Annotated in this window: 104 protein-coding genes, 2 pseudogenes and 1 riboswitch (2 of these 107 cut by a window edge); of the genes and pseudogenes, 64 read left to right on the forward strand and 42 right to left on the reverse strand. The window is 70.1% G+C overall.

Translation table 11 applies throughout. The annotated features are described in order from the left end of the window. From JNUCC0626_RS04900 to JNUCC0626_RS04915, 4 genes are all read left to right on the forward strand, one after another. Nucleotides 1–628, forward strand: partial view of a hypothetical protein gene (locus tag JNUCC0626_RS04900; protein ID WP_394618443.1) — the 3' portion only. Its footprint begins 347 nt before the window's first position; 628 of the gene's 975 nt are visible here — the last part of the coding sequence; the start codon falls outside the window, past its left edge; it ends in the stop codon at nt 626–628. A gap of 85 nt (nt 629–713) precedes the next feature. After that, nucleotides 714–1,697, forward strand: a complete 984-nt coding sequence (locus tag JNUCC0626_RS04905; protein WP_394618444.1) for a hypothetical protein — start codon at nt 714–716, stop codon at nt 1,695–1,697. A gap of 20 nt (nt 1,698–1,717) precedes the next feature. Beyond that, the gene (locus tag JNUCC0626_RS04910; RefSeq protein ID WP_394618445.1) at nt 1,718–2,689 is read left to right on the forward strand and encodes a hypothetical protein; all 972 of its coding nucleotides are present in this window, start codon (nt 1,718–1,720) and stop codon (nt 2,687–2,689) included. Next, the gene (locus JNUCC0626_RS04915) at nt 2,689–3,684 is read left to right on the forward strand and encodes a hypothetical protein (protein WP_394618446.1); all 996 of its coding nucleotides are present in this window, start codon (nt 2,689–2,691) and stop codon (nt 3,682–3,684) included. Before JNUCC0626_RS04910 ends, JNUCC0626_RS04915 begins: the two co-directional genes overlap by 1 nt. Here the strand turns inward: JNUCC0626_RS04915 and JNUCC0626_RS04920 are convergent, their stop codons facing one another. Both JNUCC0626_RS04920 and JNUCC0626_RS04925 read right to left on the reverse strand, forming a co-directional pair. Continuing rightward, nucleotides 3,685–4,596, reverse strand: a complete 912-nt coding sequence (locus tag JNUCC0626_RS04920; RefSeq protein ID WP_394618447.1) for an acyl-CoA dehydrogenase family protein — start codon at nt 4,594–4,596, stop codon at nt 3,685–3,687. An 11-nt stretch (nt 4,597–4,607) separates the two neighbouring features. Beyond that, a complete protein-coding gene (locus tag JNUCC0626_RS04925) occupies nt 4,608–5,768 on the reverse strand; it encodes an acyl-CoA dehydrogenase family protein (protein ID WP_394618448.1) in 1,161 nt (386 codons plus the stop codon). 45 nt (nt 5,769–5,813) lie between these two features. Here JNUCC0626_RS04925 and JNUCC0626_RS04930 point away from each other — a divergent pair, with 45 nt between their 5' ends. From JNUCC0626_RS04930 to JNUCC0626_RS04985, 12 genes are all read left to right on the forward strand, one after another. Beyond that, nucleotides 5,814–6,005 (forward strand): ferredoxin, encoded by a 192-nt coding sequence (locus JNUCC0626_RS04930; protein ID WP_394618449.1) that lies wholly within the window; start codon nt 5,814–5,816, stop codon nt 6,003–6,005. Between the two features lie 79 nt (nt 6,006–6,084). Next, nucleotides 6,085–7,170 (forward strand): Zn-dependent alcohol dehydrogenase, encoded by a 1,086-nt coding sequence (locus tag JNUCC0626_RS04935; protein ID WP_394618450.1) that lies wholly within the window; start codon nt 6,085–6,087, stop codon nt 7,168–7,170. Between the two features lie 9 nt (nt 7,171–7,179). Next, on the forward strand, nt 7,180–8,028 hold the full coding sequence (locus tag JNUCC0626_RS04940) for an SDR family NAD(P)-dependent oxidoreductase (RefSeq protein ID WP_394618451.1): 849 nt from the start codon (nt 7,180–7,182) through the stop codon (nt 8,026–8,028). A gap of 8 nt (nt 8,029–8,036) precedes the next feature. Continuing rightward, nucleotides 8,037–9,542 carry an aldehyde dehydrogenase family protein gene (locus tag JNUCC0626_RS04945; protein WP_394618452.1) on the forward strand — a complete coding sequence of 502 codons (1,506 nt, stop codon included), beginning with the start codon at nt 8,037–8,039 and terminating at the stop codon, nt 9,540–9,542. Next, on the forward strand, nt 9,543–10,292 hold the full coding sequence (locus JNUCC0626_RS04950; RefSeq protein ID WP_394618453.1) for a glucose 1-dehydrogenase: 750 nt from the start codon (nt 9,543–9,545) through the stop codon (nt 10,290–10,292). It abuts the gene before it with no gap. A gap of 52 nt (nt 10,293–10,344) precedes the next feature. Next, nucleotides 10,345–11,922, forward strand: coding sequence for a pentapeptide repeat-containing protein (locus JNUCC0626_RS04955; protein ID WP_394618454.1), 1,578 nt, complete (start codon nt 10,345–10,347; stop codon nt 11,920–11,922). Nucleotides 11,923–11,997: 75 nt separating this feature from the next. Beyond that, complete coding sequence (locus tag JNUCC0626_RS04960) at nt 11,998–13,095, forward strand: acyl-CoA dehydrogenase family protein (RefSeq protein ID WP_394618455.1); 1,098 nt, start codon at nt 11,998–12,000, stop codon at nt 13,093–13,095. Continuing rightward, nucleotides 13,092–14,042, forward strand: a complete 951-nt coding sequence (locus JNUCC0626_RS04965) for an LLM class F420-dependent oxidoreductase (protein WP_394618456.1) — start codon at nt 13,092–13,094, stop codon at nt 14,040–14,042. Before JNUCC0626_RS04960 ends, JNUCC0626_RS04965 begins: the two co-directional genes overlap by 4 nt. Further along, nucleotides 14,039–14,482 (forward strand): winged helix-turn-helix transcriptional regulator, encoded by a 444-nt coding sequence (locus JNUCC0626_RS04970; RefSeq protein ID WP_394618457.1) that lies wholly within the window; start codon nt 14,039–14,041, stop codon nt 14,480–14,482. Before JNUCC0626_RS04965 ends, JNUCC0626_RS04970 begins: the two co-directional genes overlap by 4 nt. A 14-nt stretch (nt 14,483–14,496) precedes the next feature. Then, the gene (locus JNUCC0626_RS04975; protein ID WP_394618458.1) at nt 14,497–15,603 is read left to right on the forward strand and encodes a MalY/PatB family protein; all 1,107 of its coding nucleotides are present in this window, start codon (nt 14,497–14,499) and stop codon (nt 15,601–15,603) included. 68 nt (nt 15,604–15,671) lie between these two features. Then, nucleotides 15,672–16,622 carry an ATP-binding cassette domain-containing protein gene (locus JNUCC0626_RS04980; protein ID WP_394618459.1) on the forward strand — a complete coding sequence of 317 codons (951 nt, stop codon included), beginning with the start codon at nt 15,672–15,674 and terminating at the stop codon, nt 16,620–16,622. Then, on the forward strand, nt 16,619–17,392 hold the full coding sequence (locus tag JNUCC0626_RS04985) for an ABC transporter permease (RefSeq protein WP_394618460.1): 774 nt from the start codon (nt 16,619–16,621) through the stop codon (nt 17,390–17,392). The genes JNUCC0626_RS04980 and JNUCC0626_RS04985 overlap by 4 nt, the downstream gene beginning before the upstream one ends. Nucleotides 17,393–17,413: 21 nt before the next feature. On the opposite strand, the gene JNUCC0626_RS04990 is transcribed toward JNUCC0626_RS04985, so the two are convergent. Both JNUCC0626_RS04990 and JNUCC0626_RS04995 read right to left on the reverse strand, forming a co-directional pair. Further along, entirely contained in the window at nt 17,414–20,446 is a 3,033-nt protein-coding gene (locus JNUCC0626_RS04990; RefSeq protein WP_394618461.1) for a BTAD domain-containing putative transcriptional regulator, read from the reverse strand. Nucleotides 20,447–20,476: 30 nt separating this feature from the next. Next, on the reverse strand, nt 20,477–21,328 hold the full coding sequence (locus JNUCC0626_RS04995; RefSeq protein ID WP_394618462.1) for an aminoglycoside phosphotransferase family protein: 852 nt from the start codon (nt 21,326–21,328) through the stop codon (nt 20,477–20,479). 19 nt (nt 21,329–21,347) lie between these two features. Between JNUCC0626_RS04995 and JNUCC0626_RS05000 the strand changes: the two genes are divergently transcribed. Beyond that, the gene (locus tag JNUCC0626_RS05000) at nt 21,348–22,607 is read left to right on the forward strand and encodes a lanthionine synthetase LanC family protein (protein ID WP_394618463.1); all 1,260 of its coding nucleotides are present in this window, start codon (nt 21,348–21,350) and stop codon (nt 22,605–22,607) included. A 27-nt stretch (nt 22,608–22,634) separates the two neighbouring features. Here the strand turns inward: JNUCC0626_RS05000 and JNUCC0626_RS05005 are convergent, their stop codons facing one another. The 7 genes from JNUCC0626_RS05005 to JNUCC0626_RS05035 all read right to left on the reverse strand — a co-directional run bounded on the left by JNUCC0626_RS05005 (nt 22,635) and on the right by JNUCC0626_RS05035 (nt 31,393). Beyond that, the gene (locus tag JNUCC0626_RS05005; protein WP_394618464.1) at nt 22,635–23,639 is read right to left on the reverse strand and encodes an LLM class flavin-dependent oxidoreductase; all 1,005 of its coding nucleotides are present in this window, start codon (nt 23,637–23,639) and stop codon (nt 22,635–22,637) included. Nucleotides 23,640–23,681: 42 nt separating this feature from the next. Next, on the reverse strand, nt 23,682–26,432 hold the full coding sequence (locus JNUCC0626_RS05010; RefSeq protein WP_394618465.1) for a glycoside hydrolase family 2 TIM barrel-domain containing protein: 2,751 nt from the start codon (nt 26,430–26,432) through the stop codon (nt 23,682–23,684). A 5-nt stretch (nt 26,433–26,437) separates the two neighbouring features. Further along, a complete protein-coding gene (locus JNUCC0626_RS05015; RefSeq protein ID WP_394618466.1) occupies nt 26,438–27,268 on the reverse strand; it encodes a carbohydrate ABC transporter permease in 831 nt (276 codons plus the stop codon). Continuing rightward, on the reverse strand, nt 27,265–28,167 hold the full coding sequence (locus JNUCC0626_RS05020; RefSeq protein WP_394618467.1) for a carbohydrate ABC transporter permease: 903 nt from the start codon (nt 28,165–28,167) through the stop codon (nt 27,265–27,267). Before JNUCC0626_RS05020 ends, JNUCC0626_RS05015 begins: the two co-directional genes overlap by 4 nt. Next, a complete protein-coding gene (locus JNUCC0626_RS05025) occupies nt 28,164–29,447 on the reverse strand; it encodes an extracellular solute-binding protein (RefSeq protein ID WP_394618468.1) in 1,284 nt (427 codons plus the stop codon). The genes JNUCC0626_RS05020 and JNUCC0626_RS05025 overlap by 4 nt, the downstream gene beginning before the upstream one ends. Nucleotides 29,448–29,537: 90 nt before the next feature. Beyond that, a complete protein-coding gene (locus tag JNUCC0626_RS05030; protein ID WP_394618469.1) occupies nt 29,538–30,521 on the reverse strand; it encodes a LacI family DNA-binding transcriptional regulator in 984 nt (327 codons plus the stop codon). 2 nt (nt 30,522–30,523) lie between these two features. After that, entirely contained in the window at nt 30,524–31,393 is an 870-nt protein-coding gene (locus tag JNUCC0626_RS05035) for a LysR family transcriptional regulator (protein ID WP_394618470.1), read from the reverse strand. Nucleotides 31,394–31,471: 78 nt separating this feature from the next. Between JNUCC0626_RS05035 and JNUCC0626_RS05040 the strand changes: the two genes are divergently transcribed. From JNUCC0626_RS05040 to JNUCC0626_RS05055, 4 genes and pseudogenes are all read left to right on the forward strand, one after another. Beyond that, complete coding sequence (locus JNUCC0626_RS05040) at nt 31,472–32,698, forward strand: aspartate aminotransferase family protein (RefSeq protein WP_394618471.1); 1,227 nt, start codon at nt 31,472–31,474, stop codon at nt 32,696–32,698. Between the two features lie 82 nt (nt 32,699–32,780). After that, nucleotides 32,781–33,800, forward strand: a complete 1,020-nt coding sequence (locus tag JNUCC0626_RS05045) for a sensor histidine kinase (protein ID WP_394618472.1) — start codon at nt 32,781–32,783, stop codon at nt 33,798–33,800. Continuing rightward, on the forward strand, nt 33,797–34,423 hold the full coding sequence (locus tag JNUCC0626_RS05050) for a response regulator (protein ID WP_394618473.1): 627 nt from the start codon (nt 33,797–33,799) through the stop codon (nt 34,421–34,423). Before JNUCC0626_RS05045 ends, JNUCC0626_RS05050 begins: the two co-directional genes overlap by 4 nt. A 179-nt stretch (nt 34,424–34,602) precedes the next feature. Beyond that, a pseudogene (locus JNUCC0626_RS05055) lies at nt 34,603–35,316 on the forward strand (glycosyltransferase 87 family protein); the annotation flags it as partial. A 260-nt stretch (nt 35,317–35,576) separates the two neighbouring features. On the opposite strand, the gene JNUCC0626_RS05060 reads toward JNUCC0626_RS05055, so the two are convergent. The 4 genes and pseudogenes from JNUCC0626_RS05060 to JNUCC0626_RS05075 form a co-directional block, all read right to left on the reverse strand. Continuing rightward, nucleotides 35,577–36,089, reverse strand: coding sequence for an acyl-CoA thioesterase (locus tag JNUCC0626_RS05060; RefSeq protein ID WP_394618474.1), 513 nt, complete (start codon nt 36,087–36,089; stop codon nt 35,577–35,579). Nucleotides 36,090–36,110: 21 nt separating this feature from the next. Next, nucleotides 36,111–36,312: riboswitch (cobalamin riboswitch) on the reverse strand. A gap of 60 nt (nt 36,313–36,372) precedes the next feature. Further along, entirely contained in the window at nt 36,373–36,762 is a 390-nt protein-coding gene (locus JNUCC0626_RS05065) for a carbohydrate-binding protein (protein ID WP_394621972.1), read from the reverse strand. Between the two features lie 24 nt (nt 36,763–36,786). Then, nucleotides 36,787–38,595 (reverse strand): annotated as a pseudogene (locus JNUCC0626_RS05070) (glycoside hydrolase family 3 protein); the annotation flags it as partial. A gap of 133 nt (nt 38,596–38,728) precedes the next feature. After that, nucleotides 38,729–39,271 (reverse strand): SMI1/KNR4 family protein, encoded by a 543-nt coding sequence (locus JNUCC0626_RS05075; protein WP_394618475.1) that lies wholly within the window; start codon nt 39,269–39,271, stop codon nt 38,729–38,731. A gap of 63 nt (nt 39,272–39,334) precedes the next feature. Between JNUCC0626_RS05075 and JNUCC0626_RS05080 the strand changes: the two genes are divergently transcribed. After that, complete coding sequence (locus tag JNUCC0626_RS05080; RefSeq protein ID WP_394618476.1) at nt 39,335–39,712, forward strand: nitroreductase family deazaflavin-dependent oxidoreductase; 378 nt, start codon at nt 39,335–39,337, stop codon at nt 39,710–39,712. Here JNUCC0626_RS05080 and JNUCC0626_RS05085 read toward each other — a convergent pair. From JNUCC0626_RS05085 to JNUCC0626_RS05095, 3 genes are read right to left on the reverse strand one after another with little or no spacing between them, the layout of a single operon-like run. Further along, on the reverse strand, nt 39,709–42,576 hold the full coding sequence (locus JNUCC0626_RS05085; protein ID WP_394618477.1) for an ATP-binding protein: 2,868 nt from the start codon (nt 42,574–42,576) through the stop codon (nt 39,709–39,711). The genes JNUCC0626_RS05080 and JNUCC0626_RS05085 overlap by 4 nt on opposite strands. A 57-nt stretch (nt 42,577–42,633) precedes the next feature. Then, nucleotides 42,634–42,858: a hypothetical protein gene (locus tag JNUCC0626_RS05090; protein ID WP_285634219.1), complete on the reverse strand. Its 225-nt coding sequence runs from the start codon at nt 42,856–42,858 to the stop codon at nt 42,634–42,636. Nucleotides 42,859–42,914: 56 nt separating this feature from the next. Further along, a complete protein-coding gene (locus JNUCC0626_RS05095; RefSeq protein ID WP_394618478.1) occupies nt 42,915–45,317 on the reverse strand; it encodes a type 2 lanthipeptide synthetase LanM family protein in 2,403 nt (800 codons plus the stop codon). A 470-nt stretch (nt 45,318–45,787) separates the two neighbouring features. Between JNUCC0626_RS05095 and JNUCC0626_RS05100 the strand changes: the two genes are divergently transcribed. From JNUCC0626_RS05100 to JNUCC0626_RS05140, 9 genes are read left to right on the forward strand one after another with little or no spacing between them, the layout of a single operon-like run. Then, on the forward strand, nt 45,788–48,361 hold the full coding sequence (locus JNUCC0626_RS05100) for a lanthionine synthetase LanC family protein (protein WP_394618479.1): 2,574 nt from the start codon (nt 45,788–45,790) through the stop codon (nt 48,359–48,361). Then, on the forward strand, nt 48,358–49,086 hold the full coding sequence (locus JNUCC0626_RS05105) for a GNAT family N-acetyltransferase (protein ID WP_394618480.1): 729 nt from the start codon (nt 48,358–48,360) through the stop codon (nt 49,084–49,086). The genes JNUCC0626_RS05100 and JNUCC0626_RS05105 overlap by 4 nt, the downstream gene beginning before the upstream one ends. Next, complete coding sequence (locus JNUCC0626_RS05110; RefSeq protein WP_394618481.1) at nt 49,083–50,666, forward strand: hypothetical protein; 1,584 nt, start codon at nt 49,083–49,085, stop codon at nt 50,664–50,666. The genes JNUCC0626_RS05105 and JNUCC0626_RS05110 overlap by 4 nt, the downstream gene beginning before the upstream one ends. Beyond that, nucleotides 50,663–52,228: an alpha/beta hydrolase family protein gene (locus JNUCC0626_RS05115; protein ID WP_394618482.1), complete on the forward strand. Its 1,566-nt coding sequence runs from the start codon at nt 50,663–50,665 to the stop codon at nt 52,226–52,228. Before JNUCC0626_RS05110 ends, JNUCC0626_RS05115 begins: the two co-directional genes overlap by 4 nt. Next, nucleotides 52,225–53,889: an ATP-binding cassette domain-containing protein gene (locus tag JNUCC0626_RS05120; RefSeq protein WP_394618483.1), complete on the forward strand. Its 1,665-nt coding sequence runs from the start codon at nt 52,225–52,227 to the stop codon at nt 53,887–53,889. The genes JNUCC0626_RS05115 and JNUCC0626_RS05120 overlap by 4 nt, the downstream gene beginning before the upstream one ends. After that, nucleotides 53,882–55,615, forward strand: a complete 1,734-nt coding sequence (locus tag JNUCC0626_RS05125) for an ABC transporter ATP-binding protein (RefSeq protein ID WP_394618484.1) — start codon at nt 53,882–53,884, stop codon at nt 55,613–55,615. Before JNUCC0626_RS05120 ends, JNUCC0626_RS05125 begins: the two co-directional genes overlap by 8 nt. Nucleotides 55,616–55,625: 10 nt before the next feature. Next, a complete protein-coding gene (locus tag JNUCC0626_RS05130) occupies nt 55,626–56,504 on the forward strand; it encodes a LysR family transcriptional regulator (protein WP_394618485.1) in 879 nt (292 codons plus the stop codon). A gap of 57 nt (nt 56,505–56,561) precedes the next feature. Then, nucleotides 56,562–57,617, forward strand: a complete 1,056-nt coding sequence (locus JNUCC0626_RS05135; RefSeq protein WP_394618486.1) for a tartrate dehydrogenase — start codon at nt 56,562–56,564, stop codon at nt 57,615–57,617. Continuing rightward, entirely contained in the window at nt 57,614–58,477 is an 864-nt protein-coding gene (locus JNUCC0626_RS05140) for an alpha/beta fold hydrolase (RefSeq protein ID WP_394618487.1), read from the forward strand. The genes JNUCC0626_RS05135 and JNUCC0626_RS05140 overlap by 4 nt, the downstream gene beginning before the upstream one ends. Here the strand turns inward: JNUCC0626_RS05140 and JNUCC0626_RS05145 are convergent. Continuing rightward, nucleotides 58,470–59,957, reverse strand: coding sequence for a SulP family inorganic anion transporter (locus tag JNUCC0626_RS05145; protein WP_394618488.1), 1,488 nt, complete (start codon nt 59,955–59,957; stop codon nt 58,470–58,472). The genes JNUCC0626_RS05140 and JNUCC0626_RS05145 overlap by 8 nt on opposite strands. 89 nt (nt 59,958–60,046) lie before the next feature. After that, nucleotides 60,047–60,427 (reverse strand): MerR family transcriptional regulator, encoded by a 381-nt coding sequence (locus JNUCC0626_RS05150; RefSeq protein ID WP_394621973.1) that lies wholly within the window; start codon nt 60,425–60,427, stop codon nt 60,047–60,049. A gap of 89 nt (nt 60,428–60,516) precedes the next feature. Between JNUCC0626_RS05150 and JNUCC0626_RS05155 the strand changes: the two genes are divergently transcribed. From JNUCC0626_RS05155 to JNUCC0626_RS05165, 3 genes are all read left to right on the forward strand, one after another. Beyond that, nucleotides 60,517–60,822, forward strand: a complete 306-nt coding sequence (locus JNUCC0626_RS05155; protein ID WP_394618489.1) for a hypothetical protein — start codon at nt 60,517–60,519, stop codon at nt 60,820–60,822. After that, nucleotides 60,819–61,214, forward strand: a complete 396-nt coding sequence (locus tag JNUCC0626_RS05160) for a MerR family transcriptional regulator (RefSeq protein ID WP_394618490.1) — start codon at nt 60,819–60,821, stop codon at nt 61,212–61,214. Before JNUCC0626_RS05155 ends, JNUCC0626_RS05160 begins: the two co-directional genes overlap by 4 nt. Nucleotides 61,215–61,289: 75 nt before the next feature. Beyond that, on the forward strand, nt 61,290–62,195 hold the full coding sequence (locus JNUCC0626_RS05165) for an arsenic resistance protein (protein ID WP_394618491.1): 906 nt from the start codon (nt 61,290–61,292) through the stop codon (nt 62,193–62,195). On the opposite strand, the gene JNUCC0626_RS05170 is transcribed toward JNUCC0626_RS05165, so the two are convergent. Together JNUCC0626_RS05170 and JNUCC0626_RS05175 are read right to left on the reverse strand one after the other, a co-directional pair. Beyond that, on the reverse strand, nt 62,125–62,778 hold the full coding sequence (locus JNUCC0626_RS05170; protein WP_394618492.1) for a TetR/AcrR family transcriptional regulator: 654 nt from the start codon (nt 62,776–62,778) through the stop codon (nt 62,125–62,127). The genes JNUCC0626_RS05165 and JNUCC0626_RS05170 overlap by 71 nt on opposite strands. After that, entirely contained in the window at nt 62,778–63,359 is a 582-nt protein-coding gene (locus JNUCC0626_RS05175) for an NADPH-dependent FMN reductase (RefSeq protein WP_394618493.1), read from the reverse strand. The genes JNUCC0626_RS05170 and JNUCC0626_RS05175 overlap by 1 nt, the downstream gene beginning before the upstream one ends. Before the next feature lie 158 nt (nt 63,360–63,517). Between JNUCC0626_RS05175 and JNUCC0626_RS05180 the strand changes: the two genes are divergently transcribed. Beyond that, complete coding sequence (locus tag JNUCC0626_RS05180; RefSeq protein ID WP_394618494.1) at nt 63,518–64,144, forward strand: glyoxalase; 627 nt, start codon at nt 63,518–63,520, stop codon at nt 64,142–64,144. Here JNUCC0626_RS05180 and JNUCC0626_RS05185 read toward each other — a convergent pair. Next, nucleotides 64,112–66,754, reverse strand: a complete 2,643-nt coding sequence (locus tag JNUCC0626_RS05185; RefSeq protein ID WP_394618495.1) for a helix-turn-helix transcriptional regulator — start codon at nt 66,752–66,754, stop codon at nt 64,112–64,114. The genes JNUCC0626_RS05180 and JNUCC0626_RS05185 overlap by 33 nt on opposite strands. A 106-nt stretch (nt 66,755–66,860) precedes the next feature. Here JNUCC0626_RS05185 and JNUCC0626_RS05190 point away from each other — a divergent pair, with 106 nt between their 5' ends. Continuing rightward, a complete protein-coding gene (locus JNUCC0626_RS05190) occupies nt 66,861–67,934 on the forward strand; it encodes a class I SAM-dependent methyltransferase (RefSeq protein WP_394618496.1) in 1,074 nt (357 codons plus the stop codon). Next, on the forward strand, nt 67,931–70,003 hold the full coding sequence (locus tag JNUCC0626_RS05195) for an alpha/beta hydrolase (RefSeq protein ID WP_394618497.1): 2,073 nt from the start codon (nt 67,931–67,933) through the stop codon (nt 70,001–70,003). Before JNUCC0626_RS05190 ends, JNUCC0626_RS05195 begins: the two co-directional genes overlap by 4 nt. On the opposite strand, the gene JNUCC0626_RS05200 is transcribed toward JNUCC0626_RS05195, so the two are convergent. From JNUCC0626_RS05200 to JNUCC0626_RS05220, 5 genes are all read right to left on the reverse strand, one after another. After that, nucleotides 70,000–70,404 carry an SRPBCC family protein gene (locus JNUCC0626_RS05200; protein WP_394618498.1) on the reverse strand — a complete coding sequence of 135 codons (405 nt, stop codon included), beginning with the start codon at nt 70,402–70,404 and terminating at the stop codon, nt 70,000–70,002. The genes JNUCC0626_RS05195 and JNUCC0626_RS05200 overlap by 4 nt on opposite strands. After that, nucleotides 70,379–71,470: a VanZ family protein gene (locus tag JNUCC0626_RS05205; RefSeq protein WP_394618499.1), complete on the reverse strand. Its 1,092-nt coding sequence runs from the start codon at nt 71,468–71,470 to the stop codon at nt 70,379–70,381. The genes JNUCC0626_RS05200 and JNUCC0626_RS05205 overlap by 26 nt, the downstream gene beginning before the upstream one ends. 83 nt (nt 71,471–71,553) lie before the next feature. Next, nucleotides 71,554–72,048 carry a hypothetical protein gene (locus JNUCC0626_RS05210; protein WP_394618500.1) on the reverse strand — a complete coding sequence of 165 codons (495 nt, stop codon included), beginning with the start codon at nt 72,046–72,048 and terminating at the stop codon, nt 71,554–71,556. A gap of 189 nt (nt 72,049–72,237) precedes the next feature. Further along, nucleotides 72,238–73,458 (reverse strand): glycosyl hydrolase family 8, encoded by a 1,221-nt coding sequence (locus JNUCC0626_RS05215; RefSeq protein ID WP_394618501.1) that lies wholly within the window; start codon nt 73,456–73,458, stop codon nt 72,238–72,240. Nucleotides 73,459–73,614: 156 nt separating this feature from the next. Further along, entirely contained in the window at nt 73,615–73,983 is a 369-nt protein-coding gene (locus tag JNUCC0626_RS05220; protein WP_394618502.1) for a DoxX family protein, read from the reverse strand. A gap of 145 nt (nt 73,984–74,128) precedes the next feature. Between JNUCC0626_RS05220 and JNUCC0626_RS05225 the strand changes: the two genes are divergently transcribed. Both JNUCC0626_RS05225 and JNUCC0626_RS05230 read left to right on the forward strand, forming a co-directional pair. Beyond that, entirely contained in the window at nt 74,129–74,455 is a 327-nt protein-coding gene (locus JNUCC0626_RS05225; RefSeq protein ID WP_394618503.1) for a winged helix-turn-helix transcriptional regulator, read from the forward strand. Nucleotides 74,456–74,699: 244 nt separating this feature from the next. Continuing rightward, nucleotides 74,700–74,936: a pyridoxal-phosphate dependent enzyme gene (locus tag JNUCC0626_RS05230; RefSeq protein ID WP_394618504.1), complete on the forward strand. Its 237-nt coding sequence runs from the start codon at nt 74,700–74,702 to the stop codon at nt 74,934–74,936. A gap of 4 nt (nt 74,937–74,940) precedes the next feature. On the opposite strand, the gene JNUCC0626_RS05235 is transcribed toward JNUCC0626_RS05230, so the two are convergent. Both JNUCC0626_RS05235 and JNUCC0626_RS05240 read right to left on the reverse strand, forming a co-directional pair. Further along, complete coding sequence (locus JNUCC0626_RS05235; protein ID WP_394618505.1) at nt 74,941–75,375, reverse strand: cupin; 435 nt, start codon at nt 75,373–75,375, stop codon at nt 74,941–74,943. A 76-nt stretch (nt 75,376–75,451) separates the two neighbouring features. After that, nucleotides 75,452–76,909: an aldehyde dehydrogenase family protein gene (locus JNUCC0626_RS05240; RefSeq protein WP_394618506.1), complete on the reverse strand. Its 1,458-nt coding sequence runs from the start codon at nt 76,907–76,909 to the stop codon at nt 75,452–75,454. A gap of 100 nt (nt 76,910–77,009) precedes the next feature. Here JNUCC0626_RS05240 and JNUCC0626_RS05245 point away from each other — a divergent pair, with 100 nt between their 5' ends. Further along, a complete protein-coding gene (locus tag JNUCC0626_RS05245; RefSeq protein WP_394618507.1) occupies nt 77,010–77,669 on the forward strand; it encodes an alpha/beta fold hydrolase in 660 nt (219 codons plus the stop codon). On the opposite strand, the gene JNUCC0626_RS05250 is transcribed toward JNUCC0626_RS05245, so the two are convergent. Next, a complete protein-coding gene (locus tag JNUCC0626_RS05250; RefSeq protein ID WP_394618508.1) occupies nt 77,666–78,247 on the reverse strand; it encodes a CGNR zinc finger domain-containing protein in 582 nt (193 codons plus the stop codon). The genes JNUCC0626_RS05245 and JNUCC0626_RS05250 overlap by 4 nt on opposite strands. A gap of 139 nt (nt 78,248–78,386) precedes the next feature. Here JNUCC0626_RS05250 and JNUCC0626_RS05255 point away from each other — a divergent pair, with 139 nt between their 5' ends. The 7 genes from JNUCC0626_RS05255 to JNUCC0626_RS05285 all read left to right on the forward strand — a co-directional run bounded on the left by JNUCC0626_RS05255 (nt 78,387) and on the right by JNUCC0626_RS05285 (nt 83,532). Beyond that, nucleotides 78,387–79,238, forward strand: a complete 852-nt coding sequence (locus JNUCC0626_RS05255; RefSeq protein ID WP_394618509.1) for an alpha/beta fold hydrolase — start codon at nt 78,387–78,389, stop codon at nt 79,236–79,238. Between the two features lie 82 nt (nt 79,239–79,320). Beyond that, nucleotides 79,321–80,760 carry a 2-hydroxymuconic semialdehyde dehydrogenase gene (locus tag JNUCC0626_RS05260; RefSeq protein WP_394618510.1) on the forward strand — a complete coding sequence of 480 codons (1,440 nt, stop codon included), beginning with the start codon at nt 79,321–79,323 and terminating at the stop codon, nt 80,758–80,760. Then, complete coding sequence (locus JNUCC0626_RS05265) at nt 80,745–81,473, forward strand: 2-keto-4-pentenoate hydratase (protein WP_394618511.1); 729 nt, start codon at nt 80,745–80,747, stop codon at nt 81,471–81,473. The genes JNUCC0626_RS05260 and JNUCC0626_RS05265 overlap by 16 nt, the downstream gene beginning before the upstream one ends. Next, nucleotides 81,470–81,889 (forward strand): RidA family protein, encoded by a 420-nt coding sequence (locus JNUCC0626_RS05270; protein ID WP_394618512.1) that lies wholly within the window; start codon nt 81,470–81,472, stop codon nt 81,887–81,889. The genes JNUCC0626_RS05265 and JNUCC0626_RS05270 overlap by 4 nt, the downstream gene beginning before the upstream one ends. Further along, entirely contained in the window at nt 81,886–82,404 is a 519-nt protein-coding gene (locus JNUCC0626_RS05275) for a 3-hydroxyanthranilate 3,4-dioxygenase (protein ID WP_394618513.1), read from the forward strand. Before JNUCC0626_RS05270 ends, JNUCC0626_RS05275 begins: the two co-directional genes overlap by 4 nt. Before the next feature lie 2 nt (nt 82,405–82,406). Further along, nucleotides 82,407–83,384: an amidohydrolase family protein gene (locus tag JNUCC0626_RS05280; protein WP_394618514.1), complete on the forward strand. Its 978-nt coding sequence runs from the start codon at nt 82,407–82,409 to the stop codon at nt 83,382–83,384. 4 nt (nt 83,385–83,388) lie between these two features. Next, complete coding sequence (locus JNUCC0626_RS05285) at nt 83,389–83,532, forward strand: hypothetical protein (protein WP_394618515.1); 144 nt, start codon at nt 83,389–83,391, stop codon at nt 83,530–83,532. 9 nt (nt 83,533–83,541) lie between these two features. Here JNUCC0626_RS05285 and JNUCC0626_RS05290 read toward each other — a convergent pair whose 3' ends face one another. Then, a complete protein-coding gene (locus JNUCC0626_RS05290; RefSeq protein ID WP_394618516.1) occupies nt 83,542–84,462 on the reverse strand; it encodes a LysR substrate-binding domain-containing protein in 921 nt (306 codons plus the stop codon). Nucleotides 84,463–84,876: 414 nt separating this feature from the next. Here JNUCC0626_RS05290 and JNUCC0626_RS05295 point away from each other — a divergent pair, with 414 nt between their 5' ends. From JNUCC0626_RS05295 to JNUCC0626_RS05305, 3 genes are read left to right on the forward strand one after another with little or no spacing between them, the layout of a single operon-like run. Continuing rightward, nucleotides 84,877–86,082 (forward strand): hypothetical protein, encoded by a 1,206-nt coding sequence (locus JNUCC0626_RS05295; RefSeq protein ID WP_394618517.1) that lies wholly within the window; start codon nt 84,877–84,879, stop codon nt 86,080–86,082. 11 nt (nt 86,083–86,093) lie between these two features. Further along, entirely contained in the window at nt 86,094–88,178 is a 2,085-nt protein-coding gene (locus JNUCC0626_RS05300; protein WP_394618518.1) for a tetratricopeptide repeat protein, read from the forward strand. 10 nt (nt 88,179–88,188) lie between these two features. After that, entirely contained in the window at nt 88,189–88,692 is a 504-nt protein-coding gene (locus JNUCC0626_RS05305; protein WP_394618519.1) for a flavin reductase family protein, read from the forward strand. On the opposite strand, the gene JNUCC0626_RS05310 is transcribed toward JNUCC0626_RS05305, so the two are convergent. Next, nucleotides 88,689–89,534, reverse strand: a complete 846-nt coding sequence (locus JNUCC0626_RS05310) for an AfsR/SARP family transcriptional regulator (RefSeq protein ID WP_394618520.1) — start codon at nt 89,532–89,534, stop codon at nt 88,689–88,691. The genes JNUCC0626_RS05305 and JNUCC0626_RS05310 overlap by 4 nt on opposite strands. 93 nt (nt 89,535–89,627) lie before the next feature. Next, nucleotides 89,628–90,746 carry a carboxylesterase family protein gene (locus JNUCC0626_RS05315; RefSeq protein WP_394618521.1) on the reverse strand — a complete coding sequence of 373 codons (1,119 nt, stop codon included), beginning with the start codon at nt 90,744–90,746 and terminating at the stop codon, nt 89,628–89,630. A 164-nt stretch (nt 90,747–90,910) separates the two neighbouring features. Between JNUCC0626_RS05315 and JNUCC0626_RS05320 the strand changes: the two genes are divergently transcribed. After that, nucleotides 90,911–92,212 (forward strand): MFS transporter, encoded by a 1,302-nt coding sequence (locus tag JNUCC0626_RS05320; RefSeq protein WP_394618522.1) that lies wholly within the window; start codon nt 90,911–90,913, stop codon nt 92,210–92,212. Nucleotides 92,213–92,279: 67 nt separating this feature from the next. On the opposite strand, the gene JNUCC0626_RS05325 is transcribed toward JNUCC0626_RS05320, so the two are convergent. Next, complete coding sequence (locus JNUCC0626_RS05325; RefSeq protein WP_394618523.1) at nt 92,280–92,765, reverse strand: glutathione peroxidase; 486 nt, start codon at nt 92,763–92,765, stop codon at nt 92,280–92,282. Between the two features lie 101 nt (nt 92,766–92,866). Here JNUCC0626_RS05325 and JNUCC0626_RS05330 point away from each other — a divergent pair, with 101 nt between their 5' ends. Then, on the forward strand, nt 92,867–93,385 hold the full coding sequence (locus JNUCC0626_RS05330) for a M15 family metallopeptidase (RefSeq protein WP_394618524.1): 519 nt from the start codon (nt 92,867–92,869) through the stop codon (nt 93,383–93,385). Between the two features lie 4 nt (nt 93,386–93,389). Here JNUCC0626_RS05330 and JNUCC0626_RS05335 read toward each other — a convergent pair whose 3' ends face one another. The 3 genes from JNUCC0626_RS05335 to JNUCC0626_RS05345 are packed head-to-tail and all read right to left on the reverse strand — an operon-like array spanning nt 93,390 to nt 95,600. Beyond that, on the reverse strand, nt 93,390–94,217 hold the full coding sequence (locus JNUCC0626_RS05335; RefSeq protein WP_394618525.1) for a PaaX family transcriptional regulator: 828 nt from the start codon (nt 94,215–94,217) through the stop codon (nt 93,390–93,392). A gap of 43 nt (nt 94,218–94,260) precedes the next feature. Further along, on the reverse strand, nt 94,261–95,127 hold the full coding sequence (locus tag JNUCC0626_RS05340; RefSeq protein ID WP_394618526.1) for a fumarylacetoacetate hydrolase family protein: 867 nt from the start codon (nt 95,125–95,127) through the stop codon (nt 94,261–94,263). Nucleotides 95,128–95,183: 56 nt separating this feature from the next. Then, nucleotides 95,184–95,600 (reverse strand): RidA family protein, encoded by a 417-nt coding sequence (locus JNUCC0626_RS05345; RefSeq protein ID WP_394618527.1) that lies wholly within the window; start codon nt 95,598–95,600, stop codon nt 95,184–95,186. A gap of 40 nt (nt 95,601–95,640) precedes the next feature. Here JNUCC0626_RS05345 and JNUCC0626_RS05350 point away from each other — a divergent pair, with 40 nt between their 5' ends. The 5 genes from JNUCC0626_RS05350 (at nt 95,641) to JNUCC0626_RS05370 (ending at nt 103,496) form a co-directional block, all read left to right on the forward strand. Next, the gene (locus JNUCC0626_RS05350; RefSeq protein ID WP_394618528.1) at nt 95,641–96,123 is read left to right on the forward strand and encodes a cupin domain-containing protein; all 483 of its coding nucleotides are present in this window, start codon (nt 95,641–95,643) and stop codon (nt 96,121–96,123) included. Continuing rightward, nucleotides 96,120–97,010 (forward strand): acyl-CoA thioesterase, encoded by an 891-nt coding sequence (locus JNUCC0626_RS05355; RefSeq protein WP_394618529.1) that lies wholly within the window; start codon nt 96,120–96,122, stop codon nt 97,008–97,010. Before JNUCC0626_RS05350 ends, JNUCC0626_RS05355 begins: the two co-directional genes overlap by 4 nt. 28 nt (nt 97,011–97,038) lie before the next feature. Further along, nucleotides 97,039–98,625: an AMP-binding protein gene (locus JNUCC0626_RS05360; protein WP_394618530.1), complete on the forward strand. Its 1,587-nt coding sequence runs from the start codon at nt 97,039–97,041 to the stop codon at nt 98,623–98,625. Next, nucleotides 98,622–100,979, forward strand: a complete 2,358-nt coding sequence (locus JNUCC0626_RS05365) for a bifunctional salicylyl-CoA 5-hydroxylase/oxidoreductase (RefSeq protein ID WP_394618531.1) — start codon at nt 98,622–98,624, stop codon at nt 100,977–100,979. Before JNUCC0626_RS05360 ends, JNUCC0626_RS05365 begins: the two co-directional genes overlap by 4 nt. A gap of 195 nt (nt 100,980–101,174) precedes the next feature. After that, nucleotides 101,175–103,496 (forward strand): DUF7617 domain-containing protein, encoded by a 2,322-nt coding sequence (locus JNUCC0626_RS05370; protein WP_394618532.1) that lies wholly within the window; start codon nt 101,175–101,177, stop codon nt 103,494–103,496. 46 nt (nt 103,497–103,542) lie between these two features. On the opposite strand, the gene JNUCC0626_RS05375 is transcribed toward JNUCC0626_RS05370, so the two are convergent. Both JNUCC0626_RS05375 and JNUCC0626_RS05380 read right to left on the reverse strand, forming a co-directional pair. Then, nucleotides 103,543–104,463 carry an acetoacetate decarboxylase family protein gene (locus JNUCC0626_RS05375; RefSeq protein WP_394618533.1) on the reverse strand — a complete coding sequence of 307 codons (921 nt, stop codon included), beginning with the start codon at nt 104,461–104,463 and terminating at the stop codon, nt 103,543–103,545. An 84-nt stretch (nt 104,464–104,547) separates the two neighbouring features. Then, nucleotides 104,548–105,777, reverse strand: a complete 1,230-nt coding sequence (locus JNUCC0626_RS05380; RefSeq protein WP_394618534.1) for an APC family permease — start codon at nt 105,775–105,777, stop codon at nt 104,548–104,550. 112 nt (nt 105,778–105,889) lie between these two features. On the opposite strand from JNUCC0626_RS05380, the gene JNUCC0626_RS05385 reads away from it, so the two are divergent. Next, nucleotides 105,890–106,363, forward strand: coding sequence for an Lrp/AsnC family transcriptional regulator (locus tag JNUCC0626_RS05385; RefSeq protein ID WP_394618535.1), 474 nt, complete (start codon nt 105,890–105,892; stop codon nt 106,361–106,363). A gap of 3 nt (nt 106,364–106,366) precedes the next feature. Here JNUCC0626_RS05385 and JNUCC0626_RS05390 read toward each other — a convergent pair whose 3' ends face one another. Further along, a complete protein-coding gene (locus JNUCC0626_RS05390; RefSeq protein ID WP_394618536.1) occupies nt 106,367–107,392 on the reverse strand; it encodes an SDR family oxidoreductase in 1,026 nt (341 codons plus the stop codon). Nucleotides 107,393–107,494: 102 nt separating this feature from the next. Between JNUCC0626_RS05390 and JNUCC0626_RS05395 the strand changes: the two genes are divergently transcribed. Then, the gene (locus JNUCC0626_RS05395) at nt 107,495–108,079 is read left to right on the forward strand and encodes a TetR/AcrR family transcriptional regulator (protein WP_394618537.1); all 585 of its coding nucleotides are present in this window, start codon (nt 107,495–107,497) and stop codon (nt 108,077–108,079) included. On the opposite strand, the gene JNUCC0626_RS05400 is transcribed toward JNUCC0626_RS05395, so the two are convergent. Next, on the reverse strand, nt 108,076–108,906 hold the full coding sequence (locus JNUCC0626_RS05400) for an NAD-dependent epimerase/dehydratase family protein (RefSeq protein ID WP_394618538.1): 831 nt from the start codon (nt 108,904–108,906) through the stop codon (nt 108,076–108,078). The genes JNUCC0626_RS05395 and JNUCC0626_RS05400 overlap by 4 nt on opposite strands. A 140-nt stretch (nt 108,907–109,046) precedes the next feature. Between JNUCC0626_RS05400 and JNUCC0626_RS05405 the strand changes: the two genes are divergently transcribed. From JNUCC0626_RS05405 to JNUCC0626_RS05425, 5 genes are all read left to right on the forward strand, one after another. Beyond that, nucleotides 109,047–110,174: a sensor histidine kinase gene (locus JNUCC0626_RS05405; RefSeq protein WP_394618539.1), complete on the forward strand. Its 1,128-nt coding sequence runs from the start codon at nt 109,047–109,049 to the stop codon at nt 110,172–110,174. Beyond that, a complete protein-coding gene (locus tag JNUCC0626_RS05410; RefSeq protein WP_394618540.1) occupies nt 110,171–110,842 on the forward strand; it encodes a response regulator in 672 nt (223 codons plus the stop codon). The genes JNUCC0626_RS05405 and JNUCC0626_RS05410 overlap by 4 nt, the downstream gene beginning before the upstream one ends. Nucleotides 110,843–110,958: 116 nt before the next feature. Then, nucleotides 110,959–111,372, forward strand: a complete 414-nt coding sequence (locus JNUCC0626_RS05415; protein ID WP_394618541.1) for a hypothetical protein — start codon at nt 110,959–110,961, stop codon at nt 111,370–111,372. After that, the gene (locus JNUCC0626_RS05420; RefSeq protein ID WP_394618542.1) at nt 111,372–112,055 is read left to right on the forward strand and encodes an ABC transporter ATP-binding protein; all 684 of its coding nucleotides are present in this window, start codon (nt 111,372–111,374) and stop codon (nt 112,053–112,055) included. Before JNUCC0626_RS05415 ends, JNUCC0626_RS05420 begins: the two co-directional genes overlap by 1 nt. Next, a protein-coding gene (locus tag JNUCC0626_RS05425) for an ABC transporter permease (protein WP_394618543.1) crosses the window boundary here: on the forward strand, nt 112,052–113,504 show its 5' portion. Its footprint extends 932 nt past the window's final position; 1,453 of the gene's 2,385 nt are visible here — the first part of the coding sequence; its start codon is at nt 112,052–112,054; its stop codon lies beyond the right edge, outside the window. The genes JNUCC0626_RS05420 and JNUCC0626_RS05425 overlap by 4 nt, the downstream gene beginning before the upstream one ends.

Genomic DNA, 113,504 nt, shown 5'->3' on the forward strand with positions numbered 1-113,504 from the left:
CCGCTACGAGAACGGCGCGTACGAGCAGCTGTCGGTCGGCGAGGGCACGTACGGGATGGGGCAGGCGATCAACGACGCGGGTGACATCGCCGGAAAGGACGACGGTGGCGTGTACCTGTGGCCTCGCGGTGGTGCTCGGAAGCTGATCGCTGCCAACGGCGGTGACGTGATCGGCTTGACCAACGACGGCAAGATCGTGGTCAGGGCGTCGTCGTCGGTGAAGGTGTACGACGCCAACGGTGGCCCGACGGTGGACATCCCCGGCGGTGCCGCCGGCAGTGCGGTGATGGACAACGACAGGGTGTTCCTCCGCGAGCGGGACGCGTCCGGTGAGCTGGTGACCTCGGAGTACGACCTCACCGGAGCGAGGATCACCTCGCACCCCGTCCAGGGGAAGTTGTTCGGGCGCAACGGCAGCGGCACGGTCTGGGGCATGCACGTGCAGCCCGGCACCACCACCCAGAACCACGCGCTGTGGCGCAGCACCGGCCGGACCGACCTGGTCGCGGACCCGATGCCGTTGACCGTCGGCCACAACGACATCACCGACGCCGCGACGCTGATCGGCACCTACCGCTCGGGCGACGGCCTCGTCCGGCCGGCACGGTGGCTCTGGGTCTGCAGCTGACAGTCCTTCGCGGCGCGGACGCCTGCGGCCATCGTGCCGCAGGCGTCCGCCGGCACGGAGGTCCGAACTGAACTGGGGAGTTCGCATGAACCGTCGTTCCGTCACCGCCGGTCTGCTCGGGGCGCTCGCCCTGGCGTCGGCCGTCGTCCCGCCGCAGGCAGCGGCCGCCGCCTGCCAGTACGTCCGCCAGGACCTGCCGCTCCCGGCCGGTGTGACGACCGCCGTGACCAAGGGGAGCAGCACCAACAACAGTCGCATCGTGGGCGAGTACTGGCAGAACGCCGGCCGTGGCGCGATCTGGACGAACAGCGCGTTGAGAGTCATGGCGCCGCCGGCGTCGACCTTCGACAGCGTCCGGCCGAACTCGGTCAACAACACCGGTGTCGTCGGCGGCACGCAGGAGATCTTCCGCGGTGGCAAGTACACGCACCGGGCGTTCCGCTACGAGAACAGCGCCTACCAGCTGCTCGCGGTCGAGCCGGGCGAGCAGTCGGCGGGGTACGCGATCAACGACGGTGGTGACGTGCTCGGCATCGTGTGGCAGGAGGCGACGCCGGCCGACCGCACCGTGGTGATGTGGCCGCGCACCGGGCCGCGCAAGTCGTTCGGCCTCGGGGAAGCGGTCGGCATCGACGCCCAGCGGCGGATCCTGATGTCCGCGCCGAGCCCCGGCCAGGCGGGGTGGATCGTGGACGGCAACACCGGCCTGAAGACCACGCTGCCCGGCGCTCGCACGCCGATGGTGCTCGACAACGACCGGGTGCTGCACTTCGAGTTCGGCCCTGCCAACACCCGGATCGTCGAACTGAACCTCGCTGGTACGCGGCTCGCGACGTACGAGGGTGGCGTGAACCTGTTCGGCCGCAACAACAGCGGCACGGTCTTCGGCACGTACGGCATCCCGCAGCCGAGCCTGTGGCGCCCCAGCGGCCGGTCGGACGCGGTGCTGGACAAGACTTTCGACTCGCGCTACTACGCCGACGTCACCGACGCGGCGACCCTGATCGGCACCTACCGCGAGGCCGACGACACCACCCGTCCGGCCCGCTGGGTCTGGACCTGCAGCTGACCACCGGGAAGAGGACGAGGATGAAACTCAGAAGAGCTCTTGCCGGCATCGTCAGCCTGGTGGCCGTCGTGTCGGTCTTCGCCGCGCCACAGGCGTCGGCCGCCCAGTGCGCCTACCAGCGGGTGGACCTGCCCATGCCCGCCGGCTTCCCCAACGGTGTGATCAACGGCAGCAGCACCGACAACAGCAGGATCGTTGCCGCGTACCACAACGGGACCGCGATGCGCGGTCTGCTCTGGGTGAACAGCACTCTGCGCGTGCTGCCCCCTGGTGCGTCGCCGAGCCACGCCGTCGTTCCGAAGGCGGTGAACAACACCAGTGTCGTGGTCGGCGTGCAGGAGGCGAGCGGCTCATCGCAGGCGTTCCGCTACGAGAACAGCACCTACACGTTCCTCCAGACCACGCCGAACGAGAACTCCAGCGCGCTGTTCGTGAACGACGCGGGCGACGTCGTCGGCGAGGTGTGGGCGAAGCCGGACGACGGCAGGCGCACTGTGGTGCTGTGGCCGCGCAACGGTGCGCGCAAGTCGTTCGGTGAGGGCGAGGTGGACGGCTTCAACGCCCAGCGCAAGATCCTGGTGTTCGACCGCGGGCAGGAGCAGTCGCTGATCATCGACGGCGACACCGGTGCGAGGACCGCGATCGGCGGGCGTGAGCCGCAGGTCCTCGACAACGACCGCGTGCTGAACCACGACTACGTCGAGGGCACCGGGGAACAGATCTCCGAGTGGGGCCTCGACGGCGTCAAGGTGGGATCGCACCTCGGTGGGTTCTGGGCGCACGGCAGGAACAACAGCGGCACCGTGCTCGGTGATTCGACGGGGCAGGTCCCGTCCCTGTGGCGCCCGTCCGGTCGCACCGAGGTCGTGGCCGACAAGGTGCCCTCGATGTTCTACTACTCGGACGTCACCGATGCGGCGACGCTCATCGGCACCCACTACAGCGGGGACAACTCGTTGGTCCCGGCTCGGTGGTTGTGGGTGTGCAGCTGATGACCAGGGTGGCGACGACACCGCGACGAGTGCTGGCCGGGCTGGTCGGCGTGCTGACCGTCGTGTCGCTCGTGACGGCACCGCAGGCCTCGGCCGCCGCCTGCGCGTACCACCGCGTCGACCTGCCGCTGCCGGCAGGCACCACCAGCGCGTGGACGAAAGGCAGCAGTCCCAACAACAGCCGGATCGTCGCCGGCTACCTCTGGGACGGGCACCAGCCCAACGGTCTGCTCTGGATCAACGGCAGCCTGCGGATCATGCCCGAGGCCGTGCGGCCGTTGCGCGAGGTCTACCCGGAGGCGGTCAACAACTCCGGCGTCGTGGTCGGCCGCCAGGAGAACCGCTACCCGAACTGGGTGCAGACCCACGCGTTCCGGTACGAGGGCTTCGGCTACTCGTTCCTGTACACCACGCTGGACGAGAACTCCGACGGGCTGTTCGTGAACGAGGCCGGGGACGTCCTCGGCACCGTGTGGGACAGGGACAACCCCGGTGACACCACTGTCGTGCTGTGGCCGCGCGCCGGTGGGCGCCTGTCCTTCGGCCCCGGCCGGCCGCTCGGGCTGAGCGGCCGCAAGATCGTGAAGCGGGACGAGACCGGGAAGGTGCTGATCGTCGACGCCGACAACGGTGCCTCGGTCGAGGTGCCGGACGCGGCCGGCGACCTGGTCGTCGACAACGAGCGGTTGCTGGGCGTCGAGCGCGGAGGTCAGCTCACCGAATGGAACCTCAACGGTGTCAAGGTGAACGCCCATCCCGGTGGTGAAAAGGCGTTCGGCAGGAACAACAGCGGCACCGTGTTCGGCACCGTCGCGCCTCAATCCGGCGGGGGCCTTGCGCTGTGGCGTCCCTCCGGACGCACCTCGGTGGTCGCCGACGAGCTGCCGCATCCCCAGTACTACGGCGATGTCAGCGACGCCGCCACGCTCTTCAGCAGCTGGCAGGACGAGACCGGGAACCCGTACCCCGCCCGGTGGTTGTGGATCTGCGGCTGATCACAGCGCGGCGCTGAGTTTGAGGAGCTGGGCGGTCGCCCCGCCCAGCTCGAACTCGGTGCGCTTGGCCGCGGTGAAGTAGCGGTGGACGTCGTGGCTCATGTCGATGCCGGTGCCGCCGTGGACGTGCACGGTCGTGTGCGCCACGCGGTGCCCGGCGTCGGCGGCCCAGAACTTCGCCGTCGCCACCTCGGCGTCGGCGTCGAGCCCTTCCGACAGGCGCCAGGCGGCCTGCCAGAGCGTCAGCCGGATCGCCGCCACGTCGATGTAGGCGTCGGCGAGTCTTTGGGCCACGGCCTGGAAGCTGCCGATCGGGCGTTCGAACTGCACGCGCGTCCGGGCGTACTCCGCCGTCAGTTCCAAAGCGCGTTCGGTGATGCCGAGCTGGAACGCGCACAGTCCGAGCGTGTAGCGGGTGATCAGCCAGTCGGGGTGCAGGCCGGGCACGACCTCGCCGTCCGTGCACGCGAACGTGCCTGCCTGCGAGCCGTCGACCAACTCCTGGGACGTGATCTCCAGGTCTTCGGCGGCCACGAGGAGGACCTGATCTCCTCGTGCGACGAGGAAAGCCGCCGCCTCCGCGGCGAACGGGACGGTGGTCAGCACGCCCTCGGCTTCCTGCAACGCCACGGACAGCACGGTTCCGGGCGTGAGCCAGCGGTCGCGTTGCTCGGGAGTGCCGAACTCGGCGAGTGCGCCGGCCGCGACCATCGTGGGCAGGTAGGGCGCGGGGGAGACCGCGCGGCCCAGTTCGACCAGCACGGAGCACTGTTCCAGGACGCCGAACTCGTCGGGCTGCTCCGGCACGACCCCGGACTTGACCAGGTCGAGCCACGGCGTGTCGGACGAGTCGAGGATCTTGCGGGTCAGCGCGGCCAGTTCGCGCTGGGCCTCGGTCAGGGTGAAGTCCACGGAAGTCTCCTCTACCGGGGCACGGCGGGCAGCCCGAGGCCCGCCCGCGCGATGATGTCCCGCTGGATCTCGTTGGTGCCGCCGCCGAACGTGAGGATCAGCGCCGAGCGGTGCATGCGTTCGACCCGGCCGTGCAGCAACGCTCCCGGTGAGCCGGCGCGCACGATCCCGTTGGCGCCCAGCACCTCCATCAGCAGCCGGTAGCCCTCGGTCGCGAACTCGGTGCCGAACACCTTGGTCGCCGACGCCTCCGCCGGGGACGGCGCCTCGTCGGTGCCGGAGGCGATCCGCCAGTTGACGAGCTTGAGGAACTCGGTCTTGGCGTGCACGCGGGCGAGGTGCAGGCGCACCCACTCGTGTTGCGCGGCACCGGTTTCGTCCGCCCATTGACGAACTTCGCGCAGCGCGGTCTGCAACGGCGCGGCCGAGCACAGGGCGACGCGTTCGTGGTTGAGCTGGTTGGTGATGAGCTTCCAGCCCTTGTGCTCCTCGCCGATGAGGTTGCCGACCGGCACGCGCACGTTGTCGTAGAAGGTCGCGCTGGTGGTGGGCCCGGACATGGTGGGCACGGGCGTCCAGGAGAAGCCGGGGTCGGTGGTCGGCACCATGATGATGCTCAGACCGCGGTGCCGCTGGGACTCCTGGTCGGTGCGGCAGGCGAGCCACACGTAGTCGGCGTACTGGATGAGGCTGGTCCACATCTTCTGGCCGTTGATCACGTACTCGTCGCCCTCGCGGACGGCCCGCGTGCGCAGCGCGGCGAGGTCGGTGCCCGCCTCCGGTTCGGAGTAGCCGATCGCGAAGTGCAGCTCGCCGGACGCGATTCTCGGCAGGTAGAAGGCCTTCTGCTCGGGCGTGCCGTAGGTCATGATCGTCGGCCCGATGGAGTTGAGCGTCAGGAACGGCACGGGCGCGCCGGCGGCGGACGCCTCGTCCAGGAAGATCAGCTGCTCGATCATCGGGCGGTCGCGGCCGCCGTACTCCTCCGGCCAGCCGATCGTCAGCCACCCGTCCAGCCCCATCTGCCGGACGGTGTCCTTGTAGACCTCGGCGTCGCCGTAGTCGCTGCCTCCGGCGAGCCCGGCCTTGCGTTCGGGCGTCATGAGCGCGGCGAAGTACGCCCGCAACTCCTGGCGCAACTGCTCCTGTTCGGGCGTGAAACCGATGCGCATGCCCGCTACTCTAGAACAAGTTCTACTTGATGTCAGGAGGCCGCGATGAAGGTCGGCGTCGACCCCTCGCTGTGCGAGGCGCACGGGGAGTGCATGACCATCCTGCCCGAGGTGTTCGATCTCGATGACGACGAGGTTTTGCAGATCCGGGATGGTGAGCTGGAGTCGGGGGAGGAAGGTCCGGCCCAGCGGGCGGTCGCGTCGTGCCCCAAGGGCGCGCTGCACCTCTCACGCTGATGGGCCTTGTCAAGAACAGGAACAGATTCTAGTGTCCGACGGGTCACTGAGGCCGTGAGCTCAGCGAGGAGTGATACCGGTGAAGGCTGCCGTGCTCAACCAGGTAGGCGACGACAAGCTCGAGCTCCGCGACGACGTGACCACCACACCCGTGGGGCCGCAGGAGATCCGCATCAAGATCAAGGCGTGCGGTGTCTGCCACAGCGATCTGTCCGCAATGGACGGAACGCTGCCCGCGCTGGCGCCCGGCGTCGTCGGTCACGAGGGCGCCGGTGAGATCGCCGAGGTCGGGAGCGCCGTCACGTCGCTCGCGGTCGGCGACCACGTGGCGATCACGTTCGTGCCGCCGTGCGGGAAGTGCGCCCAATGCGTGACGGGACAGGCACATCTCTGCCTCGTGCACACCATCTCCGCGTTCACCTCGCCCCGGTTCGTCGTCGGGGGCAACCCGGCGTTCGGGTACGCGGGGCTCGGCGCGTTCGCCGAGGAGATGGTGGTGCCCGCCGACGCGGCCGTGAAGATCGACGACGACGTGCCGTGGGACGTCGCCGCCCTGCTGTCGTGCGGAATCCTGACCGGGGTCGGCGCGGTGCTCAACACCGCCAAGGTCGAGCCGGGCTCCAGCGTCGCGGTGATCGGCTGCGGTGGTGTCGGGGTCGCGGTGCTCCAGGGTGCGCGGCTCGCGGCGGCGGCCAAGATCGTCGCGGTGGATCCCGTGCTGGAGAAGCACGAGGTGGCGCAGAGGTTCGGCGCGACGCACGCCACGACGCCGGACGGCATCGCGGACCTGAACAACCAGCTGAACATGGGGATGGGCTTCGACTACGTGTTCGACGTCGTCGGTCTGCCCGCGACGATCCGGCAGGCGTGGGACCTGACCCGGCGCGGTGGCCACACGGTCGTCGTCGGCGCCGGTCGCGCGGACGCGATGGTGTCGTTCAGCGCCCAGGAGTTGTTCCTGCACGACAAGACGTTGCACGGCTCGTTCTACGGCACGGCGAACTTCCGCCGCGACATCCCGCGCATGATCGCGCTGTGGCGGCAGGGGCGGCTCGACCTCGAAGGCATGATCAGCAAGCGGATCAAGCTCGAGGACGTGAACGAGGGCCTGCAGGCGTTGCGAGGCGGAGGATCGTTGATCCGCCAGGTGATTCTCTTCGACTAGGAGTCTGCTGTGGACCTCGCGGGGAAGGTCGCCGTGGTCACCGGCGCCGGTGCCGGGCTCGGCCGGGCCGAAGCGCTGGAACTCGCGCGCGCCGGTGCGTCGATCGTGCTCAACGACCTGCCGGGAGCGGCCGACGCCGCCGCGGCCGAGATCGAGCAGCTGGGCGGCAAGTGCGTCGTGGTCGAGGGCGACGTGGGCGAGCGGGCGACCGCCGACGCCCTCGTCACCGCCGCCATGGAGCAGTTCGGCGGGTTGCACGTCGTGGTGAACAACGCCGGCGTGCTGCGCGACCGGATGCTGTTCAACATGACCGACGACGAGTGGGACCTGGTCGTGCGGGTCCACCTGCGCGGCCACTTCCTGTTGTCGCGCAACGCCGTCGCGCTCTGGAAGCAGCAGTCGAAGGCGGCCGGCGCACCCGTGCACGGGCGGATCGTGAACACCGCGTCGGAGGCGTTCCTGCTCGGGTCGGAAGGGCAGGCCAACTACGCGGCGGCCAAGGCGGGCATCGCCGCTCTCACGGTCGCGACCGCTCGCGGCACCAGCCGTTACGGCGTGCGCGCCAACGCGATCTGCCCGCGCGCCCGCACCCAGATGACAGCGCACGTGTTCGGCGACGCGCCTGAGGGCGACGACTCGCTGGACCCGTCGCACGTGGCCAAGTTCGTCGCGCACCTGGCCGGGCCGTCCGGCGAGAAGATCAACGGCCAGGTCTTCGTCGTCCACGGCGGCATGGTCGCGCTGATGGCACCCCCGACCGTCGAGAAGAAGTTCGACGCGTTGGGCGATCTCGACGGCTACTTCGCCGATCGCGATCCACAGAGGACGTTCGCTTGCACGGAAACGATGGCCCTGTAGGAGGAGCTGTGTCGCTCACCGTCCAACCGCACCGCGAGACCCTGGGCCTCAAGGACGGCCGGCTCCTCATCGGAGGCGAGTTCCGCGAGGCGGACGAGACCTGGACCCACCACCACCCCGCCACCGGCGAGGAGATCGGCAGCTTCGCCGTCGCCTCCGCGCAGGACGTGGACGCGGCGGTGCTGGCGGCCCGCAAGGCGTTCGACGAGGGCACCTGGCCGCGGTCGCGTGCCTCCGAGCGCATCAAGATCCTGCGCCGCTACGGCGACCTGCTGCGCGAGCACGCCGACGAGCTGCGCGGGTTGCAGGCGCTGGACAACGGCGTGCCGCTGTCGTTCGGGCAGATCTACGCCACCTCGGTCGGCATCGCGGCCGACATCTTCGACCACCACGCGGGCTGGATCGACAAGGTCGGCGGCCAGACCCTGCCGCCGTACCAGGGCGGCGACCACCTCGCGATGACGTTCCGCGAACCCGTCGGCGTCGTCGCGGCGATCCTGCCGTGGAACGCGCCTTTCGTGTTGTTCGCGCAGAAACTCGCGCCCGCGCTGGCCGCCGGCTGCACGGTCGTGGTGAAGCCGTCGGAGTACGCGTCGTTCTGCGTGATTCGCATGGTGGAGCTGCTGATCGAGGCCGGCCTGCCGGAAGGCGTCGTCAACCTGGTGACCGGCCCCGGTGCTCCGACCGGCGAAGCCCTGATCACCCACCCCGGCGTGGACAAGATCAGCTTCACCGGCAGCCGCGCCGTCGGGCGCCGGATCGTCGAGGCTTCCGCCGGGACGATGAAGCGGGTGTCGCTGGAACTGGGCGGGAAGTCGCCCGCCGTCGTGTTCGCGGACGCCCCGAACGTCGGCCTCGCCGCCATGACGTGCATGGGCATGGTCACGATGGGCCTGTCCGGCCAGGCGTGCGTCGCGCACACCCGCGCGTTGGTGCAGCGCGAAGTCCAGGACGAGTTCATCTCGATGGCCCAGATGCTCGCGGGCGCGGTGACGTTCGGCGACCCGTTCGATCCGTCCGTACTCGCCAGCCCGTTGATCAACTCCCGCCAGCTCGACCGCGTCCTCGGCTACATCGCCCAGGGCCAGGAGGCAGGTGCCCGCCTCGTCACGGGCGGAGCGCGTCTGGACGGCGACTACGCCTCGGGCAACTTCGTGGCGCCGACCATCTTCGCCGACGCCACCAACGACATGGCCATCGCCCGCGACGAGATCTTCGGCCCGGTGCTCACCGTCGTCCCGTTCGACACTGAAGAAGAAGCGATCCGCATCGCCAACGACACCGAGTACGGCCTGGGCGCGGGCGTCTACACCAACGACGTGCGCCGCGCGTTCCGCGTCTCGAAGTCGCTGCGGGTGGGCATGGTCGGCATCAACGGCTTCCAACTCGAGCCGCACATCCCGTTCGGAGGCTACAAGCAGTCGGGCCTCGGCCGCGAGGGCGGCCAGAGCGCCTACGAGGCCTACACCGAGCTGAAGACCGTGATGATGCCGCTGACCGACGAGATGATGTAGATGCGCCTGTCCGGAAAGGTCGCCCTGATCACCGGCGCCGCCCGTGGTCAGGGCGCGGCCGCGGCCCGCCGCTTCGTCGCCGAGGGCGCGTCGGTGATGATCACCGACGTGCTGGACGACCTGGGCAAGGAACTGGCTTCTTCGCTTGGCGCCGAGTACTGCCACCTCGACGTGTCGTCGGAGTCTTCTTGGGCTGAGGCGATGTCGTACGCCGAGTCGACGTTCGGTCCGGTGTCGGTGCTGGTCAACAACGCCGGCATCCTGCACTTCTCGGCGTTGGCCGACACCACGCTGGCCGACTACCAGCGGGTGATCGGCATCAACCAGGTCGGGACCTTCCTCGGCATGCGGTCCGTGGTGGAGTCGATGAAGTCGGCCGGTGGTGGGTCGATCGTGAACGTGTCGTCGGTCGAAGGGCTGGGCGGCATGCCTTATCTGACGGCGTACACGGCGTCCAAGTTCGCTATCCGCGGCATGACCAAGGTGGCCGCGATGGAGTTGGGGCAGTTCGGGATCCGGGTGAACTCCGTGCATCCCGGGGCGATCGACACTCCGATGGTGAGCGAGGCGTTGGGGCGGCCGATCGACGTGTCGCCGATCGGGAAGAAGCTGGCTTTGCGGCGGATCGGGCAGCCGGAGGACGTGGCCAACGTCGTGTTGTTCCTGGCCAGTGATGACAGTGCTTACTGCACCGGTGGGGAGTTCGTGGTGGATGGAGGGGCTACCGCGACGCACGCGCTGAACGGGTGATGTTGGAGCCGACTTCGGTCTTCGGGCTGGGGTCGGCGCGTAGAACTGTTCGGTGGCAGACGACCCGAGCAGACCCACCTTCACACCGACCTGGCCGCTGTGCGCGACGGACGGCTGTACGGGCAGGCGGATCGAGACGTTCTCTGCCTGCCTCGAACACCTCCGGAACAGCGAACTGGACATCTTCCTCGAGCGGATCGGCCGTGGCGGGGACTTGGACCTGCGCGGGACCGTCCTCGGTCCGAAGAACCTCGACCGGCTGTTGGCAGCGCTGAACAGCGGACGTGGCACCCGGTTCGGCAAGGCCGACTTCTCGTACTGCACTTTTCATCGGTACTGGGACAAAGCCGGGCAAGGCCCCCGAGTGGAGGGGGTGATCCCGTTCAACCGAGCCGTGTTCGACGGCGCCGCCAGGTTCGTGGCTGCAACGTTCGAGGGCGGCGTGACCTTCTGGGGCACGAGCTTCCTGTCCGGGACGTCTTTCGAAGGAGCGGTTTTCCGAGGCCGCACCAGTTTCTCCGGGGTGGAAGTCAGCGGTGACGCGCTGTTCTCCGGAGCCCGGTTCGAAGGAGAGACCGACTTCGGTCTGTCGAAGGTGGAGTCCGTACGCCTGGGAGCCGCCTTCTTCGCGAAGCGAGCCTACGTAGTTGTGAAGGGCGAGTCGGTCACGGCCGACGAGGCGCGGTTCGAGGGCGGCGTCGAGTTTTATGTCCACGACGCCAGCGTGCGTCTGGAGCGCACTTACTTCGGCGGGCCGTCCTCCGTCAACGGCGCAGAGTCGAAGGCAAGGGTGTTGTCGGTGCGGGGGACTGATCTGTCCGACCTGACGTTCGCAAATGTCGATCTGAGCCAGTGCCTGTTCGCGGGCGCGCACCAGGTGGACAAGGTGCGGCTCGAAGGCTGGACACCATTCGCAGAGCCACCGAATGGCTGGCGCATCGGCTGGGCCTGGCCACCGGTGTGGCGCTGGGGTCGCCGTCAGGTGCTGGCCGAGGAGTTTCCGTGGCGTGCCAGGCACACCAAGCGCGCGGGTTGGACATCCCCGACTCTCGCCATGGGATTGCAGAGGGACAACACGGGGGCGGAACGGCTCGCGGTGATGTACCGGTCGTTGCGGAAGGCCCTGGAAGACGGGAAGAACGAGGCCGGGGCCGGCGACTTCTACTACGGCGAGATGGAGGCGCGGCGGCATTCGCGCAGTACCAAGGGCGGTGAGCGTGCGGTGCTGTGGGCCTATTGGCTGCTGTCGGGGTACGGGCAACGCGCCAGCAGGGCGTTCGGGGCGTTGATCGTGCTGGTCGGGTTGCTCACGTTGTTGCTGACGTCGTACGGGTTGCCGGACGGGACGGCGTTGCAGCAGATGACCGGGACGATCCCGCCTGCTGTGGCGGGTGTGCCGCAGCAGGTCGTGCTGGAGGTGAAGCCGGGGCCGGTCTCGTTGCCTGCGGATCGGTGGACGGCGGACCGGGCGAGCAAAGCCGTGCGGATCGCCCTCGGATCAGTCGTGTTTCGCGAGGCCGACCAGCGGTTGACGCCTGCGGGGGTGTGGACGGTGATGGCCGGGCGGGCGTTCGGGCCGTTGTTGCTCGCGCTCGCGGTGCTGGCGATCAGGGCTCGGGTCAAGCGGTAGGTCCTTGCGCGTTTCGTCGCGGGCTGGCTACGGTAAGAAAACTGAACCGGTAAGAAAAGTGAACTGGGAGGCCCTGTGGCCGACGTCCGGACCCTCGCCGACCTGGCCCGTGAGGTCGCGCCCAAGACCGAGGCCGGGCGGGCGCTCGCGCCGGAACTCCTCGCAGCCATCAAGGAGTCCGGGCTGTTCAGAGCTGGTGTGCCGGCGGCGTTGGGTGGGGTGGAGTTGCCTCCCGCCGAGACGCTCGCCGCTGCTTTGGAGATCGCGCGCGGGGATGCGTCGGCGGGGTGGTGCGTGTCGATCGCGGCCACGTCCGGGCTGCTCGGGGCCTACCTGTCGGACGACGGTGGGTGGGAGGTCTTCGGGGATCCGCGGTCGGTCGCGGCCGGGGTGTGGGCGCCCAAGGGGCGGGGTGTTTCGGCCGATGGTGGGGTTGTGGTGTCGGGGCAGTGGTCGTTCTGCTCCGGGATCGGGCACGCCGACTGGTTGTTCGCGGGGTTCGTGCACGAGAAGGCGTTGAAGGTGGCGGCGCTGCCCAAGGCCGAGTTGGAGGTGCTCGACACCTGGCACACCACCGGGTTGCGGGGGACCGGGAGTCACGACTGCGTGGCGGGCGAGGTGTTCGTGCCCGAGCGGCGTGTTCTGTCCGTTTTGGACGGTCCGTTGGGTGGTGGTGCGCTGTACCGGTTCCCGGTGTTCGGGTTCTTCGCCTTGTCGGTTGCGGCAGCGGCGCTGGGCAACGGGTTCGGTGCGGTGGACGACTTCGTTGAGTTGGCCGGGCAGCGCAGTCCGCTCGGGTCCAGTCGCACGCTGGCTGAACGTGGGTCGACGCAGGCCGCGGTGGCGTCGGCTTCGGCGGCTTTGAAGGCCGCGCGGGCGTACTTCTTCGAGGCCATCGGGCAGGCGTGGGAGGAGGCGCAACGGGGTGAGGTGCCGGTCTCGTCGAAGGCTGAACTGAGGTTGGCGGCCACGCACGCGGCTCGGACGGCGCGTGTTGTCGTGTCGGAGTTGTACGACCTCGGTGGTGGCGGGACGATCTACGACGGGGCGGCGTTGCAGCGCAGGTTCCGGGACGCGCACACGGCTTCCGCGCACTTCCAGGTCAACGCGGCCTCGTTCGAACTGCCCGGCAAGGTGCTGCTGGGCGTACAGGCGCAGACGGAGCAGCTGTGAGTTCGGTGGGCGTGGTCACCCCGTTCTGGTTGGACCGGCCGCCGACCGAGGCACTCGACATCGCCGTGGCGGCCGACGACGCGGGCTTCGACACGTTGTGGATCGGCGAAATGGCCACCTTCGACGCCTTCGCCCTGGCCACGGCCGTCGGACTGCGGACCTCGCACATCTCGCTGAAGATCGGGCCGCTCGCGGTGGGGGTGCGCAGTCCGGTGGCGCTCGCGCTGGGACTGTCCACAGTGGTCGCCACCACCGGTCGGCGAGCCGCGCTGGCGCTCGGGGCGTCGAGTCCGCGAATCGTCACCGGGTGGCACGGCAGGGAGTGGGAACCCGTGCGGCGCATGAAGGAGACGGTGCGGGACACCCGTGCGCTGCTCGACGGCAGCCGCGTGGCGGGGTTCCGGCTCCAGCGACCGGTGCCGGGCACGCCGATCTCGGTGGCGGCGTTCGGACCCGCGATGACGAAGGTGGCGGCGGCAGTGAGCGACGAGGTGGTGCTCAACCTGGTCAGCGCCGACCACGTGGCGCAGGTCCGCGCCCGCCTCGCTGCCCTGCAAGGGGAAACGGGCCCACCACTTCCCTTGGCCGTCTGGATCCCGGCCGCCCTCGACCCCGGTCCCGACACCCTCCGCCAACTCCGCTCCCAACTCGCCGTCTACCTCGCTCCGCCCGGCTACGGCGAGATGTTCACCGCGCTGGGCCACGGCGACCTCGTCGACCAGGCCCGATCGGGCAAACCCCGCCCCGAACTCGCCGACGCCATCCCCCGAGAGCTGATGACCCAGGTGGGCGCGATCGGCTCGGCCCGGGAAATCGCCGAGCGCGTCGCCGAGTACCACGACAAAGGCGCGGACCACGTCGGACTGGTCCCGGCCACCGCCGAGGACCCGGCCGGGCGCAGACTGCTGACCACGCTCGCCCCACTGCTCGCGAAGGAACGCCGATGACCGACCCAGCCGGCCTGGACCGCAGGTTCCGAGGCGAGTCCGTCGGGCGTGCGCTCGACCTGGTGGGGGAGAAGTGGACGTTGCTGATCCTGCGCGAGGCCTTCTTCGGGGTGAAGCGGTACGGGCAGTTCGTGCGCAACCTCGGCATCCCGCGGCCCACGTTGTCGGCGCGGCTCAAGACGTTGGTCGAGGCCGGGCTGGTGCAGCGGGTGCCGTACACCGAGGACCGGGAGGAGTACCGGCTCACCCCGGCGGGGCTGGAGTTGTTCCCCGCCATCGTGATCCTCATGAAGTGGGGGGACGCGCACGTGCCCGATCCGGACGGGCCGCCGATCGTGCTGGAGCACAACCCGTGCGGCAAGACGGTCGACGCGTTCCTGGCCTGCCGGTGTTGTGGTGGAGAGATCACGGCGCACGACGTGACGGCGCGCGAGGGCTGACTTACGTTGGGGGCATGCTGAACCCGTTGAGCACGCCGACGCTGGAACGGTTGCGGCGCCGCACGAGCGTGAAGTGGCGCCGGTACCCCGAGGACGTCCTGCCGCTGTGGGTCGCGGAGATGGACGTCGACCCGGCCGAGCCGATCAAGGAAGCCCTCCGGCAGGCCCTGGACCTCGGTGACACCGGCTATCCGGCGGGCACCGAGTACCAGGAGGCGCTCGCGAGGTTCGCGAAGCAGCGCTGGGACTGGGACTTACCCGTGGACCGCACGGCGTTGGTGTCCGACGTGATGCTCGGCGTCGTCGAGTTGCTCAAGCTCGTGTCGGGACCCGGTGACCCGGTGATCGTCAGCCCGCCGGTCTACCCGCCGTTCTACCTGTTCACCAGGAGCCTCGGCCGGGCGGTGATCGAGGCGCCGCTGCGCGACCACCGCCTCGACCTCGACGCTCTCGAACGGACGTTCCGGCACGTCAAGGCCGATCAACCGGTCTACCTGCTGTGCAACCCGCAGAACCCGACGGGCACCGTCCACACCAGGGACGAACTGACGGAGTTGGCCCGGCTCGCGGAGCGGTACGGCGTCCGGGTCATCGCCGACGAGATCCACGCACCGCTCGCGCCCGGCTTCACGCCGTACCTGAGCGTCGACCCGAACGGCCTGGCGCTCATGTCCGCGTCGAAGGGCTGGAACCTCGCCGCCATGCGGTGCGCCGTCGCCATCGCCAACACCGACGAGCTCGAAAGCCTGCCGGAGGAGGTCAGCCACGGTCCCAGCCACTTCGGCACGATCGCGCACACGGCCGCCCTCGCCCACGGCGGCGAGTGGCTGGACGGACTTCTCGCCGGACTCGACGACAACCGGAAGCTCCTCAAGGCGTTGCTGGACGAGCACCTGCCCGAGATCGGCTACGAGCCGAGCGAGTCGACGTTCCTCGCCTGGCTCGACTGCCGTGCCATCAGCGACGATCCCGCCGCCTACTTCGTCGAGAACGCCAAGGTCGCGCTGATGTCGGGCACCGAGTTCGGCAGCGGCGGCGAGGGCCATGTGCGGTTCAACATCGGCACCTCGCCCGAGATCATCACCGAGGCCGTCCGCAGGATGGCCGCCGCCAGGCGCTGACAGTGGGCTGCCAGCGCCCTGCCAGCCGTGGGGCGCACAGTTCCTCCGAGGGACCACAGGGAGGAACGATGGCACTCGCGATCAGGGCTGAAGGCCTGGTCAAGCACTACGGGGAGACGAAGGCGCTGGACGGCGTCGACCTCGAGGTGCCGGAGGGGAAGGTCGTGGGCGTGCTCGGGCCGAACGGCGCGGGCAAGACCACGGCGGTGCGGGTGCTGGCGACGTTGCTGCGCCCGGACGCGGGGCACGCGACCGTGCACGGGCACGACGTCGTGAAGGACCCGCGGGCGGTCCGGTCGCTCATCGGGCTGACCGGGCAGTACGCGTCGGTGGACGAGGACCTGTCCGGCACGGAGAACCTCGTGCTGCTCGCCAGGCTGCTGGACCATTCGCGCGCGGGGGCGAGGGCGAAGGCCGCAGAGCTGTTGGAGCAGTTCGAACTCACCGATGCCGCGCACCGAGCCGCCAAGACGTACTCGGGCGGCATGCGCCGGAGGCTCGACCTCGCGGCCAGCCTCGTCGGCAACCCGTCCGTGCTGTACCTGGACGAGCCGACCACGGGACTGGACCCGCACGCGCGCAACGAGGTGTGGGCCGTGGTGCGCAAGCTCGTCGCCAACGGCGTGACGGTGCTGCTCACCACGCAGTACCTGGAGGAGGCCGACCAGCTCGCCGACTCGATCACCGTGTTCGACCACGGCCGCGTCGTGGCCGAGGGCAGGCCGGACGAGCTGAAGCGGCGCGTCGGCGGGCAGACGTTGCAGGTGCGGCCCACGTCGATGCGCGACCTCGACGCGGTCTACCGCATCCTCGGCGACCTCACCAACGTCACGCCGACGCGCGACGACGACACGGGACTGCTGACGGCGCCGGTGAACGACCCGGTGCTGCTGTCCACTTTGGTCAGGAAGCTCGACGAGGCCGGCATCACCGCGGACGAACTGGCGCTGCGGCTGCCCTCGCTCGACGAGGTCTTCCTGGCGCTCACCGGCAAGCAGAACGAGGGGAGCCTGGTATGAGCACCATCGCGTTGGATCGGGGGATGCGCCACGGCTTCTCGTTGGCCTGGCGGGGAATCCTCAAGATCCGCAAGAACCCGGAACAGCTGATGGACGTCACGCTGGCGCCGATCATCTTCCTGGTGATGTTCACGTACCTGTTCGGCGGCGCGCTCGCCGGCAACACGGACGCCTACCTCCAGATGCTCGTGCCGGGCATCATGGTGATGAACATCCTGCAGGCCAGCATGACCGCGGGCGTGCAGATGAACACGGACGTCTCGAAGGGCGTGTTCGACAGGTTCCGCTCGATGCCGATCGCGCGGTCGGCGCCGTTGGTCGGGGCGGTGCTCGCGGACATCGTGCGGTACGTCGTGTGCATCGTCGTGCTGCTGGTGGTCGCCACGATCATGGGCTTCCGGGTGCAGACGGGGCCCGCCGAACTGCTCATCGCCTCCGGGCTGACGATCGCGTTCGGACTGTGCTTCTGCTGGGCGTCTGTGTTCGTCGGCATGCTGCTCAAGACGCCGCAGGCCGTGCAGGGCCTGATGTTCGTGCTGATCATGCCGTTGACGTTCGGCAGCAACGTCTTCGTCTCCACCTCGACGATGCCGGGCTGGCTCAGCGCCTGGGCGGACGTCAGCCCGGTCAGCCTGCTGTCGGACGCGTTGCGCGGCCTGCTGAACGGCGGGGCGATCGCGGGGCCGCTCACCGGATCGCTGGTCTGGATGGTCGGTGTGGTCGCGGTGTTCTTCCCGCTCGCGATGTGGGCGTACCGCAAGCGCGTGTGACAGGACGACACGAGGCGGGTCTCAGCCGGTGCTGAGGCCCGCTTCGGCACGCACCTGGCGCATCGCCTCGGCCTTGCTGATCGTCAACGGCTCGGGCGTACCCAGTTCGGCGACCATCCGCCGGACGTCCGGGTCGCCCAGGTCGAGCCGGCCGCGGATCAGCTGGGCCAGGCCGAGCAACCGCACCGCCGCGTCCGTGCGGCCCTGCGCGAGTCGCACGCGGGCCAGGAGTTCGGTCACGCCCGAGAGATCCGGCATGTCCCCGCGGTCCGACGTCGTGCCGACCGCGATCATCGCGCACGCCAGCGCCTCGTCCGGGTTGCCCTCGGCGAGTGCGATCCGCGCGTCCAGGATCGCGGACCACTCCGTCACGAACGGCCCGAGGAACGCCGCGACCGAGGCCGCGTCCTTGAACCGCGTGCTGAGCAAGCGCGCTTCCTCGATGTGGCCCGACCGCAGCATGACCTCGGCCTTCGCGTAGCCGATCATCAGGTTCAGCTGGTCGTATCCGGCGTCGCGGACGAACTTCTCGGCCTGCTCGACCTCGCGCACCGCCGCCTCGGTGTCGCCGAGCCGGGCGTACTCGACCGCGAGCCGCCACCGTTGCTGCACGGCGTCCTCGACGGACCCCAGCTCCCGCGCGACCTCGAGTCCCTGCTGGTACAGGGCGATCGCGGCGAGGTTGTCGCCGGTGTGCGAGATGAACGCGGCCTTCATGCCGAGCGTCATCGCGGAACCCCACCGGTCGCCGACCGCCACGAACTGGTCGTACGCGCGGTCGCGGGCCTGTTCGGCCCCGGCCAGGTCGCCGTCCTCGCTGAGGATGAAGCTCATCGCCCAGTCCGCGCCCGCGCGGGCCCACGCGTCCTCGCTCGCCGCCGCGCGGTGCACCTCCCGGCGCGCGAGTTCCTTGTTCTGGCTCAGGAACGCGAGCATCGGCAGCGCGATCGCGAGGGACGGGTACTTCTGGGTGGCGCCGGTGTTCACGCAGTCCTCGATGACCTGCGAGGCCTCGATCGGCTCCGGCAGGCCCGGGATCGCGGTCATGATCAGCCGCATCGCCCGGAACGTCGCGACTACGTCCGGCGGCAGGTCGTCGGCCAGCGCGAGCACCTCGCCCACGGCCCGTTCCGACCGCTCGTTGTCGCCCTTGATGAGCCAGTACCAGAACACGCCGCCGAGGAGGTCGGCCGCGAGACCCGCCTCCCGGTCGTCGATCGCCCCGCGCAACGCGGCCACGACGTTGTCCTGCTCCGCCTGGTAGACCTTGATCGCCTCGATCTGCCGCGCGGTGCGGACGAACGGCTCCCAGCGCGCGGTCAGGTCCCGGTAGTAGCGCCGGAACCGGCCGACGAACTCCTGCTTCTCCCCGGACGCCGCGAGCTGCTCCGCCGCGTACACCCGGATCGTCTCCAGCATCCGGTACCGGGCCTCGCCGTCGAGTTCGACGACGTCCACGATGGACTTCTCGACCAGCGACGTCAGCACGTACAGGGCGTCCTCGCCGCAGACCGCCTCGATGGCCGCGAGGTCCGCGCCCGCCGGGAACACCGCGAGCCTGCGGGCGAGCACGAGTTCGTCCTCGGTGAGCAGGTCCCAGCTCCACTCGACGACCGCGCGTAACGTCCGCTGGCGCGGCAACGCGGTGCGGCTGCCCGAGGTGAGCAACCGGAACCGGTCGTCCAGGCGTTGCGTGATCTGCCGGATCGTCATGGACCGCAACCGCGCGGCCGCGAGCTCCAGCGCGAGCGGCATGCCGTCGAGCCTGCGGCACACCAGCTTCACGTCCTCCACAGTGGACTCGTCCAGCCGGAAGCCCGGTTTGACCGCGTTCGCCCGGTCCACGAACAGCCGCACCGCGCCGAAGTCCGCCACGTCCGCCTGGCCGTTCGGCACGGCCAGCGGCCCGATCGGGCACAGCGACTCGCCGTCGATCGCCAGCGGTTCGCGGCTGGTCGCGATGATCCTGAGGTTCGGCACCCGGCGCAGCAGCAGGGTCGTGAACTCCGCGGCCGCCGAGATCAGGTGCTCGCAGTTGTCCAGCACCAGCACCGACTCGCCCGCGCCGAGCACCTCGGCGATGCGGTCCATGCCCTCGTTGGGCCGTCGCATCGGGTCGCTGCTCGTCATGCGCAGCTCGAACGCCTTGAGCACCACGCCGGGCAGGTCCTCGGCGGCGTGGATGCCGGCGAGCGCCGCGAACCACACACGTCCCTTGCCGTGCAACGGATGCCGGGCCGCGACCTCGGTGGCGAGCCGCGTCTTGCCCGCGCCGCCGGGCCCGACCAGCGTCACCAGCCGCGCCTGCCCCAGCAGTCCGGTGATCTCCCGCAGTTCCTCGTCCCGTCCGACGAAACTGGTGAGCCGCACCGGAAGCCGGTCGACCACCGGCCGCGGCCCGAGTTCCCCGCGCAACGCCGCGAGGTGCACGTCCTGCAACTCCTGCGACGGATCGACACCCAGCTCGTCGGCGAGCCGCCCGCGCACCTCGGCGTAGACGTGCAGCGCGTCGGACTGCCTGCCCTGCGCGCACAACGCCCGCATCAGCAGGGCGGCCAGCCGTTCGCGCAGCGGGTGCTTCTCGTGCAACGCCGTCAGCGCCGCCACGTCCAGCTCGCCGCGATCCTCCTCGGCCGCCAGCCGTGCTTCTTCGAGCCGGGCGGCGACGGGCCCGGCGAACGGCGCCTCCCGCACGTCGGCGAGCGCCTCTCCCCGCCACAGAGCCAACGCCTCGTCGACCTGACCGGCGGCGCGCAGCCGGTCGAACCGGAACACGTCGACGTCCTCGGCGCTCACCCCCAGCCGGTAGCCGCCGGGTTCGAGCGCGACCGGGCAGACCTTGCGCAGCCGCGACACGAGCGACTGCAGGGCGTTCGCGCCGTCGGCGGGAGGCTGCTCGCCCCACAGGTCGTCGATCAGCGTCGTCGCCGGCACCGGACGGCCGGGGTCGAGCGCGAGCCGGGCCACGAGCATGCGGACGCGGGCGCCACCGATGTCGACCGGTGTGCCGTCCTCCGTCTCGACCGTCGTCGGGCCCAGCAATGCCACGCGCACGGTTCCAGCTTCCCAGATCACGTTCGGCGATCAGGCGAGAACACCCAGTGCGCGGGTGAGCGCGTCCGTGATCACCCGCTCGAACGCCTCGTCGGAGCTGCCGCGCGGGACCCGTTCGGTCAGCATGATCGAGTAGAGGTAGGCCTGGTAGGCGGCCAGCCGCACCCGCGCCGAGTCGGTGAACTCGAAGCCGTAGGCCGGCAGGAAGTCGGGGTCGTCCTCGATCGTGCCGAACAAGGCGAGCGACACGAACTCCGCGACCGGATCGCCCCAGAACGCCCGTTCACCGTCGACCAGTCCGGAAAGTCCGGTGTCGGCGAGGATGTTGCCGTCCCACAGGTCGAAGTGCACCAGCGCGGGCATGTCGACCTCGTCGAACGCCTTGGTGTGGCGGGTCAGGTCGGCGGTCGGCAGCCGCACGCCGAAGCGTTCGGCGTCGGCCAGCACCGCGCCGTACATGCCCAGGAACGCCTCGGTCCACGTGCCGTGCAGGCCGAGTTGCGGGTAGCCGAAGCCGGGACCGGTGATCTCGTGCATCGCCCGGACCGCGTCACCGAGCTGGCGGCGGATCAGCGGTCGGTCGACGTCCCGGCCGAACACCGGCTCGCCGGGCAGGAACGTGGCCAGCAGGTAGGTGGCGTCGTCGGTGTGGACGACCTCCGGGACGGGCGCGACCTTCGACGCGAGCCGGCAGAACGTCGCCTCGGTGCTGACCAGCCGCTGTTCGTAGGTGAGGCCCTGCTGGTGTTCGGGCGCGATCTTCAGCACGAACTCGCCTTCGGCCGCCGAGACCCGGTACACCGAGTTGTAGGTGCCCCCGCCCAACGGTGTCGTCGTCGCGGCGGAGAGCCCGGCGGAATCGAGGATGCGCGGCAAGGTCACCTCCGCCAATGTAGTGACCATGGGGACGTTCCGGGGGACCGCCGAACTCGCGTGGCGCTGGGTGCTGAACGAGATCCAGGAGGACGACGACGGGATCTGGATCCCCGAGCACCCCGGCGGGGATCTGCTGCCGCAGTGGCGGGCGGGCATGTACGCCGGGGTGGGCGGGCTCGCGCACGTGCTGGCGGAGATCCGGCTCGTCCGGGCGTGGACGGCGCAGGAAGAGGAGTTGGCTGAGGCGATCGCGGCTCGGGCGCGGTCGAACCGCTCCGGCGATCCCAGCTTCTTCAGCGGGCTGGTCAGCTCGATCAGCGTGCTCACCGCGCTGGACGCCGCCGGTGCCGACGCGGCCGTCGCGCGGTTGCTCGACCTGGCCACGCCGGACGGCTGGGCGAACGAGAGGTTCGGTCCGCCGAAGCACCACGAGGGTGCTCGCGTGCACGACCTCGGGGTGGGCACGGCCGGGGTGTTGCTGGGCGCGGTGTGGGCTCACCGGCACGGGGTGGCGGGGTCACGGGAACTCGCGGGACTCGCGGCCGACGTGCTGATGGCGGAACGGGAGGAGGTGCCGGGCGGGTTGAACTGGCGGATGGTGCCGGTCCGGTTCTGCCTGGAACAGCGGGAGTTCCCCGGCTTCTCGCACGGCCTGGCGGGCGTCGCGACGGCGCTCGCGCTGGCCGGGGCCGAGTTCGGGCGCGCTGATCTCGTCGCCGCCGCAGCCGCGGGCGCCGAGCACCTGGTGGCGTTGGGTGACAGCTCCGACGGCGGGTTCCGCGTGCCGGTGTGCTTTCCACGGCTGGAGGAGTTCGACGAGTTCTTCTACGGCTGGTGCCACGGGCCGACCGGGACCTCGTTGCTGTGGCCCGCTCTGCGGCACGCCGGAGTGTCCGAAGTGGCCGGTGTGGACGTGGGGGAGTGGCGTCGCCGGTGCCTGCACAGCGTCGTGGTGTCCGGCCTGCCCGAACGGAGGTACCCGGGGTTCTGGGACAACGACGGCCGGTGCTGCGGCACGGCGGGAGTGGGGGACGTGCTGCTCGATTCCGGTCAGCACACGGACTTCGCGTTGCGGCTGGCCGACGTCGTGGTGGACCACGCCGTGCGCGACGGAGCGGGCGTGTGCTGGCGGTTCCTGGAACACCGCAACGACGACCCGGTGCTGCCGCCCGGAATCGGCTGGATGCAGGGGGCGGCGGGGATCGCCGGGTTCCTGTTCCACGCCGACCGGGTGGCTGACGGTGATGCGCGGTCCGTGCCGCGCATCGACACCTGGTGGGCCTAGTGGTGTGGCTCGGAACGAGCCACACCACTAGCTGGGCTGCCAGCCGAGTTCCGGGCCGAGCTTCGTCGCGATGTCGGTGAGGATCTGCACGTAGTCCTCGTGCTCGAAGCTGAACGGCAGCGCGAACGCCACCTCGTCGACCTCCTGGAACGCGGCGTGCGCGTACAGCCGTTCGGCGATCTCCGCGGACGTGCCGACGATGTCGCCCTCGAACATGAAGTCGCGCGGTCCGAACGTCTTGCCGATCCGGTCACTGCGGGAGGCGACGTACGCCTCGTACTTCGCGCGCTGCTCGGGCGTGGCCGAGTCGGTCGGGATCACCACGAGCCCCTGGGAGACGCGGCCGCCGCCGTGCTCGCGGAACGTCTGGATGAGCGTGCGCTGGGTCTCGGCGAAGTCCAGCGACCCCTCGGACTGGATCACGTTGCTGGCCAGCAGGTTCAGCCCGTTCTCGCCGGCCCAGCGCGCCGACCGCAGGCTGCCGCCGCCGTACCAGATCCGGTCGCGCAGCCCGGCCGCATGCGGTTGCACGCGGTCCGACCACACCTCGATGCCCTCGACGCCGCTGAAGTCCGTGACCTTCTCGCCGCCGACGAAGTCCAGCAGCCGCTTCACCCGGTCGTAGCTGAAGTTCTCGACGTCGGCGGTCTCCGGGTACAGCACGTGCTTGACGTCGTCCCAGTGCATCGGCGGCCCGACGCTCACGCCGGGGTTGAGCCGCCCGCCGGACAGCACGTCGACCGTCGCGAGGTCCTCGGCGAGCCGCAGCGGGTTCTCCCAGCCGAGCGGGATGACCGCGGTGCCGAGCTGGATCCGGCTCGTTCGCTGGGACGCGGCCGCGAGCACCGCCACCGGCGACGAGATGCCGAACTGCAGGTGCCGGTGCCGCACCCACGCGCTGTCGAACCCGAGCTCCTCGCCGAGCACGATGACGTCGAGCGTGGACCGGTGACCAGCACCCGGATCCTGCTCGTCGAACAGCCCGATGGTGAGAAAACCGAGCTTTCGCAACGGCTCTGACTTCCGCGGCACGGAACCCTCCTTCAGCGTCTCCTCCCCAGCTTAGGTGACATCTCAACTAAGTCCGGATGCTGAGACGAAGGTGACCGCGAAGCTGCACTTCTGGGCGTGCAGCCGGTACTGGGGCAGCACGCCCGGTCCGCACGACGCCGTGCCCAGTCCGTGCTGCGCCAGGTCGAGGTTGAGGAACACCTGGTCGCGCGGCTTGAGCTCATCGATGTGTTTCGCCTGGTCGAGGTCCTCGCTGGTCCACCGGCGGGCGGTGAAGTCGAACGTCGGCTCGCCCTCGATCCGCAGCCCGCCGATCGTGAGCCAGCGGGCGTCGGCGCGGTTGCCGTTCTCCTGCGGGAACACGTACGGGGTCTGCAGGGCGTCCACGGTCGACGAGAACCGGCCGACGCGTGCGGCCTGTCGGCTGTCGGCGTACGCCTCGCCGGGTCCCTCGCCGAACCACTCGACGACGTCCGCGCTGGGCAGCGCCAGGCGCAGGCCGAGGCGGGGGAGCGGGCACGGCCACTCGCCGTCCGGGGTGACGTCGACCTGGAGCCGCAGCCGGTCGCCGGACGCGGTCCAGTGGTAGTCGGCGAGCAGGCCGAAACCCCAGGCCGGTGGGGCGACGCGGGTGCGGACGGTAAGGCCGGACTCGTGGGTGTCGACGTCGATCACGCGGTGCTGGAGGCGGTGCAGGCCCGCGTCGCGCCACGCCTTCTCGTCGGGCTGGTCGCCGCCGCGGTCGTTGTCGGTGGGGGCGCGCCAGAGGTCGAGGCGCGGGCCGTCCAGGGAGAGGTCGCCGAACCTGGTCAGGAGGCCGCTGACCTGGTCGAACTCGACCAGATCGGACAGGGCCGCCGAGCCGGCGAACGGGGTGGGCACGGCCTCGGAGATCGGGAGTTGGCCCCAGGCGACGACGTGCCCCGCCTCGGCCCACGAGGTGGACGTGGCCAGGGAAGCGCGGACGGTGAGCCACGCTTCGCCTGTGGTGGCGGGCAGGTCGGGAAGCGGGACGTCCTCGCTCCTGATCGCGCCGAGCGTGCCCGAGGCGACCTCGACGCCCTCTTCCTCCAGCACCCAGTCGAACCGCAGGTGCTCCAACCCCACGTGGTCGTAGAAGTTCTCGACCCGGATCCCGCTCTCACCGGCCGTGATCCGCACCGGCTCGAAGACCTTGGCGAACTCGACCAGCCCCGGCGACGGCGTCCGGTCCGGGAACACCAGACCGTCGATCACGAAGTTGCCGTCGTGCAACGGTTCCCCGAAGTCGCCGCCGTACGCGAAGTGCCCGTCCCGCTCGATCCCGTGGTCGATCCACTCCCAGATGAACCCGCCCTGCACCGTCGGGTACCGCTCGAACAGCTCGCGGTACTCCAGCATCCCGCCTGGACCGTTGCCCATGGCGTGCGCGAACTCGCACAGCACGAACGGCAACCCGTGGGCCCGCGTGCGGCCGATCTCGTCGACCTCGGCGTGGGAGGCGTACATGCGGCTGTAGACGTCGACGTACTCGCAGTCGTGGTCGCCCTCGTAGTGCACGGGGCGGGACGGGTCGCGGTCGCGGGTCCAGGCCGCCATCGCCGCGAGGTTCGCGCCGGTGTGGGACTCGTTGCCGAGCGACCACAACACGATCGACGGGTGGTTCTTGTCCCGTTCGACCGTCCGGCGCATCCGGTCCACATAGGACTCGGTCCACTGCGGGGAGTCGCTCGGGTTGCCGGACCAGCCGAGTTCGCCGAAGCCGTGCGTCTCCAGGTCGCATTCGTCGATCACCCACAGGCCGTACTCGTCGCACAACTCCAGGAAGTACGGATCTGGCGGGTAGTGGCTGGTGCGCACGGCGTTCACGTTGTGCCGCTTCATCAGCAGCACGTCCTGCAGCGCGGTCTCCCGCGGCACGGCGCGGCCGTGACGGGGGTGGTGCTCGTGCCGGTTCACGCCGCGGAACACGACACGAGCACCGTTCACCGTGAGCACGCCGTCGGTGATCGCGACCGTGCGGAAACCGATCCGCACCGGCACGCGTTCCACGTCGGTGTGCACGATGCCGTGGTAGAGCCGAGGGCGCTCGGCACTCCACGGTTCGACGGGCAGCGAAAACGACTGCCCTGGAAGCAGATCACGCACGTCGAGTTCGGGAACGGACAGCATCCCGCCCTCGACGGACAAGGTGCCGGAACCCGAGACGTGGTCGTAGGAGGCGTGGATCTCGTAGTCCGCGACGCCGCCGCGCGGGCGGGACAGCAGCGTCACCGAGCGGAAGATCCCGGACAGCCACCACATGTCCTGGTCTTCCAGGTAGCTGCCCGCCGACCACTGGTGCACGCGCACCACCAGCACGTTCCCCTTGGCGCGCAGCAGGTGTCCCACCTCGAACTCGGTGGGCAGCCTGCTGCCGCGCGTCACGCCCAGTTCGACGCCGTTGAGCCACAACAGTCCGCACGAGTCGACGCCGTCGAACCGCAGCACCGCCGGTTCGGAGGGCCAGCCTTCGGGCAGGTCGAACGTCAGCCGGTGGTCACCCGTCGGGTTTTCCGTTGGCACATATGGTGGATCGATGGGGAACGGGTAGCGCACGTTGGTGTACGCGGGCGACCCGTGCCCCTGCAACTGCCAGTGGCCGGGCACGGTGATCGTGTCCCAGCCGCTGTCGTCGAAGTCGTCGGCCTCGGCACCCAACGGCGCTTCAGCGTGCGGTGACAGCCGGAAGCGCCACTCCCCGTCCAGCGACAGCGAGGCCGCGTCGGAGGTGAAGAAGGAGCGCGGAGGCACCGAGCCGAAACCGGGACCCATGTCTTCGAGGTACGACAGCAAGTTGTTCAGCCCTTCACTGCGCCGGCGGCGATGTTGCGGATGAAGTGCCTGGCACCGAACAGGAACACGATCACCAGCGGCACGATCGCCACCAGCGTCCCGGCCATCACGACCGCGTAGTCCTGCAGGTACAGGCCGTTCAGTTGCGACAACGCCACCTGCAACGTCGTGTGGTTCGAGTCGATCAGGACGACCAGCGGCCACAGGTAGTCGTTCCACGCGTTGACGAACGTGAAGATCCCGAGGAACGCCAGCGCGGGCCGCAGCACCGGCAGCCCGACCGACAGGTAGGTGCGGAAGAAGCCCGCGCCGTCGACCCGCGCCGCCTCGAGGATCTCGTCGGAGATCGCGCTGCGGGCGTACTGCCGCATCCAGAAGATGCCGAACGCGTTGGCGGCGGCCGGGATGATCAGCGCGTTCAGGCTGCCGACCAGACCGAACTTCGCCATCAGGTCGAACTGCGGGATCGCCGCGAGCTGCGTCGGCACCACGAACGTCGCCAGCAGGATCGCGAACAGCACGTTGCTGCCCGGGAAGTCGTACTTGGCGAACGTGAAGGCCGCCAGCGAGTCGAAGAACAGCACGAGCAGCGTCGTCGCGATCGCCACCACGAGCGTGTTCAGCACCGACCCGAAGAAGTCGATCTTCGCGAACACCTCGCCGATGTTCTCGAACAGGTGCCCGCCGAACCAGAACGTCGGTGGCGACGAGTAGATGTCGGCGGTGGTGTTCGAGGCCATCACCGCGAGCTGGTAGTAGGGGAACAACGTGATCAGCGCGCCGACCACCATCGCGCCGTAGGTCAGGAGGGCGCCGGGTTTCGCGGTCCGGTTCACTTTTCGCCTCCACGGGCCGGGCGCTGCACGAGCCGCCAGTTGAGGATCGAGAACAGCACGACGACCACGAAGATGCCCCACGCGATCGCGGCGCCGTAGCCGAAGTCGTTGTCCGCGAACGCCGTGTTGTAGAAGTAGAGGACCATCGTCATGCCCGCGCCCTCGGGACCGCCGCGGTCGCCGAGCAGGATCTGCGACTCGGTGAAGATCTGGAGCCCGCCGATCGCCGACATCACCACGGAGAACAGCAACACCGGGCGCAGCAAGGGAAGCGTGACGCGGAAGAACGTCTGCACGGGCCCGGCGCCGTCGAGCTTCGCGGCCTCGTAGACGTCCTGCGGCAACGCCTGGAGCCCGGCCAGCAGGATGATCGCGTTGTAGCCGGTCCAGCGCCAGATGATCATCAACGAGATCGCGATCCGGATCGCCCACGGATCGGTCAGCCACTGCACCGGATCCACGCCGATCAGGCCCAGGAACCAGTTCAGCACCCCGAACTCGCTGGAGAAGAACGAGCCGAACACCAGCGACATCGCCACGATCGACGTGACGTTGGGCAGGAAGTACGCCACCCGCAGGAAACCCTTGTGGCGCACCGAGGAGTTGAGTCCCAGCGCCACCAGCATCGACAGCGCCAGCATCGGGATCGTCGACATCACCCAGATGATCAGGGTGTTGCCGATCGCGTCCCAGAACGCGGTGTCGGTGAGCAGGAACTTGAAGTTCTCCAGCCCGACGAACTTCATCTCGCTCACGCCGTTCCAGCGCTGCAACGACAACCACAGCGAGTACACGACGGGGTAGACGCCGAAGATCGCGAACAGCACGAAGAACGGCGCGATCGCGAGGTACTGCGGGAGGTACTTCCACCTCCGGTTCGCGCTGACGACGGCGGTCACGCGAGCACCCCCTGCCTGCGCAGCAGCCGTTCGACGGCGGTGCGCGCGTCCTCCCACGCCTGCTCCGGGTCCTTGCCCGCAGCCTCGACGTTGGTGAGCTCGTCGGTGTAGGTGTCGGAGATCGTGATGTCCCAGGGGGAGAAGTAGACCGGCTGGACCTTCTCCGCGATCGCGCCGAACACCTCGATCGAGGCCTGGCCGCCGAAGAACTCCTCGGGCGCCAGCACGGACGGGTCGGAGTAGACCGCCGGGCTGGACGGGAAGAGGCCCAGTTCGAGGTAGGCCGCGGCCTGGTTCTCCGGCGACATCAGCCACTTCACGATGTCGTAGGCGCCCTGCGGATCGGGGCAGTACTTGGTGATCGCGAGGAACGAACCGCCCTGGTTGCCGGCACCGCCGGGTGCCTGGCAGACGTGCCACTTGCCGGACGTGTCGGGCGCGGACTGCTTGAGGTTGCCGGTGATCCAGGAGGCGTTGACGAACGCGACCTCCTTGCCGTTCGTCCAGGCCGCGCGCCGGTCGACGCCCTCACCGGTCGCCGATCCGGCGTAGCCCGCGGTGAGGCCCATCTGGAACGCCTTGACCGCGCGGTCCCACGCCCGCCGCACCTGCGACTGGTCCTCCAGGTACCGGTTCTGCCGGTCCAGGTACTTCTGCTTCTCCTGCGCGAGCGAGTACGTGAACACCATCTTCGTGTCGGTGATCAGGTACCGGCCGGGGAGCTTGTCCTTGACCCGCAGGGCGAACTCGAAGTAGTCGTCCCAAGAGGACAGTGCGGCGGCGACCGCGTCCGGTTCGGTGGGCAGGCCCGCCTCGCCGAACAGGTCGTGCCGGTAGTAGAGCGCGGCCGGTCCGGTGTCGATGGGGAAGCCGAGCTGGAAGCCGTCCGGGCTGCGGCCCGCCTGCCACTTCCACGGCAGGTAGTTCGGCTCTTCCTGCTTCGCGCCGTACGCGTTGAGGTCGGCGAACCGGTCGGTGGCGGAGAAGTAGGTGGAGATGCCGTCGCCGAGCATGGTGATGTCCGGCAGGTAGGCCTCGCCGGACAGGGCGGCGAGCAGCCGCCGGTTCAGTTCGCCGCTCACCTTGTTCGGCGTGAGGTTCTGCGCGGGGAAGCGCTGCACGGCCTGGCCGAGCACCTTCTCCGAGACACCGTTCGTGGAGTACCAGAGCGTGATCTTGCCCGGGTTCGCGGTGGTCGGGCTGGTGCACGCGGTCGCGCCGAGTGCTGTCGCACCCAGTGCCGCCGCGCCGGTCAGAAACCTGCGTCGAGTCAACGTCATCGGGGACCCTCCGGAGAGCCCGTGAACGCTCCCGTGAACGTTCACGGATTGGCGCGAAGCATGAGCCGATCGAGTGAGCCTGTCAAGGGGTCAGGCGGACTCGCGCACTAAGAGAACGGCGCTGACCTGGAGTTCTTCTGTCGGCAACGGGGTGTCGCCCGCGACCAGGCGACCGGCCTGCTCGATCGCGAGGGTGCCGATCCGGCGGGTGTCGAGGGCGACGCTCGTGAGCGCCGGGTCGACGACCGTGCCGAGCTGCAGACCGTCGAACCCGATCACCGCGAGGTCCTTCGGGACGGCCTTGCCGAGCCTGCGTGCCGCCTTGAGCGCGCCCATCGCGATCACGTCGTTGTAGGTGAAGACGGCGGTGAGGTCGGAGTGCTCGGCCAGCAGTTGGTGCAACGCCTCGGCGCCGCCGTCGACCGACTGCACGGCGTTGCCGACGACCGGCGCGAGCAGGCCGTGCCTCGTCATGGCGGCCTCGAACCAGTCGCGGCGCAGGCTCGGGTCGGCCCGTCCGGCGTGGTCGAGCATGCCGATCCGGCGGTGCCCTCCGGCGACGAGGTGGTCTATGGCCGCGTGCACGCCCTGTTCGCCGTCGATGCGGATCGAGCTGAACCGCGGTTCGTGGTGGTCGCGGCCTATCAGCACGGCCGGCATGCCGCCGAGGTGTCTGTCTAGTTCGGACTCGTCGAGGCTGAAGTACCCGACCACGGCGTCCACCTGGGACGCGACGACCTCCAGCGTGCCGCGTTCCTCGGTGATGCTGTCGGCCGTGTCGTAGACGATCACGTGCCAGCCGTGCGCCCGCGCCGCCTCCAGCGCACCGGCCGCGACCTCGGTGAAGAACGGGTTGAGCAGGTCGGGGATGACCAGGCCGATGGTGGTGCTGTCCTGCCGCACCAGGCCGCGCGCGAACCGGCTCGGCCGGTAGCCGAGTTCCTTGGCCGCGTCGAGCACCCGTTGCTTGGTGCCGGCGTCGATCTCGCCCTTGTCGTTGAGCGCTCGCGACACCGTCTGCCGCGAGACCCCGGCGACCCGTGCGACGTCGTTGATCGTGACGCGCTTGCCCATGATCACCTCTCGTCCGACTGCGACCGAGTATGCAGGGCGTCGAGCACCGTGGTGATCGCGGCGCGCGAGTCGCGGCGGATGGCGGCGGTGATCCGGCGGGTCACCGGCAGCTCCTTCGTGACCACGTCGAACCGGCGGTCGACGGCCAGCGCGGGCAGCACCGCGACCGCCAGACCGGCCTCGACGTGCTTGAGCGTGAGCATGTAGTTGCTGAACCGGCCGGCCACTTTCGGCTCGAACCCCGCCTGGCGGCAGAGCCTCGTCGCCAGCTTCGCCATGTACGAGCCGGGGATGTCGAACGCCCACGGCTCGTCCTTGCACGCGGCGAGGTCGTTCTTGGGTTGTCCTGGGGGCGAGACAAGCACGATCGGGTCTTCGCCCAGTGGCACGACGTCGATGTCTTTCGGCACCGGCAACTCCACGAAGTCGGTGGTCGTGATGATCACGTCGACCTCGCCGGCCAGCAGCGCGGGCATGCTGGCGTGCGGTTCCAGCTCCAGGATCTCGACGTCGAGGTGCGGGTGGTCGAGTTGTCCCAGGGCCGGAACAACCAGCGTGTGGATCGAGCTCTGGAACGCGCCGAGCCGGATGAGGCCGGACGGCTCCTGGCTGAGGTTGCGCAGCTCGGCCTCGACCGCGTCCATCTGGTCCAGGATCGAACGCGCCCGCCGGGCCAGGATCAGCCCGGCCGAGGTGAGCCGGACACGCCGCCCGGTCCGTTCGAGCAGTTGCGTGCGCGTCTCGCTCTCGAGCACCGCGAGCTGCTGCGACACGCTCGAAGCACTCAGGTTCGCGGCCTGCGCCACGGCCCGCACAGTGCCCAGCGCGTCGAGCTGGCTGAGCAGGCGCAGGCGCCACGGGTTGAGCGTCATGCTGTGCAGTATTTCCGAACAGCGAGCGTGGGATTGTGAGATGGACCTGTTGCTCGGCTGGTTTTAGCGTTTTGTGTCATGGACACCTTCTGGGACGACGTCGACCGCCACCTCGTCCGCTACGGCGGCACGTTCACGCGCGAGATCATCGACAGCGCGTCGGGAAGTCACCTGTTCACCGAGGACGGCCGCCGGATCCTCGACTTCACCTCCGGCCAGATGAGCGCGATCCTCGGCCACTCGCACCCGCGCATCGTGGAGACCGTCCAACGCCAGATCGCGAACCTCGACCACCTGTTCAGCGGCATGCTCAGCCGCCCGGTGGTCGACCTGGCCCGCCGCCTCGCCGGCACGCTGCCGCCGTCGTTGTCCAAGGTGCAGCTGCTGACCACCGGCGCCGAGTCGAACGAGGCCGCGCTCCGCATGGCCAAGCTCGTCACCGGCAAGCACGAGGTCGTCGCCTTCGCCCGCTCGTGGCACGGCATGACCGCCGCCGCGGCGGCCGCCACCTACTCGGCCGGACGCAAGGGCTACGGCCCCGCGACCCCCGGCAACTTCGCCATCCCCGCGCCCTCCGGCGACTGGCAGGCGCAGCTCGACCTGGCGTTCGACCTGATCGACGCCCAGTCGGTGGGGTCGCTGGCCGCGTGCATCGTCGAGCCCATCCTGTCGTCGGGCGGGATCCTCGAACCGCCGCTCGGGTACTTCGCCGCGTTGCAGGCCAAGTGCCGGGAGCGCGGGATGCTGCTGATCTTCGACGAGGCGCAGACCGGGTTGTGCCGCACCGGGACCTGGTACGCGTTCGAACGCGACGGGGTGGTGCCGGACATTCTTACCTTGTCCAAGACTTTGGGTGCCGGGTTGCCGCTGGCCGCCGTGATCACATCCGACGAGATCGAGGCGGAGGCGCACGCTCGGGGTTATCTGTTCTTCACGACGCACGTGTCGGACCCGTTGGTGGCCGCTGTCGGCAACACGGTGCTGGACGTGCTGGAGGAGGAGCGGCTGGATGAGCGGGCGTTCAAGCTCGGGGCGTTCCTGCGGTCCGGGCTGGACGACATCGCTGCGCGGCACTCGCTGGTGTCGGACGTGCGGGGGCGTGGGTTGCTGGTGGGGCTGGAGATCGCGGACGAGTCGTTGAGCGCGCCGATCACGCAGAAGTGCCTGGAGTTGGGGCTGCACATGAACATCGTGCAGATCCCCGGGATGGGCGGGGTGTTCCGGATCGCGCCTCCTTTGACGGCTTCGGAGGAGGAGCTGGCGGAAGGTTTGGCGATCTTGGGTGAGGCGATCGGATCCGTCTGACCTGCGCGTATGGCCACTTGGCCACCTCGTCTCGGCTGGACAGCCGAGGCCGTGCGGGCTCTCTCCTCCTACGATCGACGGCGTGGGGGAACTTCGTCGCAACCTGCTGCCCGCGTTCACCGTCCTGCTGGCCGTCGAGATCTTCGTGGTCACCGGGCGGATCATCGGCTTCGACCGGGCGATCCACCTGAGCAACACCCGCGGCATGGGCGTCGGCAGATCGTGGGCCAGCCACCCGCTGGTGATCGTCATCGAGGCGGCGCTGGTGCTGGTCGTCGTGTTCGCGAACGCCTGGCGGACGCGGCCGCTGCTGGCCGTGCCGCTGGTCGTGGTGCTCGTCGCGGTGGTCAACCACGCCGCGTTCTACCGGCCGCACCCGGCGCTGAGCCGGGCGGACGCCGTCCAGCTGATCACGTTCTTGAGCGTCGTCATGGCCGGTGCCGGGCTGTTGTTGCGGATGCGGGAACGGTCGCGCGCGGCGTTGGCGACGGCGGCCGAGGAGCGGGCCCGGCGCGACGAACGTCTTGACATGGCCCGGGAACTGCACGACGTGGTGGCGCACCACGTGACCGGGATGCTGGTGCAGGCGCAGGCCGCGCTCGTGGTGGCGCAGCAGGACAAGGACAAGGCGTGTGCCATGCTGCCGGGCATCGTGGAGGGCGGCACGGACGCGTTGGGGGCGATGAGTGCGATGGTGAGAACGTTGCGGAACAACGGAACCGCGACCGCCACCACCGATCTCGCCGCGGACCTGCACCAGCTCGCGGAGAAGTCGAGGCTGCCGGTGCGGACGAGCATCGAGCTGGCCGAGGTGCGGCCGGAGCTCGGGCGGTCGGTGCTGCGCATCGTGCAGGAGGCGTTGACCAACGTCCGCAAGCACGCCTTCGACGCCACGGTCGTGGAGGTGGAGGTGCGGTCGACCGGCGAGGCGGTGCTGCTGTCCGTTGTGGACAACGGCACGACGCGACCCGTGCACTCGGGCGGGTTCGGGATCGTGGGCATGCGGGAACGGGTGAGCGAACTGGGCGGCCGGTTCTTCGCGGGTGCGACGGGGGACGGCTGGCTCGTCACCGCCGAGCTGCCGCTGGAGGTGCGCGCGTGATCTCCGTGCTCATCGCCGAGGACCAGGACATGGTGCGCGCCGGGTTCCGGCTGATTCTCGAAGCCCAGCCGGACATCAGCGTGATCGCGGACGTGCCGGACGGGATCAGCGCCGTTCAGCAGGCCCGCGCGCTGGAGCCGGACGTGTGCCTGGTCGACGTGCGGATGCCCGGCCTGGACGGCCTGGAGGTCACCCGGCAGCTCGCGCCGCACACCCGCGTGGTGGTCGTGACGACGTTCGACAGCGACGACGTGCTGAACAAGGCGCTGGACCTCGGCGCGTGCGGCTTTCTGACCAAGGACGCGAGCCCTGTGTTGCTGGCCGAGGCGGTCAGGTCGGCGGCGCGCGGGGACGTCCTGGTGTCGCCGCAGGTGGTGCTGCGGGTGTTGCGGCGCTCCCAGGCGCCGGTCGCCTCCGCCGACGCCCAGGTGCTGGTCGAACGGGAGTTGGAAGTCGTGCGGCAGGTCGCGAAAGGCCTGAGCAACAACGAGATCGCGGCCGTGCTGAAGGTGTCGGTGTCGTCGGTGAAGGCGTACCTGGCGTCGGTGCAGGCCAAGGTCGGTGCGCGCAACCGGGTCGAGATCGTCGCGTGGGCGTTCCGCGCGCACGTGGTGGCCGGCTGACCATGGCCACCTGGCCAGTTCTCTCTGTTGGCCTGCCTGAACGGCCATGATCTTGGTGCTCTCCGGCCGATCCTGAGGCACCCGATCGCGCGGCAGCGTGTCGAGGTGTGAGAAACCTCTGGGGCGCAACGGTTGCCGGTCTGCTCGTCTGGGTCGTCGTGCGGAGCTTCGGCACCGGCGTGATCGATCTCCGCGTCTACCTCGCGGGCGGCGAGGCGTGGCTCGCCGGCACCGACCTGTACACCGCTGATTTCCAGGCCTACAAGGGATTGCCGTTCACCTACCCGCCCTTCGCGGCGATGTTGTTCGGCACTCTGACACCGCTTTCGCTCGCTGCTGCGGCACTGCTGTTCTCGGTGCTCGGCATCGGCCTGTTCACGGCGGCCGCGCGGGTGTGGGCGGGGTTCGGCCTGATCGCGGTGTTCCTGCTGCTCGAACCGCTGCGCATCACCCTGGACCTGGGGCAGATCAACCTGGTGCTGCTCGGCCTCGTGGCGCTGGACTGCCTGCTGCCGCGCACGTTCTGGCCGCGCGGGATGCTCGTCGGCCTGGCCGCCGCGATCAAGCTGACTCCGGCGATCTTCGTGCTGTTCTTCCTGTGCCGGGGTCGGTGGCGGCCGGCGTTGACGGCGGTCGCGACGTTCGGGGCGTGCGCGCTGCTCGCCCCCGGCCAGGCGAAGCAGTTCTGGCTGCACGCGATGCTCGACCCGGACCGCGTCGGCGGCCTCGCTTACACGGCGAACCAGTCGTTGCGCGGGCTGCTGGTCCGGATCGGCGCGCCGGAGTTCCTGTGGTTCGTCGCCGTGGCGGCGGTGCTGGCGTTGACCGTCGTCGTGGTGCCCCGGTTGCGTGACGACCTCACGGCTCTGGTGGCGACCGCTGCCGCCGGGCTGTTGATCTCACCGGTCTCGTGGTCGCATCACTGGGTGTGGATCGCGCCGGCTCTGGTGCTGTTGCACGGCCGGGTGCGGATCGCGGTGGCGGCGGTGTTCGCCGTCGGACCGCACTGGCTGCTGCCGTCGGCGGGGGACAGGGAGTTGGCGTGGACGTGGTGGCAGCATCTCGTCGGCAACACCTACGTGTGGCTGGCGCTCGCGTTCCTGGTCTGGTGCGCGGTGCGGCCGGGCGCGATCACCCGGCCGCGTGTGCTGGATCAGGCCGTGAGCGCGCGGGAGTCCTCGATGGCCGCCCGCCGGGCGAGCCGGTGGGCGCGGCGGATCTCGGCCTCGCCGAAGCGCCGGCGGTCCTCGTCCGTCACCGGCACGACCGGAGCCACGCCCCTCGGCGCCCCGACGTCGTCGACCGCCACCAGCACGATGTAGGCCGACGCCACGTGCACGGCGGGCACGGTGCTGTCCCAGCGGTCGGCGAGCGCCCTGACCCCGATCTCCATCGAGGTCGCGCCCGCCCAGTTGATCTGCGCGTGCAGGTGCAGCACGTCACCGACGCGCACGGGCACCCGGAACGTCATCTCGTCGATCGCCACGGTGACCGCGGCGCCCTCGGAGTGCCGGGCCGACACCACCCCCGCCAGGGAGTCGGCCAGCTTCATCAGCACACCGCCGTGGACCGTGCCCATCAGGTTGGTGTCGTTGTTGTCCATGATCTGCGACAGCGTCAGCCGCGACTCGGCGGGTGACTTTCCGGGCAGCACTGGGTGAATCACAAGCTCTCTCCTCGCGAGCGTGCGGATGGAACGCCGGCGGCAGGTCTTCGGACTCGTGGGCGCACCGCTCGCTCCTACCGGCCGCCGCTTCCCAGACTTTCGCCCAGTGCTTCCTGGCAGCTTTCGTTCCCACTCACCGCTGCGGGGCAGTCCCGGATTCACACCGGGTTCCCTCTTTCCTCGCTCCCGTCGCCGGGAGCGAACCGTCGGCCCGATCAGCCTAACCCGCACGCGCGAACGGGGGCCCCGGCACGTGGCCGGGACCCCCGTTTCCGCAGCTCGACTAGCGCACGAACTGGAACCAGTTCACGTTCGCCAGGTCACCGCCCGTGCCACCGGTCGCCACCAGGTAGAGCCGGTGCACACCGGTCGCACCCGAAGCGGCGGCCGTGCGGGTCGTCCACGTCTGCCAGCCGCCCGTGCTCGCCGCCGACACCGTCGCGACCACCGGGCCGGTCGGGCTGTCGAGGCGGTACTGCAGCGTGCCGTTGGCCGTGGAGCCCGACGCGAGCCTCGTGGTCACCGAGGTCGGCGGCGTGGCACCGAAGTCGACGTCCGCGTAGGCCACGTAGTCGCCCGGCGTCAGGTAGCCGACGTTCTGGCCGCAACCCGAGTCGGTGCACCGCTCGACCTGCGTGCCGCGCTGCTCGTCGTAGTACGAGGCGCCGATGATGTTGTAGGCGTTCTGCGTCGCCGGGAACTGCGTGCCGAAGCCGTACGGGAACAGCGGTGCCTTGCCGTCGCCGACGTTGATCGGCTGCTGCGAGGCGCTCTGCATCCACGTGAACGGCAGCGTGCCGGTCGGCTTGTAGTCGCCGAAGAGCACGTCCGCGACGCCGTTGCCCTCGGTGCCGGGCAGCCAGGCCGCCACCAGCGCGGTCCACTGCGGCAGCTGCGCCGCGATGTCCAGCGGGCGGCCGGACACGAGCACCACGACGACCGGGACACCGGTGGCGCGCAACGTGTTCAGCGTCGCGATGTCCTCGGCGTCGAGGCCGAGGCTGCCAGGCCGGTCGCCCGCGCCCTCGGTGTACGGGGTCTCACCGATGACGGCGATCGCGGCGTTGTACGTGCCGTCGATGCCGGTGCCGTTGCGGTTGTACGTCACCGTCGTGGACGTCGACAGGGCGCTGCGGATGCCTTGCAGGACAGTGGTTCCCGGCGTCACCGGGCCGCTGCCGCCCTGCCACGAGATCGTCCAGCCACCGCTCTGGTAGCCGATGTTGTCCGCGCTCTTGCCCGCCACGAAGATCTTCGACGCCGTCTTGGACAGCGGCAGCACGCCGTTCTGGTTCTTCAGCAGCACCTGCGACTTGCGCACGGCCTCGCGGGCCAGGGCGCGGTGCGCGGCGTTGCCGACGGTCGGCGTGTAGGAGCGGTCGGTCAGCGGCTTCTCGAACAGGCCGAGCTCGAACTTCTTGGTGAGGATGCGGCGGTTGGCGTCGTCGATGCGCGACATCGGCACGCGACCCGCCTGCACCTCCTGCTTGAGGTAGGTGATGAACTGACGCCACTCGGTCGGCACCATGATCATGTCGAGGCCGGCGTTGATCGAGTCGCGCACCTCGGCCGCGGTGAAGCCGGGCTGGCCGTCGATCTGGTCGATGGCGTTCCAGTCCGACACGACGAGGCCGCTGAAGCCGAGCTCGTTCTTCAGCACGTCGGTGATCAGGTACTTGTGGCCGTGCAGCTTCGTGCCGTTCCAGCTGCTGTAGGTGATCATGACCGAGCCGACGCCCTTGGCGATGGCGTCGCGGAACGGCGGCAGGTGCGTTGCCCGCAGTTCGGCCTCGCTGACCTGCGTGTTGCCCTGGTCGGTGCCGTTGGTCGTGCCGCCGTCACCGATGTAGTGCTTGGCGGTCGCGAGCACCGAACCGGGGTCGGACAGCTTCGAGCCCTGCAGGCCGGTGATCATCGTCGTCATCGCGGTGGCGTCCTGCGGCGTCTCACCGAACGACTCGTAGGTGCGGCCCCACCGGTCGTTGCGCGCGACGCACAGGCACGGCGCGAAGTCCCAGTCGATGCCGGTGCCCGACACCTCCTCGGCGGTGGCGCGGCCGATCCGCTGCACCAGGCCGGGGTCACGCGTCGCGCCGAGGCCGATGTTGTGCGGGAAGATCGTGGCGCCGACGACGTTGTTGTGCCCGTGCACGGCGTCCACGCCGTAGATCATGGGAATGCCCAGCGGCGTGGCCAACGCCGCGCGCTGGAAGTTGTCGTACATGTTCGCCCACGACGTGGCGTTGTTCGGCGACGGCGCGGAACCGCCACCGGACAGCAGGGACCCGATCCGGAAGTTCGTCAGGTCGGCGTTGCTGACCGCGTTGCGCTCGGCCTGCGTCATCTGCCCGACCTTCTCGTCGAGCGACATGCGGCCCAGCAGGTCGGCCACCCGAGCCGGGATCGGCTGCGTCGGGTCCTTGTAGATCGGGTCGGCCGCGGCGGCCGTACCGGTGGGGAGGACGGCGGCACTGAGCAGAAGTGCGGCCGCCAGGAACTTTCTCACAGGGCAGACCTCCGGGGGACGAGGTCCTGTTTACCTTGCGGCACAACAGGGTTGACCGGAGCGTAACCAGCGTTGACCTAATGGTATAGACCAACGGGGAACCGGAACCCGGACCGGTCCCCCGGTGGTGCGTTCAGCGGCACCAGGACTGGACCTGCTCGGCGAAGTCGGGGAACTCCGCCCGTGCCGCCGCCAGCACCTCGGCGGGCGTGCGGGGCGCGATCCCGGAGTGCTTCTCCGCCACCGCACGCAGTTCGGCGTTCTCCACCCCGCTGTCGGACCCGAACTCGACGGCCTCCTGCGGCCCCACCCCACCCGCGAGCAACCACAGGAACTCGCCGAGGCTCGTGGCCACCGGCCCGACCTCGCCCTCCGACCCGAAGAACACCACGGGCTGCGCCGTCAGCGGCCCCTCCCACACGATCCAGAGCACGGCGAGCCCACCCGTCCCGTCCTGCCCGAAGGCGCGGAACGCGTCACCGGTCAGCTCCTTGTTGCCGGTCCACGACCGGATCCAGTCGGTCGTCTCCTCGGCCGAGTCGAACTCCTGGTAGGGCTCGTAGTCCATGTTGCCCGCCGAGGGCTCGTCGGCCTTCTCGTCGTACTCCCACGGGAAGTCGATGCCGCTGAGAGCGGCCAGCGCGGCGGGGAAGGCGCGGTCGTCAGTGATCTGCACGCGCGCACGCTACTTCAACAGATCACGCGCCTGCGGCGTCTTGGTCGAGGAGAGGAGTCAGACATGCCTATGCCCAGGTGGTGGGGCCACATCAACAAGCGCGTGTTCAACCCGCACGCGCTCAGGAGCGGCAAGTGGGCGGTGCTCACCCACGTGGGCCGCAGCTCCGGAATGCTCTACCGCACCCCGATGGAGGCGCACCCGGTCGACGGCGGCTACCTCGTCGTGCTCGTGTACGGGTCGAAGTCCGACTGGGTGCGCAACGTGCTGGCGGCGGGCCACGCGAAGCTGACCGTGGGCGGCGAGGACGTCGAGGTGACGGCGCCGCGGGTGGTGAGCGAGGCGGAGGCGTTCGAGGCGCTGGCCCCGGACGTGAAGCGCCCGCCGAAGTCGCTGCGCATCAAGGAGTTCCTCCGGATGGACGCCCTCCAGCCCGACTAGTCCGAATGCTCGGTCGCGAGCTTGCCCAGTGCGAGCCTGTTGGTCAGCCCCGTCTTGGTCAGCAGGCTCGACACGTGCTTCTCCACCGTGCGCCGCGAGAGGTGCAGTTGCGCCGCGATCTCGTTGTTGGCGAGCCGCGCGCCGAGCAGCCGCAGCACTTCGTACTCCCGCACGGTCACGCCCGCGAGCCGCAGTTCGTCCGGCACCTCGTCGACGCCGGAGCGGCGTTGAGTGATGCGGACGCCCATCAGGCGGAGTTGGGCGCGGCAGGCTCCTGCCACGGCCGGGATGCCGGCGTCGTGGAAGTGGTGTTCGGCGGCGCGCAGCCACGCCTCGGGGGTGCCCCAGCCGTCGCGGAGAGCGGCCTCGCTCACGAGTCGGAGGCCCAGGTGGCGGGCCATCGGGTAGAGAAGGCCCACGTCGCCGCTCTCGGCCACCTGGGCGGCGGCCAGGTCGTGGTCGCCTGCGGCGCCCGCGAGGACGGCGGAGGCGAGCAGGGCGAAGTGGTGGTCCCAGCGCAGGCCCGCGGCCGGATCGGCGACCACGGTGTCGTACTCGGCTCTCGTCAGGTCGCCGTCGACGGCCCTCAAGAGCAACGAGAGGCCCAGGCGGCCGGTCAGGTGGTAGGTGGTGGGGGTGGCGCGTTCGGCTTCCAGGGCCGCTGCGAGGTCCGCGCGGGCTCGTGGTCTGTCTTCTTCCAGCAGGGAGCAGAACGTCGCGGCCAGGCCGTGCAGGCGGGCGGTGTGCTGTTCGCCGCCGGGTTCGGAGAGGACGGACCAGGCTTCGGTCAACGTTGTCCGGTCGCCTCGATGGCCCGCCAGCACGGCGCGCAGGACGGCCATGAACTGGCCGATCTCCTGGAGGCCCAGGCGTTTTGCGGCCGAGGAGACGTCTTCGACGACCAGGGAGGCGGCGGCGTAGTCGGCGCGCAGGACCAGTTGCAGGCCGATGTTGACCTCGGACTGGTAGCGGGCGATGACGGCGCCGATGCGGGACGCCAGGTCGCGGGCCTGTTCGAGACGGCCGATGTCGCCGGAGCGCAGCGCGTCGTCGAGGCCCAGGCGGACGAGGGCGTGGATCTCCCAGATCGGCAGGTCGTGGGCGATCGCGAAGGCGCGGCTGCGTTCCAGGTACGCGGTGGCGCGGGCCGGGTCACGGCGACGCGTGAGGGCGCCGAGCAGTTGCCACGCCTGGCAGGCGACGACCGGGAGCGGGACGCGTTCGGCGACGGTGGCGGCGCGGAGTGCGATCTCCTCGGCTCGTTCGAGGCCGCCCGGTTCGGCTCGGTCGAGTTCGAGGTGGGCCGCTACGACGTCGACGGGCGCGCACTGCTCGGGGGCCGCGTCGCCGAGCAGTGCGCGGGCGATCTCCACCTGGGCGAGGCCGTCGGACGTGCGGCCCGCCAGGTTCGCCGCCCACGCGAGCTGGGTGTGCAAACGGGCGCGATGCGGGCGGTCGAGGCCCGAGCTGTCGAAGCTCATCGCGAGCGCCCGGTCGACCTGGCCCGCCTCGGTGAGCGCGAGGAGTTGGGCTTCCAGCGCCTCGAAGCGCTGCACGGGGTCCTCGACCAGTTCGAGGGACCGGTCGAGCAGGGTGACGGCGGACTGGGCGGCGCCCTGGGCGAGTGCGCGGCGTCCGGCCTCCGCGTAGAGCGACCCGGCCTCCGCGGTCTGGCCCGCCGCCTCGCGCAGCGTCGCGCACAGGTGGCACCAGTCGCCGGGAACGCCGGGGTAGCGCTTCTCGACGGCGTCGGCCGCACGGCGTGCCAGCGACGCCTGCACGTCCTCGGGGATCAGGGTCAGGACGGCGTCGGCTACCAATGCGTGGGTGAAGAGGTACCAGTCCGGTGTGTGGTCGTCGGGGCCGATGAGATGCGCGACGGGCTCGCTTTGCAGGTACCGCAGCAACGTCCGGTAGTCGAGGCCGGTGACCTCGCGGACGACCGTCAGCGGGAACCTCAGGCCGATCACGGCCGCGACGGACACGAACTCGCGCGCCTGGTCGTTCAGCCTGCCGAAGCGGCCCGCGACGCTGTGCACCAACGCGGACGGCGGCACCCCGGCGTCGCCCATGTTCCACACGTCGCCGGTGCGCACGAGGTGTCCGTCCGAGACGATCTCGTCGAGCAGTTCCTCGACGAACAACGGCAATCCGCCGCTGCCCGCCCACAGCAGGTCCAGCGCGGGCGCGGGGACCGTTCCCTCCAGACACGCGCCGGCGAGCGCGGAGACCTGCTCGTGTCTGAGGCGACGCAGTTCGAGGAGCGTGGCGGAGTCGCGTTTGCTGGTGGCGCGGGCGAACTCCAGCGCCGCGCTGTCGTCGTCGCGCATCGTGGCGAGCAGCAGCGTCGGCTGGTGCGAGATGTTGTCGATGACGTATTCGAGCACTGCCAACGTGTCCGGGTCGGCGTACTGGAGATCGTCGATGACGACGGCGCAGCCGACCTTGCGCCCCACCAGTTCGGTCAGGCGCAGCACGCCTTCGGCGAGCACGATCAGCGAGCTGCCCGACGGGTCGTCGGCGGCGGTGCCCCAGTCGGGGTTCAGCCGGGCGAGTGCGGGGCGGTAGGGGCCCAGTTCGTCGATGTCGACGGTGGTGCCCAGGCGTTGCAGCGACAGCAACGCCTCGCTCAGGCAGCGGAACGGGATCGTGCGGCTCATGGCGCTGCCACGGCCGCGCATGATGCTCATCCCGCTCTGGTAGGCGAGGTCGGTCGCCGCGGAGGCGAGCCGGGATTTGCCGATCCCGGCTTCACCGGTCAGGAATACGACCTGACCCCTCCCCGTAGCGACTTTCGCCAACGTCGTCTTGATCAGTCCCAGCTCATGGTCACGACCGACGACGACTGGTGCACGCAATGCCACGTGCACATGCAATCACGTCACGCCACAAAACAGTGACAGACGGTCAGAAATCGGGCGTCAGTTTTCCGGGCGGCAACACGTGGAACCGTTTCCACCGCCGGTGGCCGACACGACGGCGTCGAGCACGACGTCGACGTTGGCCGGGGCAGCGGAAACGCTCGGAGCTGCGGCGATGACGCCCGCGGAGAGGACGACACCGGTCAGCGCGGCGATCCGCATGCCGATCTTCTTGGTGGTGGCGCGAACCGAGGCGGACTGGTCGTGGGTCTCCGGCAGTCTCATTGCTTCTCCTGTTGGTGAGTAACGGTTTCCAGCTGTCCCCGGTGATCCGGGGAAGATCAGTTGCCTGCTTCGAGGAGCAGGACGGACGGCGTGCGCTCCGGGAAACCCAGGCGCAGCAGGCCGATTCCGAGCCCGGCGAGTCCGGTGAGGAGTCCCGGGGTGGGCACGCGGTCGGGGGTGACGCAGCGGGGACCGTCGCGGCGCAACGTCGCGAGCACCTCACCCGTACGGCGGTGCCTGCGTGCGGCGGACCAGCCGCTGACCGACACGTCCGCATGGCCGAGTTCCCCATGGCACAAGGACAAGTCGTCGTCCGTCCATTTGGAAGCATCGTGCTGACACCACTGGACGGGCCCGGCGGGACCGTCCAGGTGGCGATCGGCCAGTTCACGTGCGTCGGAGCAGCCGATTTCCGCGTCCAGCGCGCGCATCGCCGCCGCCAGGCCGTGTTCCGGTTCGAACTCCGCCGCGGCACTTGCCAACCGAACGGTCGTGCGGGCCCACCGCGCGACCTCGTCGTCGTTGGTCAGCTTGGCGATCCTGGCGAGCCCGTAACCGATTCCGGCGAAGCCCGTGAGACCGCCGGAACCGACCGCGGCGATCAGGTCGTCGTTGCCCTTGAGCGCGGCGAGCAGGTCGGGGATCGCGTTCAGCGCGCGGCGGGCGACGTCGGTGTAGCGGGTGACCTCGCTGATCTGGCCCAGCTGCGCGAGGAACAACGCGACGCCGGTGTAGCCGTGCGCGAGTCCGGCGCCCATCGGGAGCACGAGCCAGCGCGTGTCGCCGACGGGTTCGAGGCCGATCCAGTTGACGCGGTCGGTGCCGTAGCTGGTGGTCACGATCCGGTCGGCGATCGCGCAGGCCGCGGACAGCACCTCGTCGGTGCCGACGGCGTGCGGCTGCACGGGTCCGGGACCGGTGCCGGTGGCCGCCACGCGCCGGGTGGCGAGCGACGCGGCGATCACCCACTCCTGGTCGTCCCGGTCGAACTCGTCGAACGCGGCCAGGCACGCGAGCGCGTCCTCCAGGCCGGAGGTGGCGAGGACGGCGTCGAGGCTTCCGTTGGCGGACTGCAGGTCGCGGCCGTCTGCCCTGGTCGTGAAGAGCGGGACGTCGCCCGCGTCGAGCTCCGCTGCCTCGAGTTCGGCCAGGCCGGGCAGGGTCGTGGTGGCGCACGCCGTGGTGAACGCGTCGTGCCGGATTTTCGGCTGGCGCAGGAACTCCGGGCCGCGGGCGGCGGCGAGGAGGTCCGCGTACTGGGCCGTCGGCCTCGGCACGATCCGCACCGGCACCGACGCGCAGCCGGCGAGCAGGGCCGCGAACTCCGCGCTGTGGAAGGAGATCGCGTCGTAGGTCTGGCGGAACCCGGTCGTGATCGCGTCGGCGTGGTCGGCGGCCTCGACCGGTTCGCCCTGCCACGTGGGACGGTTGGTCGCCCCGGTCGTGATCTCCGGCCGTTGGGTCGCGCGCATCCGGTCGGTGCCGGCGTCGAGCCATTCCGTCGTAGCGCTGGAAGTTTCTTGGTTCGCGTCGCCGCCGACGCCGGAGATGTCGACCAGTCCGTGGCGTCCGGCCAGCGCGGGCAGCAGTCCCGTGCGGGCGACCGACCGGCTGAGCGCGACGACGGCGGGATCGGGCCGTTCGCCGGGCAGCTGGGCCTGGAAGAGGGTCTCCACGTCGATCAGCAGCGGCTGGTCGGCGCGGGTGATCACGTTCTGGTGGTGCATGTCGGTGGCGCGCACCAGGTGCAGCACGGCGAGCAGGCCGCCGAGGCGCAGGAAGTAGGCGGTGGCGTCCTCGGTGGGCAGCGGCGCCGGTTCGACGTGCTCGGTCCAGCCGTAGCCGTCGGACGGCACCGCCTTCACGGTCGCGAGGCCCAGGTCGACGAGGTCGTTGACGAGCTCGACGACGTGCGCGAGTGCCAGGTGCGCGTCCACGCCGCGTGGCTTGTAGACGAGCCGTTGGCCGTCTTTGAGTTCCGCGACCGTGGTGGACCGTCCGCCGCGGTGCCGGTCTCCGCCGGGGTGGGCGGCGGTGAGCGGGGACTTCGTGTTGAGGAGCGTGCCGGTCAGCCGGTCCTGGTCCTCGGCGTAGCGGGTGGCGAGTTCGGTGACGACCTCGACGGCGGTGTCGCGTTCGCGGTCCAGGTCGTTCGTGAGCACGGGGTAGCCGGCCAGGTGGTCTCTCGTGAGGAAGTCCAGGAACCGTGCGTGCTCGTCGGCGCCTTTCAGGTCCGTTGCCTGGGCGAGTTCGTGCACGAGGACCGGCGTCGCGATGCGGGCGAGCCGCGTGCTGAGGCGTGCGGCGCTGGTGGCCGTGAGTGCGTTCGCGTCGACGGCGTGGTCGGGCAGCGAGGCCAGGTTGGCGTGCAGGCGGGCACTCGCCGCGCTCACCCACGGGGCCACGACGTGCGCGAACACGTCCGTGGGAGCGGGTGTGGCGCGGCAGGCGATCTCCATGACACGAAGCGTGCCAGGGCGCTACCGGCGGGTCATGCGTGGAGAACACCACCATTGCGTCGTGCCTGCGCACAGGCCACTACGCATGCTCACCCATGCCGCTCGCAGATCGCTTGAGCCGGTGGGTGCCGTGCCGGTGCTCCTGGTGGTCCCGAACTGCGGTTTTCGAATGGTGGTAGCCGCCACGGATGAGGTTTTCGCTGGTAGACGGGAGATTTCTCTCGGGCCGCAACGGGGCCTGAAACACCAGAGAGAACCACTACACGGAGGTGCATTCCGATGGAGAAGATCGTCGACGCGACCGACCTGCTGACCATGGGCTTCGAGGACGACGCGCTGCTGATGGAGGACAACTCCCTCTGCACCGTCTGCTCCTGGACCTCGAGCCAGAACTGACCGGAGCTCCGGTGATGCGGTGGGCCGCCGTCGTGCGGCCCACCGCAAGTCCCTCTTCAGGCAGGTGAGTTCTCATGCGACGACGCGTGGCCCCGGACCCGATCCGGCGCGAGGCGGGCAGGCTGGCCGCCCACTGCGCCGACACCTACACCGTGCGCGCCGAGCCGTACTGGTGGCACTTCGACCCGGTCGCGGACGTCCCGGCCCGCCGGCAGGGCTGGAAGATCCACGTGAGCGCCGCTCCGGCCGACGCCGCCGAGGTCCTGCGCCGAGTGGCCGCCGTCGTCACCCCGCTGTCGCTGCGCTGGAAGGCCGCGCGCTCGCTCGACAAGCTGATGAACCTGAGCGCGCCCCCGTCGCCGTTGACGCAGTCGGGCAAGTTCATCACCATCTACCCCTCTTCTTCTTCGGACGTCGAGTCGCTGTGCACCGCTCTCGACGCGGTCACCTGCGAGTTCGACGCTCCTGTTGTTCCTTCCGACCGCCGCTTCCGGCCGCACAGCAACGTGTACCTGCGCTACGGGGCGTTCGTGGGGCAGAGCGTGTTCGATCCGGTGACGCAGAGCCTCACCTATGTGTTGGTCGACTCCGCTGGCCGTCGGGTGGAGGACCGGCGTGCGCCTGGGGTTGCGGCGCCTGACTGGATCGACGACGTGGTTTCTTCTTCGCCGCGTCCCTTTTTGGAACGCCCTGGGAGTGGGCTGTTCGGGCGCGAGATCGTCGTGCAGGGGGTGTTGCGGCAGTCGGTGAAGGGCGGGGTGTTCCGGGTGCTGCACCGGGGGGTGCCCGCGGTGCTGAAGGAAGCCCGGATCGGCACGACCCCCGATCGGCTTGGCCGGGATTCTCGTTCTGCGCTGCTGAACGAGTGGAAACTGCTTCGGGTGCTGTCCGGGTCCGGGCTCGCGCCGGAGCCGTTGGCGTTCTTCCACCAGGAGGACAACGCGTACCTCGTGCAGGAGTTCCTGCCGGGGCGGACGTTGCGGGCCCTGGTGGAGCGTTCGAACTACCGGTCGGTGCCGTCGGCGGAGTCGGTGACGGAGCTGGTGGCCGGGGTGCGGGGGCTGGTGGCGGCGGTCGAGGAGTTGGGGGTTCGGCTGCTGGACCTGACGCCCAACAACGTGATGGTGGACGGGTCGCGGTTCTACGTGATCGACCTGGAGCACGCCGCGCTGGTCGACTCGGCTGAGCCGCCTTTTGTGGCGCACACGCCGGGGTACGTGCCTGCCGATGCGCCTTGGGCTGGGGACACCGAGTACGCGTTGGCGGCGATTTCGCACTTCGTGATGACCGGGATTGATCCTTATCTCGGGCCTGGTGTGGACTACGCCGCGCATCTGCCGGGTGTGGTGGCGGCTTTCGCGCCTGCCGGAGTGGATGCGGAATCGATCCACCTTCGGCCCCTCCGGGGGGTGCGTGAGGCCCCCACTCCTATCGTCGCAGGCAGGTCTGACAGTGTCGGGAGCGCCGGGCTGGGCCTTGACGGCGCGAGCGGTGCCGATTCGACCGTCGAGGAAGCGGTCGAGGCCGGCGAAGAGCTCGTCCGCCTCGTCGAGTGGGACCGGCACCCCTGGCCGTGGCCTCAGCGGTGGGCGCCGGGTGCCATGCATCCCGCCTCCTTCATGGCGGGCACGGCCGGCATCGCGCGTTTCTACCTCGACCTCCACGAAGCCACCGGCGACAGCGCCTGGCTGAAGCACACCGACCAACTACTCACCTGGACCGTCGACACCAATCCGGTCGTGCCGGGGCAGACGCCGCCTGGGCTGTACTTCGGGCTCGGGGCGTTGCCGTGGCTCATGACCGACCTGGCGGCGGCAGGGCACGAGCCCGAGTTGTGGCGGCGCGAGGCCGTGCGGTTCGGACAAGAGCTCGACGCGGTTGAGGTCAAAGGGTGGGACATCACCCACGGGTGGGCCGGGGTCGGGTTGGCCAAGGTCGCGGTGCACAAGGCCACCGGGGAAGGGGCCGGGGACGTCGCGAAGGTCATCGCCAAGGTGCTGGGCGGGGTGTCCACGAAGGACGGTGGGCCTGCCTGGCCGAACAACGGGTCGGCCTTCTACGGGTTCGCGCACGGGAGTGCGGGGGTCGCGTACTTCCTGTTGCACGCCGGGCTCGCGGTGGACGATCCGGTGGCGATCGACCTCGCGGTGGCCACCGGGCGGGCGTTGCTGGGCAAGGCTCAACCGGCTGCGCAAGGGATCTCGTGGCCGCACAAGGCTGGGAGCGACACCGTGTGGTCGCACTGGTGCAACGGGGCCGCGGGGGTGGGGATCCTGTTGCAGGCGTTGGCCGAGCACACCGGAGATGCCGAGTTCGAGGACGCGGCCGTGCGTGCCGGGCGGGCGATCACCACGGCGAGGCCGTTCGGGAGTGCCTGCCGGTGTCACGGGCTGGCCGGGGACGGGGACTTCCTGCTCGATCTCGCGCGGAAGCACGAGGAGTTCCACGCTGGGGCCGTCCACATCGGACGCAAGTTGGACGCGTTGCGGTTCCGGGACGGGTTCGCGGTCAAGTGGGCCCCCGAGGGGCTCGGGGTGCCTCGGCCCGACTACATGCGCGGGTACACGGGTGTGCACGCGTTTCGGCTGAGGCTTGCCGGGCATGTGGCTCGGTCGCCGTTGACATTGCGAGTGGAGGAACGGCCGTGAACCTCACCGACGTACTGGTCCACGAGATGGTGGTGGACTGGGGTGGCAACCGCAAGGTCATCGCCCGGCAGGGCGGCGCGACGGTGTTCGAGTGCGTGGTGCGGCCGGCGCCGGGGATCACGTACGTCACCGAGTGCCTGCCGCAGCGGGACGATCCGGAGACGGTCGGGCACCTGGTGAGCGTGCTCGAGTACCTGCGCGGGCACGGGATGCGGGACGTCGTCGTGGTGCACCCCGAGTTCTGGGACGTCGGGGGGACCGGCTGCGGTCGGATCGTGCCCATGTGGCTGCGGCTCGACGTGGAGATGATCGCGTCGTTCGAACGGGCGTTGCCGGTGGGGCACCGGATCGAGTCCTGGAACGAGGTGGTGGGGGACGCGCACGACCGGCGGGTGTTCGACGAGGTGGCGTCCGGGCAGTACGGGCCGATGGTCGAGGAGGCCAGCCTCAGCGTCACGGCGGGGGGAGCGACGCGTGGCGCCATCGCCGTCACACTCGACCGGGGTGTGCCGTTGATCGGGCACCTCGCGGTCGAGCAGGCGCAGCGGGGTGCGGGGCTCGGCAAGACGTTGCTGGTGCGGAGCATGTTGGGGCTCGTGGCGGCCGGGTACGCGGACTGCCGGCTCAACGTCATGGCGGAGAACTTCACGGCTCGGCGGCTGTACCGGTCGATCGGGTTCGTGCAGGACCGCGCGACGCTCAAGGCGAGCCGGGTGACGTCATGAGCGTCACGGTGCTGTCGGTCGAGTCCGAGTGGATTCCCGGCGTGCTGGCGGACCTGCGGGCACGCCACGGGCAGGTGCGGTACTACCTGTCGGCGGGACGGCCGGTCTGGCTCACCCCCGACCAGGAAGAGACTGACCTGACCACGGCGTTGTTGCGGTGCCACGACGAACGTGAAGCGCGACTGCGCAAGGAAGTCGGCGAAGTGCGCGCGTGGCTGGCCGAGGGCGGCAAACGCGCGGTCGTCGTCGAGATGTTCGGGGCGCCCACGCACGACGACGTGCGGTTCCTGCAGGAGTGCCGGATGCGGCTGGTGCGCGGGGAAGCGCAGTCGGTCACGGTGCTCCGGCACGTCCGCGCGGTGCTGCCGGTGGAGGGCGACGAGATCCTGGCCATGCTCAAGCTCGCCGGGGGAGCGGTGCCGGAGCGCGAATTCCGTCAGTGGCAAGCGCAGCACGGTTGGGACGAGGCGCTCATCCGCGCCGTCACGTCCACAAGGGACGGTCAACGAACCTACGCCACGCCGGTCGCCCGGCCGTTGCCGATCACGCCGGAGCTCGCTGCCGAGGTGGCCACGACCTCGCAGGTGCCTCTGACGACGGCCGCGTTGATCGAGGATCCGGTGCTGGCGCTGAAGGCGTTCACGGCCGGATCGGCTGCCGAGGCCGCCGGGCGGGGACGAGTGCTGAGCCGGTACGCGGGCAACCTCTACCGGCGCGCACGCAAAACCGGCGCGATCCCGCACGCCACGGCCGCGGGCGCCTACCTCGCCGCGCTCGTCGCCGATCGCCGCCGGGTCTCCGGACCGCTGGCCGACATCGTGCTGCGCCAGGCCACCAGGTGGGAGGTCGCGCCGGACCAGCAGGCGATGCTGGCCTACAGCCTCGGCCAGTTGCTCGCCAAGGACCCGGACCCGGCGCAACGAGCCTCGGCGGCGCGGTGCTTCGCGCACGCCAGGGAACTCGACGTACCGCGCGCGCAGATCGCCGCCTCGTTCAACGGCGCCGCGCTCGCCCTCTACCGCGACCGCGATCTCGCCGGAGCCGTCACGACCATGCGCGCCGCGCTGGAGCAGGTGGAAGGCCAGGACGTCGTCGCCGACCAGCAGGTGCAGCTGCTCACCAACCTCGCGAAACTGCGCCGGGGCACGCCGGAGGCCGTCGGGCTGTACCGGCGGGCCTGGACGATCGCGGACGACGTCGCCAACGGCACCTACGTCGCCGTCGACCTCGTGCGGGTGCTGCTGGAGGCGGGGGAGCGGGAGGAGGCGGAAGCCGTCGCCACCCGGCTGCTGGAGCTGTTCGACCGCGCCAGGGACACGAGCCAGGCCAACGAAAAGGCCGTGTCGGCTGTGTGTTTCCGGCTTGCCGACCAGCACCTCGCGGACGGCGCCACGGCCGAGGCGGGACGCTGGTACCTCGCCGGGATCAGCCGAATGCGCCGCGGCGCGCCCGACGTGGTCGACGCCGCCATGCGCAACCTCGGCGAGCAGCCGGCCGCGCTGCTCGAACTCCGTGCCGCGCACGCCCTCGTCGCCGACGACCTGCTGGCGTTGCGAGGGTTGCTGGCCGGTGCGGCATGACCGCGCTCTCACCCGGCCGCGACCTGCTCGCCCTGACCAGGCCCGGTGAGCTGGGCGTGGTCGAGGTGGCGCCGGACGGCACCGCCGACCTCGCCACGACGCACTGGATCGCCGCCGGCGACTGGCACCTCGCGGGCTGGGCCGCTCCGCACCTGGTCGCGTTGCGCCGCCGCGGCGAACTCGGCCTCCTCGACACCGGCCACCGGATGCTGACCTCGACGCATCCGGTGGTCGGACGCACCCTCCGCTACGACGGCGAGGAAGCACTGCTCGCCGTCGTGCGCGACGGCCGCCCGATGCTGTGCGCGCACCGACCGGCTGATGGCGGCTACCGGCTGATCGAGGGCACCGAAGGCGTGCGGTCCGTCGCGACGTGGGACCGCGACAGCCTCGTCTTCACGCACGACCGGGGCGTGACGATGATCCGGCACGGCGAGCGGACCGACCTCGACGCGGTCTCGGCCGCCGGCGACGGCCCGGTCCTCGCGGTGACGGGCGCAGGGGACGTGCCGGGCGTCCTGGACCTCACCACCGGACGAACCCGCTGGTACGAGCCGGGCAGCAAGGCCGTCGCCGTGTCGCCGTCCGGGTTGCTCCTCACGCTCACCTGGGCCGACCACCGGTACGTCTACCGCGTGCTCGACGCGGACGGGCACGCGGTCGGCGCCCCCGTGCCCGATCACGGCATCGCCACCGATCTCGTCTTCACCGCAGACGAACGTCATCTGCTCGGCCACCACCAGTCACCGGCCGCACCGCCCGCGCTCGTCCGCTGGAACATCCACAGTGGACGGATGACGCCGCTCGAAGGCCAGCCACGTGAGGAGATCGCCGTCCGCTGGCGGCACCGCGAGTCGAAGCAGTCCCCTGAGTGGGTCTACGAACCGGAACACGGCCACGGCGGCACGGTCCTGCACCTGCACGGCGGCCCGCGCAGCCAGCTCCGGCAGATCCACGAACCCGTGATCGCGGCCTTCGTCGCGGCGGGCTGGACCGTCATCGGCATGAACTACCCCGGCAGCTCCGGCTACGGCGACGAGTTCCGCGACCAGGTCGTCGGCGACTGGGGCGGTGCCGACGTCGAGGCCGTCGTCGCACGCCTCCGCGACCTCAAAGACGACCTCAACGGCGACGGACCGGTGTGCCTGTACGGCCAGAGCTACGGCGCTTACCTGGCGCTGCTCGCCGCTGACCCGACGCTCGTGGACACCGTCGCGGTGTGGGCCCCGGTCACCGACGTCGAGAAGCTCCTGGAGTCCGCGACGGGCCTGCACCGCCAGTGGCTCGGCACCGAACTCGGCGTCCTCGCCGCTGACCGGGAAGAACTGGCCAGGCGCAGCCCTATCACCCGCCCGTGCACCGCGCCGAGGCTGCTCATCGGGCACAGCGCGGGCGACGACCGGGTCCCGGTCGAGCAGTCGCGGACCTTCGTCGAACGCCACGGGGCGATGCGGTACGTGGAGCAACAGGGCAACGGCCACGAACCGGCGGACATGACGGCGTGGGCCACCGCCGTCGTGGCGCACCTCGGCGAACTCGTACGGCAGGAGGTACCGGCGTGAAGACGTTGCTGTGGCAGGCGGGACGGGGCCGGTTCGTCCTCTTCTGCGTGCTGGCGGTGCTGCAGGGGCTCGCCCCGGCCGCCGCCATCGCCGCGTCGGGCGTGCTCGTCGCCGGCCTCCCGGACGACCCGGAGCAGGCCACCCTCGGCCTCGTGCTGTTCGGCGCCGCCCTCCTCACCGGGACGGTGCTGTCGGCGATCCTCGACCACGAGGCCGCCGTGCTGGACGGCAGGTTCGCCCAGATCGTCCACGAGACGGTCGCGCACGCCGCCCTCCGCACCGAGGTCGCGCACCTGGTCGACGACAGGACCACGAAGGAACTCGGGGCGCTGGCGGAGTTCGAACGCGTCGACGGCTTCGTCGGCACCGTGAGCGCGCTCAAGGAACTGCTCAGGCAACGGGCCACCGGCATCGGCGCCACCGTGGTGCTGGCGACGTTCGCCTGGTGGGCGCCGATCGTGATGTTCCTCGGCTGGCGCGGTCTGAGCTTCGGCGTGCGGAAGTGGCTCGACCACGGCATGACCCTAGGCGCCCAGCAGGGCGAGACGGCGCTGCGCCGTGCCCGTTACCTGCGCGGCCTCGCCGTGGACAGTCCTGCAGCCAAGGAGGTCCGGGTGTTCGGTCTCGCGGGGTGGCTCGTGCCGCTCTACCGGGACTCGTACCTGAACGCTCTGAAGGTCGTCTGGCAGGGCCGCGAACTCGGCATGCGCACGGTGTTCGCCGCGACCGGCGGCGTGCTCACCGCGCACCTGATCGTCCTCACCGCTATCGCGCAGTCCACCACCTCACCGGCGGAAATCGTCGTCTACGCCCAGGCCGTGCTCAGCACGGGCGCGCTCGGGTACGTCTTCGGTGCCGAGATCCCGCTGGCCCGCGCCCGCAAGGTCGCCGAACTGGTCCGCTCCATCGCGCGCCGCCTGACCCCCGCACCTGCGGAACAACGCACGGCGGCCGACTCCATCCGGTTGACGAACGTCCACTTCGGATACGCCGGAAAGCCTGTGCTGAAGGGACTCGACCTCGAAGTCCCGAAGGGACAGTCGCTGGCGATCGTCGGCGAGAACGGCGCGGGCAAGAGCACGCTCGTGAATCTGCTGGCAGGCATCTACCGGCCGGACAGCGGCGCGGTCACCATGCCCGGCCGGGTCAGCGCGATCGTCCAGCGGTTCACCCGGTTCGAGCTCTCGCTCCGCGACAACATCGCGTTCGGCGAGCCAGGTGCCGAACAGGCGCTGGACCGTGCGGGCGGGCTGGGACTGCTCGAAGACCTCCCGCACGGCTGGGACACCGTCCTGTCGTCGTCGCATCCGCAGGGCCGCGACCTCTCCGGCGGTCAGTGGCAGAAGGTCGCGCTGGCCAGGGCGTTGCGGGCGGTCGACGCCGGTGCGGAGGTTCTGATCATGGACGAGCCGAGCGCCAACCTCGACGTCCTCGCCGAGGAGGAACTCTTCGCGCGCTTCAGCGAACTGGCCGGCGAGACCACCACGATCCTGGTGTCGCACCGGCTCGCGTCCGTCAAGCACGCCGACCGCATCATCGTGATCGCGGACGGCCGCGTCGCCGAGGACGGCACCCACGCCGAACTCATGGCAGCGCAAGGAAAGTACGCCGCCATGTACTCGTTGCAGGCGGAGAGGTTCGCGGAGGCCGGCCATGCGTGAGATCCGCCTGCTCGTCGCGACGGCCTGGCGGGCCGACCGCAGGCTCACCCTCGCGATGATCGCCGAGCCGTTCGGCAACACCCTCGTGCTGATGTCCGGGCTGTGGCTCGCGATGCTCACGAACGGCCTGATCCAGCACGACACCCGCCAGGTCGTCACCGGCGTCGCCGCGCTCGTGCTCGGCGCCGGGCTCGGCTGGCAGCTCGACCTGTCGGCGAGCCAGTGGCGGATGGTGCTGGGGGAGAAGGTCGCGCACGCGTTCGACACCGAGATCGCGCGGCTGTGCGCCGAACTGCCCACGCTCGACCACTTCGAACGCGCCGAGCACCAGGACCACCTCGAAATCCTGCGGCAGCGCCAGGGTCAGCTCGGCAACTCGATGAGCGCCCTCGCCATCACGGTCAAGGCGATCTGCGCGGGCCTCACCGTGCTGGTGCTGCTGGTCGTCGCCCACCCGGCGATGCTCGCGCTGGTGCTGCTGGCGTTGCCCGCCCTGCTGATCACGAAGGCCCAGCAGCGGTGGCGCACCACGGCCGAAGACGCCTCGGCGCTGGCCAGCCGCACCGCCCGCCACCTGCGCACCGCGGCACAGGACCGGGACGCCGCAGTCGAGGTCCGTCTCTTCGGCCTCGCCGACGACCTCGAACGCCGCATCGGCACGCTCTGGTCCACCCAGCGCCGCCCGATCGAACACGCCGAACGCAAGGTCGCGCTCGCCTCGCTCGCCCAGCAGGTCCTCTACGTCGCCGGCGTGATCACGGCCGTCGGATTCGTGCTGCACCAGGCACTCCAGGGCCGGGCCGCCCCCGGCGACGTGGTGCTGGCGATCTACCTCAGCCAGCAGGTCCAGACCGCGGTGATCTGGCCGATCCAGGCTGTCGCGGGGTTCGGCCGCACCCTGCACACCGTGCGCCGCTTCCGCTGGCTCCAAGAGCACGCCCGCGTCGCGTCCGGAACCCTGCCCGCGCCTGCGGAAATCGTCGGCGGCATCAAGCTGGAGAACGTGTCGTTCCGCTACCCCGGCACGGAGAAGTGGGTGCTGCGCAACGTCGACCTGACCATCCCGGCCGGGCGCGCGCTCGCGGTCGTCGGCGCGAACGGCGCCGGCAAGACCACCCTCGTCAAGCTCCTGACCAGGATGTACGAGCCCACCGAGGGCAGGATCACGGTCGACGGCGTGGACATCGCCGACCTGGACGTGCACGCGTGGCGAGAACGGCTCGCGGCGGCGTTCCAGGACTTCGCCCGCTTCGAGTTCACCGTCCAGCACGCGGTCGGCGTCGGCGACCTGCCCCACCTCGACGACCCGGCGCACGTTCGCGGCGCCATCACCAGGGCCGGTGCCGACGTGCTGGCGCAGGACGCCCAACTCGGCACGGCCTGGGGCGGCACCGACCTCTCCACCGGCCAGTGGCAACGGCTCGCGCTCGCCCGCGGCCTCGCCAGGACCACGCCGCTGGTGCGCTTCTTCGACGAACCGACCGCGTCGCTCGACGCGTTCACCGAGGACGCCCTGTTCGACAGCATGACCAGGGCCACCGACGGCGCGCACGGCATGATCACGGTCCTCGTCACGCACCGCTTCTCCACCGTCCGGTCCGCCGACCTGATCGTGGTGCTGGCGGACGGCGGCGTCGCGGAACTCGGGTCGCACCAGGAGCTTCTGGTTCGGGGCGGGCACTACGCGCGGCTCTACCGGTCGCAGGCGGACGCGTTCGCGGACTAATCTGCGTTGGATGGACGTCCGGCAGCTGCGCTACTTCCTCGCCGTCGTGGACCACGGCAGCGTGAACAAGGCCGCGGCCGCCCTGCACGTCGCGCAACCGTCGCTGTCCCAGGCGATCCGGGCACTCGAACGCGACCTCGGCATCGACCTGTTCCGCCGCGCGGGCCGCCGGCTGGTGCTCACCGACGCCGGGGAGGCGTTGATCGGCCCGGCCCGGCAGGTCGTGCGCGTGCTCGCCACGGCCCGCGCGAGCGTCGCGGAGGTCGCCGACCTGCGGGTCGGCCGGGTCGAGATCGCCGCGATGCCGTCGCAGTCGGTCGAACCGCTGGCGCGGATCATCAAGGCCGTCACCGAGAAGCACCCCGGCCTGTCGATCGCGGTGCGGTCGGCGTTCACCGCGCAGGACGTCGTCGACGAGGTCCGAAGTGGACGGACGGAACTCGGGTTGCTCGGTGCCGCCGAACCGCTGCGGGACGCGCGGGTGCGGGTGACGCCGCTGGGCAGGCAGCGGTTCGTACTGGTGTGCTCGCACGACGGGCCGTTCGCGCCGGACACCGTGGTGCGGCACGAGGACCTCGCCGGGCAGCGGTTGATCGTCGGCCAGCCCGGCACCGGCATGCGGCGGGTCGTGGACGAGATCAGCGCGACCGTCGAGGTCACGCGGGTGGTGGAGACCGAGCACCGGGAGGCGATCCTGCCGCTCGTGCTCGGTGGTGTCGGGATGGCCGTGCTCGCCGAGTCGTGGGCGCCGCTCGCCCGGCAGGCCGGGGCGTTGGTGCTGGACCTCGAACCCGCGCGATACCTGCACCTCGCGCTCGTCGCGGGCACCGGCGACCTCAGCCCGGCCGCGCACGCGTTCCTCGACGTCGCTCATAGCCAGAACCTCTAACCCTGCGTGGAGCCACGTCTTGGACGCGGCCCACCGGCGAGTGGTGTCATCGGGGGCATGGTCACTCACCGCATCGCGCTCATCCCGGGAGACGGCATCGGCCAGGAGGTGACGCCCGCGGCGTGCCGGGTGCTCGACGCCGTCGGCCGCCGGCACGGGATCTCCTTCGCCTACGACGAGTTCGACTGGTCGTGCGCCCGGTACGTGGCCGAGGGCGCGATGATGCCCGCCGACGGGCTCGACCGGATTCGCCACCACGACGCGGTGCTGCTCGGCGCGGTCGGTGATCCTTCGGTGCCGGACCACGTCTCGTTGTGGGGCCTGCTGATCCCCATCCGGCGCACCTTCCGGCAGTACGTGAACCTGCGGCCGGTCAAGGTGTTCGCGGGCGTCGAGAGTCCGGTGCGCGGAGCGGCCGCGATGGACCTGGTCGTGGTCAGGGAGAACGTCGAGGGCGAGTACAGCGAGGTCGGCGGCCGGTTCGGGCGCGGGTTCCCCGAGGAGATGGCCGTGCAGGAGTCGGTCTTCACGCGGGCGGGCGTCGAGCGGATCGCCTCGTACGCGTTCCGGCTCGCGGGGGAGAGGCGCGGGCACGTCACGTCGGCGACCAAGTCGAACGGCATCGTGCACACCATGCCGTTCTGGGACGAGGTGGTCGCCGAGACCGCACTGTCCTTTCCGGACGTCAGCTGGACCTCGGAGCACATCGACGCGTTGTGCGCCAAGGTGGTGCTGGACCCGGCGCGGTTCGACGTGATCGTCGGCTCGAACCTCTTCGGGGACGTCCTGAGCGACCTCACCGCGGCCGTCGCGGGCAGCATCGGCATCGCGCCGTCCGCGAACATCAACCCCGAGCGCGACTTCCCGTCGATGTTCGAACCCGTGCACGGCTCCGCGCCCGACATCGCGGGCAAGGGCGTCGCGAACCCGCTGGGCGCGATCTGGACCGCCGCCCTGATGCTCGACCACCTCGGGCACGCCGAGGCCGCGGCAGAGGTCGAGGGTGCGATCGCCGACGTCCTCGCGCAGACCCCCGTCCGCACGCCTGACCTGGGCGGCACGGCGTCGACCGCCGAGTTCACCCAGACCGTCCTCGACCGCGTGCGGCCGTGAGCATCCCGTTCGACCGCCGGACGGTCGACGCGGACGGCGTGCACATCCACGTCACGGTAGGCGGGTCCGGCCCGCCGCTGTTGCTCCTGCACGGCTACCCGCAGACCCACGTCATCTGGCACCGGGTGGCGCCCGCGCTGGCCGAGGACTTCACCGTCGTGGCCACCGACCTGCGCGGCTACGGCGACAGCGACAAACCCGCGCCCGGCCCGGACGACGCCGAGTACTCGAAGCGCGCCATGGCCCGCGACCAGCTGCTGGTGATGAACCAGCTCGGGTTCGACAGGTTCGGCGTGGCGGGACACGATCGCGGCGGCAGGGTCGCGCACCGGCTCGCCCTGGACGCACCCGAGGCCGTCAGTGCCCTCGCGGTGCTGGACATCGTGCCCACCCGGCACACGTTCGAGCACGCCGACAAGGACTTCGGTCTCGGCTACTTCCACTGGTTCTTCCTGGCCGCGCCGAACGGCATCCCCGAGCGCATGATCGGCGCCGACCCGAGGTTCTGGATCGAGGCGCGGATGCGGGCGCGGCACCACGGCGGCACCCCGTTCGACCCGGCGGCGCTGGAGGAGTACGTCCGCTGCTTCTCCGGCCCGGCCGCGATCGCCGCGTCCTGCTCCGACTACCGCGCCGCCGCCGGCATCGACCTGGAGCACGACCGCGAGAGCGGGCTGGTCGAGGCGCCGCTGCTGGCGCTCTGGGGTGAGCACGGGTTCGTCGGGCGGCACTACGACGTGCCGGCCGTCTGGAGGGAGTACGCGCGGGACGTCCGGGGGCAGGCCCTGGACTGCGACCACTACCTGCCGGAGGAACGGCCGGACGAGGTGGTGGCCGCGTTGCGGGAGTTCTTCAGCTAGCGGGCTGACCGGACAACTTCGTGTGCAGCTGGGCGCTGTCCGGGTTCAGGCCGACGATCTCGGCCTCGACCCCGCGTGAGGCGAACTTCGCGGTGACGGCGTCCAGCGCGGCGACCGCCGAGCTGTCCCAGACGTGTGCGCCGGAGAGGTCGACGACCACTTTGGACACCTCGTCGGTGTAGTCGAAGGCGTGCAGGAGTTCGTTGGTGGAGGCGAAGAACAGCTCACCGGTGACGGAGTACACGCGGATGCCGCCGTCCGGGTCGAGCACGCTCGAGACCTCGACCAGGTGCGCGACCCGGCGGGCGAAGAAGATCGCCGAGAGCAGCGCGCCGGCCAGCACGCCGAGCGCGAGGTTGTGCGTGGCCACGACCGTGCCGACGGTCACCACCATCACCGTCGTCTCGCTCTTCGGCGTGCGGCGCAACGTCGAGATCTTGATGCTGCCCCAGTCGAACGTGCTCACCGACACGAAGACCATCACCGCGACCAGCGCGGCCATCGGGATCAGCGACACGACCGGGCCGAGCACGAACACCAGGATCAGCAGGAACACGCCCGCCGCGAGGGTCGACAGACGGGTGCGGCCACCGGACTTCACGTTGATCATCGACTGGCCGATCATCGCGCAGCCCGCCATGCCGCCGAAGAACCCGGTGGCGATGTTCGCGATGCCCTGGCCACGCACCTCGGTGCCCTTGCTGGAGCTCGTGTCCGTGATGTCGTCCAGCAGTTGGGCGGTGAGCAGCGACTCGATCAACCCGACCGCGGCCAGCGTCAGGGCGTAGGGCGCGATGATCGCGAGCGTGCCGAGCGTGAACGGCACCATCGGCAGCCCGAAGCCGGGCAGTGCGGACGGCAGTTCGCCCTGGTCGCCGACCGTGGGAACGCCGATGTGCAGGAACACCGTCAGCGCGGTGACCACGACGATCGCGACCAGCGGTGCGGGCACGACCTTGGTGAGACGCGGCAGCAGGTAGATGATCGCGAGCCCCAGCACCGCCAGTGCGATCACGGGCCAGCCGCCGCCGGTGATGTGCGGGATCTGCGCGGCGAACAGCAGGATCGCCAGCGCGTTCACGAACCCCGTCATGACCGTGCGCGGCACGAACCTCATCAGCCTGTGCACACCGACGAGTCCAAAAAGGATCTGGAACACTCCGGTGAGGACGGTCGCGGCGAACATGTACTCCACGCCGTGGTCCCGCACCAGTTGCACGAGCACCAACGCCATCGCGCCGGTCGCGGCGGAGATCATGGCGGGACGGCCGCCCGCGAACGCGATGATGATCGCGATGGTGAACGACGCGTAGAGGCCGACCTTCGGGTCCACCCCGGCGATCACCGAGAACGACAACGCCTCCGGGATCAGCGCGAGCGCGACGACCAGCCCCGACAACAGGTCCGCACGCGGGTTCGCGAACCACGTGGTGCGGACGCGCTGGAACAGGGACGGCCGCGAGGCCTGGGAGGAGGACACATCAACCCCGTGGTGGAACGCAGGTCTGGGACGCGCGACGGCTCTGGCGCGGCGCAACCCTACCCTGACGTGAGGGTAGAGTTGACGGTCTAGCGCTCGATCGTGAGCGGGGTCTCAGGCAGGTGCGACCGGAGCGTGGCGGCGAAGTCCTCGGCGATGGCGAGCTGCTTGCGCAGCGCCGCACACCGTTCCTCGGCCGCGGTCCAGAACTCGGTCAGCCGTCGCAGGTGCTCCTCGTCGCTGCTGTCGGCCAGCGCGTCGAGGAGGCCGAGCAGTTCGCGCATCTCGTCCAGCTGGAAGCCGAGCGGCTTCATCCGCATGATCACGCCGAGGCGTTGCACGTCGGGCTCGGTGTAGAGGCGGAACCCGCCCTGGCTGCGCGCGCTCGGCACCACCAGGCCGACTTCCTCGTAGTAGCGGATGGTGCGCAACGACAGGCCGATCCGTTCCGCGACCTCGCCGATCTGCATGCGCTCGCCCACGACTTCCCTTCCTCCAGCGGTCACCCATCCTCCCACGACTTGCATCCGGGGCTCGGGTACGGGTTTACCGTCGATTCATGAGCGACGAGGTGTGGGCGCCGGCGGCGTGCACGTTGCCGACGGCGGAGAGACCGTTCCGGGTGGCCGAGTTCGACGAGCTGTTCGCGGCGGGCGTGCGCCACCGTCCGGAGAGGACACGGCTGGTGCTGGACCTCGAGGCACGGCCCGAGATCGCGGCCCGCGCGGCGGACCTGGTGGTGCGGGAGACAGGCTGCTGCTCGTTCTTCACGTTCGTGCTCACCGCGTCCGGTGGCGCGCTGAGCCTCGCGATCTCGGTACCCGCCGAGCACGTCGCGGTGCTGGACGCGCTGGAGGCCCGGTGACGGGGTTGCGCACAGGCGAGGTCGCCTCGGCTGCCGGCGTGAACCGCGAGACGTTGCGGTACTACGAGCGGGTCGGGTTGCTGGCCCGGCCCGAACGGTCGCTGGGCGGGCATCGGCTTTATCCGAAGGAGACCGTCACGGTGCTCCGGGTCATCAAAGCCGCGCAACGGCTCGGGTTCACGCTGGAGGAGATCGGCGCGTTGCTGGCACGCGGGCCGGGGCTGGGGGAGCGGGCCGCGGTGAAGCTCGCCGAGGTCGAGGCGAAGATCGCCGACCTCGAGATCATCCGGGACACGTTGCGGGCGGCGATCACGGCCGGGTGTGACGACCTGGTGGTGTGCTCGCACACGCCGTCGTGCCCGGTGCCGTTCGAGGGCGTGTCGTGCCGCTGAGAAGAAGCCTGGTGCCAGGGGTTATCGTCCTGATCAACTGATCGGGAGGGCGATTTGCCGGGGTTCGTCGCGGGGATGGAACGTCACCAGGTCGCCGTCTACCTCGGTGCGCTCGCAGCGGGTGGGCTGGCCGGGTGGATCGCTCCGAGCGCGGGGCCGGCCCTCGAACACGCCATCAACCCCGTGCTGGCGGCCCTGCTGTACGTGACGTTCCTCCAGGTGCCGGTCGCGGAACTCGGGCGGTCGCTGCGCTCCGGACGGTTCCTCGCCGCGGCACTCGTCGTGAACTTCGCAGTGGTGCCGTTGGTGGTGGGCGCGCTCTTCGCGTTCCTGCCCGACGATCAGGCCGTGCGGGCGGGTGTGTTGCTGGTGTTGCTCACGCCGTGCGTCGACTACGTGATCGTGTTCAGCGGGCTGGCGGGCGGGGACAGCCAACGGTTGCTGGCGGCGACGCCGTTGTTGTTGCTGGCGCAGATGGTGTTGCTGCCTGGGTATCTGTGGTTGTTCCTCGGGTCGGACTTGGCTGTGGTGGAGCCGGGGCCGTTCGTCGAGGCTTTCGTGGTGCTGATCGTGATTCCGCTGATGTTGGCGTGGCTCACGCAGACTTGGGCCGGGCGGGTGATCGGGGCGATCAGCACGTCGATGGTGCCGTTGATGGCGGTGACGCTGTTCGTCGTGGTGGCCTCGCAGGTGCCGAAGCTCGACCGGCTGGCCCAGGTCGCGGCGGTGGTGCCGTTCTACGTGGTGTTCCTGGTGGTGATGGCGTTCGCCGGGCTCGGTGTCGCGCGGGCGTTCGGGTTGGGCGGGGCGGCCGGGCGCGCGATCGTGTTCACCGGGGCCACGCGGAACTCGTTGGTGGTGCTGCCGCTCGCGCTGGCGTTGCCGGGGGACGTGGCGGCCGTTGTCGTGGTCACGCAGACGATGGTCGAGGTCGTCGGGATGGTCGTGTACGTGAAGGTGGTGCCCCGGCTGGTGCCGTGAGGAGGCCGACCAGGAGTTCCCAGCCCGCGACCAGGTCGTCGACGAGCGGGGACGGGGTGGCGCCGGGGTCCTGGAGGTAGAGCAGGACCGGGCCTTCGAGCGCCGCCACGAGTTGCACGGCGAGGGTGCGGCGCAGCTGCGGGCAGGCTTCGGCCAGGAGCATCCGGACGTGGAACAGCGACGGGCTCTCGCCGACCGGGATCGGCTGGGCGGGATCGAGCGACGCGCGGGCCAGCTCTGCATGGTCGAGCAGGAACTCCAGCCGGGCGCGGCCGTAGGCGAGCAGGCGTTCGGCGGCCGGAGCGCCGGGCCCCAGTGGTGCGGGCCCGGTCATCAGCCGGTGCTGGAAGAGCTTCTCCTCCTCGTCGAACAACGCGTGGAAGATGCCCGCGCGGGTCTTGAAGCGACGGAACACCGTGCCCTTGCCCAGCCCCGCCCGTTCGGCGAGGCCGTCCATCGTGACGTGACAGGCGCCGAGTTCGGCGACCATCTGCCGGGCCACGTCGAGCAGGTGGGCACGGTTGCGCGCGGCGTCGGCCCGTTCCTCGCGGGGACGGCCGAACGGCAGCGCGACGGGGTCCATCAGGCCTGCTGCGCGGCGAGCTGACGGTCGCGCAACGGGGCGAGGGCGCCGCTCCAGGCCACGAGCTCGTCGAACAGCGTCGACAGCGTGGCGACCTGGAAGTCGGACGGGACGAACTCGGAGAAGTTCTTGAACTCCGTGAACATCGACAGCGACACGCTCGTGCGCACGTCGGCCATCTTCAGCTCGCCCGCGATGAGACGCAGGTGCTCGACCGCCCGCGCGCCGCCGACGCTGCCGTACGAGACGAAACCGACGGCCTTGTTGTTCCACTCGGCGAACAAGTAGTCGATCGCGTTCTTCAGCACGCCGGACGTGGAGTGGTTGTACTCGGGCGTGACCATGACGAACCCGTCGAAGCTCGCGATCTTCGCCGCCCACTCCTTGGTGTGGTCGTGCTGGTACTGGCCCATGGCGGGCGGCATCGGCTCGTCGAGGTGCGGCAGCGGGAAGTCCTGGAGGTCGACGAGTTCGAACGTCGCGTCGGCGCGCTGCTCCGCGTTCTCCAGGACCCACCTGGCCACCTGCTCGCCGTTCCGGCCGGGGCGGGTGCTGCCGATGATGATTCCGATGTGCGTCATGTGTGAGTCCCTGTGCGCTGGTCGAGGTAATCGGACCGTACCCCGCTTGTGTAAGTGGACTCTACCCCGCTTTGTTGGGTGGTCGTCAAGTGCGGCCGATCACAGGCGGTCAGGAATCGAGAAGCACCGCGCCGAGGTCGGCGAATAGCGTTTCCGGCATGACCTCACTCGACGCGATCACCCTCGAAGTGGCCGACCTCGCGGCCGCCGAACGCTTCTACGCCACCGCTTTCGGGCTCGGCTCCCGGCTGCGCCTGCGGGCGTCGCAGGAACCGGCCACCGGTTTCCGCGGCTTCACCCTCTCGCTGACGGTCGCGCAGCCCGGCGACGTCGACGTCCTGATCGGCGCCGCGATCGACGCCGGCGCGACGGTGCTCAAGCCCGCAGCCAAGTCGATCTGGGGCTACGGCGGTGTCGTGCAGGCACCCGACGGCACGATCTGGAAGGTCGCGACGTCGTCCAAAAAGGACTCCGGCCCGATCACCGGAGCCGTCCAGGACGTCGTGCTCCTGATCGGCGCTTCGGACGTCGGCGCGAGCAAACAGTGCTACGTGGACCACGGTTTCGCGGTGGAGAAGAGCTTCGGGCGCATGTACGTGCAGTTCGCCTCGACCGGCGGCATCAAGCTGGGCCTGTACCGGCGGCGCGCGCTGGCCAAGGACGCGGGCGTCGCGCCCGAGGGGTCCGGCTCGCATCGCGTCGAACTGCACGGCGCCGGTGAGTTCACCGACCCGGACGGCTTCGCGTGGGCGTCAGGGCAGCCGGTCGGCCAGCTCGGCGCGTGAGCGGATGCCGAGCTTCGTGTAGACCTTGCGCAGGTGGTACTCGATGGTCTTCGGGCTCAGGAACAACGCGGCGGCGACCTCGCGGGTGGTCTTGCCCTCCGCGAGTAGCAACGACACCTGCAACTCCTGCGGCGTCAGGGTTTCTCCCTCGTCACGTCGCTTGATCGTCTCGCCGGTGGCGCCGAGTTCGACCGCGGCCAGGTCGGCCCACCTGGCCGCGCGGAGGTGCTCGAACGTCTCCAGCGCGGCGTGCAGGTGCGGGCGGGCGTCGGCCCGGCGGCGGGCCCGGCGCAGGCGGGCACCGTAGGCGAGCCGCGTGCGGGCGGTCTCGAACTCGTCCAAAGTCCTTTCGTGGTACCGCAACGACGCCTCGAAGTGCGTTTCGAAGTCTCCGCTCAGCACGCCCGCCGTGCGTTCGGCTCGGGCCAACGACCAGGGCTGCCCCTTGGCGCGCGCGTCCTCCAGGTAACGCTCGGCGATGGGCGCGGCTTCCTCGCGGCGGTTCAGCCTGACCAGGGCGTCGGTGAGTTCCGGCGCCGGGGACACGTCCGGGTCGGTCAGCTTCAGCTCGTTCAACAGGCCCGCGAGTTCTTCCAGGTGTGCCAACGCTCTGCCCGGTTCGCCGCGGCCGAGTTCCAGCTCTCCCAACGCGAACAGCGACCAGACCCGTCCGATGTGGATGTCGCGGGACCGGCAGAGCGGCAGGGCCTCCGCGACCAGGTCCCGGCAGCGGTTCTCGTTGCCCAGCCTGGCTTGCAGCCACGCCCGGCCCGCCAGACACATGGCGAGGTCGGTCTCCTGACCGGTCTCCCGGGCCAGCCGGGTCGCCTCGTCGTAGGTGGCTTCGGCGCGGGCCCACTGGTTCGTGGTGGCCTCGTCCCTCGCGACGTGGAACAGCAACGCGGGCAGGGTGCCGACGGCGGCCTCGGTGCGGGCGTGGGCGACGGTGCGGCGCAGGTCCGCGCCCGAGTCGGCGTCGCGCAGGAACATCGGGCCGATCATCAGCCACGACAGCCTGCGCCGGTCGTCGTGCAGCAGGCCGGAGCGGGCGAGCAGGTCGATCGCGGTGCGGATCTGGTCGGCGCCGCCGCGGTTGGCGAGGATCCTGGCCACGCCGGCGGCCATCCGCCCGAGACCGGACGCCTGGGGCGCCGTGACCTGGGGGAGCCGGGCCTCGATCTCGTGGGCCAGTGCGAGGCCGGTGGTGGTGTCGCCGAGGTAGAAGCAGGCGTTGACGCCGTCGGCCAGCAGGACGACGGCCGCGTCGGGGGTGTCCGCTGCCTCGGCGGCTTGACGACAGAGGTCGCGGGCCTCGGTCAGGGAGCCGGTGCGGGCCGCGATCGCCGCCCGCAGTTCGACGGCGGTGCCCGGGCCCGCCTGGTCCAGCAACGCGACGGACCGCTTCGTCTCACCGGCCAGCCAGGCGGATTCCGCCGCCGAGACGCTGAGCGACGCGTACCGTTCGACCTCCGGGCTGAGGCGCGCGGCCCGTTCGTAGGCGGCCGACGCCACGTCGTGCGCACTGCGTTCGTGCGCCCGTCCCGCCGCCCGCACCAGCAGGTCAGCGACCTCGGCGTCCGGTCCGACCGCGGCTTCGGCCAGGTGCCAGGCGTGCCGGTCGGATCCCGCGCCCACCGCCGAGGCCACGGCTCGGTGGATCTCCCGGCGCCGCTGCGGATCGGCGTCCCCGTAGACGGCCGCGCGGATCAGCGGGTGCCGGAACTCGACGCGCCCGTCGGCGATCCGCACCAGCCCGGCGCTCTCCGCCTCGGCCAGCGCGTCCACCGCCACCCCGAGCGCCTCGCACGCCCCGGCCACCACCCGCAGGTCGGTGCCCGCCACCGCCGCCACCAGCGCCGCCGCCTGCCCGGCCGGGCCGAGCGAACGGGCCTGCGCGGCGAACTCGTGCGCCAGCGCCGCCGACACGGGCAGCGGGGTCTCGGGGGAGACGTCCCGCAGGGGCCGGGCCGCCAGTTCGATCAACGCCAGGGGGTTGCCCGAGGTGGCGCGGTGCAGGCGGGCGATGTGGTCGGGCGACACCGGGCCCGCGCGGCTCGCCACCAGGTCGTGGGCGGTGGCGAGGTCCAGGCCGGTGAGTGCCAGCTTGGGTAACGGCGGGTCCGGGGAACGGGTGGTGGCCAGCAGGACGATCGGGTCGGCGGCCAGGCGGCGGGCGGCGAACGCGAGGGCGTCCACGGAGGGGCGGTCCAGCAGGTGCAGGTCGTCGAGCAGCACCGCGAGCGGCCGGTCCTCGGCGAACCTGCACAGCAGGCTCAGCGTCGCGGCACCCACCGCGAACCTGTCGATCGGCGGACCGGACGACAGGGCGAGCGCGACGGACAACGCCTGTGCCTGCGGAGCGGGGATCTCGGCCAGCCGGTCCAGCGCCGGTCGCAGCACCTGGTGCAGGCCGCCGAACGGGATCTCGCGCTCGGGTTCGCTGCTCGCGGCCTGCAGGACGGTCATGCCCGCGCATCCGGTGGCGGCGAAGCGGAGCAGGGTGGTCTTGCCGACGCCCGGTTCGCCGGTGAGGGCGAGCGCGCCGCCGCGGCCGATCCGAGCGCTCGCGACGAGCCGCTCGATCCGGTGCCGTTCCGAGTCGCGCCCCATCAGCACACGGGGGAGTGTAGGTCGGCGAAATGCTAGGTGGGGCACCTGATGCGACCCCGTCGCCCGCGCTCATAGGTTCCAGGCCCTCAGCAGGAGGGAAGAGCAGATGACCACGACAAGACCCGAGGTCGACACCGACAAGCTCATGCAGTTCGTGTTCCGCGCCGTCGACGAGGTGGGCGCCACGCTCAACGCCGCGCTCGTCGTCATGGGCGACAAGCTCGGCTACTACCGCGCGATGGCCGACGGGGAACCGGTCAGCGCGTCCGAACTCGCCGACCGGACCGGTACCGCCGAGCCGTACGCGCGGGAGTGGCTCAACGCCCAGGCGGCGGGCGCCTACGTCACCTACGACCCCGTGACCAGCAAGTACGTGCTACCGATCGAGCACGCCGTGGCCCTCACGGTCGAGGACAGCCCCGCGTTCCTGCCCGGCATGTTCCAGATCGCGCTCGGCACCGTGCACGACGCCGGACGGGTGCTCGACGCGGCGCGCAGCGGGTCGGGCGTCGGCTGGCACGAGCACAACACCGACGTGCACGTCGGGTGCGAGCGGTTCTTCCGGCCCAACTACGCGGCGAACCTGATCGACGGCTGGCTGCCCGCGCTGGACGGCGTGACGGACAAACTCCGCGCCGGGGCACGGGTCGCGGACGTCGGCTGCGGCCACGGCGCATCAACGATCCTGATGGCACAGGCCTTCCCGCAGTCGACCTTCGTCGGCTCCGACTACCACCCCGAGTCGATCCGGACGGCCCGCGACCGCGCGGAGGCCGCCGGCGTGAGCGACCGCGTCACGTTCGAAGTGGCCTCCGCCAAGGACTTCACCGGCACCGGCTACGACCTGGTGACCATGTTCGACTGCCTGCACGACATGGGCGACCCGGTCGGCGCCGCGCAGCACGTGCGGGACGCGGTCGCGCCCGACGGCACGTGGATGATCGTCGAACCGATGGCCGGTGACCGCGTCGAGGACAACCTCAACCCCGTCGGCCGCACCTACTACGGCTTCTCCACGCTGCTGTGCACGCCCGCCTCGCTGTCGCAGGACGTCGGCCTCGCGCTCGGCACCCAGGCAGGGCCCGCGCGGCTGCGTGACGTCGCGGTGGCCGGTGGGTTCACCCGGTTCGCCGGTGTCGCGCAGACGCCGTTCAACCAGGTCCTCGAAGTCCGCCCGTGAACGCCGAGCCGCGCCCGGTGCGCGAGGCCGACCGGACCGGGTTCGCCGACCGCGCCGGGGTGCGGCTCGCGTTCCGGGTCTACGAGAACCCCGGCAAGCCGACGGTGCTGCTGGTGCCGACCTGGTCGATCGTGCCGTCGAGGTTCTGGAAGGCCCAGGTGTCGTTCCTGGCCAGGCACTTCCGGGTGGTCACGTTCGACGGGCGCGGCAGCGGCGACTCGGACCGGCCTGCCGGGTGGGCATCCTATGTGGACGACGAGTGCGCGGAGGACGTGATCGCCGTCCTGGACGCCACGGACACGCCCCAGGCCGTGCTGGTGGCGTTGTCGCGGGGTGACGCCTGGTCGGTGCTCGCGGCCGCCCGGCATCCCGGCCGCGTCACCGGCATCGTCGCGATCGGTCCGGCCAGCGGATCGCTCATCGGCGTCCAGGAGCAGGAGCGGGAGGCCTGGGAGGCAACGGAAGGCGGCACGCCGTACAACCGGCACCACTGGCTGAACGGCGGCTACGACCAGTTCACCGAGTGGTTCTTCGCGCGCATGTTCGCCGAGCCGCACTCGACGAAGCAGATCGAGGACGCCGTCCGGTGGGCGCACGAGATCGACCCCGTGGTGCTGGTCGACACGACCGCCGGACGGCTCGCGTCGAAGTCCATTGAGGACGAATGCGGTCGGCTGACGTGTCCGGTGCTGGTGATCCACGGCGCCGACGACCAGATCCGCCCGCACGCCATCGGTGCGCGCCTGGCCGAGTTGACCGGCGGGGACCTCGTGCTGATCGACGGCGCGGGCCACGGCGTGCACGCCCGCGACCCGGTCCGGATCAACCTGCTGATCAAGGACTTCGTCGACCGCGTCCACCCGGCGCCGCGGCGGATCAGGACGTCGAGGAGCAGGCCGCCGCGTGCGCTCTACCTGAGCTCACCGATCGGCCTCGGCCACGCGCGCCGTGACCTCGCCATAGCGCGTGAACTGCGCGATCTCCACCCGCGACTGGAGATCGACTGGCTCGCCCAGCACCCGGTCACCGAGGTGCTCGTGCCGGCGGGGGAACGCGTCCACCCGGCGTCCGCGTGGCTCGCCGGTGAATCGGCGCACGTCGAGGAGGACGCGGGCGAGCACGACCTGCACGTGTTCGAGGCGTTCCGCCGCCTGGACGCCGTGCTGGTGCACAACTTCATGGTGTTCAACGAAGTCCTGGAGGCCGAGCGGTACGACCTGGTGATCGGCGACGAGGCCTGGGACGTCGACTACTTCCTGCACGAGAACCCCGAGCTGAAGCGGTTCGCGTTCGCCTGGCTGACGGACTTCGTGGGCTGGCTCCCGATGCCCGACGGCGGCGCCCGCGAGCAGCGCCTGACCGCCGACTACAACCTCGACATGATCGAGCAGCGGGCCCGGCTGCGCCGCGTGCGCGACCGGTCGGTGTTCGTCGGCAACCCGGACGACGTGATCTCGCTGCCGTTCGGTGAGGGGCTGCCCGCGATTCGCGAGTGGACGGAGCAGAACTTCGACTTCTGCGGCTACGTAACGGGATTCGAACCGCCTTCCGAACCGTTGCGTCTTCGCGCGGACGAGAAGCTGTGCGTGGTCACGGTCGGCGGGTCCGGGGTGGGGGAGTCGTTGCTGCGACGCGTGCTCGACGCCGTCCCCGAGGCCGTGAAACGCGTGCCGGGCCTGAGGTTTCTCGTGGTCACCGGGCCGCGCATCGACCCGGCGGTGCTTCCGTTCCACCCCGCCGTGGAGGTCCGCGGGTTCGTGCCGGACCTGCCCCGCTACCTCGCCGCGTGTGACATCGCGGTGGTGCAGGGCGGGCTGACCACGTGCATGGAGCTGACGGCGGCGCGGCGGCCGTTCATCTACGTGCCGTTGCGCCACCACTTCGAGCAGAACTTCCACGTCCGGCACCGGCTCGAGCGGTACGGCGCGGGCCGGTGCATGAGTTATGAGGAAGTCGCCGACGGGCTGGCCGCCGCGATCGCCGAGGAGATCGGCCGCGAGACGACCTACCGGGAGGTGGAACGGGACGGGGCGGCGCGGGCCGCGGCCCTGCTCGCCGAACTGCTCTAGTTGGCCCGGTCGTCTGCCGCTGCGGTCTGCGTCAGCACCGCGACCGTCTGCTCCAGCCCGCGCTGCACCTCGTCCCCGGACGCCTCCCGCACGCTGTGCAGGCTCACGGTGATCCGCGACCGCCCCGGCGACACCTCCTCGACCTGGAGTTCGCCGTGGTAGTCGTCCGGTCCCTCGGCACCCCACTCCAGCGTGCGCCGCGAGGCGTCGGGCCGCACCCACGCCTCGCCCTCCACGTGGTGGCCGTGCACCTCGGCCTCCACGTGCACCTGCTCCCCGCCCTCCGGCTCGGCGGCCGTCATCTGCGGGAAGTAGCGCGGCAGGTTGCGCGGCTCGGCGAGGAAGCCGAAGAGCGTGTCGGCCGGGATGTCCGCCTCAGCTGTGTGCGTGTACGTCGTCATGGCGGTCCGGGTACCCGGCTTCCTGACCGGTGAACACGTCCCGCGTGCGCGCCACGTGCTCGTGCCAGCCGCGCTGGTCCCGCCGGAAGATCGGCACGACGAACGCCCCGCCGACGTACAGCGCCACGACCACGAGGTCCCACCAGCCGATGTCGATCAGCGGCGACACGACCGTCGCGTACGCCATGAAGCCGGTGAACCCGAGCAGTTCGCGCGCGAGCAGCAACAACGGGTTGGCGCGCGTGCCGTCCTCGGCGCGGACGCGGTAGTTGAACAGCACGCCGCCGAGCGTGAGGCCGTTGAACGCCGCAGGCAGCACGACCCGGAACGCCACCAGCACGCACACCGCCCACATCGGGTTGGAGTGCAGCAGCAGCTTCGCGATCACGATCACCAGCACGAGTTCGGAGATCAGTCCGAGCAGCCGGCGCGGCACGGTCACGGTGGTGGGCGGCGCCTCCGACTCCTCCGACGACGGCACGCGCGGCACGACGAACGCGGCCGGGGCGAGCATCCAGCCCAGCAGCCCGCCGAAGGTGTTGGAGATCAGGTCGTCGACGTCGGCGATCCGGTACGGGCACGGGTAGAAGCCGAGGTTGCCGGTGTACTGCACGACCTCGACGGCCAGCGAGAGGCCCGCGGCGATGACGATCACCGCGAGCGGGCCCTTGCCGTACGCCTTGCGCAGCACGATGCCCAGCGGGACGAACAGCACGACGTTGAACAGCTGCTGGAGGAACGCCTGCGACTGCACCATGGCGACGATGCCGGACCGTCCGTAGGCCGCCATGTTGTTGCTCATGTCGGTGACCCACTGGAACGGCGTGGTCGACAGCATCTGCTCGCCCGTGCACAGCTTGGAGACGTCCGACGGGAACGGCAGGAAGATCAACGCCAGCGCCACGAGACCGTAGGCCAGCAGGCCGTACAGCACGAACGCCCGGCGCGGCTCGACCCTGCGGAAGCGGAAGTAGTGCAGCAGCACCAACGGAACCAGGACCAGGAGTCCCACACCCACGAACGCCAGGAAACCGGTTCGGGCGGTTTCCCAGTACGACGCCATCATGAGCGGTCCTTTGCCCGCCATCGCCGCGTTTCAAACCACAGTTCGGGAAAAATGCCTCGGACGGCCGCACCGCGTACCGCCGGTCAGTCCCGCAGGCCGTGCGGGACTGACCGGCGGACGGGTCCTACGGCGTCACCTTCGTGTTGGTCAGGCCCTTCTTGGCGCCTGCCACGGTGTTGGACGCGTGCACCACGTTGGGCTTGCTCGTGCACTGCGACAACGTGGTGATCTTGATGGCGTACTCGCCGGAGCCGCCGACGTCGGAGGAGTTGTTCTTCCAGCAGGTAGCCCGATCCCTTCACGTCCACCCACGAGTCCGCGGAGTGCTGACCCGCGATCCCGCTGCCGTTGAACGTGTTGCCGCGGATCATGCCGTTCTGCTTGCCCTCCTTGACGTCGACGTGCTTGGCGGTGACGTTCGGGCCGATGGTGTTGTTCAGGACCTGGACGCGGTCGCTCTTGTCGATGCCCCCGCTGTAGGGCGCGTTGGCGAGCCAGAGGCCGTAGCCCGAGTCGTAGCCCGGTGCGGGTGCCGGGCAGTCCGGCGGGTCACCGGACGGGCCGTCGTTGACCAGCACGGCGTTCGCGGGGCCGGTCAGCGTGATCGGCTGCCCGGACGTGCCCGCTTTCTGCGCGACGAACGAGCCGCGCCGCCGGCGACCACTGGGTGGCCGCCAGCAGCGTGACCGCCACCGCGCAGGTCTTTCGGCACCGCAAGGGAACCTCAGTGGATGAGGGCGGCGGAGGTGATCAGGGAGCCGAGGTGATCAGGGGGCGACGAAGTTGCCGGACAGGATGATCAGCACCTGCAGCGTGATGCCGGTGCCGTAGTAGTCGTTCTTGTCCGGGGAGAACTTGTTGATCTGCGCGAACAGCTTGTCGAGCCACGCCTGGCTGCCGGGGTCGGTCATGGCCGCCACGGCGAACGGCGCGGTGAAGCAGGGGTGTTCGCCGGACTCGGTCGCGGTGCCGTTGAGCTTGAACCCGGACCCGATCTTGGCGGGGTCACCGCCGGTCTTGGTCTGGATCCAGGTGTTCATCTTGCGCACCTGGGCCTTCGCGGCGCTGTCGGACGCGGTGATCGCGTCGGCGCCGAGCCGCCATGGGTCGCGGCAGGCGTTCCAGCTGTAGGCGCCGTCGTACTCGCCCTCGAGGAAGTTCGCGGGCGCGGGCTTGATGCTGCTGCTGTTGGTGTTGACCACGAAGTCGGGCAGCAGACCGGTCGTGCCGGAGTACTGCGACTGGATCTTGGTGATCGCGTTCTCGTGCGTGGTGCGGACGCTGGTCCAGGTCGAGTCGCCGGTCGCCCTGGCGAACGCCCGGAAGTGGCCGGGCATCCAGTCCGAGGACCGCGAGCTGTTCTTGTACTCCGCGTCGTTGCCCCAGTCGCCCAGCAACATGAACTTGGAGCTGGAGTTGACCTCGGACTTCTTGATGGCGTTGATGACCCGCTTGGCTTCGGCCAGGTAGTTCACCGACCCGGAAGAACCCCACACCTTGTCGGCGACGAGCAGCCCGTAAGCGATCTCCAGGTCGCCGTCGGTGGCGGAGTCGCTGCCGTTGACGCTCTTGCAGTTCGCGTCCTGCTCCGCCGCGTGCAGGTCCTTGTTGTTGACCGACGGGTGGGCCTTCACGAACTTGAGGATGCCGTCGAAGATCGCCCGCGCCTGCGGGTCCTTGGCGCCCATCATCGCCGCGATCGTCATGCCGTAGCCCTCGCCCTCGGCGACGTAGGCGTGATCGGCGTCCTTGGAAAGCACGGCATAGGTACCGGAACCGCACTTGGTGCTCAGGAAGTTCGTCTTCCAGAAGTTCCAGTACTTCATCAGCGCGGCGTCCTGCGTCGCCTGGTCAGCCGACGGGCGCAGGGTGCCTGGGACGTAAGGGGACGCCGCGGCTTTCGCCGCCACGGGGGCGGCGATCGCCGAGGGCGTGAGACTCGTTGCCGCTATGGCAGCCAAAGCCAGTGCTTGCAGGGTTTTGCGCATGTGTCCCTCGCTCGGTGTGGACCGTTTCGCTTGGAGGGCGGCGATTTTTGTGAGCGTGGCACACGTCTGGACCCTTGGTCAACATGACAGGAAACTTTACATACTATAAGCGAATTGTCTGCTTGGGACGTTTCGTTCCGCTGTTTCTTTGCTGCTTCAGCCAGCGAAACGGCCGATTGCGACAAAGGCCGCCAACAGCAGCAGAACCCCGTTGACGGGCAACGTCTTCGTCTCGTTGATCTTCAAATGCACCCGCATCGCGACGACCTGAACGATGACGAGCCCGACGGCCGCGATCGGCGTCAGGACGGTCGCGATGTCGAGCGCCCACGGCAGCACGACGCCGATCGCCCCGAGCACCTCGACCGCGCCGATGCCCTTCACCGAGGCGTCGGAGAAGTCCTTGGCCCAGTTGCCGCTGTCGGACGCGACGATCTGCTCGCGGGAGCGGGCCAGCTTCATCAGGCCGCTGCCCAGGTAGGCGACGGCGAGCAGGACCTGGGCGATCCAGAGTGCGATGTTCATTGCAGAATCCAATCCTTACTTCTTGTGCGTAGCCTCATGTTGTGTCCGCATTGGGCAGGCTGCAAAAGGCACAAGGATGTATGTGTCCAGGACGGGAGGTCTGGTTGTGACGGGGTTCACTCGTGCTGAGGGGTGCCCGCCGCCCATGAACGACGGCGGCGCGGTCCGTCAGGTGTTCGACCGGATCGGCGACAAGTGGAGCCTGCTGGTCGTCGGCGCGCTGCGCGAGGGACCGTTGAGGTTCAAGGAGCTGGAGCAGACGGTCACGGGCATCTCGCAGCGCATGCTCACGCTGACCTTGAAGCACCTCGTGGAGGACGGGCTGGTGGGGCGCACCGCCTATGCGGAGGTGCCGCCGCGGGTGGAGTACGAGCTGACGTCGCTCGGCAGGACCTTGATGCCGCTGGTGATCGCGCTGGCGGAGTGGGCGCTGGAGCACAGCGCCGAGATCAACGCCAACAGGAGCCGGTGATGCCGGCTCCTGCTTGGCATGATCGCGAGCGGCTTGGCATGATCGCGAGTTGTCCACAGGGCTGCGATGTTCTGACCTGCGGATAGCCGATGTTGGGTAGCCTGTGGATAGCCGGGGAACCGAAATCGCCTTTTGCGCGTTCCGCAAGGTAAGGAAGCGCGGGGGCGGGTCGGTCGGCGTGGGCGGTCGTGTTCGAGGATGTGGGCACGAGGGGCCGACACGAATTGGGCTCGCTATCCATGAGGTGCTGGACGACCTCCTCGTAGTGGCGGACGACGCCGTGCTCGTCAGCGAGTCGTCGATCGTCGCGGGAATGCGCTTGCTCTTCGAGCACGCCGGTCTGGTCGTGCAGCCGTCGGTGGCGCTCGGTGTGGCCGCGATCCTGGAGGACCGCGGCCGCTTCGCCGGGCGCCCCGTCGTCACCGTGATCTGCGGCAACGACGTGGACCCCGACGCCTACCGCCGTTGGGTCCACCCGTGATGGGCTACTCGAACGAGCAGCCAGGGTTCGGCATGCTCACGGCGAGCGCGCTGCCCACCGGGTTCTGGTAGAGCACCTCCAGCACCAGCGGGCTGCTGCCCAGATTGCGTCCGATGTGGACGTAGCTGGTGCCGCTGGACTCGCTGATGAACCCGCCCGGCCGGTAGACGCCGTCGATCGAGCAGTCCGAGTCGTTGTGGGTCAGCACTCCCTTGGTGACCACGCCCTTGACCGGGCCGGGGTGGTAGTGCCAGCCCGTGGAGTCGCCCGGAGCGATGGTGATTTCGCGCAGCACGTACTGGGTGTCGCCGACGGTGTGGTCGAAGATCGTGACCGCGCTGACCCCGTAACCCGGTGTCGCGCCGGCGACTCCGGGGGAGGCGGCGGCCGTCAGGCCGATGATCGCCGTGACCAGCGCGAGCCGGCGGAACGTCCGCATTGGACTCTCCTCAGACGTAGAACGTTCTACGGAGAACATCTTGCGTAGACGTAGACGTAGACGTAGACGTGGAACGTCAGACGTAGAACGGGGCAGGAACCTGCTCTGCCAGCATGATGCTCTTCAGCTGCGTGTACATGTCAAGTGTCTCCTTGCACACCTCGCGGCCCAGCCCGCTGTTCTTGTAGCCGCCGAACGGGGAGCCGTCGGCGAGGTTCACGTACTGGTTGACCCACACGTTGCCGGCCTGCAGGCGGTCTGCGGTGCGCATCGCGTTGCGCAGGTTCGAGGTGTAGATGCCGGACGCGAGGCCGTACTCGACGTCGTTGGCCTGCTCGATCATCGTGTCGAAGTCGGTCCAGCGGATGACCGACAGGACCGGGCCGAAGATCTCCTCCTGGGCGATGCGGGTGTCGTTGGACGTTTCGAAGATCGTCGGCTCGATGAACCAGCCCGCCTCGTTGCCGGGGACCTCGACGCGGCCGCCGCCGGTGACGAGGTTCGCCTCCGCGCGCCCCGATTCGATGTACGAAGTGACGCGTTCGCCTTGGGCAGGCGAAACGAGACAGCCGAGGCGGGTGGCCGGGTCCAGTGGGGAGCCGACTCGGATCGCGCGGAACGCCGTGGTCAGGCGCGACAAGAAGTCCTGGTAGATGTCGGAGTGGACGAAGAGGCGGGTGCCGGCCAGGCAGGACTGGCCGTTGCAGAAGGTCGCGGCGAACGTCGTGTTGTCGACGACGGCGTCGATGTCGTCGATGTCCAGGAAGACGATGTTCGGGCTCTTGCCGCCCAACTCCAGAGTGACCGGCACCAGGCGGGACGCGCCGGCGTGCGCGATGAGGCGGCCGACCTCGGTCGAGCCGGTGAAGGCGAGCTTGGCGACGTCGGGGAGGGCGGTGAGTGCCGCGCCCGCCGTTTCGCCGAAGCCCGGGACCACGTTGACGACGCCGGGCGGGAAGATCTCGGCCAGGTGCTTGGCCAGTTCCATTGTGGACAATGAGGCGTTCTCGTCCGGCTTGAGGACCACGGTGTTGCCGGCGGCCAGGGCCGGGGCGAGTTTGAAGCTGACCATGATGGCCGGGACGTTCCACGGGATGATCTGGCCGACGACGCCGAGCGGTTCGCGCTTGGCCAAAGCCCAGCCGCCCTGGACGGAGTTGGTCCAGCCGTCGTGGGTCATGATCGCCGCGGCGAAGAAGCGGTACTGGCCGATCGCCTGGCGGTAGTCCTGGGGGAGTTCGAAGACCGTGCGGCCGATGTCCAGGGCGTCGATCTGGACCAGACGGTCGGTGTTGTCCTCCAGCCAGTCCGCCACCTTCAACAAGAGGCGGGCGCGTTGGGCGGCGGGGGTGCGGGACCACGCCGGGAACGCGGCGAGGGCGGCGGCCACGGCGGCGTCGATCTCGGCCTGGCCCGAGGCGGTGAGGTCGGCCAGGTGTTCGCCGGTGGCGGCGTTCACGGCGGGGAACGTCTCGGCGGTCGCCGCCTTGAACTCGCCGTTGATGAGCGGTGGGTAGAGCGCGTCGATGGTCATAAATAGTGACAATCATGCATGATGACGAGGGTGGGCCAATGCCTTTTTCGGCGTGAGGCATGCCCGTGAGAGGATCTCCGCTTCCTGGGCGGGAGAACCGATGCTCTTACCTGACATCCTTCTGGTGCACGGCGCGTTTCACGGGGCGTGGTGCTGGGAGTCGCTGGTCGCCGAGCTCAACCGGCTCGGCAGGACGGCGCGCACGGTCGAGTTGCCCAGTGCCGGAACGCCGGCCGGGCTGCACGAGGACGCCGAGGCCATCCGGCACGCGATCACCGCCATCGACCGGCCGGTCGCCGTCGTCGGGCACTCCTACGGCGGGTTTCCGGTGACGGAGGCGACGGCCGGGGCGGCGCACGTGTCGCGGCTCGTCTACCTGGCGGCGTGGATGGTGGAGCCGGGCACGTCGATCGCCGAGGTGGCGGGCCTGCCGCCGTTCGAGACCGAGATGGTGCCGCCGCCGCTCGACGCCGTGGCCCAGTTCTACGGCGACGTCGATCCCGAGGTCGCCGAACGGGCCGTCGCCCGGTTGCGGCCGCAGAGCGCCAGGTCCGGCACGGACCGGCTGCGGGCCGCCGGGTGGCTCACGATCCCGTCCACGTACCTGGTGTGCGACAACGACAAGACGATGCCTCCGTCGTTGCAGGAGGAGATGGCCGCCCGCGCGTCCGCCGTGCACCACCTGCCGACGTCGCACTCGCCGTTCCTGTCGGCGCCCGGACCGCTCGCCGTGCTGCTGCACCAGATCACGAAGGTCTAGGAACGCGTCTTCTCGTAGTGCCGGGCCACGCGCGCGCGGTTGCCGCACACGTTGGCCGCGCACCACATCCGGCGCTTGTTCTCGGCCAGGAACAACATCGAACACGCCGGGTTCGCGCATGCCCGCAACGACGACAGGCGCGCGGGGTCGGCCAGCAGCCTGATCGCCTCGCCCGCGAGAGCGGCCAGCGCGGGATGGCCGTTGTAGTCGTCGTGCCACCGGGTCTCCGCGCGCGCATCGGCACCCCACCCGTCGAGGCGTGGGCTGGTCGGCACCGCGGCCGCGACCGCGTTCAGGTCCGCGATCAACGCCGGATCAGGCGCGACGCCGGTCATGTGCGCGTCGAGCAGGTCCCGCAGCAGTGATCGCAGCCGCCGCGTCGCACCCAGCGACGGCGGGGGCCCGGTCGGCAAGCGATCGGCCTGCAACGCCCACCACTTCGCGTTCTCCTGCTCGTCGGACAACAGGTCCCTGACCGGGTCCAGGCACAACGCCTGCGTGTCGACCAGGTCGAGCGCGACGAGCGGCTCGGCCCCCATCGGGAACCCCGCCGCCTGGAACTCCGTCAGCGTCGTCACGCCCACTCCTAACGGTTAGAAAGACATCTCACACGTTAGCAGATTTCCGCCAGAACACCTTGCGACGTGAGACCTAACGTGTATACGGTCGGTTTATCCATTAGATCGAACCGCGTTAGATCGAACGAGGGAGAACGCCATGCCCGCCATCCGTCACCGCCACGTCGAGATCGACGGCCTGAAGGTGTTCGTCCGCGAGGCGGGCGACGCGGCCAGGCCGACCGTCGTCCTGCTGCCGGGATATCCGTCGAGCACCCGCGCCTACGTGCGGCTGATCGACCGGCTCGCCGCGTCCTGGCACGTCGTCGCCATCGACTACCCGGGCTTCGGCTCGTCCGACCCGCTGCCCGGCGAACCCACGTTCGACCGGCTCGCCGACGTCACCGGCCGCGTCATCGACCAGCTCGGCATCGGCGACTACGCCGTCTACATGTTCGACTTCGGCTCACCGGTCGGCTTCCGCGTCGCGCTGGAGCACGACCAGCGCGTCAAGGCCGTGATCACCCAGAACGGCAACGCCTACACCGACGGCCTCGGCCCCGACATGCAGGTGCTGAACGGCTGGTGGCAGGACCGGACCGTCGACCAGGAGTCCGTGGACTGGGTCGTGAGCCTCGAAGGCACCCGTCACCAGTGGCTCACCGGCGCCAAGGACCCCGAGCACATCGACCCGGAGCAGGCGCTCGCCGACCAGGCCGTGCTCGACCTGCCCGGCCGCGCCGACTACATGAAGTCCCTGTTGTGGGACTACCAGACCAACCTGGAGCGCTACCCGGCCTGGCAGGCGTGGCTGCGCGAACGCCAGCCTGCCGTGCTCGCGGTCTGGGGGCGGCACGACACGTTCTTCATCCCCGCGGGCGCCGAGGCCTACCGCCGGGATGTGCCGGAGGCGGAGGTCGTGCTGCTCGACACCGGCCACTTCGCCATCGAGGAAGCGGCCGACGAGATCGCCGATCACGTGAACACCGTGCTGGCGAAGACTTTCGTCTGACCTGAGGCTATGCCCCGAAGGGCATGACCTGCCGCGAGAACGGCATTGGCGGAGCACGGCCGCGCTGTCCACAGTGGTGGGCATGGAAATGATCCGCAACTTCGTCGGTGGCGACTTCGCCGACCGGGACGCGGCCTTCGGCGACGTCGACCCCGCGACCGGCAGGACGCACGCGATGGTGCAGGTCGCCGACGAGCCGCTGGTCGACCAGGCGGTCGCGGCGGCGAGGGCGTCGGGCTGGGGCCGGGTGCCGGTGCGGGAACGGGCCGTGGTGTTGCGCCGCGCCGCCGACGGCATCGAGGCGAGGTTCGAGGAGTTCGTCGCCGCCGAGGTCGCGGACACCGGCAAACCCGTCCAGCTCGCCCGCGACCTGGACGTGGCCCGGGCGGTGCACAACTTCCGGACGTTCGCCGACGTCGTGTCCGCGGCTGGGCAGGAATCGTTCCTCACCGACCTCGCCGACGGCAGGCAGGCGCTCAACTACGCCGTGCGCAAGCCACTCGGCGTGGTCGCGGTCATCGTGCCGTGGAACCTCCCGCTGCTGCTGCTCACGTGGAAGGTGTCGGCGGCGCTCGCGTGCGGCAACAGCGTCGTGGTGAAGCCCAGCGAGTTCACCCCCGGCACGGCGACGCTGCTCGCCGAGGTGCTCCGGGACGCGGGACTGCCGGCCGGCGCCTACAACGTGGTGCACGGGCACGGTGACGTCGGTGAGTTCCTGGTCGGCCACCCCGGCATCGACGGGGTGACGTTCACCGGCTCCACCGCGACCGGCACCCGGGTCATGCGGACCGTCGCCCCGCGCGTGCGGCCCGTGTCGTTCGAACTCGGCGGCAAGAACGCGGCCGTCGTGTTCGACGACGTGGACCTCGACGAGGCGCTCACCGGGCTGAGCCGGGCGATCTTCACCAACACCGGCCAGGTGTGCCTGTGCACCGAACGCGTCTACGTGCAGCGGTCGATCTTCGCTGACATCGCGGACGGTCTAGTGGAGCGCGCACGGGCGTTGCGGCTCGGCGACCCCAACGACGAGGCGACGACGACCGGGCCGTTGATCTCGCAGCAGCACCGCCGCAAGGTGCTCGACTACCTCGCGCTGGCAGAGGAATCCGGCGCGAAGGCGATCACCGGCGGCGGCATCCCGGAGATGGGGGACGGGCTGCGCGAGGGGTCGTGGATCGAACCGACGCTGTGGACCGGGCTGACCAACGCCGACCGCGTGGTGCGGGAGGAGGTCTTCGGCCCGGTCGCGGCGCTGATCCCGTTCGACACCGAGGACGAGGCGATCGCGCTCGCCAACGACACCGACTACGGCCTGGCCGCCTCGGTCTGGACGAACGACCTGCGCCGCGGCCACCGCGTCGCGCAGGCGATGAACGTCGGCATGTCGTGGGTGAACACGTGGTTCCTGCGCGACCTGCGGTCCCCGTTCGGCGGCATGGGCATGTCGGGCATCGGCCGCGAGGGCGGCGAGTCGTCGTTGCACTTCTACACCGAACCCACGAATGTGTGCGTGCAGCTGTGAACATCGCCGAGACCCTCCACAAAGCACAGACGACGGCGACCGAGATCCCGAACTTCGGGGATCTCACGGTCGAGGACGCGTACGAGGTCCAGCACGCCCTCATCGCCCTGCGGCAACGGGCGGGCGAGACGGTCACCGGCGTGAAGCTCGGCTTCACCAGCGAGGCGAAGATGAAGCAGATGGGCGTGTCCGAGGTGATCGTCGGCAGGCTCACCAGCGGCATGGCGGGCCGCACGAGCGAGAACCTCATCCACCCCAAGGTCGAACCCGAGATCGCCTACCGGCTGGGCCGCGACGTCGACGGGGCCGCTCCGATCGAGGAGTGCGTCGACGCGGTCGCGGCCGCGATCGAGGTCATCGACTCCCGCTACCAGGACTTCCGGTTCACCTACACCGACGTCATCGCGGACAACACCTCCGCCGCCGGGTACGTCATCGGGGACTGGCAGCCCGTCACCGACGTGGGCGGCCGCACGGTGCGGCTCACGTCGGGAACGGCGCACGTCGAAGGTTCCACCAGCGCGATCCTCGGCAACCCCGCGAACGCCTTGCGGGCGTTGGAGGACGTGGCCCGGCGGCGCGGAATCCCGTTGAAGGCCGGGTACGTCGTGCTGGCCGGCGCGGCGACCGTGGCGCTGCCGCTCACCGGCGAGTACGTCGAGTGCTCGATCGACGGGCTTGCCCCCGTCTCGTTCGAAGGACGGTCGCGATGACAGCGCGCACGATCACCGGCATGGCCCGCCCGCGCGGCCGGTTCCCGCACGTGAAGGTGTCCGGCGACCTCGTGTTCGTCTCCGGCACGAGCTCGCGGCGGCCGGACAACACGTTCGCGGGCGTCGAGGTCGACGAGCTCGGCACCACGAACCTCGACATCCGGGCGCAGACCGCGGCCGTGATCGAGAACATCGCCGCGATCCTCGCCGAGGTCGGCTGCACGCTCGCCGACGTCACCCAGGTGACCACGTTCCTGGTCAACATGAACGACTTCGGCGGCTACAACGAGGTCTACGCCTCGTTCTTCGACGAGAACGGTCCCGCCCGCACGACCGTCGCCGTCCACCAGTTGCCCCATCCGCACCTGCTGATCGAGATCCAGGCGATTGCCCGCCTGCCTGAGGAGAACCGATGACTCTGCCGCCCGTGATCAACTTCCAGGCCTGGATCGACGAGAACCGGCACCTGCTCAAGCCGCCGGTCGCGAACAAGACCATGTCCCTCGGCGACGACTTCATCGTCCAGATCGTCGGCGGCCCCAACAGCCGCACCGACTTCCACCACGAGCCCTACGAGGAGTGGTTCTACCAGATCAAGGGCGACATGCACGTCAACGTCATGACGAAGGAGGGGCCGGAGACGGTGCACATCCACGAGGGCGAGACGTGGCTGCTGCCCGGCAACACCCCGCACTCGCCGCAGCGCCCCGACCCGGACTCGATCGGCCTCGTGATCGAACGCGTCCGCGAGGAGGGCCAGCTCGAGCGGTTCCAGTGGTACTGCCTGAACTGCTCGAACCTGCTGCACGAGATCGAACTCCAGGTGCGCGACATCGTGGCGGACCTGCCGCCGGTGTTCGAGAAGTTCTACGCCGACGCCGACGCCCGCACGTGCTCGAACTGCGGCGCGCTGCACCCCGGCAAGGGCTGACCATGGGCATCATCGACGTCCACACGCACTACGTCCCGCAGTCCTGGCCGTCACTGCCCGGTGACGAACCGCCGTGGCTGCGGGTCGAGTCGGCGTCCGAGGCCATGATCATGATGGGCACCCGCGAGTTCCGGCGCATCCAGTCGAACTGCTGGGACGCCTCGCTGCGGCTCGCGGACATGGACGCCGACGGCGTGGACGCGCAGGTCGTCTCGCCGACGCCGGCGTTCTTCTCCTACGGCCTGCCCGCTGCCGAGGCCGCCGGGGTCGCGCGGATCTTCAACGACCTCGCGCTGGAGATCGTGGCACCCGCGCCGGACCGGCTGATCCCGTTCTGCCAGGTGCCGCTGCAGGACCCGGACGAGGCGTGCCGGGAGCTGGAACGCAGTCTGGCCAACGGACATCGCGGTGTCGAGATCGGCAACCACGTCGGCGATCTGGACTTGGACAGCGAGGGCGTGGTCACGTTCCTCCAGCACGCCGCGTCGCTCGACGTGCCGGTGTTCGTGCACCCGTGGGACATGGCGAGCACGCCGCGCAACGACCGGTGGATGGCGCAGTGGCTGACCGGCATGCCCGCCGAGACGCACCTGTCCGTGCTCGCGCTGATCCTCGGCGGCGTGTTCGACCGGATCGACTCCTCGTTGCGGATCTGCTTCGCGCACGGCGGTGGTTCGTTCGCGTTCTGGCTCGGGCGCACCGAGAACGCGTGGCACCAGCGCCACGACGTGATCGGCACGTCCGAGTTCCCGCCGTCGCACTACCTCGGCCGGTTCTACGTCGACTCGGTGGTGTTCGACGAACGCGCGCTGCGGTTGCTCGTCGACACCGTGGGAGTGGAGCGGGTGGTGGTCGGCAGTGACTACCCGTACCCGTTGGGGGAGCGGCCGGTGGGCGAGGTCGTGACGAAGAGCGGGTTCCTGAGCGAGGACCAGCGCGCGTTGATCCAGCGCGGCAACGCCCTGCGCTTCCTGGGTTAGCGGCGTGGCTCGGAGCGTGGCCGGTGTGTTCGTGGTCAGACGGGTGCATCGTGGTGCCGCCCCCACGTCCTCGTACTGGTGGTACGGGGGCGTGGGGGCGGTGCCGCGAGGCGCCCTGCTGAGCGCGGACACGCCGCCCACGGTCTGAGTCACGCCGCTAACGTCCGTCCATTTCGGACGCGATCTCCGTCAGGCACTCGATGAACGCCTCGGCGGACGGGCTCAGCGTGCGGGAGGGCAAGGTCAGCCCCACGCTGTGCCCGACCTGGTCGAGCTGGACGTTCAGGCGGGTCAGCCGGTCGTCGTCGACCGTGATCAGACTCGGGAGCGCGGCGATGAAGTCGTTCTCCACCAGCAGTTCCCGCACGATCAGGTACGACGTCGTCTCCACCCGGTTCACCGGCAGCGCGATCTCGTGGCGCGCGAAGAACTGCTCCAGTTCGCGCCGCAGCACGGTCTCGGCGCCCGGCATGATCCACGGGTGCTTGGCGAGGTCGGCGGGCCCGACCTCGCGGTTCGCCAGCGGGTGGGACGCCCGCACGACGAGGTGCACCGCCTCGTCGTAGAGCTTGCGCCGTTCGAGCTGCTCGTCCGACGGGGCCGTGAGCCGCCCGACGATCATGTCGACGCGCCCGGCCGCCAGGTCCACGAGCAACGGCTCCGGCGCCGCCTCCCGCACGATCACCGTCAGGTTGGGCCTGCGGCGCTTCATCGCGGTGATGGCCCGCGGCAGCAACACGTTGGTACCGGCCAGATGCGTGCCGACCACGACCGTGCCGCGCTCGGCCTCCGCCAACTCCACCAGGTGTCGCCCGGCCTCGTTGAGCTGGGCCAGGACGGCCCTGGCGTGCTCGCCGAACGCCGACCCGTAGACGGTGGGGGTGATGCCGCGCGGGCCCCGGTCGAAGAGGGTGACGCCGAGGATCTCCTCGAGTTCGTGCAGGCCTCGGGTGACCACGGGCTGGGTGACGTGCAGCGCGGCGGCCGCTCCCACGACGGTGCCCTGGCGGAGGAGCGAGTCCAGCAGCACGAGGTGGCGCAGCTTCAGCCTGCCGTCGAGCAGCCGGGGGGTTTTCATGATCCGACCTTACGCGCCGGAAGAGGTGCGGGCGTCTGCGCGCGCCGGGCCGGCTGGGGGTGCGGGCCGAGGGCGGACGCTCCCGCTCTGGTGCTTCCGCACGGTCGTTCGCGGCGATACTGCCCATTCGCTTTTCGTTGCCCCGATGGGTCCAAATCGATTTTGGAGCCTTCTTGGAGCTTTCTTGGTGTGCGCGGGCAGACTCCTCGTTGTTCGAAGTTCATCGGAGGGAGGAGCACTCATGCAGAAGCCCAAGGCCCAGATGAAGCGAATCACGATTCGCAAGGTCGGCCCGGTTCGCCTCACGGCGGCCGCCTGCTCGCAGTACAACGTCAAGCCGGCCTAAGGCGGGACGCGGATGCGCTGGGCTCGCGCGCCCAGCGCATCCGACTTCGGCGCAGGGGGAGGAACGTCGTGACCGAGTTCGATCTGGACCGGCCGGTGCCGTTGCACCCGCTGGTGTTCCTGGAGGACGGCGACGAGGTGACGATCGGCAGGGCCGACGTCGACTCGTACGGCATCTTCCCCGGTGAGGGCGCCGCACTCGTGCGGCGGCTGGTCGACGGCGACACCCCGCGCGAGGCCGCGGAGTGGTTCGAGCGCGAGTACGGCGAAGAGGTCGACGTCGAGGACGTTCTCGCGGGCCTGGAAGAACTCGATCTCATTCGCGGAACCGGTGAGGTGGCCGCGGAGAATGCGCCCGTGCGATTCAGCGGACTCGGGAAAGCGTTGTTCTCGAAGCCCGCGTGGGTCGTTTATGCGGCTTTGACGGTGTGGGGCCTCTCCGCGATGGTGTTCAACGCGGATTTGAGGCCCACCTATCACAACATCTTCTTCTCCGACTATTACACGGTCATTCAGGTCGGGTTGTTCCTCGCCGCTGTTCCGCTGCTGTTCCTGCACGAGTCGTTCCACGCGCTGGCGGGGCGGCGGCTGGGCGTGCGATCGAGGCTGCGAATAGGGCGGCGGCTCTACTTCATCGTGCTGGAGACCTCGCTCGACGGGCTCGTGGCCGTGCCCAGGAAACAGCGTTATCTGCCCATCGTGGCCGGGCTGCTCGCGGACGTGCTCGGGATCGCGGCGTGCACCATCGCGGCCGACCTCACGCGGCACCCGGACGGCTCGCTGTCGGGACTCGGGCGGTTCCTGCTGGCCGTGGCGTTCGCCGCGCTGCTGCGGGTGATCTGGCAGTTCTTCCTGTACCTGCGCACCGACGTGTACGTGCTCGTCAGCACCGTGCTCGGGTGCGTCGACCTGCACGGCGCCGCGCTGCAGATCTTCCGCAACCGGGTGCGCAGGCTGTTCGGGCGGCCGGAGACGGACGAGGAGCTGCTGCACCCCGTCGACCGCAAGGTCGGGCGCTGGTACTCGTGGCTCGTCGTCGTCGGGTACACCGCGAGCCTCACGACGTTCGTGCTGGCCGGCGCGCCCGTGCTCTACCGGTTCGTCACCGGCGTCGTCGGGCGGCTCACCGGGGACGGCGTGCCGACGGCCCAGTTGCTCGACTCGATCGTCTTCGGCACCGCGGCGCTCGTGCAGTGCGCGGTGCTCGGCTGGCTCATGGTCCGCGAACGGGTCAAGGCGCGCCGCGACCGTCGTCTGCACCACGTCATTCACTGAAAGGACGCACCATGGACAGCCGCTACTGGATCCGCGCCGACCGGCGGCGCGACCGGGCCCACGCCCTCGCCGCACTGGACCTGCCGCCGGTCTGGGCGGTCCTCGACGCCCACCGGCGGCTGCGCGGACCGTACACGGCTGCGGGCGCGTTGTTCCGCCAGATCGCCGACGACCTGCTGGAACGCTGCCCGGACCTCGGGGAGCGGCACAACATCGAGCTGCTCACGACCACGCCGGAACTCGCCGGACGGGTGCCGGACGCCTGGCACACCCTCGAATGGGCCGTGCAGGACAGCGAACGCACCCGCTACTACTCGCGGCTGCACACCCGAAACATCGCGAACGGCCTGGCCGAACTGCTGCGCGACTACCTCACCACCCTCGGCGGCGGGCCGCGCACGCTCGTGATCGAGAACGCGCACGAGGCGGACGCGTCTGACCAGGAGTTCATCGCGGTCCTGTTGCGCCGCAGCGACATCCCGGACCTGACCGTCGTCGTCGGCACGAGCCGGGAGCCGCTCGCGGATCCGCGCGGCGAGATCGACGTGTCGCTGGCGCAGACGATCGCCGCACACGCCCAGGTCGTCGACGCCGAGCCCGTCGAAGAGCAGCCGGTGGCCGAGAACCCCGCGCAGGCCTATGTGGACAGTGACGGCACGGCGGACGACCCGCGGTTGCTCGCCGCCTACCTGGAACTGCCGGCCGAGGCCCGTGCCGCACTGCACGACGCACGAGCGGAGAAGCTCGCCGAGTCCGCGGACTTCTCGTTGCGGCTCGGCGCGATCCCGTTCCACCTGGAGCACGGCAGCGATCCTGCGGGAGTGGGCGCCCAGGCGTTGCGCGTCGCACTGGACCACTGCCACAAGGTCGGCCTCTACCAGGCCGCAGCGGACCACGGGCTGCGCGGCCGGGCGGCGGCGGACCGCGAGGCCGACCCGGACCTGTGGTGGCACCTCACCTTCCAGACGGGCATCGTGCTGGCCGCCGTCGGGCGCGCCGCCGAGGCCGAGACGCTCTACGTCGAGGGCCGCGCCGCCTCCACGGACGCGGGCGTGCACCTGGAACTGGCCTACTCCACGGCCATGCTGCACGCGCGGCACTACTCCGAGGCCGAACGCGACTACGTGCGCGCACGGGCGTGGATGAACCTCGCCATCGCGCTGGCGTCCCAGCTGACCGACCCGAAGATGGAAGCCTTCCAGTCCGTCTTCACCCGCAACGGCCTGGCGCTGGTCGAGGTCCGCGAGCAGAAGCCGCAGGTGGCGCTCGACCTCGTCAACGAGGGGATCGCGCGGCTCGACCGCGACCTCGCACCGGACGAGCAGGTGCTGCACCGCCTGGTGCTGCGTTACAACCGGGCGCAGGTCTACGGCGCGATGGGCAGGCTCGACGACGCGCTCGCCGACTACAGCTACGTGCTCGAACGCGACCCGAACTTCCCCGAGCACCACTTCAACGTCGGCAACGTGCTGCGCAAGCTCGGCCGTGACGAGGAGGCGATCGAGGCCTACCGCGAGGCGTTGCGGCTCTCGCCGCCGTTCCCCGAGGCCTACTACAACATCGGCGACGCCCGGCTGGCGCTCGGCGACGTCGAGGGCGCGATGGCGGACTTCGGCTACGTCATCGAACTCGACCCGAAGCACGTCGACGCGCGCATCAACCGCGCCGGGTACCTGCTGGCGCTCGGCGACGTCGACGGGGCGTGGCGCGATGTCGCCGCCGCGCTCGAGCTGGCTCCGGACAACGCGCACCTGTTGTGCCTCAAGGGCCAGCTGCTGGTCGAGCGGGACGAGTACGCGGCGGCCTCCGAGGCGTTGGCGCAGGCGGTGCAACGCAACGGCAAGCTGGCCGAGGCGTGGGCGATCCGCGGCAGCATCGCGGTGGCTTCCGGGGAACTGACCGACGCGATCAGCTACCTGAGCCAGGCGCTGACGCTCGACGACAACCCGGAGGTCCGCTACAACCGCGCGATCGCCTATGAGGAGTCCGGCGAACTCGCGGCCGCGATCCTCGACTACGACGCGGTGCTCGCGGTGACCGACGACGAGGACGCCCGCGAACGCAGGGAACTCTGCGCCGCGGCGTCGGTCAGCTAGGGGAAACGCCGTGACAGCAACGGAGAACGTGGCCGCCGGAGCACCCGTGGCCACGTTCACCGACGCCATGAGCCGGCTGGTCTCCGGCCTCGCCGTCGTCACGACCCGGCAGGCGGGCGGACGGCCGTGCGGGTTGCTGGTGTCCTCGATCTGTTCGTACAGCGTGGATCCGCCGTCGGTGCTCGTGGTGGTTGATCACGCGTCGCGGTGCCGTGAGGCGTTGACGCACTGCGCGGAGTTCGGTGTGCACGTGCTCGGCAGCGCGCAGGAACGCACCGCGCGGACGTTCGCGAGCCGGGGCGCCGACAAGTTCGCCGAGATCGCCTGGGAGTGGGACGGGTCGGTGCCCCGCATCTGTGCGGCGCCGATCTACCTGCGGTGCACCGCTTCCGCCGTGATGGACCACGGTGATCACACGATCCTGATCGGTGAGGTGACGCGCGCCGAGGTGCGTGAGGCCGAACCGCTCGTGTTCTACCGCCGCCTCTTCGACTGGCGGCTGGACATGAGCTAAGGGGAAACGGTGTGCGCCAGTTGTAGTCCGGTGAGCACCCGTTCGTGCCGGTGCTCCCGGTCGAACGGGTCCTCGCCGTTGAGGATCACCTGGTGCATGGCGCGCAGCCGCGGCCCTGGTTCGATCCCGGCCTGACTGGTGAGCAGCCGGTACGCCCGCGCGTACGCCGTCAACGCGTCCGCCCGGCGTTCGGCCTGGCACAGCGCCAGCATCAGCTGTTCGTGGAATCGCTCCCACAACGGGTAGGTCCGGCAGAGCTCTTCGAGGTCGAACACGGCCAGGTGCCCGTCCCCGTGGCACAGCAGGACGTCGAACCTGTTGCGCAGCAGTTCGAGGTACTCCTTCTCCAGCCGCGCGATGTCGTGCTCGAAGATGCCGGTCTCGCGCAGGTCCGCGAGCGGGGCGCCGCGCCACAACGCCAGTGCGGCGGCGAACTTCTCCCGCGCGTGCCGGCAGTTGTTGGTGGCCATGGCGAGTTGACCCTGCCTGGCCAGTTCGCGGAACCTGGTCAGGTCGAGCTGATCCGGGTCCAGGCTGAGGACGTAGCCCGAGGGACGGGTGCTGAGCACGGGGTGCGAGGTGCGCGAGTTCCAGCCAGGCGCGAGAACGCGCCGCACCGACGTGACGTACCCGTGCAGCGCGGCGACCGCGGACCGGGGCGCTCCTCGCGTCCACAGCTGGTCCACGATGCGACTCGTGGGCACGAACTCGTTGGCGTGCAAGGCGAGCAACGCCAGCAGTGCGCGCTGCTTCAACGCCGTCGGTGTGCAGCGGCGGGTGCCCCGCGTCACCTCGAACGTGCCGAGCACCCGGAACCGCGGCGGTTCGTCTCCCGTTGCCACGCGAATCGCCGCCTCCCGGTATGTCCGACTCCGAGAGTGTTCATCAGGCAACGGTCAGTTAGATAGTGGTCACCTCCAAACTGCCGGTCCGCCCTATGGCACAGCCGACCAGGTGACGGGGAGGCCGTCCGTCGGGCCGGGGATCCCGTTCCTGGCAAAGGAGATCCACGAGGAGCGCAGGGTGCGGCCGAACCGATCCACGTCCTCCCAGGAGGTGTCTCCGAGCATGGGCGAACCCGACCAGGCCCGTGCGGACCCCAGCAGGAGCGGCAACTCGACGCAGTGCGTGGCCCCGTAGGCGGAACCGGCCGGGCGCCAGGTGTTGTAGTACGTGAACACCCGTGCGCCGCGTTCCTCCATGCGCCGCGCGAAGTCGTGGTTCGCGAACATGCCGCCGGTGCGTTCGCCCCCGAACGCCGTCATCTCGTCGGCGTTCCACCCGTGAACGATCTCGACACCGGTCAAGTCCTTTGGCTCCCAGGGCGTGACTACCGGACGGAACGGCATGGACACACCCTGGTAGCACCACGCGATGTGCGCCTGGGCCGCGAGCACGTCGGCGGGGGAGCGGGAGTAGACGAGTCCGCGCAGCAGTTCGCTGAACGCGGTACCGGTCTCGGCGGCCTCGTTGCGGGCCAACGGGTCGACGCCGTGCGGCAGGCTCTGCAGGACCGCGCGCCGGAACAACCGCTCGGGGTGGTCGAGCAGCATGAGCAACGACATGGCGCCCGCCGACTGCCCGAACACCGTCACCTGGCCGGGATCGCCGCCGAACCTCTCGATGTTGTCGCGCACCCAGCGCAGCGCCTCGACCTGGTCGAGCAGGCCGAGGTTGCCGTCGCTCACGTCGTCCGCGACGAGGAAACCCAACGCGCCCAAACGATAGTTGACGCTCACCACCACGACATCGCCCTCTTCGGACAACGCCGACCCGTCGTACCAGTCGAGCAGGCCCGCCCCGCTGCTGAACCCACCGCCGTGCAGCCACACCAGGACCGGGCGCCTGCCGTTGTCGAGCGCGGGTGTCGATATCGACAGGTTCAGGCAGTCCTCGCCCTGCGGTCGCGGGTCGAGCGGCGGCCCCATGACGGCTTCGAGCCGGGAACGCGGTTGCGGGCAGATCTGTCCGGACGACTTCTCCGTGCGGGCACGCACGGGCGTGGCGAATCGGGCAGCGGTGGCGTAGCGCAGGGGACCGGTTCGGACTGTCACCACTCCACCGTCGCGTCTCGCGTCATGCACGGCAAATGCGGATTCTGGCAGCCGGTATAGCCGTGCGGGCATGGCGAGGGCGCTGATCGGTATTTGTGCGGCCATGCGACCGGGGTCACGCTTTCGGCCAACACACCCCGTCAACCCGACCTGGGCAGGCCACCATGAGTGAACGAGCCGCCACGTCGCAACGGAAGGTCGCGCTCGCGACACTCACCGGCGCGACGCTGGAGTGGTACGACTTCTTCTTGTACGGCACGGCTTCCGCGCTGATCTTCAACAAGCAGTTCTTCCCGTCGCTGTCCCCGGCGGCGGGCACGCTGGCCGCGTTCAGCACGTTCGCCGTCGGGTTCATCGCCCGCCCGCTCGGCGGCCTCGTCTTCGGCCACTACGGCGACCGCATCGGCCGCAAGATGACACTCGTGGTGTCGTTGGTGCTGATGGGAATCGGCTCGACGCTGATCGGCGTGCTCCCCGGTTTCGCCACCATCGGCGTGTGGGCCCCGATCCTGCTCGTCGCGCTGCGCGTCGTGCAGGGCATCGGCCTCGGCGGCGAGAACGCCGGCGCGAACCTGATGGCGCTGGAACACGCGCCGTCGGACCAGCGCAACAGGTACGCGGGCTTCCCGCAGATGGGCACGCCGGCCGGTCTGGTGCTGGCCAACACCGTCTTCCTGATCACCAGCACGGTGATGCCCGCCGCGGCCTTCTCCTCGTGGGGCTGGCGGATCCCGTTCCTGCTCAGCGCCGCACTCGTCGTGGTCGGCCTGGTCATCCGCATGCGCGTGACCGAGACCCCGTCGTTCGCGAAGGCCGTGGAACGCCGCGAGATCGTGCGCTTCCCGCTGAAGGAGGCGCTGTCCGTCGGCGCGGGCAAGCTCGTGCTGACCCTGGTGCTCAGCATCGCGAACTCCGCCGTGGCCTATCTGTTCCTGGTGTTCAGCCTCTCCTACGGCACCGCGCAACTAGGGCTGAACCGGCAGTTCCTGCTGATCACCGTGACGATCGCCGCAGCCCTCTGGTTCTTCACCATTCCGGTGTGGACGTCCATTGCGGACCGTCGCGGGCGGCGCGGCATGTTCGTGTGGGGCTCGGTGGCGCTGCTGGTGTGGGCGGCCGCGTTCTTCCCTTTGCTCAACACGAAGAGCACGGCCGTCATCGTGCTCGCGCTGGTCGGCATGGGCCTGATCATCCCGATCACCCACTGCGTGCAGGGAGCGATCGTCGCGGACACGTTCCCGGCGAACGTCCGCTACTCGGGGTCGTCGTTGTTGCTCCAGCTCGCGGCGTTGCTCGGCGGCGGTCTGGCCCCGCTGGTGTCGACCGCGATCCTGAACGAGACCGGTGCCACCACCGGTGTGAGCGCCTACATCACGGCGGTGTGCGCGCTGAGCCTGCTGGCCGCGGTGCTGGCGTTCCGCACGTCGCCGGCCGCGCGCCGGGTGGACGCGCCCGTCACCGCCTGAGGCACGCTCGCGTCGCCGTCCAAGACGCCGCTCCCGCACCCCCTCGACGGGTGCGGGAGCGGAGCCACTAGCGCAGGGCGGCCTCGATCGCCGCGGTGATCGAGGCGTCCTCGGGCTCGGTGCGCGGACGGAAGCGGGCGAGCACCTGGCCGTCCCGCGAGACCAGGAACTTCTCGAAGTTCCACTGCACGTCACCGGCGGTGCCGTCGGCGTCCGCGTGCTTCGTCAGCTCCTGGTAGACCGGGTGCTGGTCAGGCCCGTTGACCTCGATCTTCTCGAACAGCGGGAACGACACCCCGTAGGTCGTGGAGCAGAACGTGGCGATCTCCTCCGACGTGCCCGGCTCCTGGCCCATGAACTGGTTGCACGGGAAGCCGACCACGGAGAAGCCCTCGGCCCCGTACTTCGCCTGCAGCCGCTCCAGACCCGCGTACTGCGGGGTGAGGCCGCAGCGCGAGGCGACGTTGACGACGAGCGCGACCTTGCCCTTGAGCGCGCCGAGGTCGCCGGGCTCGCCCGCGAGGGTGTGGACCGGGATGTCGTAGATCTCCATGGCTTGAACCTAGTTCATGGGGTTGAGCCGTTACACAACCAGCACACAACGTGCACGTTGCGGGTGAGGTCCGGCGACATCGCTCCGTCAGGCTCGGTGTCGTGGCTGGAAAATGGATCGTGATGGCCGTCGCGCTGCTGGTGGCGGGGTGTTCGGCGAGTGGCAGTCCGGTGTCGGGTGGCGGCACGGGCCCCGTGGAGGACGGCAGCATTCCCGAGGGACAGAGCATCTCGCTCGACGACGACGGGCACGCCGCCATCAGGAACCTCGACCCCGCGCTGCTCGCGGCGGTGCGCAAGGCGGCGGCGGACGCGAAGAGCCGCGTGGAGTTCCGGGTGACGTCGGGCTGGCGCAGCAAGGAGTACCAGCAGCGGTTGCTGGACCAGGCGATCGACCTCTACCGCAGCGAGGAGGAGGCGCTGCGGTGGGTGCATCCGCCGGACAAGTCCGCGCACGTCACCGGCAAGGCCATCGACATCGGGCCGACCAACGCCGACGACTGGCTCATCCAGCACGGCTCCGACTACGGGCTGTGCCAGGCCTACGCCAACGAGATGTGGCACTTCGAGCTGCTCACGACGCCGGGTGAGCCGTGCCCGCAGCCGAAGAGCAACGCCTGATCGGTCAGCTGCGGTGGATCACGGCCAGCGCGTGCTCGCGGGCCGGCGCGCTCAACGTCGTGTTGAGCTGCTCGAACAACGCCTCCGCCGTCACGCCGTTCCACCCCGGCGGCAGCAGCGACAACGGCAGGCCCGGGTCGCTGTACGGCAGGCGGCGCCACGCGGTCAGCATCGGCACGTAGATCTGGAACGCCTGCTCCGGCGTGGTGGTGGCCGCGTCGACGAACGGGCGGTGGCGGCGCAGGAAATCCGCGTACAGGTCCGCGAGCTCGTCGAGGTCCCACCACGCGCGGACCTTGGAACGCAGGTCGCCGAACGCGAAGTGCTGGCCGCTGAAGATGTCCACGTACTCGGCCAGGCCGCGGCGTTCCAGCGTGCGGCGGGTTTCGGTGGCGAGGTTGCCGGGCGCGACCCACACGCCGGGTGCGGTGGTGCCGAAGCCGAGTTGGGTGAGGCTGGTGCGCAGGGCGTGCCGTTTGTCGCGTTCGGATTCCGGCACCGAGAACACCACGACCAGCCAGCCGTCGTCGGCGGTGGCGCGGCGGCGTTCGAAGATGCGGGTGTCGCCCTCGGCCAGCGTTTCGAGGGTGGGTTCGGCCAGGACGTAGCCGGCGGCGCCGTCGCGGCGTTCGGCCACGACGACACCCCTGCGCTTCAACCGCGAGATCGACGAACGGACCGCCTGGCCCTCGACGCCCAGGTCGGCCATGAGCTGCACGACCGACGCCACCGAGAGCCAGTTGTGCTCCGTGCGCGCGTAGAGGCCGAAGATCGTGATGATGAGCGGGCCCAGCCGGTCGCGTCCGGCGGGAGCCGCGGCTTCGACGGTCATGTCCGCGACGTTCAGCGCCCTGCTCCTCACTTGATCAGCCGGCCTAGAGCTTAACGCCAGGGCTCGCGAGGTCGGTCAGCGTCACGGTGTTGCGCAGCTCGCCGAGTCCGCTGACCCGCGTCACGACCACGTCGCCGTCCTTCAGGAACACCTGCGGCTCGCGGGCGTTGCCGATGCCGCTGGGGGTGCCGGTCAGGATCACGTCGCCCGCGCGCAACGTCATGCCCTCGCTGAGTTCGGCGATGATCTGGGCGAACGTGAACGCCATCTGCGCGCTCGACGCGTCCTGCATCACCTCGCCGTTCAGTTCGCACCGCACCCGCAACGAAGCGAGGTCCGCGATCTCGTCGGGAGTGGTCAGCCACGGGCCGAGCGGCATGGTGGCGTCGAGGCTCTTGCCCTTGAGCCACTGGCCGCCGTGCGCGCGTTGCAGGTCGCGCTGCGAGACGTCGTTCGCGACGAGGAAGCCGAAGACGTGGTCGAGCGCCTTCTCCTCGGGGATCGAGCGGCCGTCCAGGCCGATCACCATGGCGATCTCCGCCTCGTAGTCCCACTTCTGGGACACGGACGGGTCGAACGCGATGGGGTCGGACGGACCGATCACGGTGTCCGGGCCCTTGGTGAAGAACGTCGGTCGCAACGGGCGGGAGACCGGGTCCTGGCCCTCGCGCTTGCCCGCCGACTCCTCGAAGTGGTCCCAGTAGTTCCAGCCGGTGCACAGGACGTCCCGGTTGAAGCGCTGCAACGGCGACAGCAACCCCTCCAGCGGCACGACCTCGCCGGACAGCGAGACCGGTGCGCCGCGCACCACGTCGTCCACCGAGACCGACAGCAACGAGACGAGACGGTCCGCCTCGTTGACGACACCCGCACGGCGCACACCGCCGACGGACACAGACGCGAGCTTCACCCCAGCACCCTCCGATATCGCGTGAACATTTCGGTGATCATGGAAACGACATCGATTCAGTTGGGCCTGACGAGGCGTTCCTCCGGGATCACCGCGACGCCGAGGATCTCGATCAGCGCCTCCGGCTGCCACAGCGCGGTGCAGCCGATGCCCGCCATGGCCGGGTAGACGGGTCCGGCGAGCTCGCGCCACGCCTTGCCGATCTCCTTGCCGTGCGCCTGGTAGTCCGGGATGTCGGTGAGGTAGATCGTGATGCTGACCAGGTCTTCCGGCTCGCCACCGGCCGCGCGCAGGGTCGTCAGCACGTTGCCGAACGCCTGGCGGAACTGCTCGACGATGCCACCCGGAACGATCTTCATCTCCGCGTCCAGCGCGGTCTGGCCACCCAGGTACAGCGTGGTGCCGGACAACGTGCCGTGGGAGTAGCCGCTCGGGGCCGGAAGGCTGGCCGGGTTCACTGCCAAAGGCTTCATGAGTATTGACACTATCTGACGGTCGTGAAGAATACGAGATATGGAGCCCGACTTCAGCAAGTACCAGCTCGAAGGCGACAACTCGGCGTACCGGCTGCCCAACGGCCTGGTCGTGCCGGTCGTCACGCGCGGCGGCGCGGAGAACCCGGACACGGCGAACTCCGGTGGCGCGATCCGGATCTCGGGCGTGAGCGCTCAGCACACGCCCGCGACCAGGCTGTGGTTCGGCAAGGTCACGAACGAGCCCGGCTACCGGTCCGTCACCCACCACCACGGCGAGGCCGAGACCGGCGGGTACGTGCTGTCGGGGCGGGCGCGGATCTACTTCGGCGAGAAGTTCGAGGACTACCTCGACATGGAGGAGGGGGACTGGGTGTTCGTGCCGCCGTTCATGCCGCACATCGAGTGCAACCTCGACCGCAACAACCCGCTGACGTGGATGACCACGCGGACGCCGGAGAACATCGTCGTCAACCTCGACGACGTGCCGGACGAGGACCTGCGCGACTGGCTGACCCGATGACGACCTCCGCGATCTTCACCGAGGCCGTCGCGCTGGAGAAGGCCGAGGCCGAGCACTTCGACCTCGCCTTCACGGCCGTCACCCAGCCCTGCCCGTGGCCCAAGGCGTACGGCGGTGACCTCGTCGCTGCTGCTGCGGCCGCCGCCATGCGGTCGGTGACCGACGGCAAGACACTGCACTCGATGCACAGCTACTTCCTGCGCCCCGCCGACATCGGCGCCGCAGTGCGCTACGAGGTCGAACTGCTGCGCGACGGCCGCGGCTACAGCACCCGGCAGGTCCGCGGCTACCAGAACGGCAAGCCCCTCTACGTCTGCCTGGCGAACTTCGCGGCGGGCGAACCGGGCGGGACCTACGAGGCCGAGTTCACCGACGACCTGCCCGCGCCCGAGGAGTTGCCGTCGTCGGCGGACTACCTGGCCGGGCGCACCGGCGGCACGATGACCGACGAGTCGAAGGCGTACTGGACCGGGGGCCGCAGCTTCGACATGCGGCACGTGCCCGGCCCGGTCTACCTCGCCGTCGAGGGCGCGAAGGTGCCGCACCAGGCCGTGTGGATCAAGCCGTTCGACCCGCTGCGGCCCGTCGACGGACTGACCGACGCCCAGCGGGACATCGCCGCACTCGCCTACGTCTGCGACTACACGATCCTCGAACCGGTGCTGCGGGTGCTCGACCTGCCCTGGGCGCGGCCCGGCCTGGTCACCGCGAGCCTCGACCACGCCATGTGGTTCCACCGCCCCGGCCGTGTCGACGACTGGCTGCTCTACGTGCAGGAGGCCGTCGCGGCCGATTCGGGGCGAGGACTCGGCCACGGCCGCTTCTTCACCCGCGATCACCAGCACCTCGCCACCGTTGCCCAGGAGGGCATGCTCCGCGCTTCCTGACCCGCCGCCCGCGGAAGGACTCTCACCGATGGACACCTTCACCCGCGATCACCTCCCTCCGTCGGCGTTATGGCCGACGATCGAGTTCACGACGCCGGAGCTGACCTACCCCGAACGCCTCAACGCCGCCGTCGAACTCATCGACGTCCCGGTGGCGGCGTTCGGCCCCGACCGTTCCGCGCTGCGCACCCCGGCGGGGGAGGTCTGGACGTACGGAGAACTGCGGACCCGCGCCAACCAGATCGCGGAGGTGCTGACCGAGGACCTCGGACTCGTGGCAGGACAACGGGTTCTGCTGCGCTCGCCGAACAACCCGTGGACGGCGGCCGCGTGGCTCGGCGTCCTCAAGGCGGGCGGTGTCGTGGTCACGACCATGGCCGCGCTCCGGACCCGTGAGCTCGCGCCGGTCGTCGAACGCACCCGGCCGTCGATCGCGCTCGTGGACCCCAGGTTCGCCGAGGACCTCCAGGCGTTCCCCGAGTTGAAGGTCATGACGTACGACGACCTCGCGGAACGCACGCGGACCAAGCCGGGGCAGTTCGTCGCGGTGGACACGGCGGCGGACGACGTGGCGTTGCTCGCGCCCACGTCCGGCAGCACCGGCGCGCCCAAGATCACCGTGCACTTCCACCGCGACATCCTGTCCATCGACAACACCTTCGGCCGGCACGTCCTGAAGCTCACCGAGAACGACCTCGTCGCGTGCACCGCGCCGTTCGCGTTCACGTTCGGCCTGGGCATGCTCGTGGTGTTCCCGCTCAGAGCCGGTGCCTGCGCGCTGCTGACCGAGGCTGCCACCCCGGCCCAGGTGGCGGAGTTCGTTGAGCAGCAAGGAGTCACGGTCCTCGCGACGGCTCCCACGGCGTACAAGGCGATCCTGCGCGACGGCCTCGAGAACAAACTCGCCGGGCTGCGCAGCGCCGTCTCCGCGGGCGAGCACATCCCGCGGGAGACCTGGCAGCGGCTCCACGACTCGTTGGGGCTGAAGGTGATCGACGGCATCGGCGCCACGGAGTTGTTGCACATCTTCATCTCCGCCGCCGGTGACGACATCCGGCCCGGCTCCACCGGCAAACCGATCCCGGGCTACCGCGCCACCGTGCTCGGCGTCGACGGCGAGGAACTGGGGCCGGGGGAGGTCGGCCGGCTCGGCGTGATCGGCCCGGTCGGCTGCCGCTACCTCGACGATCCGCGGCAGAAGGACTACGTGGTGAGCGGCTGGAACGTCACCGGCGACGTCTTCCACCGCGACGAGGACGGCTACTACCACTACCACGCCCGCGGCGACCACATGATCGTCTCCTCCGGCTACAACATCGGCGGCCCCGAGGTCGAGGAGGCCATCGACACGCACCCGGACGTGCTGGAGTCGGCGGTCATCGCCAAGCCCGACGAGGAACGCGGCTCGGTCGTGTGCGCGTTCGTCGTGCTGCGCGAGGGAATCACGGCCGACGACGCCAAGGCACGCGAGATCCAGGACCACGTGAAGCGGACCATCGCGCCGTACAAGTACCCGCGCGAGGTGCGGTTCCGGACCTCGTTGCCCCGCAACGCGAGCGGCAAGCTCCAGCGCTTCGCCCTGCGCAAGATCGTGGAAGAAGAGGTCCGCGCATGAAGATCGCCGTAGTCGGTGGTGGCCCCGGTGGCCTCTACCTCGCCGCGTTGATGAAGCAGCTCGACCCCACCCACGTCGTCACGGTGTGGGAACGCGAGGCGCCGGACGTCACGTTCGGCTTCGGCGTGGTGTTCTCGGACGAGACGCTGGGCGGGATCGAGAACGCCGACCCGGAGTTCGCCGACGCCATGGCCCGCCGGTTCGCGCGGTGGACGGACATCGACATCCACTACCGGGGCGAGACGCACACCGTGGGCGGGCAGGGGTTCGCGGCGATGAGCCGCAAGGAACTCCTGCGCCTGCTCCAGCAACGCTGTCTCGACCTCGGCGTGGACGTGCGGTTCTCGACGCCCGCGCCCGCCGTCGATGTGCTCCGCGCGTCGCACGACCTCGTCGTCGGCGCGGACGGCGTCAACTCCCAGGTGCGGCAGGCGTTCCAGGACGTCTTCCGCTCCACAGTGGACCGCAGACACAACAAGTACATGTGGCTCGGCACGGACCTGGTGTTCGAGGCGTTCCAGTTCTACATCAAGGACACGCCGTGGGGGACCGTGCAGGTCCACGGCTATCCCTATTCCGACACGGGATCCACGTTCATCGTCGAGATGCACGACGACGTGTGGCGGCGCGCAGGGTTCGACACCGGCGAGGAGTTCCCGCCCGGCGTCTCCGACGAGCGCGCCGTCGACCGGATCCGCGAGCTGTTCGCCGCCGAACTCGACGGCCACGAGGTGTACGCGAACAACTCGAAGTGGCTGAACTTCACGACCGTCCGCAACGCCCGCTGGCACGACGGCAACCTCGTGCTGGTCGGCGACGCCGCGCACACCGCGCACTTCTCGATCGGCTCCGGCACCAAGCTCGCGATGGAGGACTCGCTCGCCCTCGCCGCGTGCCTGCACGAACACGCCGACGTCGAAACCGCCCTGACGGCCTATGAAACCGAACGACGGCCCGTCGTCGAGTCCACCCAACGCGCCGCCCAGGCGTCGCTGGAGTGGTTCGAGAACATCGGCATGTACACCGGGCAGGACCCGACGAGGTTCTGCTTCAACCTGCTCACGCGCTCGCGGCGGATCACCTACGACAACCTCCGCACCCGCGACGCCGAGTTCGCCGACCGGGTCGACGCCGAGTTCGCCGCCTCCCAGGGGCTCGCGGACGTGGCCCCGGCGATGTTCCAGCCGTTCCGGCTCGGGCAGCTCGAACTCAAGAACCGGGTGATCGTGTCCGCGATGGACATGTACTCGGCGGACGACGGCGTGCCCGGCGACTTCCACCTCGTGCACCTGGGCTCGAAGGCGATGGGCGGCGCGGGCCTGGTCATGACCGAGATGGTGTGCGTCTCGCCGGAGGGCCGGATCACGCCGGGCTGCACCGGCCTGTGGAACGACGAGCAGCGCGACTCGTGGGCGCGGATCGTGCGGTTCGCGCACGACCGCGGCACCGCCCGGATCGGCCTGCAGCTCGGTCACTCCGGCCGCAAGGGTTCCACCCGGCTGATGTGGGAGGGCATGGACGACCCGCTGCCCGAGGGCAACTGGGAGGTCTGCGGCCCGTCCCCGCTGCCGTACGGCCCGGCGTCCCCGGTGCCGGCCGAGGTCACCCGCGCCGACCTGGACCGGATCACGGCCGAGTTCGTCGCGGCCGCCCAGCGTGGTGCGGAGGCGGGCTTCGACCTGCTCGAACTGCACTGCGCGCACGGGTACCTGCTGTCGTCGTTCCTCTCGCCGGTCGCGAACCAGCGCACCGACGAGTACGGCGGCTCGCTGGAGAACCGGCTGCGCTACCCGCTGGAGGTGTTCGACGCGGTCCGCGCGGTGTGGCCCGCCGAGCGGCCGATGATCGTGCGCATCTCGGCGACCGACTGGGTCGACGGCGGCAACACCGAGCACGACGCCGTGGAGATCGCCCGTGCGTTCGTCGCGCACGGCGCTCAGGCGATCGACGTGTCCAGTGGCCAGGTCACCGCGGCGGAACGGCCCGCGTACGGGCGCAGCTACCAGACCCCGTTCGCCGACCGGATCAGGCACGAGGTGACCGGCGCGGCCGTGATCGCGGTCGGGGCGATCGCCTCGTACGACGACGTCAACTCGATCCTGCTGGCGGGCCGCGCGGACCTGTGCGCGATCGGCCGCACGCACCTCTACGACCCGCACTGGACGTTGCACGCGGCGGCCGAACAGGGCTACCGGGCCGAGTGGCCCGTCCAGTACCAGGCGGGCAGCCGCAAACCTCCGTCGGCGCGCACGGACGCCATCAGGCCGAGGCTTTCGTTGCTGCGGGCGGACCCGCCGGACCGCGCCGTCCATCTCAGGTGGACTCCGCACCGCGAGCATTCGGTTCTCGCATAGGCACTTCAGCGGCGTTCAGGTGAAACTTCATTCGGATATGAATTGGAATCTGTTGTGACGTCGCATGTCCGGCTTGGCCGCGTTGGTCTGATGGGGCAGACATCCGGCGCACGCGGGTGAGTGGGTGTTTGCGCACGAGCGGGGTCCCTAGCGTCTGCGGTCTGTTCCCGAACCGCCGCTGAAGGGATTCCGCTCGTGCGAAGACGTTTGCCGGCAATGCTGCTCGCGGGCGTGCTCGCCGGCAGCACGCTGACCGCCGCAGTGCCCGTGGCCGCCCAGCCACCCGTGTCCACTCTCGCCAAGTCCGTGCAGGGCGTGTCCGATCCCGCCTCGCACGGCGCCACCGCCTCGTGGGTCGTCTCCTACGACAACGCCGCGAACGGTGCCGCCACCATCACCGACCCCATCGGTGCGGGCCAGTCCCTGCTGGCCGGCTCGTTGCAGGTTCCGCCGGGCTGGACCGGCGTCGAAGGCAACCCGATCACCGCCACGCACCCGAACGTGCGCAACGGCGGCAAGTCCCTCGCGAACGTGCTGACGCCTCCGGTGCAGGCCAGCGCAAGTCCCACCGGTGGCGACGGGTTCATCCCGATCCTGCACCGCACCCCGGAGGGCCGCCTGCAGGCCTGGAACGTCTACCACCACCTGGGGCTCGCCAGCCCGAAGCTGGTGTGCACCGACGTGTCGACGAGTTCGCTGTGCACCGGCGGGCCGTGGCCGAAGCCGCTCAACACGGCGCCCGGCCCGTTCGGTGCCGGCAACACCGGTGACATCTCGAGCCCGCTCACCCCGCAGTACGTGCGCGACTCCGGGAATCCCGCCCACGTGTACTACTCGGCCGTGACCGCGTCCTCGATCGGCGTCGGCTGCCTCGACCTCGCCGCACCCGGCAACTGCGGCTACTGGCCGCTGATGAACCGCAGTGGACAGACGTTCGAGATGGCCGGACTCGTCCAGATCGGCGGAAACATCTACGGCGTCGCGAACTCCGGACAGGTGCTGTGCTGGACGCCCGCGACGCAGACCGCGTGCGGTGGCCAGCCCTACGCGCCGATCGTGCCGTTCACCAACCACGGCGGCTACTACCTCGGCGCGCTCGCCGTCGCCGGAGGCAAGCTGTTCGCGTCGTCGTCGCTCGCAGTCAACGTCGGAACGCCGATGATGGGCTGCTTCGACCCCGGCACCGCGGACAAGTGCGCGGGCTGGCCGGCCCCGAAACAGCTCGCATCCGCCGGCAACTACTCCTACAACGCGTTCACCGCCTACAGCACGACGGGCCAGGAGACGGGCGCGTGTGCGAGCACGGCCGGTGGCACGAACGTGACCACCTGCTTCGCGATCGACGGGTCGCCGTTGCCCAACGGCGTGACCGGGATCGAGAGCCACACGTGGGTGTTCACGCCCGAGGTCGTCCGGACCGGTGACCGCGTGCGCAGCTACTTCGGCATCTGGAGCGGCCCGTACATCGGCGCGACCCTGTGCCACGACTGGAGCACCGGAACGGCCTGTGCCGGTGTGCCGTCGCGCATCACCCACCCGAACGTCAACGGTGGGGACACTCGTGATTACGGCTACGCCTACGACGCACCCACCGGCTGCCTGATCGGGCTGGGTGACCGCGGCGTGCTGTTCTCGATGGATCCTGACACGGGAGCGTCGCCATGCGTGCGCAGTGGCGCTTCCGTGTCGCTCAACCCCTCGCAGTTCTACTGCGACGGTCAGCAGCACGCGACGAGTTACACGAAGGCGCGGCTCGTCGGGGTGACGCCGGCGAACGTGAACTTCGGTGCCTCGAGCGTGCGGGCGACGGACGGCGGCGGCAATCCTGTTGCCGTGCCAGGGTTCGCGCCGGACGGCACGGTCGATCTGAGTGGCGTCACGGTGTCCCCGTTGACGGTCACCGCGTCGCTGGTGCTGAACAACGCGTCGGACTTCGGCAACGGCAACCAGCCGTCGCTGTCCGTCGAGTTCTCCGGGGACGCGCCGCAGGTGTGCTTCCGCACCACGATCGCCGCGGACTGCGCGGTCACGTCCGTCGCGAACACGGCGGGCGGCACCGACGGCACCGGCTCGTTCTCGTCCAACACGGTGACGCGCCAGGTCGCACCGGGTGCGGCGTGCCTGCCGAACGTGGTGGTGAACAAGGAGATCTGCGGTTCGTACACGCCGTCGCACTGCAAGGCGGGCGGGTCCGGGCCGTGGCTCAAGCAGGCACCGGTCGGTGTGCTGGGCCTGCTGAACGCCACCGCGTACTGGCGGGTGACCGTGACGAACAACGGGCCGATCCCGATCGTCGACACCTACGTCGTCGACGACGTGGAACCGAACTGCCAGACCGGGCCGTTCACGTTGCAGCCCGGTGAGTCCAAAGTGGTCCACTGCTCGACCTACGCGTTGCTCGCGTTGTTCCCCATGACGAACAAGGCGAAGGCGAAGTACACGCCGGTCAACGCGACGCGGTTGTACACCGAGTGGTCGTCCGCGAAGGCCTGCTCACTGCTCTGCGTGCTGGGCTGAGCAGGGGTGGTGGGCCGTCCGAGCAGCCGGCCCACCACCGCGTTCGTCAGCGGGCGTCCGGCCCGGTGAGGATCTTGAGGTCGTTGACGGTGTAGGACAGCGAGCCGCGGAACCCGACGCCGGTGCGCTGGATGCGCAGGTCGGCGAGTTCCTCTCCCGGCACGTGCTGGAACGACAGGGATCCCGCGCCCACCCAGGTGTTGGCCATGGTCAGGTTCGCGAGGATCGACTGCGTCAGCTCGTGCACGGCCGGGTCGTCGTGCCGGCCCGCCTGCAGGCGCGGGAACTGGCGCAGGTTCACGATCGGGCGGGTCAGCGCCGGGATCGCGGGCGCCGTGCGTTCCAGGGTCACCTCGGCTTCGGCCAGGCGCCTGCCCGCGGTCGAGGCCGTGGCGGCGAACCTGCCGCCGGGGCCGACGACCGGCGCGGCCCGGCCCGGCACCTGGAACGCGCGGGTCTGGTGGATGGCGCCGAGCTTCTTCGGGAAGCCCTGGAACCAGCCGCGGGCCATCGAGGCGTCGTTGTCCACCCAGATGAACGGGCACCACGCGACGTTGGTGCCGTTGAACTGGGCGTCCTGGAAGATCAGGAACTCCGAGTACTGGCTGCGCACGGGGTCCAGGTAGTCGTTGTTGTCGGTGGAGAACTGCCAGTCGATGAAGATCGCCCAGCCGTGGCCGGGGGACACGGGGTCGGGGGTCAGGCCCGTGGGCAGGGAGGCCGCCGCGGCCTCCGGGGTGGTCCAGAACTCGACGCCCACCGCGTCGCCGACGTAGTGCCACGGCGGCGCCTGGACGATGCTCGCCGTGCCCTTCGCGCTCAGCGGCAGGCTGTAGCCCTTGAGGCGTTCGCTCGCGGACGCCGGGGGAGTGGAGGCGGCGGCCGGCGTGGCCATCGCCCCCGCGACGACACCGGCGAGACCGGCGCCGATCAGGCTGCGGCGCCCGATGTCGCTCTTGTCAGACATGGTTCTCCTCAACGAGAGGTGGAAAAGCACTCCACCCACTCGCACGGATCCGACGGCCCCGGCATCTCACCCGTGAGACGCACATCACTGATGTACCAACGGAAACTCTTCCCGGTCCGAGTTGCGGTCCCTTGTGGACAGCCACGCCACCAGCGCGACCGCCGCGGCCACGAGCCCGGCGACCCCGGTGAACGCGAGGATCACCAGCACGACGCCGAACGCCACGGCGGCGGCGATGCGCACCCCGCCGTTCAGCACCCGCCAAGCCGAGGCCGTGCACCCCAGGTACACCAGCAGGAACATCGTGCTCGGCACGGCGACCAGCGAGTCGAGGTCCAGCACCCCCAGGCCGAACAGGCTGATCAGCACCCCGCTGGACGCGAGGATCGCGACGTTCAGCCAGCGCGGCGGGGTGTCGAGCTCCACCGGGTCGCGCGTGAGCGACCGGGCCAGGGTCGCGGCGCCGGACACGTAGGCGTTGACCGTGCCGATGGTGAGCACGACGGCGGACACGGCCGCCAGCAGCAGGCCTGCCGGGCCGACGGCGAGCACGAGCAGCTTCGCGACGGGCGTGGAGCCGCCGCCGTCCGGGCCGAGCGCTCCGATGGTGACGGTCGCGAGCGCCAGGTACAGCACGCTGGTGACGACGAGCGTGATCGCGACGATGCGCGGTAACTGACGGCGCGGATCGGCCAGCCGGGCGGTGAGCGGTGCGGCCGCCTCCCAGCCCACGAACGCGAGCATCAACGGCGCGGCGGCCGTCCCGATCGCCGTCCAGCCGTGCGGGGCGAACGGCGTCCAGTTGTCCGCGTCCGAGGACAACGCCCCGCCGGCGACGCTGAGCGTCACCACGCCCAGCAGCAACAGCACGAGCCCGGACTGCACGGCCGAGGACGTGCGCAGCCCGCGCGAGGTGATCACCAGCACCGCCGCGGTGATCCCGGCGGCGACCAGGCACGCGGTCACCCGCCCCGACCCGGTGAGCTCGGCGACGTAGCTCGCGCCGATCATGCTGACGATCGGCGTGCCGGTGATGATCCCGGCGAGGAACGTCCACGAGGTCGTGACCGCAGCGCGGGCGCCGAGACCGGCGGTGACGTACCCGCGCACGCCGGTCGCGGACGGCAGGCGGATGCCGAGGGCGGCGAACACCCAGCCGAGCAAGCCGGAGAGCACGAGCAGGCCGGACCAGGTGAGCACGGACGCCGGACCGGCGATGGACGCGGTCAGGCCGGGCACGATCAGCAACCCGGGACCCAGCAGGGCCCCGACGTACATCGCCGACGCGCGCGACACGGTGAGAGGCGAGGACATGCCGTGAATTCTTGAGCGCCGGGCGAGACAGCCGCTGCGAAAGTGAGGCGCCCTGGAGATCAACAGTGAAATCCTGTTGCGCGGATAACGCGATCGTTCGAACAATGTACACATGGACAGGTTCGACGTCGTCGACCGGGCCATCCTGCGCCGCCTGCAGATCGACGGCCGGGTGCCCAACAACGAACTCGCCGAGGCCGTGCGCCTCTCACCGTCCGCGTGCCTGCGCCGCGTCCGCGCGCTGGAGGCCGCCGGGATCATCGCGGGGTACCGCGCCGAACTCGACCGCGAGAAGGCGGGCCTCGACCTCACGGTCTTCCTGGAGATCAAGGTGAACAACCACTCCACCGAGACCGCGCGGGAGGTCGAGGAGGGCCTGCTCGCGATCCCGGCCGTGGTGGCGTGCCACCTCGTGACGGGCTCGGCCGACTTCTTCGCCGAGGGTGTGCTGCCGGACCTGCCGTCCTACGAACGGTTGCTGCTGACGCACGTCGTCGCCATCCCGGCGGTGAGCGACGTGCGCAGCTCGTTCGCCATCAGGACGATGCGCTCGCGGGGGCCGTTGCCGGTCGACCACCTGCGGTAGCGCTCAGGCCGGCACCGCGTTGTGGGCGAGCAGGCTCTCCGCGGTCTCGGCGATGCTGTCCTCGATCGGCCGCGGCCGCCACCCGAGCACCCGCTCGGCCTTGGCGCTGGTCGCGTTGAAGTCGTGGCCGAGCTGCGGGCGCAACGACTTCATCGCCGGGTTGACCATCGCGAGGCCGCGCGCGACCGCCAGCGGGATCTCCTTCGTCGGGGCCTTCGCGGCACGCTCGCCGAGGCGGGCGCGCAGGATCCGCGAGACCTCCACGATCCGCAGGCTCGGCCCGGCGGTGGCGAGGAAGCGCTCACCGTTCGCGGCCGGGTCGGTCATGGCACGCAGGTGCAGGTCGGCGACGTCGCGCACGTCGACCCAGCCCGTGCCGAACGGCGGGCACGCGGGCAGGCTGCCGTCGAGCATGCCGCGGATGGTGCGCAGCGAGGGCGGGTCGTCCGGGCCGAGCACCGGGCCGATGACGGCGGCGGGGTGCACGGCGGCGAGTTCCAGGCCGTCACCCTCGGCCTTGATGAATTCCCACGCGGCGCGTTCGGCCAACGTCTTCGACCGCTGGTACGGGGCGATGTCGGCGTCGACGTTCGTCCAGTCCTCCTCGGTGAACGGCTCGGAGCGGCGCGGGTGCCCGTAGGCGACGGCACCTAGCGCGCTCGTGAGCACGACACGCTTCACCCCGGCGTCGCGAGAGGCCTGCAACACCCGCAGCACGCCGTCGCGGGCGGCCGAGATCATCGCCTCCTCGCTCTCCGGCGCGGTGCGCAGCGTGGGGGAGGCGACGTGCAGCACGAAGTCACAGCCCTCGACCGCCTCGGCCCAGCCCTCGTCGCTGCTCAGGTCGGCGCGGAAGACGGTCAGCCGCGCGTCCTCGAACTCCGTCGCGCCGTGCAGCAACGCGCGCAGTTCCGGCTCCCGTTTCAGGTCGCGGACCGTCGTGCGGACGTCGTGTCCCGCCTCCAGCAACGCGAGCGCGCACCAGCTGCCGATGAATCCGGTACCGCCGGTGACCAGCACGTTCGACATGGCGTCTCTCCTTCGGGCAAACTCGCGGAGGATTCTCCGGGAGTGCTTCCGAAACTAGCGGAGGATTGTCCGCATGTCAAAGGCGAGGCATCATCTGAAGGTATGAACCAGGAAACACCCGGCACGTACGGCACGCAGCGCAAGGCCGCCGCGCGCAACCGGGTCGCGATCATCGACGCGGCGCACGAGCTGTTCGCGGAGAACCCGCTCGTGACGCTCAGCGAGGTCGCCAAGCGCGCGGGAGTCGGCCCGGGAACGCTCTACCGGCACTTCCCGACCCGCGAGGACCTGATCCTCGCGGCCTACCAGCACGACATCGAGCGCATGACCACCGACGCCGACGCCGTGCTGGAACGCCACACCTCGGCCAAGGCCGCGTTCGTCGAGTGGTTCGAGACGCTCTCGTCCTACATCCGCCTCAAGCACGGCCTCGGCGACGCGCTGCACGGCGACGCGGCCCAGGAGATGGTCCGCGCGGCCTGGGGCCCGGCCACCGAAGCCGTGTCCAGGCTGGTCGACGCGTGCGTCGCCGAGGGCACGATGGCGCCGGGCCACGACCCGGCGGACATCATCATGCTGATGAGCTTCCTGTGGCGCGTCCCGAACGACGAGGCGGGCGTGGCCCAGGGGCGGCGCCTGATCGCGGCCGTGTTCGCGGGCCTCGAGAACCCGCCGAAGCCGTTCTAGCGCCCGAACTCCGCGAGCGGGTCGGTGTGCTGCGGCGTCCAGCCGAGTTCGGTTCGTGCGCGGGCGGGCGTGAACTGCTGGTCCAGCGCGAACGCGTCGGCGATCGGGCCCATCTGCGCGCGGGCCTCGTCCAGCGACAGCGCGGTGGTCCGGCCTTCGAGTCCGGCGCCGTGGCTGATCGCGGTGGCCACTTCGCGGGCCGCCGGGTCCACGCCGCCGACGCCGAGGTACACCGAACCCGGCTTCGCTTCGAGTGCCGCGACGTACAGGTCCGCGAGGTCGTCGACGTGCACGAGCGACCAGTGGTTCGTGCCGTCGCCGATGTACGGGATCGCGCCGGACGCCTTGCCGGGCTGGGCGAAGAAGATGTCGATCAGGCGGTTCTCCTTGCCGTACAACAGTCCTGGCCTGATCACGACGCCGCCGGCCGCGAGCACCTCCGCCTCGACCTCCTCGCGCCACGCGACGAGCGCGGGCGGGTTCCGCGGCGCGTCCTCGTCGGCGATGCCGTTGGTGTCGCCGTAAACCCACGTGCCGCCGGTGTGGACGTACGTGCCCTTGCCCTGCATCGCGGTCGCGGCGGCCAGGTCGGCTTCGCCGCTGTCGGCCTGCGCGAGGTGGATCACGGCGTCGGCACGTTGTGCGGCGGCGGTCAGCACGTCGAGGTCGGCCAGGCCGCCACGCACCGGCGTCGCGCCGAGCTCGGTCACGGTCGCGGCTGACACGTCGGTGCGGGCGAGCGCCTCGACGACGTGCCCGTGCCGGCGGAGGGCGGCGACGGTAGCCCCGCCGATGTAGCCGGAGGCCCCGGTGACGAACACCTTCATGGTGGTTCCCTTTCCTGAAGTGGTGTTTTCAGCCTCTGCCGAGATCGCCTCGCCGTCCAAGACCTCTTGCGTCGCGCCCGATACCCCCGGGGTATCGCTCCACATCGGACTGTCGGAGGCATCGGCTAGGGTCGGCGGGCATGGACGGACCGCTGTTCCCGGCCGACTGGTGGCGGGTGTTGCTCGACCTCGCCATCGCCACGGCCGTCGCGACGCTCGCGTGGCAGTACCCGCTGTCCGCGCCGGGCACGATCGCGATCGGCTTCGGGATGGCGCTGGCGTTGCTGCTGCGCCGCCGCTTCCCGCTGCTGGTGATGGCCGTCGTGTACGGGCTGGGCCTGGTGCAGGTCGCGACGGTCGGGGAGTTGCAGATCTACGACGTCGCGGTGCTGGTCGCGTTCGCCGCGGTCGTCACGCACGGGGCGTTGCGGCACGTCTACGCGGTGGCCGGGGCGGTGGCCGCCGCGCTGGTGCTGATCTGGTTCGTCGACCCGAACATGGGCGATCCGCTGGTCTTCGGGTTCGTCGTGGCGTTGTGCGCGGTGGTGTGGTCGGTGAGCCTGGTGCTGCGGCAGCGCAAGGAGGCGGCGGAGGCGTACGCGGAGCGGGCGCTGGCGGCTGAGCGGGAACGGGATCACCTGGTCCGGCTCGCCGCCGCCGCGGAACGGGCCACCATCGCCCGCGAGTTGCACGACGTCGTGGCGCACAGTCTCGCCGTGATGGTCGTACAGGCGGACGGGGCCACGTTCGTCGTCGAGAAGGACACGGCACGGGCGCGCACGGCGTTGCGGACCATCGCCGACGTCGGGCGGGACGCGCTGGCGGACATGCATCGGATCGTGGCGGTGCTGCGGGGCGATTCCGAGGACGTGCCACCGCGGCGCCCCGGGCTCGATCAGCTGGACGTGCTGGCCGGACGGGCCAGGTCGGCGGGGGTGGTGATCTCCCTGGACGTGGCCGCCGACGGAATCGACGCGGCCGAGGAGCTGACCGTGGTGCGCCTGGTCCAGGAGGCGCTCACGAACGTGCTGCGGCACGCGGGTTCCGGCACGTCCGTCGAGGTCTTGGTGCGGGCGAGCGACGACGAGATCGAGGTGTCGATCACCGACGACGGCGCGGGCACCCCGTCGTCAAGCGGTGGTGGCGGCAACGGGCTGGTGGGGATGCGTGAACGGGTTCTGCTGCACGGCGGGCGGTTCGAGGCCGGGCCGTCCGGTGCGGGGTGGCGGGTGCACGCGGTGCTGACGAGAAGGGTGCTTCAGGCATGACGATCCGGGTCGTGCTGGTCGACGACCAGGAACTGGTCCGCGCCGGCTTCGCGATGATGGTCGAGGCGCAGGACGACATGGAGGTCGTCGGTCAGGCGGGCGACGGGAAGCAGGCGCTCGCGCTGCTCGCCACCGTCGAGGCGGACGTCGTGGTGATGGACCTGCGGATGCCGGTCATGGACGGCGTCGAGGCCACCCGCGCGTTGCAGGCGCGGGCCGAACTGCCGCGCGTGCTGGCGTTGACGACGTTCGACACCGACGAGGACGCGTTCGCCGCGTTGCAGGCGGGCGCCAGCGCGTTCCTGCTGAAGAACGCGCCACCGGACGACCTGCTCGGCGCCATCCGCGTGGTGGCGTCGGGGGAGTCGGTGGTCGCGCCACGCGTCACCCGCAGGCTGCTCGACCGGTTCGCCGGGCGGCTCGTCACCGACCAGCGCGCCCGGACCCGGTTCGACGCGCTGACCGACCGCGAGCAGGAGGTGCTCGGGCTCGTCGCGGAAGGACTGTCGAACACCGAGATCGCCGCGCGGCTGTTCCTGTCGGAGTCGACGGTGAAGAGCCATTTCGGCCGGGTGCTGATGAAACTCGGCCTGCGCGACCGCGTGCACGCCGTGGTGTTCGCGTACGAGTCGGGCCTCGTCCGTCCACCGAACGACCGACCTGACTAGTACCTGGGTACTGGTTCGGAGGTGCTCTTGATCCGCACCGCAGGCCGATGTGGTTCGCCTGGCGCGCCGGAATAGTTGCCGTCACCATCAGGCAACGCATTGCGGAGGACTCTCGAATGGACGCCCGGAAGAAAACACTGCGGCTGGTCGCGTTCGCGATCGCGGCGATCGTGGTCGTGGGTGGTGTGGGTTTCGGCGTCAACTACGCCTGGCAGGCCTCCCGCGGCCCGACGCAAGCGTCCAAAGAGGACTGCGATCTCGCGCAGCAGCTGATCGACCGCGCGGGCGGGATGCCTTCTGGCGCCGAGGAAGCCAAGGCGCTGGACGAGGAGATTCGCAAGATCCGGTACGCGCAGTTCGAGAACGACGGCATCAGCACCGAGGTCGGCCGGTTCGTGTCGTGGAAGCTCGTCAAGGTCACCGGCGAGGGTTCGGTGCCGACGCGCGAGAAGTACGAAGAGATGGTGAGCAACGCCCAGGGGCACTGCCGGGGCGAACGCGACCTCGTCATCCCCGGATATGCCTTCTGATGAACCACTCCGGTGTGGATCTCGCCGTTTCGGCTGAGGATCTGGTGAAGGTGTATGGCAAGGGCACGGGCGGAGTGCGCGCGCTCGACGGTGTGAGCGTCGGCTTCGAACGCGGCCGTTTCACCGCGATCATGGGCCCGTCCGGGTCGGGCAAGTCGTCGTTGCTGCACTGCCTGGCCGGGTTGGACGCGGTGACGTCCGGCCGGGTGCTGGTGGGAGGAACGGACATCACGGCGTTGTCCGACCGGGCGCTCACCGCGTTGCGGCGGGACCGGGTCGGGTTCGTGTTCCAGTCGTTCAACCTGCTGCCGCAGCTCACGGCCCGGCGCAACATCACGTTGCCGCTGGACCTCGCGGGCCGCCCGGTCGACCGGCGGCGGTTCGACCACGTGGTGGACGTGCTGGGGCTCGGCGACAGGCTCGGGCACCGGCCCAGCGAGTTGTCGGGCGGGCAACAACAACGGGTCGCGCTGGCCCGTGCGCTGGTGTCCAGGCCCGAGGTCGTGTTTGCGGACGAACCGACCGGGAACCTCGATTCCGGCTCTGGTGCGGAGGTGTTGCGGTTCCTGCGCACGTCCGTGCGAGAGCTTGGGCAGACGGTGGTCATGGTGACGCACGACCAGTCAGCGGCTGACTGTGCTGACAGGGTCGTGCGTGTGGTGGACGGCAGGGTCGTGCGATGAACCTGCTGAACGCCACGGTGATCCGCACCCAGCTCAGCGGTGTCGGGCGGCGGCCGGGCAGGCTGCTGCTCACCGGACTGTCGGTGCTCGTCGCGTGTTTCCTCGTGTTCGGCGCGGTGCTGGCGCGGGACGTCGCGTTGCGCGCCGTCGCCGATTCGCTGAGCACGACCCCGGTCGCGACGGATGTCGTGGTCACCGGGTCGGGGCTGTCCGCTGAGCAACTCGCTGCCGTGCGGGCGTTGCCCGGGGTGGCCGAGGCGGTGGGGCGGGTCGAGTCGACCGTGCGGCTGCGCGGGGTCAACCGGGCTTCGCTCACCGTCGTCGCGGATCCGGGTGCGGGGCCGCTGTCCCGGGTTCGGCTGGTCAGTGGCGCCTATCCGGCCGCTCCCGGTGAGGTGGCGGTGGATCAGCGCACGGCGGGCCGGTTCGCGGTGGCGGCCGGGTCGCGGATCGCGCTGGACGACGGTTCGCTGCTGGTGACCGGAGTGGTCGACGGGCCGCCCGATCCTGGTGAGCGTGCCTACGCTCCCGATGCCGTCGCGGCGGCGTTGGGCGGGGGTGCGTATCCGCGGATCGACGTGCGGGCAACGGATCCGGTGGCGGCCGGTCAGGTGCTGGCGGGGATGAGCTCGGTGCTGGGCCTCGACGTGGTGACCAGCGTGCGGTCCGGGGCGGCGGCGCGGGCGGCCGAGGTGCGGGACGCGTCGAGCCAGGTCGACCGGGTCTTCGAGTTGATCGCGATGTTCGTGGCGGTGTCGGTGCTGGCGGCCGGGCTGGTGGCGACCGCGACGTTCCGGATCGTGTTCCTGCAACGCCTGCGGCAGCTCGCGTTGCTGCGGACGGTCGGTGCTCAGCCCGGTCAGCTGGTGCGGGCGTTGATCGTCGAGGGGGCGGTGGTCGGGCTGGTCGCGGGGGTGGCCGGCGTGCTGGCCGCGGCCGGTGCGGTGCGGGCCGCGGTGGCGATCGCCGGGATGCCGTCGCCGGAGGTGTCCGCCGGGGCCGCGGTGGCGGTGGTGATCGGGTCCGGGCTGCTGACGGTCGGGGCCGTGGCAGCGCCTGCGTTCACCGCGTCGCGGGCGGCGCCGTTGCAGGTGTTCCGCGCGTCCAGCACTTCCGCCGGGGAGAGCCGGATCAGCGCGTATCGGCTGGTCGTGGGGCTGGTGCTGGTCGTCGCGGCGGTGGGGTTGATTGCGGTGCTGGTGACGTCCGGGCCTTCTGATGACCCCGACGGCGACAACGCGCTGGTGCTGCTGGTGCTCGCGGTGATGGCGACGTTCGGTGCGTTGATCGCGCTGGGGCCGGTGGTGGTGCGGCCGGTGCTGGCGGTGGTGAGCTGGCCGTTGCGGAGGTTCAGCGCGGTCGGATCCCTGGCCGCCGGGGGTGTCGGCGGTGCGCCGCGGCGGGCGGCCGGGGTGGCGGTCGTGGTCGCGCTCGGGGTGGCGTTGATCG

The sequence above is a fragment of the Lentzea sp. JNUCC 0626 genome, from assembly GCF_043632865.1.
Classification (GTDB): Bacteria; Actinomycetota; Actinomycetes; order Mycobacteriales; family Pseudonocardiaceae; genus Lentzea.

Bases quoted from the DNA above. Each gene is read 5' to 3' on its own strand.
- JNUCC0626_RS05135 (WP_394618486.1), top strand. From the start codon at position 56,562: ATGGTCACTCACCGCATCGCGCTCATCCCGGGAGACGGCATCGGCCAG.
- JNUCC0626_RS05155 (WP_394618489.1), top strand. From the start codon at position 60,517: ATGAGCGACGAGGTGTGGGCGCCGGCGGCGTGCACGTTGCCGACGGCG.
- JNUCC0626_RS05365 (WP_394618531.1), top strand. From the start codon at position 98,622: ATGAAGATCGCCGTAGTCGGTGGTGGCCCCGGTGGCCTCTACCTCGCC.
- JNUCC0626_RS05095 (WP_394618478.1), bottom strand. From the start codon at position 45,317: ATGGAGATCGCCTGCCGCGCCACACCCGCTCCCACGGACGTGTTCGCG.
- JNUCC0626_RS04915 (WP_394618446.1), top strand. From the start codon at position 2,689: ATGACCAGGGTGGCGACGACACCGCGACGAGTGCTGGCCGGGCTGGTC.
- JNUCC0626_RS05000 (WP_394618463.1), top strand. From the start codon at position 21,348: ATGGGGACGTTCCGGGGGACCGCCGAACTCGCGTGGCGCTGGGTGCTG.
- JNUCC0626_RS05115 (WP_394618482.1), top strand. From the start codon at position 50,663: ATGACCGCGCTCTCACCCGGCCGCGACCTGCTCGCCCTGACCAGGCCC.
- JNUCC0626_RS04950 (WP_394618453.1), top strand. From the start codon at position 9,543: ATGCGCCTGTCCGGAAAGGTCGCCCTGATCACCGGCGCCGCCCGTGGT.
- JNUCC0626_RS05130 (WP_394618485.1), top strand. From the start codon at position 55,626: ATGGACGTCCGGCAGCTGCGCTACTTCCTCGCCGTCGTGGACCACGGC.
- JNUCC0626_RS05260 (WP_394618510.1), top strand. From the start codon at position 79,321: ATGGAAATGATCCGCAACTTCGTCGGTGGCGACTTCGCCGACCGGGAC.
- JNUCC0626_RS05395 (WP_394618537.1), top strand. From the start codon at position 107,495: ATGAACCAGGAAACACCCGGCACGTACGGCACGCAGCGCAAGGCCGCC.
- JNUCC0626_RS04985 (WP_394618460.1), top strand. From the start codon at position 16,619: ATGAGCACCATCGCGTTGGATCGGGGGATGCGCCACGGCTTCTCGTTG.
- JNUCC0626_RS04975 (WP_394618458.1), top strand. From the start codon at position 14,497: ATGCTGAACCCGTTGAGCACGCCGACGCTGGAACGGTTGCGGCGCCGC.
- JNUCC0626_RS04980 (WP_394618459.1), top strand. From the start codon at position 15,672: ATGGCACTCGCGATCAGGGCTGAAGGCCTGGTCAAGCACTACGGGGAG.
- JNUCC0626_RS04930 (WP_394618449.1), top strand. From the start codon at position 5,814: ATGAAGGTCGGCGTCGACCCCTCGCTGTGCGAGGCGCACGGGGAGTGC.
- JNUCC0626_RS05030 (WP_394618469.1), bottom strand. From the start codon at position 30,521: ATGGGCAAGCGCGTCACGATCAACGACGTCGCACGGGTCGCCGGGGTC.
- JNUCC0626_RS05225 (WP_394618503.1), top strand. From the start codon at position 74,129: ATGAACGACGGCGGCGCGGTCCGTCAGGTGTTCGACCGGATCGGCGAC.
- JNUCC0626_RS05040 (WP_394618471.1), top strand. From the start codon at position 31,472: ATGGACACCTTCTGGGACGACGTCGACCGCCACCTCGTCCGCTACGGC.
- JNUCC0626_RS05255 (WP_394618509.1), top strand. From the start codon at position 78,387: ATGCCCGCCATCCGTCACCGCCACGTCGAGATCGACGGCCTGAAGGTG.
- JNUCC0626_RS05350 (WP_394618528.1), top strand. From the start codon at position 95,641: ATGGAGCCCGACTTCAGCAAGTACCAGCTCGAAGGCGACAACTCGGCG.
- JNUCC0626_RS05220 (WP_394618502.1), bottom strand. From the start codon at position 73,983: ATGAACATCGCACTCTGGATCGCCCAGGTCCTGCTCGCCGTCGCCTAC.
- JNUCC0626_RS05090 (WP_285634219.1), bottom strand. From the start codon at position 42,858: ATGAGACTGCCGGAGACCCACGACCAGTCCGCCTCGGTTCGCGCCACC.
- JNUCC0626_RS05185 (WP_394618495.1), bottom strand. From the start codon at position 66,754: ATGGGGCGCGACTCGGAACGGCACCGGATCGAGCGGCTCGTCGCGAGC.
- JNUCC0626_RS05170 (WP_394618492.1), bottom strand. From the start codon at position 62,778: ATGGACCCCGTCGCGCTGCCGTTCGGCCGTCCCCGCGAGGAACGGGCC.
- JNUCC0626_RS05165 (WP_394618491.1), top strand. From the start codon at position 61,290: ATGGAACGTCACCAGGTCGCCGTCTACCTCGGTGCGCTCGCAGCGGGT.
- JNUCC0626_RS05390 (WP_394618536.1), bottom strand. From the start codon at position 107,392: ATGTCGAACGTGCTGGTCACCGGCGGTACCGGATTCATCGGCAGCTGG.
- JNUCC0626_RS04925 (WP_394618448.1), bottom strand. From the start codon at position 5,768: ATGCGCATCGGTTTCACGCCCGAACAGGAGCAGTTGCGCCAGGAGTTG.
- JNUCC0626_RS05110 (WP_394618481.1), top strand. From the start codon at position 49,083: ATGAGCGTCACGGTGCTGTCGGTCGAGTCCGAGTGGATTCCCGGCGTG.
- JNUCC0626_RS05215 (WP_394618501.1), bottom strand. From the start codon at position 73,458: ATGCGCAAAACCCTGCAAGCACTGGCTTTGGCTGCCATAGCGGCAACG.
- JNUCC0626_RS05360 (WP_394618530.1), top strand. From the start codon at position 97,039: ATGGACACCTTCACCCGCGATCACCTCCCTCCGTCGGCGTTATGGCCG.
- JNUCC0626_RS05175 (WP_394618493.1), bottom strand. From the start codon at position 63,359: ATGACGCACATCGGAATCATCATCGGCAGCACCCGCCCCGGCCGGAAC.
- JNUCC0626_RS05150 (WP_394621973.1), bottom strand. From the start codon at position 60,427: ATGCAGATCGGCGAGGTCGCGGAACGGATCGGCCTGTCGTTGCGCACC.
- JNUCC0626_RS04905 (WP_394618444.1), top strand. From the start codon at position 714: ATGAACCGTCGTTCCGTCACCGCCGGTCTGCTCGGGGCGCTCGCCCTG.
- JNUCC0626_RS05410 (WP_394618540.1), top strand. From the start codon at position 110,171: ATGACGATCCGGGTCGTGCTGGTCGACGACCAGGAACTGGTCCGCGCC.
- JNUCC0626_RS05080 (WP_394618476.1), top strand. From the start codon at position 39,335: ATGCCTATGCCCAGGTGGTGGGGCCACATCAACAAGCGCGTGTTCAAC.
- JNUCC0626_RS04970 (WP_394618457.1), top strand. From the start codon at position 14,039: ATGACCGACCCAGCCGGCCTGGACCGCAGGTTCCGAGGCGAGTCCGTC.
- JNUCC0626_RS05380 (WP_394618534.1), bottom strand. From the start codon at position 105,777: ATGTCCTCGCCTCTCACCGTGTCGCGCGCGTCGGCGATGTACGTCGGG.
- JNUCC0626_RS05235 (WP_394618505.1), bottom strand. From the start codon at position 75,375: ATGCGGACGTTCCGCCGGCTCGCGCTGGTCACGGCGATCATCGGCCTG.
- JNUCC0626_RS05405 (WP_394618539.1), top strand. From the start codon at position 109,047: ATGGACGGACCGCTGTTCCCGGCCGACTGGTGGCGGGTGTTGCTCGAC.
- JNUCC0626_RS04910 (WP_394618445.1), top strand. From the start codon at position 1,718: ATGAAACTCAGAAGAGCTCTTGCCGGCATCGTCAGCCTGGTGGCCGTC.
- JNUCC0626_RS05345 (WP_394618527.1), bottom strand. From the start codon at position 95,600: ATGAAGCCTTTGGCAGTGAACCCGGCCAGCCTTCCGGCCCCGAGCGGC.
- JNUCC0626_RS05275 (WP_394618513.1), top strand. From the start codon at position 81,886: ATGACTCTGCCGCCCGTGATCAACTTCCAGGCCTGGATCGACGAGAAC.
- JNUCC0626_RS05125 (WP_394618484.1), top strand. From the start codon at position 53,882: ATGCGTGAGATCCGCCTGCTCGTCGCGACGGCCTGGCGGGCCGACCGC.
- JNUCC0626_RS05400 (WP_394618538.1), bottom strand. From the start codon at position 108,906: ATGAAGGTGTTCGTCACCGGGGCCTCCGGCTACATCGGCGGGGCTACC.
- JNUCC0626_RS05290 (WP_394618516.1), bottom strand. From the start codon at position 84,462: ATGAAAACCCCCCGGCTGCTCGACGGCAGGCTGAAGCTGCGCCACCTC.
- JNUCC0626_RS05205 (WP_394618499.1), bottom strand. From the start codon at position 71,470: ATGATGGCGTCGTACTGGGAAACCGCCCGAACCGGTTTCCTGGCGTTC.
- JNUCC0626_RS05035 (WP_394618470.1), bottom strand. From the start codon at position 31,393: ATGACGCTCAACCCGTGGCGCCTGCGCCTGCTCAGCCAGCTCGACGCG.
- JNUCC0626_RS05420 (WP_394618542.1), top strand. From the start codon at position 111,372: ATGAACCACTCCGGTGTGGATCTCGCCGTTTCGGCTGAGGATCTGGTG.
- JNUCC0626_RS05270 (WP_394618512.1), top strand. From the start codon at position 81,470: ATGACAGCGCGCACGATCACCGGCATGGCCCGCCCGCGCGGCCGGTTC.
- JNUCC0626_RS05335 (WP_394618525.1), bottom strand. From the start codon at position 94,217: ATGACCGTCGAAGCCGCGGCTCCCGCCGGACGCGACCGGCTGGGCCCG.
- JNUCC0626_RS05025 (WP_394618468.1), bottom strand. From the start codon at position 29,447: ATGACGTTGACTCGACGCAGGTTTCTGACCGGCGCGGCGGCACTGGGT.
- JNUCC0626_RS05280 (WP_394618514.1), top strand. From the start codon at position 82,407: ATGGGCATCATCGACGTCCACACGCACTACGTCCCGCAGTCCTGGCCG.
- JNUCC0626_RS05320 (WP_394618522.1), top strand. From the start codon at position 90,911: ATGAGTGAACGAGCCGCCACGTCGCAACGGAAGGTCGCGCTCGCGACA.
- JNUCC0626_RS05100 (WP_394618479.1), top strand. From the start codon at position 45,788: ATGCGACGACGCGTGGCCCCGGACCCGATCCGGCGCGAGGCGGGCAGG.
- JNUCC0626_RS05375 (WP_394618533.1), bottom strand. From the start codon at position 104,463: ATGTCTGACAAGAGCGACATCGGGCGCCGCAGCCTGATCGGCGCCGGT.
- JNUCC0626_RS05245 (WP_394618507.1), top strand. From the start codon at position 77,010: ATGCTCTTACCTGACATCCTTCTGGTGCACGGCGCGTTTCACGGGGCG.
- JNUCC0626_RS05385 (WP_394618535.1), top strand. From the start codon at position 105,890: ATGGACAGGTTCGACGTCGTCGACCGGGCCATCCTGCGCCGCCTGCAG.
- JNUCC0626_RS05200 (WP_394618498.1), bottom strand. From the start codon at position 70,404: ATGACGACGTACACGCACACAGCTGAGGCGGACATCCCGGCCGACACG.
- JNUCC0626_RS05415 (WP_394618541.1), top strand. From the start codon at position 110,959: ATGGACGCCCGGAAGAAAACACTGCGGCTGGTCGCGTTCGCGATCGCG.
- JNUCC0626_RS05325 (WP_394618523.1), bottom strand. From the start codon at position 92,765: ATGGAGATCTACGACATCCCGGTCCACACCCTCGCGGGCGAGCCCGGC.
- JNUCC0626_RS05355 (WP_394618529.1), top strand. From the start codon at position 96,120: ATGACGACCTCCGCGATCTTCACCGAGGCCGTCGCGCTGGAGAAGGCC.
- JNUCC0626_RS05240 (WP_394618506.1), bottom strand. From the start codon at position 76,909: ATGACCATCGACGCGCTCTACCCACCGCTCATCAACGGCGAGTTCAAG.
- JNUCC0626_RS05180 (WP_394618494.1), top strand. From the start codon at position 63,518: ATGACCTCACTCGACGCGATCACCCTCGAAGTGGCCGACCTCGCGGCC.
- JNUCC0626_RS05190 (WP_394618496.1), top strand. From the start codon at position 66,861: ATGACCACGACAAGACCCGAGGTCGACACCGACAAGCTCATGCAGTTC.
- JNUCC0626_RS05300 (WP_394618518.1), top strand. From the start codon at position 86,094: ATGGACAGCCGCTACTGGATCCGCGCCGACCGGCGGCGCGACCGGGCC.